The 93,781-nt window shown below is 33.7% G+C and carries 82 protein-coding genes and 1 tRNA gene (1 of these 83 cut by a window edge); 45 read left to right on the top strand and 38 right to left on the bottom strand.

Features of this window, described 5'->3' with window-relative positions:
- Positions 1-374 precede the first annotated feature (374 nt).
- Positions 375-1,517: an acyl-CoA dehydrogenase gene (locus Q1A73_RS18900; RefSeq protein WP_299608695.1), complete on the bottom strand. Its 1,143-nt coding sequence runs from the start codon at positions 1,515-1,517 to the stop codon at positions 375-377.
- A 445-nt stretch (positions 1,518-1,962) separates the two neighbouring features.
- On the opposite strand from Q1A73_RS18900, the gene Q1A73_RS18895 reads away from it, so the two are divergent.
- The 9 genes from Q1A73_RS18895 (at position 1,963) to Q1A73_RS18855 (ending at position 10,365) form a co-directional block, all read left to right on the top strand.
- The gene (locus Q1A73_RS18895; RefSeq protein WP_299608692.1) at positions 1,963-3,189 is read left to right on the top strand and encodes a Glu/Leu/Phe/Val dehydrogenase dimerization domain-containing protein; all 1,227 of its coding nucleotides are present in this window, start codon (positions 1,963-1,965) and stop codon (positions 3,187-3,189) included.
- A 27-nt stretch (positions 3,190-3,216) separates the two neighbouring features.
- Positions 3,217-4,686 carry a sodium/proton antiporter NhaB gene (gene nhaB, locus Q1A73_RS18890; protein WP_299608689.1) on the top strand — a complete coding sequence of 490 codons (1,470 nt, stop codon included), beginning with the start codon at positions 3,217-3,219 and terminating at the stop codon, positions 4,684-4,686.
- A gap of 95 nt (positions 4,687-4,781) precedes the next feature.
- Complete coding sequence (locus tag Q1A73_RS18885) at positions 4,782-5,459, top strand: MotA/TolQ/ExbB proton channel family protein (RefSeq protein ID WP_299608709.1); 678 nt, start codon at positions 4,782-4,784, stop codon at positions 5,457-5,459.
- 1 nt (position 5,460) lies between these two features.
- On the top strand, positions 5,461-5,853 hold the full coding sequence (locus Q1A73_RS18880) for a biopolymer transporter ExbD (RefSeq protein WP_299608688.1): 393 nt from the start codon (positions 5,461-5,463) through the stop codon (positions 5,851-5,853).
- Positions 5,854-5,858: 5 nt separating this feature from the next.
- Positions 5,859-6,761, top strand: a complete 903-nt coding sequence (locus Q1A73_RS18875; protein WP_299608686.1) for an energy transducer TonB — start codon at positions 5,859-5,861, stop codon at positions 6,759-6,761.
- A gap of 61 nt (positions 6,762-6,822) precedes the next feature.
- Positions 6,823-8,040, top strand: a complete 1,218-nt coding sequence (locus Q1A73_RS18870; protein ID WP_299608706.1) for a folylpolyglutamate synthase/dihydrofolate synthase family protein — start codon at positions 6,823-6,825, stop codon at positions 8,038-8,040.
- Between the two features lie 85 nt (positions 8,041-8,125).
- Positions 8,126-8,200 (top strand) — tRNA-Val (locus tag Q1A73_RS18865).
- Positions 8,201-8,345: 145 nt separating this feature from the next.
- Positions 8,346-9,182 carry a mechanosensitive ion channel domain-containing protein gene (locus Q1A73_RS18860; RefSeq protein WP_299608683.1) on the top strand — a complete coding sequence of 279 codons (837 nt, stop codon included), beginning with the start codon at positions 8,346-8,348 and terminating at the stop codon, positions 9,180-9,182.
- A 106-nt stretch (positions 9,183-9,288) separates the two neighbouring features.
- On the top strand, positions 9,289-10,365 hold the full coding sequence (locus tag Q1A73_RS18855; protein WP_299608680.1) for a DUF2652 domain-containing protein: 1,077 nt from the start codon (positions 9,289-9,291) through the stop codon (positions 10,363-10,365).
- Positions 10,366-10,379: 14 nt separating this feature from the next.
- Here Q1A73_RS18855 and murF read toward each other — a convergent pair whose 3' ends face one another.
- Both murF and gldJ read right to left on the bottom strand, forming a co-directional pair.
- Positions 10,380-11,660 carry a UDP-N-acetylmuramoyl-tripeptide--D-alanyl-D-alanine ligase gene (gene murF / locus Q1A73_RS18850; protein ID WP_299608678.1) on the bottom strand — a complete coding sequence of 427 codons (1,281 nt, stop codon included), beginning with the start codon at positions 11,658-11,660 and terminating at the stop codon, positions 10,380-10,382.
- A gap of 81 nt (positions 11,661-11,741) precedes the next feature.
- Positions 11,742-13,415 carry a gliding motility lipoprotein GldJ gene (gldJ, locus tag Q1A73_RS18845; protein ID WP_299608675.1) on the bottom strand — a complete coding sequence of 558 codons (1,674 nt, stop codon included), beginning with the start codon at positions 13,413-13,415 and terminating at the stop codon, positions 11,742-11,744.
- A 138-nt stretch (positions 13,416-13,553) separates the two neighbouring features.
- Between gldJ and porU the strand changes: the two genes are divergently transcribed.
- The 12 genes from porU (at position 13,554) to Q1A73_RS18785 (ending at position 33,418) form a co-directional block, all read left to right on the top strand.
- Positions 13,554-17,471, top strand: a complete 3,918-nt coding sequence (porU, locus tag Q1A73_RS18840) for a type IX secretion system sortase PorU (protein ID WP_366141473.1) — start codon at positions 13,554-13,556, stop codon at positions 17,469-17,471.
- Positions 17,472-17,510: 39 nt separating this feature from the next.
- The gene (porV, locus tag Q1A73_RS18835; RefSeq protein ID WP_299608672.1) at positions 17,511-18,674 is read left to right on the top strand and encodes a type IX secretion system outer membrane channel protein PorV; all 1,164 of its coding nucleotides are present in this window, start codon (positions 17,511-17,513) and stop codon (positions 18,672-18,674) included.
- Positions 18,675-18,878: 204 nt separating this feature from the next.
- Positions 18,879-19,361: a cytidine deaminase gene (locus Q1A73_RS18830; RefSeq protein WP_299608669.1), complete on the top strand. Its 483-nt coding sequence runs from the start codon at positions 18,879-18,881 to the stop codon at positions 19,359-19,361.
- Positions 19,362-19,519: 158 nt separating this feature from the next.
- Positions 19,520-20,521 (top strand): pyruvate dehydrogenase (acetyl-transferring) E1 component subunit alpha, encoded by a 1,002-nt coding sequence (gene pdhA, locus Q1A73_RS18825; protein ID WP_299608667.1) that lies wholly within the window; start codon positions 19,520-19,522, stop codon positions 20,519-20,521.
- Between the two features lie 3 nt (positions 20,522-20,524).
- Positions 20,525-22,135 (top strand): pyruvate dehydrogenase complex dihydrolipoamide acetyltransferase, encoded by a 1,611-nt coding sequence (locus tag Q1A73_RS18820; protein WP_299608664.1) that lies wholly within the window; start codon positions 20,525-20,527, stop codon positions 22,133-22,135.
- Positions 22,136-22,232: 97 nt separating this feature from the next.
- A complete protein-coding gene (locus Q1A73_RS18815; RefSeq protein WP_299608661.1) occupies positions 22,233-22,820 on the top strand; it encodes an NUDIX domain-containing protein in 588 nt (195 codons plus the stop codon).
- Between the two features lie 105 nt (positions 22,821-22,925).
- On the top strand, positions 22,926-23,894 hold the full coding sequence (locus Q1A73_RS18810; RefSeq protein WP_299608659.1) for a M20/M25/M40 family metallo-hydrolase: 969 nt from the start codon (positions 22,926-22,928) through the stop codon (positions 23,892-23,894).
- A gap of 84 nt (positions 23,895-23,978) precedes the next feature.
- Positions 23,979-24,659 (top strand): SDR family oxidoreductase, encoded by a 681-nt coding sequence (locus tag Q1A73_RS18805; RefSeq protein ID WP_299608657.1) that lies wholly within the window; start codon positions 23,979-23,981, stop codon positions 24,657-24,659.
- 112 nt (positions 24,660-24,771) lie between these two features.
- The gene (locus Q1A73_RS18800; protein WP_299608655.1) at positions 24,772-27,264 is read left to right on the top strand and encodes a glycoside hydrolase family 2 protein; all 2,493 of its coding nucleotides are present in this window, start codon (positions 24,772-24,774) and stop codon (positions 27,262-27,264) included.
- A gap of 3 nt (positions 27,265-27,267) precedes the next feature.
- Positions 27,268-29,574, top strand: coding sequence for a family 20 glycosylhydrolase (locus tag Q1A73_RS18795; protein ID WP_299608652.1), 2,307 nt, complete (start codon positions 27,268-27,270; stop codon positions 29,572-29,574).
- A 19-nt stretch (positions 29,575-29,593) separates the two neighbouring features.
- The gene (locus Q1A73_RS18790; protein WP_366141472.1) at positions 29,594-30,322 is read left to right on the top strand and encodes a copper homeostasis protein CutC; all 729 of its coding nucleotides are present in this window, start codon (positions 29,594-29,596) and stop codon (positions 30,320-30,322) included.
- A gap of 108 nt (positions 30,323-30,430) precedes the next feature.
- Positions 30,431-33,418 (top strand): GEVED domain-containing protein, encoded by a 2,988-nt coding sequence (locus Q1A73_RS18785; RefSeq protein ID WP_299608650.1) that lies wholly within the window; start codon positions 30,431-30,433, stop codon positions 33,416-33,418.
- A gap of 92 nt (positions 33,419-33,510) precedes the next feature.
- Here Q1A73_RS18785 and Q1A73_RS18780 read toward each other — a convergent pair whose 3' ends face one another.
- The 6 genes from Q1A73_RS18780 to Q1A73_RS18755 all read right to left on the bottom strand — a co-directional run bounded on the left by Q1A73_RS18780 (position 33,511) and on the right by Q1A73_RS18755 (position 40,796).
- On the bottom strand, positions 33,511-34,824 hold the full coding sequence (locus Q1A73_RS18780; RefSeq protein WP_299608648.1) for a sugar MFS transporter: 1,314 nt from the start codon (positions 34,822-34,824) through the stop codon (positions 33,511-33,513).
- 11 nt (positions 34,825-34,835) lie between these two features.
- Positions 34,836-35,840 carry a N(4)-(beta-N-acetylglucosaminyl)-L-asparaginase gene (locus Q1A73_RS18775; protein WP_299608645.1) on the bottom strand — a complete coding sequence of 335 codons (1,005 nt, stop codon included), beginning with the start codon at positions 35,838-35,840 and terminating at the stop codon, positions 34,836-34,838.
- Positions 35,840-38,761, bottom strand: coding sequence for a GH92 family glycosyl hydrolase (locus Q1A73_RS18770; protein ID WP_299608643.1), 2,922 nt, complete (start codon positions 38,759-38,761; stop codon positions 35,840-35,842). Before Q1A73_RS18770 ends, Q1A73_RS18775 begins: the two co-directional genes overlap by 1 nt.
- A gap of 109 nt (positions 38,762-38,870) precedes the next feature.
- Positions 38,871-39,269, bottom strand: a complete 399-nt coding sequence (locus tag Q1A73_RS18765) for a hypothetical protein (RefSeq protein ID WP_299608640.1) — start codon at positions 39,267-39,269, stop codon at positions 38,871-38,873.
- Between the two features lie 196 nt (positions 39,270-39,465).
- A complete protein-coding gene (locus Q1A73_RS18760; protein ID WP_299608638.1) occupies positions 39,466-39,948 on the bottom strand; it encodes a hypothetical protein in 483 nt (160 codons plus the stop codon).
- Complete coding sequence (locus Q1A73_RS18755) at positions 39,945-40,796, bottom strand: hypothetical protein (RefSeq protein ID WP_299608635.1); 852 nt, start codon at positions 40,794-40,796, stop codon at positions 39,945-39,947. Before Q1A73_RS18755 ends, Q1A73_RS18760 begins: the two co-directional genes overlap by 4 nt.
- 194 nt (positions 40,797-40,990) lie before the next feature.
- On the opposite strand from Q1A73_RS18755, the gene Q1A73_RS18750 reads away from it, so the two are divergent.
- The 7 genes from Q1A73_RS18750 to Q1A73_RS18720 all read left to right on the top strand — a co-directional run bounded on the left by Q1A73_RS18750 (position 40,991) and on the right by Q1A73_RS18720 (position 48,361).
- The gene (locus Q1A73_RS18750) at positions 40,991-42,559 is read left to right on the top strand and encodes a VWA domain-containing protein (protein WP_299608632.1); all 1,569 of its coding nucleotides are present in this window, start codon (positions 40,991-40,993) and stop codon (positions 42,557-42,559) included.
- Between the two features lie 102 nt (positions 42,560-42,661).
- Positions 42,662-43,258 carry a SprT-like domain-containing protein gene (locus Q1A73_RS18745; RefSeq protein WP_299608629.1) on the top strand — a complete coding sequence of 199 codons (597 nt, stop codon included), beginning with the start codon at positions 42,662-42,664 and terminating at the stop codon, positions 43,256-43,258.
- Positions 43,259-43,261: 3 nt separating this feature from the next.
- A complete protein-coding gene (locus Q1A73_RS18740; protein ID WP_299608626.1) occupies positions 43,262-44,338 on the top strand; it encodes a mannose-1-phosphate guanylyltransferase in 1,077 nt (358 codons plus the stop codon).
- 5 nt (positions 44,339-44,343) lie between these two features.
- On the top strand, positions 44,344-45,792 hold the full coding sequence (locus Q1A73_RS18735) for a DUF389 domain-containing protein (protein WP_299608624.1): 1,449 nt from the start codon (positions 44,344-44,346) through the stop codon (positions 45,790-45,792).
- A 39-nt stretch (positions 45,793-45,831) separates the two neighbouring features.
- A complete protein-coding gene (locus tag Q1A73_RS18730) occupies positions 45,832-47,025 on the top strand; it encodes a hypothetical protein (RefSeq protein ID WP_299608622.1) in 1,194 nt (397 codons plus the stop codon).
- The gene (locus Q1A73_RS18725) at positions 47,010-47,969 is read left to right on the top strand and encodes a M1 family aminopeptidase (protein ID WP_299608619.1); all 960 of its coding nucleotides are present in this window, start codon (positions 47,010-47,012) and stop codon (positions 47,967-47,969) included. Before Q1A73_RS18730 ends, Q1A73_RS18725 begins: the two co-directional genes overlap by 16 nt.
- A 35-nt stretch (positions 47,970-48,004) precedes the next feature.
- Complete coding sequence (locus tag Q1A73_RS18720) at positions 48,005-48,361, top strand: DoxX family protein (protein ID WP_299608617.1); 357 nt, start codon at positions 48,005-48,007, stop codon at positions 48,359-48,361.
- Positions 48,362-48,439: 78 nt separating this feature from the next.
- Here the strand turns inward: Q1A73_RS18720 and Q1A73_RS18715 are convergent, their stop codons facing one another.
- Positions 48,440-49,204, bottom strand: a complete 765-nt coding sequence (locus Q1A73_RS18715; protein ID WP_299608614.1) for an ATP-binding cassette domain-containing protein — start codon at positions 49,202-49,204, stop codon at positions 48,440-48,442.
- A complete protein-coding gene (locus Q1A73_RS18710) occupies positions 49,204-49,941 on the bottom strand; it encodes an ABC transporter permease (protein WP_299608611.1) in 738 nt (245 codons plus the stop codon). Before Q1A73_RS18710 ends, Q1A73_RS18715 begins: the two co-directional genes overlap by 1 nt.
- A gap of 115 nt (positions 49,942-50,056) precedes the next feature.
- Between Q1A73_RS18710 and pafA the strand changes: the two genes are divergently transcribed.
- Positions 50,057-51,727, top strand: a complete 1,671-nt coding sequence (gene pafA / locus Q1A73_RS18705) for an alkaline phosphatase PafA (protein WP_299608609.1) — start codon at positions 50,057-50,059, stop codon at positions 51,725-51,727.
- Between the two features lie 75 nt (positions 51,728-51,802).
- On the opposite strand, the gene Q1A73_RS18700 is transcribed toward pafA, so the two are convergent.
- From Q1A73_RS18700 to Q1A73_RS18655, 10 genes are all read right to left on the bottom strand, one after another.
- A complete protein-coding gene (locus Q1A73_RS18700) occupies positions 51,803-53,188 on the bottom strand; it encodes a TlpA disulfide reductase family protein (protein ID WP_299608607.1) in 1,386 nt (461 codons plus the stop codon).
- 106 nt (positions 53,189-53,294) lie between these two features.
- Positions 53,295-54,344: an NAD(P)/FAD-dependent oxidoreductase gene (locus Q1A73_RS18695; protein ID WP_299608604.1), complete on the bottom strand. Its 1,050-nt coding sequence runs from the start codon at positions 54,342-54,344 to the stop codon at positions 53,295-53,297.
- Between the two features lie 71 nt (positions 54,345-54,415).
- Positions 54,416-54,721 (bottom strand): carboxymuconolactone decarboxylase family protein, encoded by a 306-nt coding sequence (locus tag Q1A73_RS18690; protein ID WP_299608601.1) that lies wholly within the window; start codon positions 54,719-54,721, stop codon positions 54,416-54,418.
- A gap of 18 nt (positions 54,722-54,739) precedes the next feature.
- Positions 54,740-55,486 carry an SDR family oxidoreductase gene (locus tag Q1A73_RS18685; protein ID WP_299608599.1) on the bottom strand — a complete coding sequence of 249 codons (747 nt, stop codon included), beginning with the start codon at positions 55,484-55,486 and terminating at the stop codon, positions 54,740-54,742.
- A 64-nt stretch (positions 55,487-55,550) separates the two neighbouring features.
- Positions 55,551-56,114 carry a TetR/AcrR family transcriptional regulator gene (locus Q1A73_RS18680; protein WP_299608597.1) on the bottom strand — a complete coding sequence of 188 codons (564 nt, stop codon included), beginning with the start codon at positions 56,112-56,114 and terminating at the stop codon, positions 55,551-55,553.
- Between the two features lie 119 nt (positions 56,115-56,233).
- Positions 56,234-58,537 carry a chondroitinase-B domain-containing protein gene (locus Q1A73_RS18675; RefSeq protein ID WP_299608594.1) on the bottom strand — a complete coding sequence of 768 codons (2,304 nt, stop codon included), beginning with the start codon at positions 58,535-58,537 and terminating at the stop codon, positions 56,234-56,236.
- Between the two features lie 234 nt (positions 58,538-58,771).
- A complete protein-coding gene (locus tag Q1A73_RS18670) occupies positions 58,772-59,629 on the bottom strand; it encodes a glycosyltransferase family 2 protein (protein ID WP_299608590.1) in 858 nt (285 codons plus the stop codon).
- 21 nt (positions 59,630-59,650) lie between these two features.
- Positions 59,651-60,172: a methyltransferase gene (locus tag Q1A73_RS18665; protein ID WP_299608588.1), complete on the bottom strand. Its 522-nt coding sequence runs from the start codon at positions 60,170-60,172 to the stop codon at positions 59,651-59,653.
- A gap of 88 nt (positions 60,173-60,260) precedes the next feature.
- The gene (locus Q1A73_RS18660) at positions 60,261-60,641 is read right to left on the bottom strand and encodes a group III truncated hemoglobin (protein WP_299608586.1); all 381 of its coding nucleotides are present in this window, start codon (positions 60,639-60,641) and stop codon (positions 60,261-60,263) included.
- Positions 60,642-60,707: 66 nt separating this feature from the next.
- The gene (locus tag Q1A73_RS18655) at positions 60,708-60,974 is read right to left on the bottom strand and encodes a recombinase family protein (RefSeq protein WP_299608585.1); all 267 of its coding nucleotides are present in this window, start codon (positions 60,972-60,974) and stop codon (positions 60,708-60,710) included.
- Positions 60,975-61,085: 111 nt separating this feature from the next.
- On the opposite strand from Q1A73_RS18655, the gene Q1A73_RS18650 reads away from it, so the two are divergent.
- Positions 61,086-61,445, top strand: coding sequence for a hypothetical protein (locus Q1A73_RS18650; RefSeq protein WP_299608582.1), 360 nt, complete (start codon positions 61,086-61,088; stop codon positions 61,443-61,445).
- 34 nt (positions 61,446-61,479) lie between these two features.
- Here the strand turns inward: Q1A73_RS18650 and Q1A73_RS18645 are convergent, their stop codons facing one another.
- Complete coding sequence (locus Q1A73_RS18645) at positions 61,480-61,833, bottom strand: hypothetical protein (protein WP_299608579.1); 354 nt, start codon at positions 61,831-61,833, stop codon at positions 61,480-61,482.
- A 152-nt stretch (positions 61,834-61,985) separates the two neighbouring features.
- Between Q1A73_RS18645 and Q1A73_RS18640 the strand changes: the two genes are divergently transcribed.
- From Q1A73_RS18640 to Q1A73_RS18610, 7 genes are all read left to right on the top strand, one after another.
- A complete protein-coding gene (locus Q1A73_RS18640; RefSeq protein ID WP_299608576.1) occupies positions 61,986-62,672 on the top strand; it encodes a TetR/AcrR family transcriptional regulator in 687 nt (228 codons plus the stop codon).
- Positions 62,665-64,332: an ATP-binding cassette domain-containing protein gene (locus Q1A73_RS18635; RefSeq protein WP_299608573.1), complete on the top strand. Its 1,668-nt coding sequence runs from the start codon at positions 62,665-62,667 to the stop codon at positions 64,330-64,332. Before Q1A73_RS18640 ends, Q1A73_RS18635 begins: the two co-directional genes overlap by 8 nt.
- A 7-nt stretch (positions 64,333-64,339) precedes the next feature.
- Positions 64,340-65,692 carry a biotin/lipoyl-binding protein gene (locus Q1A73_RS18630; protein ID WP_299608570.1) on the top strand — a complete coding sequence of 451 codons (1,353 nt, stop codon included), beginning with the start codon at positions 64,340-64,342 and terminating at the stop codon, positions 65,690-65,692.
- A gap of 3 nt (positions 65,693-65,695) precedes the next feature.
- Positions 65,696-67,099 carry a TolC family protein gene (locus Q1A73_RS18625; RefSeq protein ID WP_299608568.1) on the top strand — a complete coding sequence of 468 codons (1,404 nt, stop codon included), beginning with the start codon at positions 65,696-65,698 and terminating at the stop codon, positions 67,097-67,099.
- Between the two features lie 226 nt (positions 67,100-67,325).
- Positions 67,326-67,730, top strand: coding sequence for a hypothetical protein (locus tag Q1A73_RS18620; protein ID WP_299608567.1), 405 nt, complete (start codon positions 67,326-67,328; stop codon positions 67,728-67,730).
- A gap of 112 nt (positions 67,731-67,842) precedes the next feature.
- Entirely contained in the window at positions 67,843-68,346 is a 504-nt protein-coding gene (locus Q1A73_RS18615; protein ID WP_299608565.1) for a GNAT family protein, read from the top strand.
- Positions 68,347-68,404: 58 nt separating this feature from the next.
- Positions 68,405-68,707, top strand: a complete 303-nt coding sequence (locus tag Q1A73_RS18610) for a hypothetical protein (RefSeq protein WP_299608563.1) — start codon at positions 68,405-68,407, stop codon at positions 68,705-68,707.
- A gap of 148 nt (positions 68,708-68,855) precedes the next feature.
- On the opposite strand, the gene Q1A73_RS18605 is transcribed toward Q1A73_RS18610, so the two are convergent.
- On the bottom strand, positions 68,856-72,077 hold the full coding sequence (locus tag Q1A73_RS18605) for a chondroitinase-B domain-containing protein (RefSeq protein ID WP_299608560.1): 3,222 nt from the start codon (positions 72,075-72,077) through the stop codon (positions 68,856-68,858).
- A gap of 358 nt (positions 72,078-72,435) precedes the next feature.
- Here Q1A73_RS18605 and Q1A73_RS18600 point away from each other — a divergent pair, with 358 nt between their 5' ends.
- The 4 genes from Q1A73_RS18600 to Q1A73_RS18585 all read left to right on the top strand — a co-directional run bounded on the left by Q1A73_RS18600 (position 72,436) and on the right by Q1A73_RS18585 (position 75,237).
- The gene (locus tag Q1A73_RS18600) at positions 72,436-72,846 is read left to right on the top strand and encodes a DUF3010 family protein (RefSeq protein WP_299608558.1); all 411 of its coding nucleotides are present in this window, start codon (positions 72,436-72,438) and stop codon (positions 72,844-72,846) included.
- Between the two features lie 95 nt (positions 72,847-72,941).
- Positions 72,942-74,321 (top strand): exonuclease domain-containing protein, encoded by a 1,380-nt coding sequence (locus tag Q1A73_RS18595; protein WP_299608556.1) that lies wholly within the window; start codon positions 72,942-72,944, stop codon positions 74,319-74,321.
- Positions 74,322-74,515: 194 nt separating this feature from the next.
- Complete coding sequence (locus tag Q1A73_RS18590; RefSeq protein ID WP_299608554.1) at positions 74,516-74,848, top strand: hypothetical protein; 333 nt, start codon at positions 74,516-74,518, stop codon at positions 74,846-74,848.
- A 44-nt stretch (positions 74,849-74,892) separates the two neighbouring features.
- Positions 74,893-75,237, top strand: a complete 345-nt coding sequence (locus Q1A73_RS18585) for a hypothetical protein (RefSeq protein WP_299608552.1) — start codon at positions 74,893-74,895, stop codon at positions 75,235-75,237.
- Between the two features lie 69 nt (positions 75,238-75,306).
- On the opposite strand, the gene gcvP is transcribed toward Q1A73_RS18585, so the two are convergent.
- Positions 75,307-78,159, bottom strand: coding sequence for an aminomethyl-transferring glycine dehydrogenase (gene gcvP, locus Q1A73_RS18580; protein ID WP_299608550.1), 2,853 nt, complete (start codon positions 78,157-78,159; stop codon positions 75,307-75,309).
- 134 nt (positions 78,160-78,293) lie between these two features.
- On the opposite strand from gcvP, the gene Q1A73_RS18575 reads away from it, so the two are divergent.
- Positions 78,294-79,121: a hypothetical protein gene (locus tag Q1A73_RS18575; protein ID WP_299608548.1), complete on the top strand. Its 828-nt coding sequence runs from the start codon at positions 78,294-78,296 to the stop codon at positions 79,119-79,121.
- On the opposite strand, the gene Q1A73_RS18570 is transcribed toward Q1A73_RS18575, so the two are convergent.
- Genes Q1A73_RS18570 through Q1A73_RS18560 form a run of 3 tightly spaced genes read right to left on the bottom strand, consistent with a single transcriptional unit; the run spans position 79,110 to position 80,227 of the window.
- The gene (locus Q1A73_RS18570) at positions 79,110-79,364 is read right to left on the bottom strand and encodes a hypothetical protein (protein WP_299608545.1); all 255 of its coding nucleotides are present in this window, start codon (positions 79,362-79,364) and stop codon (positions 79,110-79,112) included. The genes Q1A73_RS18575 and Q1A73_RS18570 overlap by 12 nt on opposite strands.
- A gap of 41 nt (positions 79,365-79,405) precedes the next feature.
- Positions 79,406-79,666, bottom strand: a complete 261-nt coding sequence (locus tag Q1A73_RS18565) for a hypothetical protein (protein WP_299608543.1) — start codon at positions 79,664-79,666, stop codon at positions 79,406-79,408.
- 6 nt (positions 79,667-79,672) lie between these two features.
- On the bottom strand, positions 79,673-80,227 hold the full coding sequence (locus Q1A73_RS18560) for a sigma-70 family RNA polymerase sigma factor (RefSeq protein WP_027392615.1): 555 nt from the start codon (positions 80,225-80,227) through the stop codon (positions 79,673-79,675).
- Positions 80,228-80,484: 257 nt separating this feature from the next.
- On the opposite strand from Q1A73_RS18560, the gene Q1A73_RS18555 reads away from it, so the two are divergent.
- Positions 80,485-81,048: a hypothetical protein gene (locus tag Q1A73_RS18555; protein ID WP_299608540.1), complete on the top strand. Its 564-nt coding sequence runs from the start codon at positions 80,485-80,487 to the stop codon at positions 81,046-81,048.
- A gap of 158 nt (positions 81,049-81,206) precedes the next feature.
- On the opposite strand, the gene Q1A73_RS18550 is transcribed toward Q1A73_RS18555, so the two are convergent.
- The 9 genes from Q1A73_RS18550 to Q1A73_RS18510 form a co-directional block, all read right to left on the bottom strand.
- Positions 81,207-81,689 carry an SRPBCC family protein gene (locus Q1A73_RS18550; protein ID WP_299608538.1) on the bottom strand — a complete coding sequence of 161 codons (483 nt, stop codon included), beginning with the start codon at positions 81,687-81,689 and terminating at the stop codon, positions 81,207-81,209.
- Positions 81,690-81,691: 2 nt separating this feature from the next.
- Positions 81,692-82,603 (bottom strand): TIGR01777 family oxidoreductase, encoded by a 912-nt coding sequence (locus Q1A73_RS18545; RefSeq protein WP_299608536.1) that lies wholly within the window; start codon positions 82,601-82,603, stop codon positions 81,692-81,694.
- Positions 82,604-82,614: 11 nt separating this feature from the next.
- Complete coding sequence (locus Q1A73_RS18540) at positions 82,615-83,052, bottom strand: hypothetical protein (RefSeq protein ID WP_299608533.1); 438 nt, start codon at positions 83,050-83,052, stop codon at positions 82,615-82,617.
- Positions 83,053-83,064: 12 nt separating this feature from the next.
- Complete coding sequence (locus tag Q1A73_RS18535) at positions 83,065-83,946, bottom strand: methyltransferase domain-containing protein (protein ID WP_299608531.1); 882 nt, start codon at positions 83,944-83,946, stop codon at positions 83,065-83,067.
- A gap of 11 nt (positions 83,947-83,957) precedes the next feature.
- Positions 83,958-84,323, bottom strand: a complete 366-nt coding sequence (locus Q1A73_RS18530; RefSeq protein WP_299608528.1) for a hypothetical protein — start codon at positions 84,321-84,323, stop codon at positions 83,958-83,960.
- 98 nt (positions 84,324-84,421) lie between these two features.
- A complete protein-coding gene (locus Q1A73_RS18525) occupies positions 84,422-84,925 on the bottom strand; it encodes a MarR family transcriptional regulator (RefSeq protein WP_219009096.1) in 504 nt (167 codons plus the stop codon).
- 174 nt (positions 84,926-85,099) lie between these two features.
- Complete coding sequence (locus Q1A73_RS18520) at positions 85,100-87,121, bottom strand: M3 family metallopeptidase (RefSeq protein WP_299608521.1); 2,022 nt, start codon at positions 87,119-87,121, stop codon at positions 85,100-85,102.
- 686 nt (positions 87,122-87,807) lie between these two features.
- Complete coding sequence (gene purE / locus Q1A73_RS18515; RefSeq protein WP_299608518.1) at positions 87,808-88,293, bottom strand: 5-(carboxyamino)imidazole ribonucleotide mutase; 486 nt, start codon at positions 88,291-88,293, stop codon at positions 87,808-87,810.
- Positions 88,294-88,384: 91 nt separating this feature from the next.
- Positions 88,385-89,542, bottom strand: coding sequence for a 5-(carboxyamino)imidazole ribonucleotide synthase (locus Q1A73_RS18510; protein ID WP_299608516.1), 1,158 nt, complete (start codon positions 89,540-89,542; stop codon positions 88,385-88,387).
- 167 nt (positions 89,543-89,709) lie between these two features.
- On the opposite strand from Q1A73_RS18510, the gene Q1A73_RS18505 reads away from it, so the two are divergent.
- Together Q1A73_RS18505 and obgE are read left to right on the top strand one after the other, a co-directional pair.
- On the top strand, positions 89,710-90,819 hold the full coding sequence (locus Q1A73_RS18505) for an adenylate kinase (protein WP_299608514.1): 1,110 nt from the start codon (positions 89,710-89,712) through the stop codon (positions 90,817-90,819).
- Between the two features lie 117 nt (positions 90,820-90,936).
- The gene (gene obgE, locus Q1A73_RS18500; protein ID WP_299608512.1) at positions 90,937-91,932 is read left to right on the top strand and encodes a GTPase ObgE; all 996 of its coding nucleotides are present in this window, start codon (positions 90,937-90,939) and stop codon (positions 91,930-91,932) included.
- A 40-nt stretch (positions 91,933-91,972) separates the two neighbouring features.
- Here obgE and Q1A73_RS18495 read toward each other — a convergent pair whose 3' ends face one another.
- The gene (locus Q1A73_RS18495) at positions 91,973-93,397 is read right to left on the bottom strand and encodes a polysaccharide lyase (protein ID WP_299608510.1); all 1,425 of its coding nucleotides are present in this window, start codon (positions 93,395-93,397) and stop codon (positions 91,973-91,975) included.
- Between the two features lie 194 nt (positions 93,398-93,591).
- Positions 93,592-93,781, bottom strand: the 3' portion of a protein-coding gene (locus Q1A73_RS18490) for an amidohydrolase (protein ID WP_299608507.1). The gene runs 1,262 nt beyond the window's last position; only the last 190 of its 1,452 coding nucleotides appear in the window; its start codon lies off the right edge, out of view — the gene reads right to left on this strand; it ends in the stop codon at positions 93,592-93,594.

Raw genomic sequence — 93,781 nt, 5'->3', positions numbered from 1 at the left:
AAACCCTTCATTATGACAATGAAGGGTTTTTTTATGCAGTAAACTGAAGCTGTATAGAATACATAACTTTTACTGCTAATAGCAGCAAAGAATTAAAAAGCACTCAGACAACAACCACGAATACGCGCTGCTGGAAAACTAGGAAGGATGAGTCTACATTGAGAAGCAACACTACAACTCTGACCTGTAGCGCCACTGCCATTAGATGGACAACTAGACTGATAACCACTATTTATAATGGATTACCCTTGCTTGTTTAATTGAATAGTTAATAGATTGGTCTAGGGTAAATATTATGGATTTATTTTTGCTAAAAATAAACCCCCAAATTGGTACTTCAATTTGGGGGTTTTTAATAGAGATTATTTAACTAATTAGTCTCTAAGAATAGCTCTTGAAATTACAATTTTTTGTATTTCGCTAGTTCCTTCATATATCTGAGTGATTTTAGCATCCCTCATCAATCGTTCTACATGATATTCTTTCACAAACCCGTTTCCTCCGTGAACTTGTACAGCTTCTACAGTTACGTCCATGGCAGCTTGAGAAGCAGCTAATTTTGCCATTGCACCTGATAAATCATAATTTTCATGATTATCCTTGTCCATAGCAGCTTTGTATACTAGCATTCTTGCAGCTTCTATCTGTACATGCATATCTGCTAATTTGAATGCGATTGCCTGGTGATTCATAATCTCAGTACCAAAAGCTTTTCTCACTTTAGCATATTCTTTGGCTAATTCATATGCTCCTTGCGCGATTCCTAATGCTTGGGCTGCGATACCGATACGACCTCCAGCTAAGGTTTTCATCGCAAACTTGAATCCGAACCCATCTTCACCGATACGGTTTTCTTTCGGTACTTTTACATCGTTAAAAATTAATGAGTGTGTATCACTACCTCTAATTCCTAATTTATCTTCTTTAGGTCCTATTTCGAATCCTTTCCATCCTTTTTCTACAATAAAAGCATTGATTCCTCTATGTTTCTTTTCCTTATCGGTTTGTGCTATTACTAAATAATAATCTGAAGTACCACCGTTAGTAATCCAGTTTTTGGTTCCATTAAGAACATAATGATCACCCATGTCTATAGCAGTAGTTCTTTGGGATGTTGCATCACTACCAGCTTCGGGTTCTGATAAACAAAAAGCTCCAATAGATTCTCCAGTAGTTAGTTTGGTTAAATACTTTTCTTTCTGTTCAGGTGTTCCATAAGTATCAAGTCCCCAACATACCAAAGAATTATTCACGGATACGATTACAGAAGATGATGCATCGATTTTGGATAACTCTTCCATAACAAGAACATAGGATAAAGTATCCATTCCTCCACCACCGTATTCCGGAGATGCCATCATTCCTAAAAATCCAAGTTCTCCCATTTTTTTTACTTGTTCTGTAGGGAATTCTTGTTTATTATCTCTTTCTATTACTCCTGGTAAAAGTTCTGCTTTCGCAAAATCACGAGCAGCATCACGTATCATTAATTGTTCTTCGGATAATTTAAAGTCCATATTTGATCCTTATTTACTGTGCGTGCATAACACGCAAATTCAACATTTCGATGAAAAAAAATCGAGATAACCTCGATTTTTTTATTAATTCTACAAATATAAGCTATAATATGATAGTTTTGATGTTTTTTTAATTTTTTGATATTTTCTTTCAAAGGTTTGAATTTTGATTCCATTTTTATTGAATTTAGTGCTGTTTTGAAGCTTTATTATTCATTTGTCAATAGAAAATATTTTTGAGTTATTATTTTTTTAAATTCAGGGTTTGACCTGTTTAGTTTTTTATATTTGTGAAGTCACTTTGATGTGATTATATATTCAATTTATTAAATGATTTTTTATGAGACAGCACTAACTCCGTTTTAGGAGTGATTATTAATTATAGAAGTTAGGTTTTTAACAGAGACTGTTAGTAAAAGTGTGTTTAATAAATTGAAATTAAAAAATGAAAGAACTATTAAAAAAATACGAGAATAAAGCCCCAGAAATTGTTTTTAATTGGAGGGATTCTGAAACTGAAGCAGAAGGTTGGACTGTAATCAACTCTTTAAGAGGAGGTGCTGCTGGTGGTGGTACTAGAATGCGATTAGGATTAGATATGAATGAAGTACTTTCGCTAGCCAAAACGATGGAAGTTAAATTTACCGTATCAGGCCCTGAAATTGGAGGTGCGAAGTCAGGAATTAATTTTGATCCCAATGATCCAAGGAAAAAAGGAGTTTTGGAAAGATGGTATAAAGCGGTTTCTCCATTACTAAAAAGTTATTATGGAACTGGAGGGGATTTAAATGTAGATGAAATTCATGAAGTAATTCCCATTACTGAAAATTGTGGTGTTTGGCATCCTCAAGAAGGTGTTTTTAATGGACATTTTCAACCAACAGAAGCCGATAAGATTAATAGAATAGGACAACTACGTCAAGGAGTGATTAAAGTATTAGAAAATACAGTGTTTTCTCCAGATGTTTCTAGAAAGTATACTGTAGCCGATATGATTACAGGATACGGAGTGTCAGAAGCAGTTCGACATTATTATGATATCTATGGTGGATCTGTAGAAGGCAAAAGAGCTGTAGTGCAAGGTTTTGGTAATGTTGGATCCGCTGCAGCGTATTACCTTTCGGAAATGGGAGCGAAAGTAGTGGGTATTATTGATCATGCTGGAGGATTGATTAAAGAAGATGGATTTTCTTTTGAAGAAATCAAGGAATTATACCTTAATAAGAAAGGAAATAAACTATATAGCGAAACACTCATTCCTTTCGAGGAGTTGAATAGTAAAATTTGGTCTTTACAGACGGAGATATTTGCTCCTTGTGCAGCATCCAGATTGATTACTAAAGACCAGATTACCCAAATGATCAATTCTGGTTTAGAAGTGATTTCTTGTGGAGCTAACGTTCCTTTTGCTGATAAAGAAATATTTTTCGGCTCAATTATGGAATATACAGATGAGCAAGTAAGTTTGATTCCAGATTTTATTTCTAATTGTGGAATGGCAAGAGTTTTTGCCTATTTCATGGAAAGAAGAGTATTAATGACAGATGAGGCGATTTTTAATGATACTTCTAAAACCATTAAAGATGCCATTCAGAAAATTTTTAATAAAAATAGTTCTAAAACAAATATTAGTAGAACAGCGTTTGAAATAGCATTCAAACAATTAGTATAATCGTCACATAAATAATTTAAATATATCATGTTAAAATATTTTTTAGGTAATAGTCCAAAATGGTTCAAAATGGTAATGATAGGTTTTTTGCTTATCAATATCGCGGTCTATTTTATAAACCCAACAGTTTGTGCTTGGCTTTTTATTGCTGAATTTATATTCACACTTGCTATGGCATTAAAATGTTATCCTCTACAATCTGGAGGACTTTTAGCTATAGAAATTTTAGCGTTAAACCTTACAACTCCAAAAAATGCTTATCATGAGGTAGATCAAAACCTAGAAGTAGTATTATTACTAGTTTTTATGGTAGCTGGGATTTATTTTATGAAGCCTTTACTAATGTATATTTTTAGTAAAGTGTTTACAAAGATTAAATCAAAAATGGTACTGTCTGTACTATTTGTTTTTCTAGCAGCGGTACTATCAGCTTTTCTAGACGCACTAACAGTTACGGCAGTTCTGATTAGTGTAGCGGTAGGTTTTTATGGTGTGTATCATAAAATTCATTCGATGCCAGAGTCTGATTTTGATAAAGATGGATCTTTGGACAGAAAGGATTTGAGTGGAGAAACTTTAGAGCAGTTTAGAAGTTTTCTAAGAAGCTTAGTGATGCATGGTGTTGTGGGTACAGCACTTGGTGGTGTTTGTACTTTGGTTGGAGAACCTCAAAACTTACTAATCGGAGAAAGAATGGGATGGGATTTTATAGAGTTTTTCTTAAAAATGGCTCCGATTTCATTGCCAGTGCTAGTTGCAGGAATCATAACAACAATGGTGCTAGAAACTACAGGGTGGTTTGGCTTTGGTGAAAAATTACCAGAAGTAGCCAGAAGAATTATTGAAAATTATACCGATGAAGAAGATGCGAACAGGTCAGATAAATCAAAATATGGATTAATTGTACAAGGTGTGTCGGCTATATTACTAATTATTGGATTAGCATTGCATTTGGCACCTGTTGGGTTTATTGGTTTAGCGCTGATCATTGTACAAACTGCTTTTATGGGTATTACAGAAGAACATCAGTTAGGAAAAGCGTTCGAAGAAGCATTACCTTTTACAGGATTACTAGTAGTTTTCTTTGTTATTGTAGCAATGATTCATGATCAACACCTATTCTCTCCAATTATCGAATGGGCATTGTCATTAGATCCTGCAAAACAGCCTTCTATGTTTTATGTGGCAAATGGAGTATTATCAATGATCAGTGATAATGTGTTTGTAGCGACAGTATATATTGGTGAAGTTAAGCAAGCTTTTGATAATGGAGCAATCACTAGAGAACAGTTCGAAAAATTAGCAATAGCCATAAATACAGGAACGAATTTACCAAGTGTTGCAACACCTAATGGTCAAGCAGCGTTTTTATTCTTGTTAACCTCTTCCTTGGCTCCTCTAATTGGCTTGTCTTATGGGAGAATGGTAAAAATGGCTTTGCCTTACACGATAATATTAGGTGGAGTAGGATTATTAGGAATAATTTATGTATTATAAGATTTAATAACAATATACTTAACCTATAGAATTAACGTTAGTATACTAACACTAAATTAACAGAAGGACATATGACCTATTTATTGACGCTCGGTATGTTAGCCCAAAATACCAAAGAAATTGATCCGGAAGCAGAAGAGAAAACACTTTCCATAATTGACTTATTATTAAGTGGTGGAACTGGTGGAGTAGTTATTATAGCCATTCTCTTTGTGCTTTTGTTTGTTGCGGTTTATATATATTTTGAAAGGATATTTGCCATCAAGGCGGCTTCAAAATATGATGAAAGTTTTATGCATCAGATAAGGGATAATGTAGCTAGCGGTAAAATTGAAGCTGCGAAAATTTTATGTGCACAAACAAATAACCCAGTTTCAAGATTAACGGAAAAAGGGATTTCTAGAATAGGAAACCCCCTTGAGGATATTAATAAGGCAATAGAAAACGCTGGTCGTTTAGAAGTTTATAAATTAGAGAAGAATGTAAGTATACTTGCTACTGTGGCAGGAGCAGCACCAATGATTGGGTTTCTAGGTACCGTAATTGGTATGATCTTAGCATTCCATAATTTGGCTTCAAGCTCTGGGAGTGCTGATATGGGATCATTAGCAGAGGGTATTTATACAGCTATGACAACAACGGTTGCAGGATTGGTAGTTGGTATTGTTGCATATATTGGATATAACCATTTGGTGGTTAGAACCGATAAGGTTATTCATCAAATGGAAGCAACTACGGTAGATTTCCTTGATTTACTTAACGAACCTGCATAATATGAATTTGCGAGGAAGAAATAAGGTAAGCCCAGAATTTAGTATGTCCTCAATGACGGATATAGTGTTTTTGTTGTTAGTGTTTTTTCTTTTAACATCCCCGACAATTACTCCAGAGGCATTAGATCTGATATTACCAAAGGCAAAAGGAAAAAGTTCTAATGTTCAGAATATATCTGTTAGCATAACAAATAAGTTGCAATACTACGTAGATAGTGAAAGAGTAAGTCAAACGAGGTTAGAATCTACATTGAAATCAAAGCTTGCAGGACAAAACGAACCTACCATAATACTAAGAGCAGAAGAAGGAGTGCCTATCGAGAAAGCAGTAGGTGTTATGGATATAGCAAATCGAAATAAATTTAAAGTAATCCTGGCGGTAAAACCAGAATAGTTTTAATGCTGAAATTAGATACTAAACATAAAAAGAAATCTTTTGTTATTACCACGATATTACACGTGTTAATTATACTGCTGTTGTTTTATTTAGGATTAAGTAATATCGATCCTGATCCTGAAGGAGGTATTGCGGTTAATTTTGGAACTACATTAACTGGTTCGGGTAAAGTACAGCCAACAGAGGCAATTAAGTCTTCTCCTAAACAAACCACTCCGGAATCTACACCAGTCGATCCATCTGAACCAGAGCCTGAAACACCTGAGATTACAGAAGAAGTCGTTACCCAAGATGTTGATGATGCTCCAGTGGTAGAGGAAAAACCTAAAAAAGAGCCTAAAAAGAAGGTTGAAAAGCCTAAGGAGAAACCAAAAGACAAACCTTCAGAAGAAAAACCAATAGATAAGCCTGTAAAAAAGCCAGTGGAGAAGGTTGAAGAAAAGAAACCGGATCCTAAACCTGATAAATCTACTTTAGACATCCTAGATAGCTTTGCCAATGGTCCTAAGAGTGATGGTAAAGCTAAAGGGGGAGAAGGAGATGATGGGAAACCTGGAGATAAGGGGAATCCTAACGGAAATCCTTATGCTACTAGTTATTATGGGCAACCTGGTCCAGGCGGAACAGGAGGTGTAGGATACGGTCTTAATGGACGTGGACGTCCTACGAATTCTAAAGTTGTTCAGAAATGTAATGAAGCTGGTAGAGTAGTAGTTAAAATTGTAGTAAATAGACAAGGACGTGTTATACAGGCAATTCCTGGTGTTAAAGGAACTACCAATAGTGCACAATGTCTTTTGGATCCTGCAAAGAAGACTGCGCTTACTTTTAAATGGAAAGCAGACCCTAAAGCTCCTGCAAAACAAATAGGTTTTGTAGAAGTTACCTTTGGTTTAGGAGAATAATTAGTGTTTCCAGATATTCATTTTTTTTAAATAGCAGATATTAAATCTAAAGTATAGAATCATCAACTATAAAGAGACTACAGAATGGATGTTTGCGCAATTACCCATGTATCAACGTCAAGGGGCAAGTGCATACAAAATAGATCTAACTAATATTATTAAGTTAGCAGCTCATCTAGATAACCCAGAAAATAAGTTTAAGAGTGTTCATGTTGCAGGTACCAATGGAAAAGGGTCTACGAGTCATATGTTGGCTTCAGTGTTACAAGAATCAGGCTATAAGGTAGGTTTGTACACTTCTCCACATCTAAAAGATTTTAGAGAGCGTATTCGAATAAATGGTATTGTGATTGATGAAAATTATGTAGTGGATTTTATTGCTAAGCATAAATCTTATTTAGAAAAAAATCAATTATCCTTTTTCGAAATGACAGTCGGTTTAGCCTTTCAATATTTTTCAGATCAGAAAGTTGATGTGGCGATTATAGAAGTAGGTTTAGGAGGTAGACTGGATTCTACTAATATTATAATGCCAGAAGTTTCTGTTATTACAAATATAGGCTTGGATCATACCCAGTTCTTAGGAGATACTCTTGCTAAAATAGCTTATGAGAAAGCTGGGGTTATTAAAGAAGATGTTCCAGTTGTTGTAGGTAGAACTACACCAGAAACTAAAAAAGTGTTTTCAGAAATTGCTAATGAACGCAAGAGTGATATTTTATATGCATACAACTATGCAGGACCTGTTTATGAAAGTGACTTAAAAGGAAATTATCAACAAGAAAATATAAAAACTGCGTTGCAAACGATATCTATTTTAAAAGATAGAGGATGGAGCGTACAAGAAGAAGCTATTAAATCTGGATTAGCTAATGTAGTAAGAAATACAAGTTTGCTTGGCAGATGGCAAATATTAAAAAGTTCACCCAAAGTAGTGTGTGACACCGCTCATAATCAAGATGGGTTGAAAATTGTAATGGATCAGTTATCCGAAGAAAAATATCAAAAATTACATATCGTATTAGGAGTTGTTTCTGATAAAAATTTAGATGAAATTTTACCATTGTTTCCGAAACATGCTACGTATTATTTTGCAAAACCTGATATTAAAAGAGGTTTGAATGAAAAAAAATTACAGGAGCAAGCGTTAAAATTTAAATTAAAAGGAATAGCATATAATTCCGTGCAATTGGCGTATGATACTGCTATACAGAATGCTATGAATGAAGATTTGATATATGTAGGAGGTAGTACGTTTGTGGTTTCAGAAATAATTTAATTTTTCTTTCAAAATCTTTTGGTAGACTGCAAAACTGTGTTATATTTGCATCCGCAATCACGAATAAGGGTTGTTAAAAACATAAGGGCAATTAGCTCAGTTGGTTCAGAGCACCTCGTTTACACCGAGGGGGTCGGGGGTTCGAATCCCTCATTGCCCACAAGAAAATCCATTCATTTATGAATGGATTTTTTTATACACAATAGTTGCCTATAAAAGTAGTTTCTATTTATAAAAACTGTGTAGATAAAGTTTATAGCTAGAATAACATGTGTTTTAAGTAAATTATAAAATATAAAGATCATATGGAAAGATTTGGACTTACTAAAGAGAATTGGGATCAGTTTTTAGAATGGTTATGGAATTTTATACCTGATTTGATCTCTGCTGTCATTATTTTTTTTGTAGGAGTGTGGGTGATTAATATTTTTAGCAAAGCACTGCGTAAATTCTTTCAACAAAAAGACTATGACGAAACATTAGAGAGATTTTTATACGACTTAATTAATATAGGTCTTAAAATTTTATTAGTGGTGTTAGTTGTAACTCAATTAGGAGTTCAGACATCTTCACTTGTAGCGATTTTGGGTGCAGCTGGTTTGGCAATAGGGTTAGCGTTACAAGGATCTCTTTCAAATTTTGCTGGAGGAGTTCTAATCCTGTTTTTCAAGCCATTCAAGATTGGAGATTATATAGAAGCGCAAGGTGTATCTGGTACAGTAAAGGAGATCTCGATATTTACAACAAAAGTAAATACTTTTGGAAATCAATTAGCTGTCATACCTAATGGTAAGATATCTAATGGAAACATTATCAATTATTCGGCAGAAGAAAGAAGAAGAGGAAAGATAGAAATTGGTATTTCCTATGAAAGTAATATTAAAGAAGCGAAAGAAATTCTTTTAGATCTTATCAACAATCAGGAAAAGGTGATTAAGGATCCTGCTCCAGAAATTTATGTTACCGAATTAGGAGATAGTGCTGTAACCTTGTCTCTAAGGTTTTGGGCTCTTAATGATGATTTTTGGCAAGTTCATTTTTATACAATTGAAGAGGCTAAGAAAAGATTAGAGGATAAAGGGATATCTATTCCGTTTCCTCAAAGAGATGTGCATTTATATTCACATGATAACAAGTCTTAAAGATGGATAAAGATTAGTTAGTTATTTCCTTAAATAATTTATAAAAAGAGTTAGTGTTGAGTATAAATCGTTAGATTTAGAATTAGTTTGTAGAAAAAAGTACTAAATGTCTAAATCTTTACTATTTATCCCTGATATTTCTGGGTATACACAATTTGTCCAAACTACAGAAATAGAGCATAGTCAGCATGTAATAGCAGAGTTGTTAGAGGTGTTAATTAATGCTAATACCCAAAATTTAAGACTAGCAGAAGTAGAAGGGGATGCTTTGTTTTTTTATAAAGAAGGAGAAGTGCCTTCCCAAGAAAAGCTATTAGCACAGATTGAAACTATGTTTACTGCTTTTTATAGTCATCTCAAGTTGTTGGAGAATAATCGTATTTGTCCTTGTAATGCCTGTGCTACAGCACCAAATCTTCAGCTTAAAATTATTGCGCATTGTGGAGATTTGCAATTTATTACTGTTCAGAATAAAAGAAAACCATTTGGTCAAGTTGTGATAGAAGCGCATAGGTTATTAAAGAATTCTATTCCTAGTGATAATTATGTTCTTTTAAGTAGAGATTTGTCGTATCAAATAGGGCTTTCGGATGACTATAAAAGTCAATTATTTAATTTTTCGAAAGGAGAAAATGAATATGACGGTAAGAAGATTGATTATTTGTATTATGAGATTGATAAACAATATCTTAAACTTACTTCTTATGAAACTCCTTATGAAGTACATTTTGATAAAGCCCCTTTCTTAACAATCCAAAAAAAATATAAAACTTCCGCAGAGGGTTTGTTGGAATATATTACAAATTACAGTTATCGTCATCATTGGGTTAAAGGTGTTGATGAGTTCGAGTACAATCCAGATGAAGTTACTCGTTTAGGAACGGAGCATGTTTGTGTGATTGATGGAAAACGACTCAATTTTACTACGGTGACAAAACCTGTAGATACTGGTAAATTAATTTATGGAGAATATACAACCGATATTCCTATTATTGATGGGATGTATCAATTTTATACTATCATTCCTGTGTCTCAAAGTTCGTGTGAAATCATAATAGAATTGTATCCTAAAGCGAACTCAATTTTTAAAAAGATGATCCTGTATTTTATAATGAAACGAAGTTTTCAAAAATCAATAAAAGAATCTCTTAATAACCTAGAGAATTATATAGCTACAGCTTAAGATTAGGTAGCGCCTTAGTTTAGAATATCCAAAACACGTTCTAATTTCATTCCACGAGATCCTTTGATTAGAACAGTACCTTGCAATTTTTCAAATGTTTCGTTTTGTTGTAAATCTTCAAAAGATCGATATTTTTTAACCCTAGGATCTGTCGTAGATGCTTGATAGAAATTTTCACCAATTAGAAATATAACATCAAAAGATGTGGATGACGCCTTGTCTGCTATTTTTTGATGCTCCTCTTCTGCTGTTTTTCCAAGTTCGAACATGTCTCCAAGAAATACTGTTTTCGGATAGCTTTCTAATTGTTTTAAATTATCAATTGCAGCATTCATGCTCGAAGGGTTTGCGTTATAAGCGTCCATGATAATGGTAAAGTCATTTTTAGCAATGATTTGAGATCTATTATTCGATGGAATGTAAGATTCTATAGCTTTCTTGATTAATTTCTCGTCTACTTTAAAGTAAGAACCGATTGCTATTGCAGCTGCAATATTGGTAAAATTGTAAACTCCGATTAGGTTACTTTGGATTTCTAGATTTTTATAGGCGACGCTAACCATGGGATCTGCGTTCTGTAATTGTATACTAGCGTTACTACTGCCTTGTTGAGAAAAAGTGTAGGTGTTCATACCGCTTGATGCTTTTAGAAGCTTAGGGTCTTCTGAATTCAAAAAAACGAGTTTGTCTTTTTCTCGTAGATGTTGATAAAGTTCGGTTTTTCCTTTTAAGACTCCTTCTATTCCTCCGAATCCTTCGAGATGAGCTTTTCCTATATTGGTTATGTATCCAAAGTCTGGCTGTGCTATATTGCATAAAAACGCTATCTCTCTTAAGTGATTTGCTCCCATTTCTACAATTCCAATTTCGGTGTTCTTATCCATAGATAATAAGGTTAAGGGAACGCCAATGTGGTTGTTTAAGTTGCCGCTGGTCGCTGTGGTATTAAATTGTGCAGAGAGAACGCAATTGATCAATTCTTTAGTAGTTGTTTTTCCGTTACTTCCGGTAAGTGCAATTATCGGAATGGCAAGATAGTTTCTGTGATAAGTTGCTAAATGCTGCAATGTATCTAGTACATCATTAACTACTATAAATTGGTCTGAAGTATGATATTGTTTATCATCAATTATGGCATAAGATGCTCCTTGTTTAATGGCTTCTTCTGCATATTCATTACCGTTAAAGTTTGCTCCTTTTAAGGCGAAAAAAAGATTGTTTTTCGCAATTTTTCTGGTATCTGTGCAAATGCCGCTACTTTCGAGAAATAATTGATGTATGTTAGAGATGTTCATATTATGAATAATGTAATTGTATTAAAAAGCCCTGAACAAATGTCAGGGCTTTATATATTTTAACGAACTTTTCTTAAAGTTTTATCTAGGCTTTCTGTGCTTAGGTGTTTTCTTGCTTTTTGCTTTTTCACCTACACGAGACATTGCATTTCGGAATCCAATATAATCCGTAGCCATATCTTGTGGGAAGAATCTTCTCTGAGCAGGGTCTAACCAATATGCTCTATCCTTCCAAGAACCTCCTTTGTAAACTCTTACCTCTTCACTTACAATAGTAGTCCTCTTACTAGATTCATCATATCTTCTATCTAGCTTAGTACTGTCTGCTGCACTTGGTTCCACACTATGGATAGGAGAGTTGTACATTCTTCTATTAGGAATGTTTTCATCTTGGAAACCTTCGTAATATCTTGAAGAACTTTTGTCACCGTCTCTAAAGTTACGGTTGTCACTTTGTGTAAAGTTAGTTCTTAAATACGTTTCATTCTCATCAACTGGAGTTTGTAATATTCCTCCAGGTAAAACTCTTGCTACGATTTTTCCATTACTTAAAGTATCGTATATAATAGAATCTGTAGTAACAATTTTTACTGTTCCGTCAGGATTGATTGCATTTTTAGTGTATACATTTCCTCTGTAGTAGTTGAAATCGTTATACTCATCGTCTACGATTGGTCTGTAGACATCTGCTACCCATTCTGCAACGTTTCCTGCCATGTCATAAAGACCATAGTCATTAGGATCGTAAGAAGCTACTGGAGCTGTAATATCTGCACCATCATCACTCCATCCAGCGATTCCACCGTAGTCACCATCACCTTGCTTAAAGTTAGCTAATTGGTCTCCACGAGTTCTTCTTTTTCCAGAACGTGTATATTGCCCATCCCATGGGTATTTTTTTCTACCTCTGTAAATATTATAACTTCTTAATTCTACAAGTCCTAGAGCAGCATATTCCCATTCTGCTTCTGTTGGTAGTCTGTACTTTGGAAGTAATAATCCATCTTTACGCTGGATATATAATCCTGTTGAATCATTTCTTTTTTCATATTGCTCTGACTTCTTTCCTCCTCTGGTAGCTTCGTCATTACCTCCGTAAGTTTGTGAAGGTGCATTTAGATATGTGTCAGTATTAAAAGTGCTCTCAGCAGAAACATCTTCGAAAGGAGCATTTTCCTTAATTACTCTTTCTTCTTCAAGAATTCTTTCATTAACTCTGTCTGTTCTCCATTTACTGAATTCCACTGCTTGGATCCAGTTAACACCTACTACTGGATAGTTAGCGTATGCTGGGTGACGAAGATAGTTGTTCGTCATCATTTCATTAAATCCTAATCGATTTCTCCAAACTAAAGTATCTGGAAGTGCTCCGTGATAAATATTTTTATATTTTGGTTCTGTAGGAGGATAAACCCCTTTTAACCAATCAAGGTATTCCAAATACATCACATTGGTTACCTCTGTTTCGTCCATATAAAAGGATTGAACGTGTTGTTGTGTTGGAGTATTATTCCAATCATGCATCACATCATCCTGAACTCGTCCCATAGTGAAGGTACCTCCTTCAACAAAAACTAATCCTGGTCCTGTTTCTTGTTCTTTGTAATTTGTGTTTACCTGGAATCCGCCGTCTTTGGAATTATATTTCCAGCCAGTGGCTCTAGAACTGCTGCCGTAATCGGTTTTGTTACAACTAAACAGTAAGGTACTAATGGTTAGGGCCATCAGAGACTTAAAAACTAACGCGTTTTTCATAATCTTAAGTTCGTTAAAGTAGAAATTAGGGCTTGCAATATAATAATTAACGTTAAATTTACCCTAATATTTTTAAAATAATATCAAATCTTTGAAAATTTATGTTTTCACGATTGACTTTGGTTAAACGTAATATTTTTGTCTTTATTATTATTTTTGAAGAAAAACAATAATTTTAGAGACACTAAAACGGCGCCAAACCCGTTATACGCTATGATGAAGAAAATTACAATTTTATATGCGCTATTGATTTCTACGTTTATTTCGGCACAGAAATCGATTCACATAGACATAAACTGGAAAGATGTAGAAATAAACACTTCTACTATTTCATTTACAGTTCCTGGGTTTGATGAAGAAAATTTTGAATACCAGGATGGCTTAGGAGTTCAATTTGTGACCAGATGGGAAGAAACTTCTCCGATAAATGATCAGACAGCAAGACTAGAAAACGTAGTATATAAAAGTATTTCTAGACAAGAGTTAAAAGGTTTGAATATTGATTTTATTCCAAGAAAGTTAAGCTATAATATTAGGTCTACATCGGCCAGGAATAAAAAAGCAGGCTTTTTAAGTGTTTTTCCTATTATAAGAACAGGTAATAGCTTTAAGAAAATCATTTCATTTGATGTGGTTTATCAAATAGGAAGAAGCGCAAGTGCAGTTGCGAAGAGAGCTCCTATAACTAATTCCGTATTGGCTACAGGAGACTGGTTTAGATTTTATGTAGATAAAACCGGTGTTTTTAGGATTACTCCAGAGTTCTTAGCTAGCTTAGGAATGAATGTTAGTGCTATTAATCCTAGTACCATAAAAATTTATGGTAATGGAGGTCGAATGTTACCATTGCTTAATGAAGAAAATAATGAGTTCGATCTTAGAGAAAATGCTATTCAGGTAGTAGGTGGGGAAGATGGTACTTTTTCTGGAAGTGATTACATTTTATTTTATGGTGAAGGGACTGAAGGATATTATAGCGAAGAAAATATTACGAACCTAAATTTATATGCTGATAAGTCTTATTATTACATAACTGCGGATGGGTCTAACGGAAGAAGGATCTCTAATTACACAGAGCCAACAGGAACAGCAGTTACTCAGATAAACTCGTTTACAGATTATCAGTTTTACGAAGTAGACGAATATAATATAGTGAAAGTAGGTAGAAGATGGTTTGGTGATAGATTTGATATACAAAGTGATCGCACCTATGATTTTGACTTTCCTAATTTAATTACTTCAGAACCCATAGAACTTAATGTTTACGCTGCGGCTACATCGGCTAGAACCTCTAGTATGAATGTAACAGTCAATGGCACTCAAGAAGCAATTTTGAGTTTTTCGCAGATCACTGGAACTACTTTAGGTTCTCCTAGAAACATTACTCAAGATATAACATCATCATCAGATAGAATAACAGTTGGGTTAAGCTATAATAATAATGGTAATCCCTCAGCAATAGGATATCTTGATTTTATAAGTCTGGAGGCTAAAAGAGCTCTTACAGGAACGAATAGTCAGATGCCATTTGTTTATGAGGAAGCGGCCACTTTAACCGGTATAGGTCAATATAATATAACTAATGCTTCGTCAATATCTCAGGTATGGGATGTTACCAATCCTGAGGCGATTAGTCGAATTTCAAATGATAATAATGCTGCCACTCTTAGCTTTAAAGCTACAATGGGTGAGGCTAGGCAGTATATATCAGTTGTTCCTACAGATTATTTTAATCCATTAGCTGACCAGACCAGTAGGGTAAATAATCAGGATATTAAAGGAACTATATTTTTAAATAGCCAAGGTCAATTCGAAGATATTGATTATTTAATTGTAGCAAATAATGATTTAGTGCAATCTGCTAATCGTTTAGCAGATCATCATCGCAATCTTAATAATTATAATGTAAAAGTAGTTACATTAGACCAAATTTATCACGAATTTGGAAGTGGTAAGCAAGACATTTCCGCCATTAGGAATCTTGTGAGATATATTTATGATAATGCTTCAGATCCAAATGAGCGACTAAAATATGTATGTCTTTTTGGAGATGCTTCTGTGGATTATAAAGGAATATTACTTAGAGAAAATTGTCCGGACAGTAATATTGTACCCACCTTTGAAAGTTTGAGTAGTTTTTCTTTGGTAAGTTCTTTCGCAACCGATGATTTCTTTGGTTCAATGGATCCTGTAGAAGGAAGAATGATTTCTAGTGATCAATTAGATGTTGCAGTAGGACGAATTTTAGCAGATTCTCCACAATTAGCAGATGCTATGGTTACTAAAATCATCAACTATGATAGTGAGCAATCTTATGGAAGATGGAGGAATTCTGTTCTGTTAATTGCAGATGATGTTGATGAAGATTGGGAGGAAACTATTCAGAGAAACTTAGATGAGCTTGGTGATGATTTAATAGTAAGAAAACCGTACCTAAACCTAACGAAAATATATGCCGATGCTTTTCAACAAGAATCTTCAGCATCAGGGAGTAGGTATCCTAAAGTAAATGAAGCAATCTCCACCGCTATAGAAACAGGTGCTGTGGCAATAGATTATTTTGGTCATGGTGGAGAAGATGGCCTAGCAAAAGAATTTATATTTAATAAGTCCGATGCGGTAGATTTAGCAAATACAAATCGCCTTCCTATATTTATAACGGTTACTTGTGAATTTACAAAATTCGATAACCCTTGTAGGGATTCTGCAGGTGAGCTTACCTATTGGAATACACAAGGTGGAGCAGTAGGTTTAATTAGTACTACCAGAGATGTTATCGTTACATTTGGTATTTCAGTAAATGACCGATTATCAGAATTTTTGTTTCCTGATGGTTCTGAATATCCTTCAATTGCAGAAGCAGTTCGGCAATTAAAGAATACCTATACAACCAATAGTAGGCGAGTAGTGTTCTTTTTTGGAGATCCTGCAATGAAAATGGCAATTCCTAAACCAAATATTCGGTTAACTGCTATTAATGATGCTCCTGTAACGGGAACAGTAGACACTTTTGAAGCCTTAGCTAGGATGAAAATTTCTGGAGAAGTGGTCAGCGAATCAGGTACTTTATTGTCTGATTATAATGGTGTTTTGTCTACCACAATATATGATAAAGATGTGGATAGAGTTACATTAGCCAATGATGGTGTACGAAATAGTTCGGGAGAAATCATTAAGTTAGACTTTGAAACCCTTGGAGAAATTATTTTTAGAGGAAAAGCATCTATCACAAATGGATTGTTCGATTTTGAATTTATAGTTCCTAGAGACATAGGTATACCAGTAGATAATGGAAGGATAAGTTTTTATGCATCAAGAAATGGAGCTTTAGAGGATCAAACAGGATCAGACGAAACCATCTTAGTAGGTGGACTCAATGAAAATGCACCTGAGGATAATGTGGGGCCACAAATTCAATTGTTTATGAATGATGAAAGTTTTGTTTCTGGTGGTGTAACTAATGACTCTCCCATATTAATTGCAAAATTAGAAGATGAAAATGGAATAAATACAGCTAGTGGAATTGGTCATGATATTTCAGCAATACTAGATGGAGATGAATCTAATCCTTTTATTTTAAATGATTTTTATGAAACCGAATTGGATGATTTTACTAGAGGTATTGTCAATTTCAAGTTCAGAGATTTGGAACCTGGTTTACATACGCTCACATTCAAAAGTTGGGATGTTTATAACAATTCTTCTACACAAGAAATACAATTTGTTGTAGCAGATGCATCAGGTTTTGCACTTAATAATGTATTAAATTACCCTAATCCTTTCGTAAGTCATACCGAGTTTTGGTTTGAGCATTCTGGGGCTATAAATGATGTTTTGGAGGTTCAGGTTCAGGTGTTTACCGTTTCTGGAAAAGTAATTTGGACCAATAATCAAACCTTATCTGGTAAAACGAGTTATCGAGAAGACATCCAGTGGGATGGGCGAGATGATTTTGGAGATAAATTAGGAAAAGGAGTATACGTATACAAGATATCTGTAAAATCGACGTTAACAAATCAGCGGGTTGAGAAATTTGAAAAACTCGTCATCTTATAATAACTAAATAACTATATATTTGTCTAAATTAATTTTCACATGAGAAAAATCATAATCCTTGGCTTAGTGTTTTTTACACTATTCAACTACAAGACACAGGCACAAGAAGAACCGAATCGAGCTATAACAACAGCTACGCCATTTCTTTTAATTGCAGCAGATGCTAGAGCAGCTGGTCTAGCTGATCAAGGGGTTGCAACTTCAGCAGATGCATTTTCACAACAATGGAATCCTGCAAAGTATGCGTTTATTGGTAAGCAACAGGGAGTTGGTATTAACTATACCCCTTATCTGAGTAATCTAGTTGATGATATCTTTTTAGGGAGTGTAAATTACTATAACCGTTTCGGGCAAGATGGTAGAAGTGCTGTTGCAGCTAGTTTTAGATATTTTAGTTTGGGAGATATCGAATTTAGACAAGGGCCTAATGATGAACCAAATGTTCAAAAACCAAATGAATTAACATTAGATGTTTCTTATGCATTACAATTAAGTCCAACATTTTCTATGGGTATTGCTGGTCGTTATTTGAGATCAGATTTAAGATTGCAAGGTTTGGGAGCCGATGCAAGTGCTGCAGGAAGTTTTGGAGTTGATGTAGCTGCTTTTTACCGTAGTGAAGAGATAGCATATAATTCTTTTAATGGTAGATGGAGAGCTGGATTAAATATTTCTAATATAGGACCTAAAATCAAGTATGATGATGCAGGTCAGGAAAACTTTATACCAACTACCTTTAGATTAGGTGCTGGATTTGATTTCCTATTAGATGAATATAACAGGATTACACCTTCTTTAGAATTTGCTAAACTATTAGTTCCTAGTCCACAAGATTTTGATGGAGATGGTGATATAGATGCAGAAGATAATGCGGAGTACCAAAGTATCAGTTCTTTTGGAGCAATATTCTCTTCATGGGGAGATGCTGATGGAGGTTTTAGCGAAGAATTACAAGAATTCACATGGTCTCTGGGAGCGGAGTATGTTTATAAAGATGTTTTCTCTTTTAGAGGAGGATACTTTAACGAAGCTGAAGAAAAAGGAGCACGTAAATTTGTGTCTCTTGGTCTTGGATTTAAGTATACCATAGTGAATCTAGATGTGTCATATTTATTTAACGCTTCTTCTGTACAGAGTCCATTAGAAGGAACACTTCGTTTTGGTCTTTCATTCAATTTTGGAGAAGATTTTTACGACAGATAAAAATTTCAGAAATAATATAAGAAAAAGTATCAGGCTTTATGTTTGATACTTTTTTTGTTTATAGTACATTGTGCAATCCTTTAAGAATATTATATATTCAATAATTTCCGATATCGATATTTTTAAAAGAGACAAAAAGATGGTAGTAAGGATTCTCAATTTTGTAATCATTTTTTTGATATTTAATTACAAAAATGCAAGCATATGAAAGAAATAGAAATTAAATCAACGCTACAGGTGTTCGACTCTTTCGAAGAATTACCATTAGATGTTCAGAGTTTGATGGAAAAATCTTTTAAAATAAGAGATCAAGCATATGCTCCGTATTCTGAATTCTTAGTAGGCGCAGCTTTGCTATTAGAAAATGATGAGATTGTGTTAGGAAATAATCAAGAGAATGCCTGTTATCCTTCAGGCTTATGTGCTGAGAGAGTGGCGATATACGCTGCAGGAGCTAATTTTCCTGGTGTGCCGATTATAAGAATGGCACTTTCGGCAAAATCCCTAAAACATCAGTTAGTAATACCGACTCCACCCTGTGGAGCTTGTAGGCAAGCAATAGCAGAATATGAATTGAACCAAAAGAAGCCAATTGAGATTTATTTTATGGGAGAGACAGGAAAAGTAGTAAAATCTTACTCTTTAGCTAATTTATTGCCTCTTATTTTTGATAATTCGTATTTATAACGTTTTCGTAGATTTTTATCCAAAAACTGCTTTCTCCTTAGTAATGAATATCTTATTTTTGTTTTTCGCTTAATTGAAAAATTAGCAGAAAAATTCTGTAATTGTTAGAGAGGTCAGTTGTGAAACTGACTTAATTTTGAAATATCATTACATTTTAGATGAAAAAAGTAACCAAAGAAGTTTACCTGAAGTGGTACGAAGATATGCTCTTCTGGAGAAAGTTCGAAGACAAATTAGCACAAGTTTATATCCAACAAAAAGTAAGAGGATTTTTACATTTATATAATGGTCAAGAAGCTATTTTAGCTGGAGCATTACATGCAATGGATCTCACTAAAGATAGAATGATTACTGCATACCGTAACCATGTTCAGCCAATCGGAATGGGAGAAGATCCTAGACGTGTAATGGCAGAATTATATGGAAAAGGAACCGGAACTTCACAAGGAATGGGTGGTTCTATGCATATTTTTTCTAAAGAACATAGATTTTATGGAGGTCATGGTATCGTAGGAGGACAAATACCTTTAGGTGCTGGACTTGCATTCGCAGATAAATACCATAAAAGAGATGCAGTTACTTTAACATTTATGGGAGATGGTGCAACAAGACAAGGATCACTTCACGAAACGTTCAATTTAGCAATGCTTTGGAATTTGCCTGTAGTATTCTGTGTGGAAAATAACGGATATGCTATGGGAACTTCTGTTGAAAGAACTGCAAATCATACAGATATCTGGAAGTTAGGATTAGGTTATGAAATGCCTTGCGGACCAGTAGATGCTATGAATCCAGTAAAAGTAGCGGAAGCTATGGATGAAGCGATTACAAGAGCAAGAACAGGAGGTGGACCAACTTTCTTAGAGCTAAAAACGTATCGTTATAGAGGACATTCTATGAGTGATGCCCAAAAGTATCGTACAAAAGATGAGGTTGCAGAATATCAAAAAATAGATCCAATTACTCAGGTATTGGATGTTATCAAAGAAAAGAAATATGCAACGGATGATGAAATAGCAGCAATTGATAAAGCTGTAAAAGATAAGGTAGCAGAATGTCAAAAGTTTGCAGAAGAATCAGCATTCCCTGAAAAAAACCTTATGTATGATGTTGTTTACGAACAAGAAAATTATCCGTTTTTATCACACAAACCACAATAAATTATGGCTACAGTAATTAATATGCCGCGATTGAGCGATACCATGGAAGAAGGAGTGGTTGCGAAGTGGCTTGTTAAAAAAGGAGACAAGATTAGCGAAGGAGATATTCTTGCAGAAATTGAAACTGATAAAGCAACAATGGAGTTTGAATCCTTTTATGATGGGATTTTACTTCATATTGGGATAGAAGAAGGAGAAACAGCTCCTGTTGATAAACTATTGGCGATTATAGGAGATGAAGGAGAAGATATTTCAGGATTATTAAACGGAAGTACACCTTCTTCCTCATCTGATGAGCCAAAAGAAGAAAAGGTAGAAGAAACAAATACTAGTAGCGAGGCATCTGCTGAAATTCCTGAAGGAGTAGAGGTAATTACCATGCCAAGACTTAGTGATACTATGGAAGAAGGAACAGTGGCTTCTTGGCTTAAAAAAGTTGGAGAAACTGTCGAAGAAGGAGATATTCTAGCAGAGATAGAAACTGATAAAGCTACTATGGAATTTGAATCCTTCTACAATGGTACCTTACTGCATATTGGTATAGAAGAAGGACAAACAGCACCTGTGGATGCTTTATTAGCCATTATAGGGCCTGCAGGAACTGATGTGTCAGGTATTAAGGATGGAGGTGTCACAAAAGCTTCAGCTCCAACAAAAGCTGAAGACGCACCAGCTCCTAAAAAAGAAGAGCCAGTCGCCGCTTCTACAAATAATACATCATCTGGAGGAAGAATATTTGCTTCTCCTTTAGCTAAAAAGATTGCTGCAGATAAAGGAATTGATTTATCTCAGGTAAAAGGTACAGGAGAGAATGGAAGAATAGTTAAGAAAGATATAGAATCATTTACTCCTGCTGCTGCACCGACAAGTACTGACAGTGTTAAAGAAACAACTTCCACACCAACAGTACAACCATATGTACCTGCTGGAGAAGAAAGTTTTGAGGAAGTGAAAAATTCTCAGATGCGTAAAGCAATTGCTAGAGGACTTTCTGCTTCAAAGTTCAATGCACCTCACTATTATCTAACTATAGAGGTAGATATGGAGAATGCAATGGCTTCTAGGAAATATATTAACGGATTACCAGATACAAAAGTGTCATTTAATGATATGGTTGTAAAGGCATGTGCTATGGCGCTTAGAAAACATCCACAAGTAAATACACAATGGTCTGATGATGTTACCAAGTATGCAAAACATATTAGTATCGGAGTTGCTGTTGCGGTACCTGATGGATTAGTAGTGCCAGTATTGCCATTTACAGATCAAATGTCACTTACACAAATTGGAGCGAATGTAAAAGATCTAGCTGGTAAAGCAAGAAATAAAAAATTAACTCCTCAGGAAATGAGTGGAAGTACATTCACAGTTTCTAATTTAGGTATGTTCGGTATTCAAGAATTTACTTCGATCATTAATCAGCCTAATTCTGCGATATTATCTGTAGGTACTATTGTAGAGAAACCAGTTGTTAAAGATGGTCAGATTGTTGTAGGTAATACGATGAAATTAACGTTAGCTTGCGATCATAGAACTGTTGATGGAGCTACAGGAGCACAGTTCTTACAAACCTTGAAACAATATCTGGAAAATCCAGTAACGATGTTAGCATAATTCCAGAAATGGAAATTTCATACTATAGATCCTACTTCTTGTGAAGTAGGATTTTTTATTTAATTCATTTCCATTAAAGTAAAACTTTTTCAAATTAATGAAAGCACATATTAGTAATATCCAAAGCACAACTTTATCAGATAAAACTTTCTTACTAAAAGAATATACCTTCAACTATCAGCATACAGAAGATGATATTGTCGAAGAACATTTAAGGGAGGTATATGATCATGGAGATGGAGCTTCTGTTTTATTATATAACCGATCTAAAAATACAGTTGTATTAACTCAACAATTTAGATTGCCAACCCTTTTGAATGGGAGTTCATCGGGTATGAGTATAGAAGTATGTGCCGGATCTTTGGATGGTGATACTCCAGAAGTATGTGCTAAAAAAGAAGCGGAGGAAGAAACAGGATTTATTATTGAGACACTTGAAAAAGCATTTGAAGTATACGCTTCTCCAGCGGTAATGACAGAAATCGCCCATTTGTTTATTGCTGAGTATGATGATAATCAAAAGGTAAATAATGGTGGAGGTTTATCAGAAGAACAAGAATATATAGATGTTTTAGAGATCGAGTTCGAAAAAGCATTTGGTATGATAGCCTTAGGCGAGATCAAAGATGCAAGAACAGTAATGCTTTTACAATATCTAAAGATAAAAGGTATAATGAAAAGCTAATTCCAGTTAGATAAGTTCGCTTTTTAAGTATATTTAGCAAAAAATAATTCGTTAATCAAAATAAGAACTATAACGAGTATCACAAAAGGATATTAAATTATAGTAATGAAAGAAGTAAAAAAACAGAATATGAAACGTATTGCACTTTTTATAATAGCTATAGTGTTTATTAATTGTAAACAAGTAACTACAGCTCAGTCCAGTGAATCAAAAATTAAAGCTTCAGAAGTAGAAACTATTATGAATTTTTTGGCTAGTGATGAGTTAGAAGGCAGAGATACTGGATCTGAAGGATTGAAAAAAGCAGCAAAGTATATAGAAGATATATTTAAAGATGCTGGTATTAGTCCATATTTCGACACCTATTTACCATCTTTTGATGCGAAAGGAACGGAAACCTATAATGTAGTAGGATATTTAAATGGTACAGATCCTGATTTGGCGAATGAATTTGTAATAGTGGGCGCTCATTTCGATCATATCGGAAAAGGAAAAGAAGTTAATGGAGATATTATTGCTAATGGCGCTAACGATAATGCTGCAGGAAGTACAGCTGTAATTTCTTTAGCCAAACATTTTGCAAAAGCTAAGGATAATAAGCGTAGCGTTCTGTTTGTGTTATTTGGGGCAGAAGAAAAAGGTTTGCTTGGATCAAAGCATTTGGCTAAGGTTTTAAAAGAGAAAAACTTGAATCTATATACGATGGTAAATTTTGAAATGATTGGAGTACCGTTGAATGACAAGTCTTATAAAGCATATATCACAGGATTTGAAATATCTAATATGGCGGAGAAAATGAATGAATACGCAGGGAAGGAATTAATAGGGTTTCTGCCTAAAGCTAAAGAGTTTCAGTTATTTCGCAGAAGTGATAACTATCCTTTTCATAAAGAATTTAATGTGCCTTGCCAAACGATTTCAACATTCGACTTCACTAACTATGACTACTACCATCATGTAGATGATGAAGTATCAGAAATGAATTTTGAATTTATGGCAGAACTTATCAACGATTGCGTTCCAGTAATGACAAACATATTGAATTCGAAAACACAGGAGATTAAACTCAAGTAATCCTTCGAAAAATAAATAAACGATTAAGTCTAGATCAAACCGAAATGTTTCTATACGACCGCGAAGAAACGATAAAACAACCAAATGAAAAACGTAATAATTACCGGAGCCAGTAGAGGAATAGGATTTGAAATGGCAAAATTATTCGCTGATGAAGGGCACCGGGTACTTGCACTTTCAAGAAATGAAAAACCTATATCAGCGTTAAACCACAAGAATATTTATGCTTTTTCTTGTGATTTATGTAGTTCCGATGATCTTTCAAAAGTGTCCAGTTATATTAAAGAAAATTGGAATAGCGTAGATATTTTGATCAATAACGCAGGTAAATTATTGAATAAACCTTTTGCAGAAATTAGTTCCAAAGAATTTGAAGAAGTATATAAAGTAAATGTTTTTGGTGTAGCAGAAATCACACGTTTATTACTGCCTTTTATGAAATCTGGAAGTCATGTTGTAACTGTAAGTAGTATGGGAGGAATACAAGGGAGTATGAAGTTTCCAGGTCTAGCGGCATATAGTTCTAGCAAGGGAGCAGTTATTACTTTAAGCGAATTATTGGCAGAAGAATATAAAGATAGCGGAATAGCATTTAATGTATTAGCACTAGGAGCAGTACAAACAGAAATGTTGGAAGAAGCATTTCCTGGATATCAAGCACCATTGACAGCAATAGAAATGGCGACATATATCACTAATTTTTCACTTACCGGAAATAAGTTTTATAATGGTAAGGTATTGCAGGTTTCAAGCTCCACTCCTTGATTCATTAGCTTTTAAATTTTTGGTTTTAAGTGTTATCTATTTAAGTAGATTAATTTTTCTATTTTAGAGAAGCTAATTTTCTTTAATAAATACTCACAAAATCATTTTAAATATGTCTAAAAAAATAGGATTACTTCTGCTATTGGTAATCTTAATTTCTTGTGCAAAAGAAAAACCAAATCTTACCACAGAAATCAGTCAGAATTGGAAGTTTAAAAATACGAGAGATACACTTTGGCTTCCTGCTAATGTTCCTGGTACCGTTCATACCGATTTATTGAAAAACAAGAAAATCGAAGAACCATTTATTGGTAATAATGAAGAGAAACTACAATGGATTTCAGATGAAGACTGGGAATATAGTGCTACATTTCAATTAGACGAAGAACAGTTAAAGAGAAAATATCATCAACTTCAATTTAAAGGATTAGATACCTATGCTACTGTTTTTTTGAATGATAGTTTATTGATCAATACAGATAATGCTTTTAGAACTTGGAATATTGATGTTTCTAATCGAGTTCGTAAAGAGAATACGCTTAGCATTATATTTAAGCATACTGATACGATCGAAAAACAAAAGATGAGTAAACTAGCTTATGAACTTCCGGTATCGGGAAGAGTTTTTACTCGCAAGCCACAATTTCACTACGGATGGGATTGGGGTCCCATGTTCATTACTTCTGGCGTATGGAGACCAATTATTCTAGAATCTTGGGATGATGTTTTTTTAAATGATTTATATCTCAAACAACAATCCCTTACAGATCAAAAAGCATCGTTGCAAGCAAAGCTAGATCTTACCATAACATCAGAAATTGAGCTCACCTGCAAGGTTTATGTTAATGATTCTGTGGTTTTACAAAAAGAGATTGCTTCCGTTCCAGGAAATCACTTATACGATTTGGATTTTGAGATTTTGAATCCTAAAAGGTGGTGGACTCATAATCTAGGAGAACCATATCTATATGATATCAAACTACAGATAATTAAGGGTAGTAAAGAGATCGTTTCCAAGAGTGTTAAGAAAGGATTACGTACTATACAATTAATACAAGATCAAGACAGTGTAGGAAGTACTTTTTATTTCAAATTAAACGATGTTCCTGTATTTATGAAAGGAGCCAACTATATTCCTCAACATATTTTTCAACCAGAAGTAAGGGCTGAGGATTATAAACAAATCTTTACAGATGCTATGGCAGCCAATATGAATATGCTTCGTGTTTGGGGAGGAGGAATTTATGAAGAAGATATTTTCTACGATTTAGCGGATAAAAATGGAATCCTGGTTTGGCAAGATTTTATGTTTGCTTGTGCGATGTATCCTGGTGATGATGAGTTTTTAGAAAATGTAAAGCAAGAAGCTGTAGACAATATCAAAAGATTACGTAATCATTCAAGTATAGCTGTTTGGTGTGGCAATAATGAAAATAATGAAGCTTGGCATAATTGGGGTTGGCAAATCGATAGATCCGAAGAAGAAAAAGAAGAAATATGGAACAATTATCAAAAGCTTTTTAATGGAATCTTGCCAGAAGCAGTAGCAAGTTTAACAGATAACTCTTATTGGGAAAGTTCTCCTAAATACGGACGAGCAGATAAAAGATTTAAGCTAGAAGGAAGCGCACACGATTGGGGCGTATGGCATGATGCATTACCTTTTGAAAGATTTGAAGAAGAAATTCCAAGATTTATGAGCGAATATGGATTTCAATCTTTTCCATCCTATGAAGCAATTAGATATTTTACGCAGTTAGATAGCATCAATATTAATCATTCTAGTTTCCAAACACATCAAAAACATAATAGAGGATTTTCATTGATTAGAGAATATATGGAAAGAGATTTTCCAGTTCCGTCTGATCCAGAAGATTATGTATATGTTAGTCAATTGTTACAAGCGTATGGTATAACGAAAGGTATTCATGCCCATAGAAGAGCAATGCCCTATAATATGGGATCGCTATATTGGCAGTTTAATGATTGTTGGCCGGTAGTGTCATGGTCTGGAATCGATGGATTAGGAAACTGGAAGGCCTTACATTACAAAGCAAAGAGAAGTTTTGAAAACTTAATACTGTCCTCACAAGTAAAAAATGATTCTTTATATCTACATGTTGTGAATGATCATCTTCAAGACAAAGAAGGAGCTTTAAAGATTACGTTCATGGATTTTGAAGGGAATGTATTGAGGAAGAATAAAGTGAATATAAAAGCTAAAGCGAATGCTTCAACAAAAGTATTAGAGCAAAAAATACCAAATGAAATTGTAGATGCACAAAGCGTGGTCATTACAACTGAATTTGAAGGAAAAAAAGCTAATTTTTACTTGGTGCGTCCCAAAGATCTAAGATTACCAGAGCATAACGTGCAATTAGAGATGACAAAGGTTTCAGAGGGGTACGAAATAACAGTTTCATCTTCATCATTACAAAAAGATGTATTTCTGTACACTGATAAGAAAGGACATTTTGAAGATAATTTTTTTGATATTTTACCAGGAGAAACCAAAAAGCTTTTATTTCAAACTAAAGGTGATATAAAGCTTGAAGATATCAAAGTCAAAACATTGAATAGTGTTATAAAAACCACATCTGTGTAAGAAATGGATAGGAGGATAAATTATATAAGAATTCTATTAATTTTCTATCTAATCAGTAGCTGTAGTAAGGCTCAAGATCCTGTAGTGTTTGGAGGTATTATTCCTGTCCCAAAAGAACAAAAAGTAGGAAAAGGTCATTTTCTGTTTTCTCAAAATACGTCCATAAAGTATCATCCAGATCTTAAAAAAACTGTACTGTATTTTAATAAACTGGTTGAAAAAGGAATTGGAAAATCGCTGGAAATACAACCTTCCAAAAATTCGAATTTTGTTTCTTTTGAAATAGATACTACCATCACCAATATAGAAGGTTATCAACTAACTATCTCTGGGAAAGAAGTTTTGATCCGCTCCAAAGATCCAAAAGGTAGTTTCTATGCAATCCAGACGTTACGACAATTATTTCCACCTTGTTTTGAAAATAACAGTTGTAATACCCCTTTGCAATTACCAGTGATTTCCATTTCTGATGCGCCTAGATTTTCGTACCGTGGAATGCATTTAGATGTAGGACGACACCTTTTTTCTGTTAAGGAGATCAAACAATATATAGAGATTCTTTCCTTATTAAAGTTCAATACGTTTCATTGGCATCTTACCGAAGATCAAGGTTGGCGAATCGAAATCAAAAAATATCCGAAGCTGACACAAGTAGGAGCGTACCGAAAGGAGACTTTGGTAGGCCATTATAATGATCAACCACATCAATTTGATAGAAAAAAATATGGAGGATTTTATACACAGGAAGAAGTAAAAGAGATTGTTGCATTTGCGCAAGAACGGAATGTTACGATCATCCCTGAAATCGAAATGCCAGGACATTCTAAAGCAGCAATTGCAGCATATCCAGAGCTTGGTTGTGGAGATAAAATTGTAGAAGTTGCTACAAAATGGGGAGTTTTTGAAGATGTGTATTGTCCTACCGAAACGACATTTACTTTTTTACAAGATGTGTTGGATGAGGTTATGGAACTTTTTCCGAGCGAGTACATTCACATCGGAGGAGATGAAACCCCAAAAGCACAATGGAAAGCTAACGAATATTGCCAGAATCTGATTCAGAAAGAAGGACTTAAAGATGAGTTTGGATTACAAAGTTATTTTATAAAAAGAATTGAAAAATACTTGAATAGTAAAGGAAGAAAAATTATTGGTTGGGATGAAATTCTAGAAGGTGGTTTAGCGCCAAATGCTGTAGTAATGTCCTGGAGAGGTACAGAAGGAGCTATTTCTGCGGTTAAAGAAAAGCATCAAGCTATTTTAACACCATCTTCTCATTGCTACTTTGATTATTATCAGAGTGACAGAACCGATGAACCTCTGGCGATAGGAGGTTATTTGCCATTAGAGAAAGTATATAGTTTTGAGCCAATTCCAGACGGAATATCAAAAGAAGAAGCAACATACATTATAGGAGCTCAAGGAAATGTTTGGACAGAGTATATGAAAACTTTTGATAAAGTAACTTATATGGCATTTCCTAGAGCTATAGCATTAAGTGAAGTAGTTTGGAGTCCAACTGAAACAAAGAATTATTCCGATTTTGTAAATCGATTAGTGCCTTTTCAAAAACGATTAGATATGCTAGGTATTTATTATGCAAATCATTTATATGAAATTAATGGAGATATAGGTGTTAAGAATCACAATGTAAAGTACTCTTTAGAAACATTTTTTAAGGATAAAACGATTAGATATACTTTAGATGGAACTGATCCGATTGGAACTTCATTAGTATATAACCAACCTATTTTGATCGACAAAAATTATATGCTAAAAGCGAAGGTCTTTCAAGGAAAAGAGCCTTTGGGAGCTTTATTTACTCAGAATTTTTTGATCCATAAAGCAATTGGTGCTGCCGTAACTATGAATACAAAACCACATCCATCATACAATGCTGGTGGTAAAGAAGCTTTAATAAATGGGATAAATGGTAGTAATAGTAGGTATGGCGATAAAGAGTGGTTAGGATTTTGGGGAGACGATGTGGAAATTACTTTAGATCTAAAACAAGCATCAGAAATACATGCAATAAAAACTCGGTTTTATAATGCAAATGGACAGTGGATCTATGCACCCAAAAAGGTTGAAGTTTCCTTCTCTCAGGACAATGTTTCTTATTCCAACGGAGTTTCTAAGGAATTAGATATGAAATTATCAAAGGGGTCAATTGTGTCAATTACAATTGATAATAATATAAAATGTCGTTTTATAAAAATAAAAGTCAAAAATTACGGTGTTATTCCTGAAGGACTACAAGGAGCAGGAAATAAAGCTTGGACATTTATTGATGAAATTATTGTGGAATAATAAATAGTATATCATTCTTGTGAAAACAATTACAATGGAAATTTGTGCTAATTCCTTTGAGTCTGCTGTGAATGCGGAAAAAGGAGGAGCAGATAGAATTGAACTATGTTCAGAATTGGCAGTAGGAGGGATTACTCCTTCTTATGGTTTGATAAAAAAAACTGTAGAAGAAATTGCTATTCCTATTCATATATTGATTAGACCCCGAAGCGGAAACTTTACGTATTCAGATACTGAATTCGATATTATGAAAAGAGATATTGTTTTTTGCAAGTCCATAGGTTGCACTGGAATTGTTTCTGGGGTATTACACGAAGATCATACACTAGATGTAAAAAGGACTGAAGAATTGATTGAGCTTGCTTCACCACTATCTTTTACATTTCATAGGGCCTTTGATTGGATCCCTAATCCAGAAAAGACAATTCGAATTTTAGAAGAGATAGGAACAGATCGAGTTTTAACCTCAGGACAGCAGGTAAAAGCGCTGGATGGTATTAATTTACTTGTAAAGCTAAGGGATAAAGTTTCAAAATTAAAGATTTTACCTGGAGGGGGAATTAATGCAGATAATGCTAAAGTTTTTAAAGACAATAATTTCGAAGAAATACATTTATCTGTAATTTCAATTGTAAAATCAGGAACACCTGTTAAATTATCTATGAATAATCTTAAGATGGTTGATGATGACTTGACTATGTTTTCGGATTTACAAAAAATTCAGAAAATTAAAGAAGCTATAAAATGATAAGGTAATTTTTTTGTAATAATTGTCGATTAAGAGTAGGGTTTTTACTAGTACAACTGTTTTTTATGTATGTCACACAGTTTAATAATTTACTCTTAATTCAAAAAAATGAAAAAATTTTTATTTTGTTTGTTATGTTGTTTTTACATAACAAGTTTGTTTTCACAACAAGGGGTTGGTCCAAGTACGATTGCAAAAGGAAACTACAAAGGAAAAACCAAACCGTTTAAAGATTATCCAACTATTAGTCAGTCTAAAGCGGAAGAATCTGTTAAGGATCTTACAATAATTTTTAATAATCTTCGAGCTAATGAAAAAGTAAATCAAAATGCTTTGCCAATAGGTCCTGATCCTAAAAGACAGGAACAGTTTGGTATATCTGCGAATAATAATTTAGGGCTTAATATAGAAGGTATAGACCGTAATGATGCAGGAGGCGCATTACCTCCTGATCCATCAGGAGCAGTTGGTCCTAATCATTATGTTCATGGAGTTAATGTTGCTATAAAGATATTTGATAAAAGTGGGAATGTGTTGGCAGGTCCCACTTCGTTATCTGATTTTTTAGGTTCTGGTAACAATGATGGAGATCCAATAATCATGTATGATCACTTATCAGATCGATTTTTTGTAAGCCAATTCAGAGTTTCTGATAATGCCTTAATCGTAGCTATTTCAGAAACACCAGATCCTACAGGAGCTTATAATATGTATGAGTTTCCATTAGATGCATTTCCTGATTATCCTCATTATGCTATATGGCCAGATGGATATTATTTAACCGCAAATAAAAACGCAGGAAATACTACATATGTTTTAGATCGTCAGGCCATGATTGCGGGAGATCCAGATGCTCAAATTATAGGATTTGATCTTCCAGGAATTGAAAGAAATCCTAATACCGTTTTTAGTCCAGAGCCTGCAAATTTGGTTGGAAACGACTTTCCTGTAGATGTACCTGGGTATATTGTGTATTTCCAAGATGATGGATGGAGTAATTCAATTACCCAAGATGAATTAAAAATATGGGAGATTGATATTGATTTTACCAATCCAGGTAATAGTACAATCTCACAACCTTTAGATATTCCTATTACTGCTTTTGATAGCGTTTTTGCGCCGTTTGGAACAGGAGACGTGGAACAACCTGGAACTTCTCAAAAGGTCGATATGATAGGAGGAGTGATATCGTATGCGGCTAACTATAGATCGTTTACAGATCATAACTCTTGGCTGATTACTTTTAATGTAGATGTAGACGGTAATGATACTGCAGGAATTCGTTGGATAGAATTAAGAAATAGTGATACCGAAGGTTGGTCTGTATACCAAGAAGGAACGTATGCTCCAAATGACGGGCATAGTAGATTTATGGGAAGTGGATGTATTGATGCTTTAGGAAACATCGGTCTAGCATTTAATATTGCAAGTGCAACACTAGAGCCTGGTATTAGATATACTGGACGATATGTAAATGATCCATTAGGACAAATGACATTAGCAGAAGAGACTATTATAGATGGAGCAGGAGTACAGACAATATCAAATAGATTCGGTGATTATTCTCACTTAACGATGGATCCTGATCAATTTACTTTTTGGCATACGGCTGAATATTTTAAAGATGATAATATATGGGCCACTAGAATTGCTTCTTTTAGTCTTACTTCTGGTTTGCCTACTGATGTTGGGGTAAGTGCTATTGTTTCGCCAAATGACGGCTTGCTTACCAATGCAGAAACTGTAGAGGTAAATATTAGAAATTTTGGTACAGATCCTCAACAAAATATTCCTGTAGAATTAAGAGTTGATGGGGTTTTAATAGCTACTGAAACTTTTACAGGTACAGTGAATCCAAATGAATCCGTAAGTTATACGTTTACTGCTACTGTTGATCTTTCTAATCCAGGGCAAGTATATACCATAGAAGCAAATACTGTGTTAACAGGTGATGGGTTAACACAAAATGATGACGCTTCAAAAGAAGTTAAAAGTTTATTAGCAAGAGATGTAGGTGTTGTTGATATTTCTGCTCCTTCAACTGGATCAGGATTAGGTTTAGAAGATGTAATAGTGGATATCACTAATTTTGGAGGAGAAACTGCTACCAATATAGAAGTACAATACATTTTAGATGGAGGTACACCTGTTGTAGAGACTGTTCCAGGACCAATTGCACCGCAAGAAACTGCTAGTTATACATTTACAGCTCAGGCAGATTTAAGTACGATTAATGTTACTTATACGATAGATGCTAGAACAAATTTTAGTGGAGATCAATTAGCAAGTAACGATGATTTTTCTAAAAGCGTTACTCATACGGTTTGTACGCCAGAAGCTACTGCGGGATGTAATGTAGATGGAATTAAACAATTTGTTCTTAATACAATTAACGTCGATGATGGAGGTAGTGGGTGCAATACAGAAGGAGGTCTTAACGTTAATGGGTATTCGGACCGTACCAATCTATCTACGGTATTATCTAATGTTGATGGTGATAACGAATATATATTACAAGCACAACACAATTGGCAAGATGGAGCTGATATAGAAGCACTTTCGGTTTGGATCGATTTTAACGACAACTTTATTTTCGAACCATCTGAGCAGCTAATTGCAGGAGAATTTTTCCGATCTTTTGGTGTTTTAGAAGACTTTAATTTGGTAATCCCAGTCGGAGCTAATCCAGGAAGTCACATTTTAAGAGCGAAAGCTATTGATACATCAGCAGGTGGAGATATTAATGATCCTTGTGGGGATTTTGATTTCGGAGAGGTACACGACTACACTGTAGAAATTGATCAGACATTAAGTGTAGATGAAAGAGAATTTAACAATGCTCAATTAACAGTGTTAACGAAACCAGATAATAAGTTTGAAATTAGTTTGGTTCCTCAGAATACATTAGATACAGAAATTTATATCGGTGTGTTTAATATGTTAGGACAACAACTAAAAGCATCTTCTCTTAGCCAAATAGGAAATGAGTATAGAATAAATGTAGATATGGCACAAGCAACAACAGGCCTATATTTCTTTAGAATAGGAGATGGGAGCAATCGATTTGTGAAAACTGTAAAGGTAGCAGTGCAATAAAACTTTTAGGTTGATTAGAATTTGTAAGCGGTTGTGACCAAATTTATAGGTTGCAACCGCTTTGTTTTATAGGATACAATTTAATTCGAAGATTATAAGATGGTTTTACTCTTCATCCATCCATAATATAGGATATATCCGTAACAACAAATCACTAAAATAAATGCAAGCTTAAAGCCAATATGATCAGTTAGTAAACCAAATAAAGGAGGAATAATCGCTCCACCTACTATAGCCGTACATAACAATCCTGAGGCTTTTGGTTTTAGATCTCCTAGTCCATCGATGGCCAAAGTAAATATAGTTGGAAACATAATAGAATTAAATAGTCCAACTGCCAGAATACTCCACATAGCTATAAAACCACTACTAGCGATAGAAATTAATATCGACATAATTGCCAAAGAAGCAAAAAGTGCTAAAACTTTTCCTGGTTTCAAGATTTTGGTAAGATAAGACCCCACAAAGCGTCCAATCATAGCACCAGACCAATAAAAAATTACAAAAATTCCAAGTAGTGCTTTTGCATCTGCTCCTTCCAAACTTTTAAAGAAAATAGTGGCAACAAAATCAGCTATACTCATCAAAGTACTACTCTCTTTAATAAGAGGAACCATATTCATGTCTAGAAAATAATTGACCAAATAGCTACCAATAGCTACTTCTGCACCTACATAAAAGCAAATACCTAAGACTCCTAAAATAAGTCCTTTTTTTGCAAAAGCTTCCGCATAAGTTCCGGTAGATGTTTCGTTAATTAGTTTTGGGAGTTTTGCGAAGAAAAAGATCCCACTAATAGCAATAATAAATATTGCTAATCCCAGGAAAGGATTTTGAACAGCTGCAGCTTCGGATGTTAAATACGTTTCTTTTGCACTTTCTGATAATTGTGCAATTTCCTCTTTGCTTTTGATACTATCACTCAAAATGAATAGAGCTCCTACAGCTGGTGCAATTGCAGTTCCTAAAGAGTTAAATGCTTGGGAGAGATTTAGTCGACTCGATGCTCCATCTTCACTACCTAGTACAGCCACAAAAGGATTAGCTGCAACTTGCAAAATGGTCATTCCGCCAGCGAGTATAAAATAGGCCAGCATAAAAATCCCGAAAACACGATAGGAAGCTGCAGGATAAAATAGTAAACAACCAGTAGCCATTGTTAATAATCCTAAGATAATTCCCTTTTTATATCCAATTTTTGAAAGGATGTAACTAGCTGGGATCGATAATAAAAAATATGCCCCAAAAAAGGCAAATTGTACCAAACCAGCTTGAAAATAAGATAAGGTGAATAATTCTCTTAGTCTGGGAATCAAAGAATCTACCAGCACAGTTATAAAACCCCAAAGAAAAAAGAGTAAGGTTAATAGAATAAAAGAACTACGATAGGATGAGTTGTTTGACATGCTTTTATTATTTAAGAAGTATGATAAAATTTGGTAAGTACATTCTCATTAACTCCATCTTGGTATTTCATAATAGAAAAACCTTCATGGATGCAATAATGACCAATTTCTCCAGCTTTATTAATAGCTACATAGGCTACTTGAAAATCTTTGTATTTATCATTTTTAGTTACAATACGTCGGATCGCTTCTTCACATGCTTTCTGAGGACTCATTCCGCCACGCATTAATTCTACGATTAGAAAACTCCCGACAGTTTTCAGCACTTCTTCGCCCATTCCTGTAGCCACAGCACCACCTACCTCATTATCTATAAATAAACCGGATCCAATGATGGGAGAATCCCCAACACGACCTTTCATTTTATACGATAAGCCCGATGTGGTACAGGCACCTGCAATATCTCCATTATTATCAATTGCTAACATACCAATAGTGTCATGATTTTCGATATTAATGATCGGTTTGTACTCTGAAGTTTTTTTCCATTCTTCCCAAGCTTTTTTGGAATCTTCAGTGAGTAAGTTTTCTTTGGTAAATCCAGATTGATATCCAAATTCTTCTGCCCCTTCAGCGGCAAGCATAACATGAGGAGTATCTTCCATAACTTTTCTGGCTAAAGCAGCAACATTAGTGATATTCTCTACACACAAAACCGCGCCATAATCTCCTTCAGGGTTCATAACACAAGCATCAAGTGTTACGTTACCATCTCGATCAGGTGCACCTCCTTTTCCAACAGTTGTATTTTTTAGATTTTCTTCTTCCACAGCAACACCTTCGATAACAGCATCCAACGCAGATTTTCCAGATGCTAATGCTTCTCCAGCTTTTGCATTTGCTTTGGTAAAACGCCATGTACATACTGCAATTGGAGTAGAGGTTGTATTTGTCATAATTTCTTGTTCTTTTTGTGGTTGTTCTTCAGATTCCTCTTTACAGCTTATAAGTGTGGTTCCTAGAGTAATCCCAACACTTGTCAGTGAGGTATTTTGAATAAATTTTCGTCTTTTCATTAGTTTACAGTGATTTCGTCTGCAAAAACCCAAGCTTTGCCATCATGGTTACTACCAATATGCCATTCTGGAATGGTCCCAACGGTTTGCGCTTTAATTTTTATAAACTGAGCCTTGTTTGCAATGGAGGAAGCTTCTACTTTTTTTATAGATACTTCCGCAGAAGGAGTTGTCGATTTTATAAAGGTATTTTTATCTAATAGATTCCACTGTTTTCCATCTTCAGAGATCCAGAATTCTACTTTTTGTGGATAAAAGATCCAACTTCTTTGATCTTCTAGAAAACCAATGGATATGGTGTTGATATTTTTTATTGATCCTAAATCCAGAGTAGCGATAAGATCTCGATTATGAAAGCCTTGCCATGAACCTGAACGATAATCCATAGCTCCTTTGATACCATTAATTAAAGCATCGGGTCCACCACCATTATAGCGATTGGCATATTCATTCTCAAGTGATATTTTTAGATTAGGATTAATTTTAAAAAATTCGGTTTCTATAATTGGACTTTTAATTCCATTTTCTACGGCAAAGGTTTTTAAAATTGAAGGTTGAGTAATACTGATTGGAGTTTCATATTTTTTGAATTCTTCATTATCTAATGCGAAAAAGATCTCTGCTTCTTTATTGATACTTTGTAACGTAATTTGAGATTTCTCTTTAAAAGCAATGTTACCTTCAGCAATAAAAGGAGGAGAGGTAATTAAGTGCTCTTCGATTTGTGTTTTTGGGATGTCGGTATCATTGCTTCCCCAAGTTGAAGGGGTATCTGTCATCTCAAACACCAACGAACCTCCATTCATAATATCTTGATGCTTGATATAGGTATATGAATACTCTTTTCCGTTTAAAGAAGCACTAGCGATATATTTGTTAGCATCGTTGATGTTGTTTGCTACAATAGTAAATTGATTTCCGTTTTCTAATTGTATCGTTCCTTTTTCGAATAATGGAGTACTAATCACATAATAATCACTACCAGGAGTAACTGGATAAAAACCTAAACTGCTTAACACATACCAGGCACTCATCTGTCCGCAATCTTCATTACCAGAAATCCCATCGGGAGTATTGGTATATAACTTGGTAAGTATCTCGTGTACTTTTTCTTGGGTTTTGTGTGGTTTGTTGATAAAGTTATAGAGGTATGCAATATGGTGACTAGGTTCATTGCCATGTGCATATTGCCCAATCAGTCCGGTAATATCTACTTGATGCGCTCCAGAAGTTTGATCTTTTGCGGTAAAAAGTGCATCCAATTGCTGCTCTAACGCTGCTTTGCCACCCATTAGGTTGATAAACCCAGAAATATCCTGTGGAACGTAAAAGCTATACTGCCATGAATTTGCTTCGGTATAATTAAAGTTTACTTCATAAGGATCAAATGGTGTAAACCATGTATTTCTGTAACGTCCTCTCATAAATTTGGTAGACGGATCAAAAACGTTTTTATAGTATTGAGCACGTTGGGTATAAGTTTTTACATCTTCCGATTTACCCATTGCTTGAGCCATTTGTGCAATCGTCCAATCGTCATACGCGTATTCTAGGGTTTTGGATACCGATTCTGCCTCTTCTTCCACAGGAATAAATCCTACACTTTTATAAGATGCTAACCCTAATTTATCACGGGTTGCACTATGTTTCATAGCTTTTAACGCTTTTTCGGTATCATAATTCGAAATTCCTTTTAGGTAAGCATCAGCAATGACTGGTACAGCGTGATATCCAATCATGCAATGGGTATAGTTACCGGCTAGATCCCAAATTGGCATAATACCACCTTCATCATATTTGGCTAAAAATGTATTGATATAATCATTAGTCCTTTTTTGATCAATGATAGTATACAGAGGATGGGTTGCACGATAGGTATCCCAAAGAGAAAATACCGAGTAGTATTCAAAGTCTTTGGTATTATGGATGTTGAGATCCATGCCACGATAACGTCCATCCACATCTTGATATAAATTAGGAGCGATCATCGTATGATATAAAGCCGTATAAAAATTTGTTTTGTAATCTGTATTAGGACTTTCGATTACTATTTTTTTAAGCTCTTTTTCCCAACTGTCATTAGCTGCTTGTTTGATTTGATCAAAGGTTTTATTGCCAACTTCTGTAGTGAGGTTTTGTAAAGCACCCTCTTCATCAACTGCAGAGATTCCTATACGGATGCTTAATTCTTCAGAGGTTTTGCTATCAAATTCTAAGGCTACTTTAGTTCTATTTTCGTTAAAAGTTTTGTTGGTAATTGGTTTTGAAAAATGCATATGATAAAACAACAATTGTTTTTCTGCCCATGCTTTGGAATGACGATAACCATTAATTTCTGTATCAGAAATGATGTTTATGTTATGATCGAGTAAAGCATCTCTATGTTCTAGATCCAAAATCACCACTTGTTTTTGACCTTTTGGGAATTTATAGCGGTGTATGCCCGCTCTTTTGGTTACTGTCAGTCTAACATTAATATCGGTAGTATCTAAATGTACTTGATAAAATCCTGGAGCAGCTTTTTCGTTAGCATGTGAAAAATGCGCTCGATATCCTTTTTGGCCATCTGCTCCATTATTAAAAACAATCGTATCGGTAGGCATCAATAAGATATCTCCGTAATCCGAAACTCCAGTGCCACTAAGATGTGTATGGGAAAACCCATAGATATATGAATCTGTATAATGATATCCAGAACAACCATCCCAACCGTCTAGACGAGTATCAGGGCTTAGTTGTATCATCCCAAAGGGCATTGTTGCACCTGGATATGTGTGTCCATGACCACCAGTACCTATAAATGTATTAACAAAACTAGTAAGTGAAACATCACTGGTAGCTGGATGAATGATGGGTTTTTGTGTGCAAGAAAAGAGAAAAGTTATTGCAAGTATTGCAAATACCTTAGAAAAAGACGTCATAAGTTGTGTGAATCTTAACGTTAACGCTTCTAAGGTACTAAAAAACTAATGACGTATTACATCATATAGAGAGCATTCGCCCATGAGGCGAATTTTTATTGTAAATCTGTTAGATATTCTTAAGTTTTAAATACTTATAAAACTGGTGTACAGTAAGTACTTTTTTAAAATCTTCGTTTTGGAAGTACACGATATTACTTAAATCTTTGGATTTTTCGCTAGCTGAAGCATTTGATTGAATCACCTTATTAGCTTGCTTAGAGTATTTAATGATCATCTTTTTGATACGATCACTGGCATAATTGCTCAGATTTAATTCCTGCTGTAATAAAACTGCTCTTTTTTCCGCTAATTCTATAAATCTTTTGTCCTCAGCTTCTTTCTTTTTCTTTTCTTCTTTTTTCTGCTCTTTGGTTAGTTCTACTGTTTCCGTATGAACTTCCAATTGATCTTGCGCCATATTAGAGGAACAGATCATAAGTACTACTAAAAATGTAAAAATTCTCATAACTTTTTCCTTTAAATTTTCCCTTCCAAATGTTAAATCTTGGGTTTCAAAAATATTAATAATTGATTAACAACAAGTTAAAAAGTTAAAATACTCGATAAATGCTATTTTTTTTACGATAAACAACCTTGTTTTTAATGGTTTTATGTGTTTAAGTAGGTGGTAAAACCGTAAAAATCAGATAAAAACAAGGATGCTACTTTCGTTTTTTGGAGGTTTTTAACCTTTCAAAAGAAACTTTAGAGGTTCTAAACTTAACTCCATCAATCAGTGTTGATGAAGTTTTAATGTAAGAAATAACTGTGTCTTTTTCTAAGTTACCAAACTGAATTTCTGTAGTTATTATTGTAATTGAGTCCGAAAAGTTTTTGGGTTGATCTAGAAACCTTATTTTTTCAATGTGATTACGATTCTTGAGATCGAATAAATATGCAGTGTCAGTTACGGTTTTAAATTCTGGATGTTTTTGAATGAGTAGCTGTTTATCCAAGTAGTCTTGTAATTTTTCAGAAACTAGAATCGTGTATGAATCTTCAAGAATATCAAAGGACATTTCTTCTTCGTAAGAATCCATAACAATTTCATCATTAATCACTTCAGTAGCTTCCATGTTTTTGTAAGAGTTGTTAGAACACCCTAGAAGTATAAATGATATGAGAATATACATAAGTTGTTTCATGATTTGATCTTAAATTTTAATTTAACAACTTGTCCTTCGGATCTTCTGGATTCGATAATCTCAATATTTTGCAAGCTTTTTGTTGGGGTAGTTAGCTTATTTATAAATTCTATTTTAGAATATACTTCTATTCCTAATCCCGATGGTAATACTTGGAATATCACGGCATCATCGGCAATCATTTTTGATAATTCCTTCTTTCTATTCTTCCAGTTATCCAATTTTCCATTGGCATAATAATGAAGCATTAAAGCATAATCATCCGTGCTAACCCTAATATTTTCTTTAGTTATAGTAGATATACTTCTATAAATGGTATCGGTTTTGTGATAAGGTGATTTAATGACAAAATGAATAAAATCATCTTTGGTTGTCCAGGTAAAACAGCCTAAACTGTCACTTTTTGTATAGTAAGGAGATTGCTCATTATTAAGTACAATAATTTCAATAGGTGTTTTGATAATCGGTTCGTTTCTGTCTCTATCTATAAAGCAAAAATTAAAGGTGTTTGATTTTGGTATCAAAAAGTATGCTGAGGTAATAAATAAGATTCCAATGAGAAAGAAAACAATCCATTTCCGTTTTGCAGTTTTCTTTTTGGTATTGTTGGATATTATCTTAGAATTTTGAGTCTTAAAATCGTTCCAATTTTCATAGCCACAATATTCGGATAACATATTAAGGATGTCAACTCTTGGAATTTTTTCTGAAGAGGTTTTAAAATAATTATAGAATGACTTTTCACTAATACTACCCTTTACTTCTTTTCTTAAGTCTTCTTGAAACAAGATAATATCTTGCCCTTTCCACTCGGTTATATCATTATTGGAGGCAGAATTATGCTTCAAAAATTGTATTGCTACCTTTTTTTTGAGAAGGGAAAAAACGATATGTTCTTTTGTTTGTTCGATTACAATGTATTGGAGTATAGTGTTTTAGATTTTGTAAAATAGTTTACAAAGGTTTTACAACAGGTCTACAAGCGTCTCTACCATGGTGATACTAGTTTTGTTTTCAGTTTAACAATGTAAAAACAATTAAGATGAAAACAAAGACAATTAAGAAAATCGAATATGCATTTCTGGTTTTGTGTATGATGATATTAAGTTCATGCAATCAGCATACGAATAGAAGTTATAATGTAACAGAAAGTATCGTGTTAGATACAAATGATGAACTTGCTTTAGAGACAGCAGCTAATGCTGAAAATTATAAAGAAATTATAGAAAATGATTTTAAAAGAGTAGCATTTTCTCCGTTATCTACATTCTCCATAGATGTTGATAAAGCCTCCTACAGTAATATTCGAAGAATGATTAATAATGGCCAAGAGATTCCTGCAGATGCTGTGAAGATCGAAGAAATGATTAATTACTTTAAGTATAGCTATGAACAACCAAAAGATCAACATCCTTTTGCAATTCATACGGAAGATGTCAATACTCCATGGAATGAAGGTACCCAATTAATAAAAATCGGAATCAAAGGAAAAGAAATACCCACGGATGATTTTCCTGCATCCAATCTTGTCTTCTTAATAGATGTTTCTGGATCGATGAACGCTACTAATAAACTTTCTTTATTAAAGAAAGCTTTTAGATTACTTGTGGGACAGCTTAGACCAAAAGATAAGGTGTCGATTGTAGTATATGCGGGAGCTGCTGGTGTGGTTTTAAAACCAACATCTGGTAAAAACAAAGAGAAAATATTAGAAGCAGTAGATAATTTAGAAGCGGGTGGATCTACTGCCGGTGGAGAAGGAATTCAGCTTGCCTATAAAATAGCTCAGGAGCATTTTATAAAAAATGGAAACAACAGAGTTATTCTAGCTACTGATGGTGATTTTAATGTGGGAGAAAGTAGTGATGTAGCAATGAAAGAATTAATCGAGGAGCAAAGAAAAACAGGAGTATTTCTTACTTGTTTAGGTTTTGGAATGGGAAACTATAAGGATAGTAAGTTAGAAGTACTTGCAGATACTGGAAATGGGAATCATGCATATATAGATTCTATGCAAGAAGCACAAAGGGTATTAGGAACAGAATTTGGTGGAACACTTTACACGTTTGCAAAAGATGTGAAAATTCAGGTAGAATTTAACCCTAATAAAGTACAAGCATACCGATTGATAGGATACGAAAATCGTTTGTTACATGATGAAGATTTTATAGATGATACTAAAGATGCGGGTGAATTAGGTAGTGGACATACGGTCACTGCTTTATATGAAGTAATTCCAGTAGGTGTAGAAAGCAAGTATCTTAAAGATGTTTCTAAGTTAAAGTATACAAAAAAAGAAACTAATAATTCTTATCGGGATGAATTATTCACGGTAAAGTTTCGGTATAAAAAACCAAAAGAAGATCAAAGTATAGAAATCATCCATACACATAAAATGGGTTCGGAAAAATTAATGTCCAGTGATTTTGGATTTGCTGCTTCGGTAGCTTGGTATGGAATGAAATTAAGAAACTCTAAATATTTAGAAAATAGAACAGTGGCCGATATCATTTCACTTGCACAAGAGAACAGAGGAGATGATGAGTTAGGTTATAGAGCGGAATTTATACGGTTAATGAATAGCTATGAAAACTATGAGCAGGAGAAATAGAAATATAGAATCTTGAATTTGGTGATTTTTTTGGAGAAAAAAGAAATCATAATTTAAATAAAGCGCATCGAGCAGATGCGCTTATTTTTGTATTTTGCGAAAATGAAGGAAATCTTAGCAAGATACATTCCGGAAAGAGCATTAGACCCAGCATTTGACCTTATCGTAAAATGCAATGTGCATCTTAAAATTGTTAATGAACGAGTTACAAGGCATGGTGATTATAGAAAAACTCCTGATGGAAGGCATCAGATTACCGTAAATGCTTCTCTTAATTCATATCGTTTTTTGATCACTTTAATTCACGAAATAGCTCATTTAGTAGCTTTTGAGAAATACGGGCGTTATATAAAACCTCATGGTATTGAGTGGAAACGTACTTTTCAACAATTAATGCTTCCGTATATTAATCCAGATATTTTTCCATCAAAATTATTACCTGTTATTGCAAATCATTTTAAAAATCCAAGAGCAAGTAGTGATACCGATACAAAATTAGCGCTTGCGTTAAAACAATTTGATCCAGAGAATGATAAAAATTATATCTTTGAAATACCGTTGGGAGGAAAATTCAGATTGTATAATGGGAAAATTTTTCAAAGAGGGAATAAACGAATAAAACGTTATGAATGCGTCGAAATTAGCACAGGTAGGACGTACCTATTTAACCCCAATGCTGAGGTCGAATTATTAAACTAACTTATGAAAAAAAACTATTATGCCATCCTAATGGCAGGTGGCGTGGGGTCTAGATTTTGGCCTGTAAGCACCGCAGAGTTTCCGAAACAGTTCCATGATATGTTAGGAACAGGCGAAACATTGATTCAAAGAACATTTAAACGTTTGGAGAGAATTATTCCAACAGAGAATATTTTTATTCTTACAAATGAACGTTATAATGATCTGGTATTAAGTCAACTTCCAAAGGTGACACAAAGACAAGTAGTCACTGAGCCGGCAATGAGAAATACAGCTCCTTGTATTTTATATGCAGCTTTAAAGATTCATAAAGAAAACTCTGATGCTGTTATGGTGGTGGCGCCGAGTGATCATTGGATTGAAGATGAAACAGCATTTACCAATAATTTAGAGCAGTGTTTTGAAGCTTGTAGCGCTCAAAATATTTTAATGACATTGGGTATTCAACCTGCTTTTCCAAACACTGGATACGGATACATACAGTACCAGGAAGAGGCTAAGCCTATTAAAAAAGTAGCTCAATTTACCGAAAAACCGGATTATGAAACTGCAAAACAGTTTTTGAGTCAAGGAAATTATTTATGGAATGCAGGAATCTTTATTTGGAGTGCCAATAGTATTTTGAGTGCTTTTAAAGAATTTCAAAAAGAAATGACAGCATTGTTCGAAAAAGGAATGGATGTTTACAATACCAATGAAGAAGAAGATTTTATAGCGAATAATTACCCTCTTGCGGAAAACATATCTATAGACTATGCTATTTTAGAAAATGCTAAGAATGTATATGTGCTTCCCGCTACTTTTGATTGGAATGATCTGGGAACTTGGGGCTCTTTGTACGATAAATTAGAAAAAACAGAAAGTAATGATGCGATCGTTAATGCTAGGGTACTTTCGGAAGATGCATCGGGGAATATGATTCGAACGTCGGATGACAAAATAGTTGTTGTTGATGGTCTAAATGATTATATTATTGTGGATAAAAAAGAAGTACTATTAATTTATCCTAAAATGAAAGAGCAAGACATAAAACAAGTACTGAAAAAAGTTAAAGAGACCTACGGGGAAAAATACGGATAATACGAATGGAAGAAAACACAAATCAGCCTATTAATTCAGATCACGAAGGATACAAAGAATCTGTAAAAAGAGATGCCAAAGGACTTTTTGAAAGTATGAAGCTATTTCTTTCTGGCTTATTGGATATAAGATCTGATACTGATCGGGATCAAACCATAGAAGATGTAAAAAAGGATATACCTTTTAAGGGGCATACAGCTTGGATTTTGATATTTTCAGTATTTGTGGCTTCTATTGGTTTAAATGTTAGTTCAACAGCAGTCGTTATCGGAGCCATGTTAATATCTCCATTAATGGGTCCAATTGTTGGAGTAGGATTGTCAATTGCAATTAATGATATCGATACACTCAAGCGTTCTTTCGTGAATCTAGGAGTAATGGTCGGACTTAGTGTACTTACTGCTACGTTATATTTTGCCTTATCTCCGTTAACAGAATTAACGCCTGAGTTAGAATCGCGAACTGCTCCTACTATTTTAGACGTATTTGTAGCTATATCAGGTGGTTTAGCACTAATTGTGGCTAAATCTAAAAAAGGGACTATGCCTAATGCTATTGCAGGAGTAGCAATAGCTACAGCATTAATGCCTCCTTTGTGTACGGTAGGATATGGGATTGCTGAGCTAAATGCAGGATATGCGTTAGGTGCCTTGTATTTATTTAGTATTAATGCAATTTTTATTGCCTTATCTACTTTTATTGTAGCAAAGTTGTTGCGTTTTCCAATGTTGCGTTATGCCAATGCAGCTAAAAGAAAACTTACTGCTAGAATAGCCTCTGCAGTAGCAATTATCATGGTGATACCGGCAATTTGGACGTTTTACAATATTCTGAACGAGACAAATGCAGATCGTGATTATAAAGGGTTCTTAGCTAACGAAATAGAGGCAAATGAAAGTTTGTATTTGCGGAAAGAGTTTTATGATTTTGATAATAAGTCGATCAAGCTATATTTTGATGGAGAGATTGCAGATGCAACCGTTAGTGATTTGCAAAATGAACTTGAAAAGTATGAACATATCAGTGACTTTACACTGAAAATCAGCGGTAATAAAGCACGAGGAATTGAACAAATATCAAAAGCGAATGATCGATACATTGTAGAATTGAATCGATTAGAAACAGAGAATGAAGCCTTGTTGGACAAAGTAGAAGATCTGAAAATTCGTCTAGCATTGCTTGAAACGCAATTAACAGAGGCGCAAAAAGTAGTTCCCGTAGATGTACTTCCTTATAATAATATCGCAAAAGATGCTAAAATTCGTTTTCCAGATCTTTCTGAGTTAGGATATGGAGAAGTGCTACAATCTAATTTCTTAAAAGTAGATACCGTAAAAGTTATCTTCCCGCAATGGAAATTTCAGGTTTCTGATAGCTTGAATACGGTTAGAAATAAGGATTTACGAGAATGGATTACTGCAGAACTAAAGGCAGATACTTTATTGGTGAGGTAATATTGTCGATTTTAGAAATAATAAGTTTAAGCTTTCAAAATGATTAGACCTAAAATAATAAGTGTCTTACTTACTTTATGTACGATTTCAATAGTCTATTCTCAAAGTAATTTACATATACCGAGGGAAATACAAAAAGCTTATAAAAATCAGACGAGATCTGTTGATGGTAAACCCGGAAAAAAATATTGGCAAAATTCTGTTGATTATAAAATAAACGTAAGGGTATTTCCAGAGACAAGAATAGTGGAAGGGAATGAAATTGTGAATTTTACCAATAATAGCCCTGATGAATTATCTGAAATGGTTATACGTTTATATTATGATGTATTTAAAAAAGGAAATAAAAGAGATTCACGTGTAAACCCGAAAGATATAGGAGAAGGTGTAGAACTGAAAACGATTATCGTTGATGGAGTTGATTATGATCTTGCTAATAGTGATAATATCAAAAGATATGGCACCAATTTGACTGTTAGACTAAGAGAACCTTTAAAGTCAGGTCAAGATTTAAAGCTGGAATTTGAATGGCAACAAAAAGTGACGTTAACTCTTGATAGAACAGGAGCAAAAGATGATACTTCTTTTTTTGTAGGATATTGGTATCCACAAGTATCCGTTTATGATGATATTTTTGGTTGGGATAGGCTAGATTATACTTTAGATACTGAATTTTATAACAACCTATCTAATTTTGATGTAAATATTACAGTTCCAGATAATTTTCTAGTTTGGGCTACTGGTACGTTAGAGAATGGTGAAAAGGTATTGCCTAATAATATTTACAAAAAATTTTTAAAAGCAAAAGAATCTAAAGAGGTAATAGAGGTTGTTAATGAGAAAGATCTAGAAGGATTAAAACTAAAATATAATACTTGGAATTTTACAGCAAAGGAAGTTACAGACTTTGCTTTTGCGATGAGTGATCATTATTTATGGCATGCAGCTTCGGTAAATGTTGCTGGGAAAGATATACTAATTAATTCTGCGTTTCCTAAAGATGAGGTTGAAAAACACAAGAAACTCACTTCTATTCAGCAAAAGGCAATGAAGCACTTTTCTGAAGATGTTCCTGGTATTCCTTATCCTTATCCTGTTTTTTCAACATTCATCGGTCTTAGATATTCTGGAAGTGGTATGGAATTTCCGATGATGGCTAATAATGGTGGTTCTGGGGTGCGGTTACTGTTCATGAGTTGTTTCATATGTATTTTCCGATGTATGTTAGAATAAACGAGAGACGATTCGCATGGATGGATGAAGGTTGGGCGGACTTTATGGAGAATTTAGTGATTCATAAATTCTTCAATGAAGATAAATCTAATTCTTTTTACTCTCGTTTTAAATTAGTGACACAAGGTACCTTAGGTACTATTGGAGATTTACCAACGGTAACGTCTTCTCAATACACTGGTGATAGTTACGGATATCAAGCCTATAGTTTGCCTTCGCTTACTTACGCTTTGCTATATCAATATTTAGGAGAAGAAAAGTTTTTCGAATGCTTTAATTCTTATGTAAAGAGATGGGCAAAGAAGTCACCAACACCATATGATTTCTTTAATACATTTGAAAATGTTAGCGGAGAGGATTTAAGTTTTTTCTGGAAACCTTGGTATTTTGAAATGGGATATCCTGATTTAGGAATCAAATCATTTGAGGAAGGAAAATTAATTGTAGAGAAAGTAGGATACAAACCAATACCAATAAGTATTGAGGTAGTCTATAAAAATTCAAAAAAAAGCTACTCTAAAATTATAGATCTTTCTGTCTGGAAAAATGATAATAGAACCTATGCTATTCCAATTCCAAATCATGATCAAGTAGAATCAATAGTTTTGAATTCAGATTTTCCTGATTTTAATGAAACAGATAATTTTTTCCCTCCTTTAAAAGATAGTTATGAAGAAAAGGGAGTAAAGAGTTCAATCGTTGGTCAGTATTATGTAGAAGATTATAATATAGAATTGAGCATTGCAAAAGAAAATGAGGCTTTAGTTATTTATTCGAATTCTTGGGTATGGCTAAATACAATTCTTATTCCTAAAGATTCAGTTAATTTTAATACTTCGGACAAAACAGGAGTTTTAAAATATCTAGAGGATGTATCAGGTAGGGACGAAATTGAACTTGAGTATCCAAAATATAATTTAAAGCTTAAAGGAATTAAGAAATGATATAATTGCTTGTTTTCTGAAAATCTAAAAATCGGATGAAATTAATATACTGGATATCTACTTCGCTAATTGCTCTGTTTTTATTGTGGAGCTCATATTCTTATATGTTTAGCAAAGCTACTATTGATGGCGTTAGAGATTTGGGATTCCCGGATTTTTTCAGAATACAATTAGCGATCCTTAAGATATTAGCAATCGTTATATTAATAATTCCACAAGTTCCGCTTCCGATAAAGGAATGGGGATATGCTGGTATTGGATTATTCTTTATAACTGCAATCGTTGCACATATCGCTCATAAAGATTCTATATTCATCTCGTTAATAAATATAGTTTTTATTGGGTTGCTGATACTTTCTCATATGTATTTGCATAAAATCCTAAAAATGTAAATTTTAGTTTTTAAAATCGACACTTTAAAGAATTGTCATTAGCAAAGTAAACGAGAATAACTATTATTTGAGTTGTTGTTACAATCCTTTTAATTGTGCGTCTCTAACTTTTTTGAATAGGTTAGAAGAGTATACAAACTCGGTAACGGCTTCGTTATCCGTTCGGAAAATTTGACTTTTATCACCTTCCCATTCTAAATGACCATATCGTAGGAAGACAATCTTTTCTCCAATTTCCATAACAGAATTCATATCATGTGTATTAATGATGGTAGTAATGTCATTTTCTTCAGTAATCTCCTTGATGAGGTTGTCAATAACGATTGCTGTTCTAGGGTCCAGGCCAGAGTTTGGCTCATCGCAAAATAAGTATTTTGGTCTTGTTACAATCGCTCTTGCAATCGCAACACGTTTCTGCATACCACCACTAATTTCCGAAGGAAGTTTGTTATTCGCATTTTCTAGATTTACACGTGCTAATACCTCGTTTACACGTACCAGCATTTCTTCCTTTTTTTGTTTTGTAAACATCATCAAAGGAAACATCACATTTTCTTCAACTGTCATAGAGTCGAACAATGCACTTCCTTGAAAAACCATTCCCATTTGCTCTCTCAGATCCCTTTGCTGTTGCTCGTTTAACTCAGAATAAGTTGCGCCATCATAACAAATGCTCCCTTGTTCTGGAGTAAACAAACCAAGCATACATTTTAAGAAAACTGTTTTACCACTTCCACTAGTACCAATAATTAGATTGGTTTTTCCTCGTTCGAAGGTAGTAGTAATTCCTTTTAAAATTTCTTCTCCATTAAACCCTTTATGTATGTCTTTTACTTCTATCATTAGCTTAATAATAATTGAGTTAGTACATAATTAGCGATAATAATTACTACTGTTGTCCATACGAATGCGGATGTACTGGCTTTACCCACACCTAAGGCACCACCTTTCATATAATATCCATGAAAAGAAGGGATAGTTGCCAATAAGAAAGCAAAAATGGTTGTTTTTATAAAAGCATATACCAAATGATATGGAATGAACTCTTCTCTAAGTCCTGCTAAAAATTCGGTACCAGATACAAAACCTCCATAAACACCTGCTATATAAGCTCCGAATATCCCGACAAACATAGCAATGGCAATTACAAATGGGTACATAAACATCGCGATAACCTTTGGGAAAACTAAGTAGTTTAGAGAATTAATTCCCATTACCTCCAAAGCGTCAATTTGTTCGGTAACTCTCATAGTACCAATACTAGAAGTGATATATGAACCCACTTTACCCGCCATAATCACCGATAAAAAAGTAGGAGCAAATTCCAGTATTACCGATTGTCTAGATGCAAAACCAATGAGCTGTTTCGGAATCAAAGGGTTGGTGAGATTTAGTGCAGTTTGAATCGCAACTACTGCTCCGATAAAGAATGCTAAAAACACTGTAATTCCTAAAGACCCAAGAATAAGGTCATTAATTTCTTTGAAAATCAAATTTTTAAGTACAGATCCTTTAGTCATTCGACTAAAAACACCTCTTAACATTAAAAAATAGCGACCTATATCGTCGAGATAAAACATAAACTCTTCGTTAGAAGGGCTAAAATAGAAAAAAAAATATCGACAGCATTTAACCTTCTATTAAAGTTTTACTTTTGTGGATATGGTATTTTTGTCATCCAAACGAGAACAAGAAATGATAAGGAAGATTTTTTTAGGTATAATTTTGTTAGTTATCACCATTCAATGCAACACAAAAGAAACGAATGTGGTAGCTGTTAATTCTGATCAAGCAATTTCTGTACGTCCAAAATTGGTCGTTGGTATTGTTATAGATCAAATGCGATATGATTATTTAACTCGATTTTATGATCGCTTTGGAGAAGGAGGTTTTAAAAGAATGGTGAAAGAAGGATTTAATTGTAAGAATAATCATTTTAACTATATCCCTACGTATACAGGTCCTGGACACGCTTCGGTTTTTACAGGTACTACTCCGCAAAATCATGGTATTATTTCCAATAATTGGTATGATAAATTTGGAAAAGCGATGGTGTATTGCGCGAGTGATTCTTTGGTAAGAGCTGTTGGTTCGGATAGTGAGATGGAAAGGATGTCTCCTCGGCGTATGAAAACGACCACATTTGCCGATCAAAATAGGTTGCATACACAACTAAAAGGAAAAAGTATTGGTATTGCCATAAAAGATAGAGGAGCGATTTTACCTGCTGGTCATTCAGCAAATGGTGCGTATTGGTTTAGAGGAAAGGATGAAGGAAAATGGATTACGAGCACATATTATAGAGACGACCTACCAGAATGGGTAGAAAAATTTAATAATTCGGATGTCGCAGCATCTTACTTAAAGGAATGGAATACTTTGTACGATATTTCTACTTATGAAGAAAGCGGTGATGATGAAAATGATTTTGAAAGAGGCTTTAAAGGAAAAGAAAAAGCCACGTTTCCTTATGATTTAGCACAACTTAAAGATCAAAATGCGGGGTATGATATTATCAAAGGATCTGCATTTGGAAATAGCCTAACGACAGATTTTGCAATCGCCGCATTGGATGGAGAGTCACTGGGAGCGGATGATATTACCGATATACTTACGCTTAGTTTTTCTAGCACAGATTATGTTGGGCATAATTTTGGAGTAAATTCTAAGGAGATTCAAGACACGTACTTGCGATTAGATAAGGATTTAGAGCGCTTTTTTATAACATTGGATGCTGAAGTTGGAAAAGGAAACTACACGGTTTTCTTAACTGCAGATCATGGTGCTGTGCATGTACCTTCATATCTACAAAAAGTAAATATACCTTCTGGTTATTTTGATATGGTTGAAATAGCAACCAGTATTATGGAATTCACCAAGAAAACCTTTAAAGTAAAAGGGTTGATAGAGAAAGTAGCTAATGATCAGGTGTTTTTTGCGTATGATGTGTTAGAGAAAAACAATATTGATGCACAGGAATTACAAAAAGCAGTAGCGCATCATATATTACAGTACAATCAGATTGATAAGGTATTTACTAGAGAGCAATTGCAAACAGGAACATTTACCGAAGGTATTGCTGCATTGATTCAAAAAGGATATAACCAAAAAAGAAGTGGTGATGTAGTATATGTGTTGAATCCTTCTACGATCGCCTATTCTAGAACAGGTTCTACCCATGGAAGTGGTCTAAACTATGATACACATGCACCATTATTATTTATGGGAAAAGGAATTAAACAAGGAAGCACTACGCAAAAAACGACTATTCCAGATATAGCACCCACCATTTCCGCTTTGTTAGGAATTACATTTCCTAATGGAGCTACTGGTGATGTATTATCATTCGTGCTCGATGAAAAATAAAAAATACTACTAAGAAACCCCTTATTATGCTTTATAATAAGGGGTTTGTTTTTTAGAATAGAGTGAGTGTCTTTATCATAATTTTAATTCCTTAAAAAGCGTAACCAATCTAGGGTCTGACGGCCTTGGAGCATCCGCATTTACAATTTTACCTTCTTTGTCAATAAGAATAAATCTTGGAATACCTTGGACATCATAGTCTCTGATAAACTTCGAACTCCAACTATTATCAGCAAATAGTTGAATTCCTGAAAGTTCTTTTTCTTTTATCATAGTCTTCCAAGCATCATGATCTCGTTTGTTGTCTACAGAAATACTAACAAACTTAATTTTCTCATCATATTCTTTTTCAAGTTTTTTTAAGGAGGGTATTTCTGCTATACAGGGTTTACACCAAGTTGCCCATACATCGATATATACATAATGATCTTTTAAGTCTGCAAGTTTTGTAGAACCACCGTTGTAGTTTTCATAATCGAAAGTAGGAGAGTCATTTCCTTTTGTTAGCAACTTGATTTTATTAAAACTTTCTGTAATTCTTCTTTGAAAAGCTGTGTCAGTTGACTTTACCATTAAAGCCTTGTATATTTTTTCAGACTCTGGATTTCCTGCTGAGATATACCATGTCATTTCATCCATAAGACTATTTCTTATATAGTCGTTTTTAACATCAGATAAACCATCAATAAAAGCATCATAATAGGGAATACTATCTTTAAAAGATTGTTTTCTTTTTTCTCTACCATAATTGGAAGAAACTAGAAATCTGTATGCATTTGAAGTTTTAAAATCACTTTCATTGGTGAGATTAATACTATTTAATTCTTTTTCTAAAGAATTAGTAGTTATTGAATCTGATTTGCTTAGTGTTGATGGATTATAATACAGGTAAAAATTGATGTGAAATAAATAATCATAATGATTATATTTTTGTTGCTCACTAATAAAAGCGGTATCATTTATTTTACTATTAGTAAGTAAGCCAGAAAGCTCATTTTTATGAGAAAGAATTTTTTGTTTAAAATCGACGGGATTTGAATTGTTTAAAGTATCTCTTTGACCTTCAGTTTCTTCAAATTTTTCTTTTACAAGATATTTGGTAGCAAGATAACTATTAACATTAGCGGCTTTTCCTGTGTATTGTATGGATTCATCAAATTCCTTTGTATCAATAGATAAAGTAAGGTCTTCTCCTTTTTTTAGATAAATTTCAGATGATTCTGAACCAATAGAAAAGCGATAGTATCCATTTTTAGTAATATCCAAGGTGTCCATAAAAGTTCCGTCCTCTTGGATGTCAATTTTTTTAGTGAAATCATTTCCTCGAACCGAAAGTTTATCTGCATTTTTATTAACTACTTTTCCTGAAAAAATGACATATTCTGTAGGTGTAGTTTTTTCTTTTGAACAAGAAGCTAGTAAGAATATGGTAATAAGAGTATATAATATTTTAGTTTTCATCTATTATGGATATTTATGGTTTTTACTGATGAGATGGAATCATTGTAGAATTATTCAATTGATATAAATTAAATTCTTTGGGTTTTATTTCCTAAAGGTATGGAATTCAGGTTAATTGTTTGTAAATAGATTCGGCACTATGAACTGCACCTTCCATATATCCTCCATGTATTGCAGACGTTTCTGTTCCTCCGATGAAAAAATTGTTATTTAAATATCCTTGCTGATAACATGCATGGCCATTATTTTGATGCGGAAAAATAAATTCTGATGCAGGAAAAAATGTATTGATCTCATTTTTCCATACCATATCTTCGTATGATAAGTAATTTAGTGCATCATCACCGAATAATTTTTGTAATTGATCAAATACTCTAGAAATTCTTTCCTCTTTTGAATATTCCGACATTCCGTTTTGCAGGAATCCTTTTAAAGCAAAACGATCATTTTCTACATTAGAATGATCATATAATTCTGTAATGGGGCCAACATTACTAAATACAGTACCAGAATACTTTTTTTCTTTCCAAAATGGCTTTGTATACGAGATGCCAAATTTAATAGATTCTCCCATCCAGGTATGGGTTTTGTTTACGATCGTAGTTAGTTCTGGCGGTAATGGTGGATATATTTCAATTGAATTTGCTAGAAGCCTTGGCGGGAGTGTAGAGACAACTTTATCGCAGAAATAGGTGTTGCGTTCTGTTTTTATAGAGAACTTATTATGCTCATATTCGATCTTCGTTACTTTCTCGTTAACAAGTAATTCTGTGTTGTCCAGAAAAGATGAGAGTTTATGAATAATAGTGCTAGTTCCATGCTGAATTCTATAACTGGGTTGTTGATTCGTAGGTAATTGAATTTTTTGTGGAGGAGCTGTAGAAAGCGGTTCAAAAAGAGCAATTCCTTCCATAAATTGCTCAAAAATTGGTATTTCCAATTCTTCTAATAATTGTAGTAGTCTTTGATGGTGGTTTCCGAACCAAGTGGCACCCATTTCTATTGGAGTGTTTTTTGCAGAGTTTATAGTTAGTATTCTTCCTCCAACTCTATGATTGGCTTCTAAAACCTTAACAGGAACACCAATGTTTTTTAACCTGTAAGCTAATAATAAACCGGTGAGTCCAGCACCTATGATAAGTACTTCTGTTTTCATTTTGTGGTGTAAAAGTAAAAGAGTAAAACTCCTAAAAATAGGAGTTTTACTACTAAAATCTAATTATGAGTTTAATTATCCATTAAATGTGTGCCGTGAACAACTGCGGCTCCTGCTCGTAATGCAGCAGAAATAAAAGTCGCTTCCGCCAATTCTTCCTGCGTGGCACCTGCCTTAATAGCATTCTTTTTATGAATTTCTAAACAATATGGGCATTGTGTAGTAAGCGCTACAGCAACTGCCATGAGTTCTTTATATTTCATTGGAATTGCTCCTTCTTGTAATGCAATGCTGTCAAAAGCCTGAAAAGCTTTCATAGCTTCTGATGCATTCTTCCCTAATGTACCTAATTTTTTTAGGTGGTTCATATCATACATAGCTATCTTTTTAGAGGTTTAGTTTCTTCCTGCGATTACACCTCCATCAGTATCCCAAATAGCTCCTGTTACCCAAGATGCTTGATCTGATAAAAGGAAAGTGATGCTATTAGCTACATCCTGTGCAGTACCATTTCTTCCAATCGGATGAAAGTTGTTAAATCCTACTAGTGCTTTTTTAGCTTCGTCAGCACCTCCAAAAACACCATTATAAACTGGAGTTTCTACCACTGCAGGAGATACTGCATTTACTCGGATACCATGATCCGCAAGTTCCATGGCCAGATGCTGTGTTAAAGAATGTAATCCTGCTTTTTGCATTGAGTAGGCAGAAGAAGGTGTAGCTTTTACGGCTTGTTTTGCCCACATAGAACCTACATTTACGATAGATCCGGTATTATTTTCTTTCATTTTTTGAGCAGCGGATTGCGTGATAAAAAAGAATCCTCTGTTTAAATCTTGATATGAATCGTAATCCTCTACCGTATGATCTAAAAATGCTTTTGGTCCAAAAATACCGGAAGCATTTACTAAATAATCCAAACGATCTAAATTACCAATAGCAGTACGTAATTGTTCTACATTACTCTTGTTCGTGATATCTACCTGATGCTTAATGATATTTTCCCCATCCGCAATCTTAGAAGTATTTCTTCCTACTACATGCACTGCAGCGCCACCATTGATTAATGATTCTACTGTTGCTTTTCCGATTCCACTTGTTCCACCAATTACTAGTGCTACTTTGTCTTTAAATTGTGTCATTGTATTATATTTAGTTTAATTAATAATTAGACAGACAAGTCTGTCTTTGTGTATTCAAATTTTTTTATTCTAGAATTTTTTTACATAGCGATAACGAAGCTTCAATAGGCCAAGTGTTTTGATGTAGTTTACTTTCTGAAATGGCTCCTTCATATAGTAAATAAACCTTTCTGGCTAATATCATATTTTCATTATCAGATTCTTGACTATGATTTTCTGCAATCAATTCTTTAATGAAGTCTATAAAATCATTCTTTTGTTGCTGAATCTCTTCTCGTACAGTTTCATTTTCTTTTGGCATTTCCGTATAGGTATTTAGACACCAACATCCATTAAAGTCTTTTTGGTCAAAAAACAACTTTAAAAATTCAAATAGTGCGTAGATACGATCTTTACCTGGAGCTGCCTGATTTACAAATGCATTGATATCTTTTGTAAAAGTGACATTTTTGGATTGCAAGTATGCGATACATATATCCTCTTTAGAAGGGAAGTGATTATACAACGTAGCTTTGGCAATGCCAGCTTCTTTTATAATCTCATTGATTCCAGTAAGATTATATCCTTTACTATAGAATAAATTAGAAGCAGTTGTTACGATATGATCCCTAACTTTTGAGTGTCTCATGGTACAAATATATAAAAAAATCACAAAAGCAGACAGACTTGTCTACTTTTGTGATTTGATTAACAAGTTTTACACTTGGTAAAAGTTTTAGTGAATAAAAGAATTCAAAAAATGAAGCCTTAATCCAATGCTGTATATCCTTTATATTTTGGTGTAAAAGTTAATGGGTCGTTGGTGTTTATTCTTTGGATGTTAGGTCCTGTTCGATCTCCAAAAGATTCTATACGTCCAGAATTAATTAAGCTAATATGGTCTATTGTGCTAATAGCCCATCCTGGATCTTCATATTTTATTGCGCGCCCTCCTTTTCCTGAATCGACAAAAACCAAATTATCCATATTCAGTTTTTGAACGCCCCATAACAGTACCACGCTTCCTAGATCCTTGTTGTTAACATTTACAAAAGTTGAGTTTTTTAATTCCAAAAAAGGACCAGTTGTACTCTCATCATTACCCATTCGTAATAAGGATATTGCATTACCCATTACTTTACTAAAATGACAATTATCTATTTTGATATATTCCGCATTATAGCGACCTCTATTTTCATTTTCGCCATCCAAACTAATTGCATTACCAGAAATATTATGAAAAATAGAATTCTTAAAAACAATAGTATCTGCATACGTATTTTTATGAGCTCTAAATGCTGTTTTTCTACTTGCATCGAAATTCTTGAATTCGCAGTTGTTTACCTTTAGTTTATAATGAGCAATCATTGGTTTTGAAGAAGTTGTAATTGCAGATTGTGCAATACCATTTTCAGAAGCCCCATCGAAAATAACACCATCTACAGAAAGACTTCCGCCGTTATCAATAATAATCAAAGGTTTTTGAAATTCATTTTTGTCGTAGGTAAATACTGTCGGCGTTTTACTGTCAGAATTGATAAGAACAATGGACTTATCCAATATCAACGGTTTAGAAAATGTATATGTTCCTGGTTTTAAACGGATCGTATCCCCAGAAGAAGCACTTTTAATGGCTTGGAACAAAACATCATTTTCATTTCCTGATACTTGTACAGCGTTTGAATTTTTATTGACTATCTGATAGTATTTTTTTTGAGGAGTATACCAAGTAGGACCTACTTCTTTTTTGGTAAAAGGAAGTTTAGGTTGGTAAGATGTGCTTTTTAATAAGCCATCGTCTGGATCTTTAGTAAACTCTAGATTCGTTGTTTGAAAACCTTTATGGTTAAATGTTTTATCCGAAGAAACTACTTGATTTTCAGAAAAGGTAAATGTCCCATATTCAGAAATTGCCTCGAATACCTGTTTTCTATTGGGATGGTAAAAGATGTTATTTGTAAATCTTATATCTATTGGAGGATCCGTTCTCTCATTATCTGCTCCAACTCCAAACTGAATATGATCACACTTTAGAAATTTATTCCCTACAATATCTGTATTTTCTGCTTTATGGTATCTATTTATTAAAGAGTTAGGAACTCCATTCATAATGGGTAAAGCTCCAAAGAAACGTTTTCCCTTTAGTTCTTGAAAATGATTATTTTTTATCGTGTGTCCTGCATTGATAACACGAACACCACCTGTTCCCGGTTTATTATTTCCGATAAAGAAATTATTTTCAATTAGATTTCTATTTCCGTGTCTAAGCGCTAATACGCCCGCAGACTCATAAAACACATTATTTCTAACAATATTATCACTAGATTTTAGAGAAACAATTTCTACTTCACCATCACACTGTTCGAAATAGTTATTTTCTATGATCGTTCTGGATGGACTCAAGGAATATGTAGAGACACCTACTCTTAGCGTTTCTCCTCCGTTTGACCCAAGATTAGGTCTATAGCCAAAATAGTTATGATCAATCTGGTGGTGATTCTCAAGACTATTTTTATTGTTTAATCGAACAACTAAGGTAACTCCTGCGTTTAGTTTTCCTCCAAAATAACTATGATCCACTCTATTATGCTGACCATGTAGATGTATCCATTCAGATTTGTCAAATCTATTTTCTGGATTAAAATGATCGATTGCAATTTCTGTTAATCTGCAATGATTAGCCAATTTACCATCATCTGTTTTGAAACTTATTAGAGCATCTTCTTTGGTAAAACCATCTGTAAAAACAAATCCTTTTAAAATTAAATGTTGTCCACTTATTTTTATAGAAGTATTACCAGAAAAAATTACCTTACCTTTTTCTTCTGCGCTAATGATAATAGGTTTTTCTTCTGTTCCTTCGGCAGAGATAACTAATTGGGCGTCTTTCCAAATACCATTTTTTAAAACGATCTCATCTCCAGGTTTTGCACTTACAATGGTTGCATTAAATTCTTTAATATTGGTTACGGTTTGGTCGTCATTAGAAGCTTTGGTTTTGTTCGTTTCAGAACAAGAATTGATAACCAGAAGCATTGCCATTAAATAACCGTAGAATCCACTTTTTTTCATTTGTTTTTTTTGAAATATTCGTACTAAACATTTCCCACTAAACACTATAATTGTTCAATGCTTCGATAGAAGTGGATACCTAAAATTGTGTGTGAAGGCAATTTAGTTTTAATTTTTATAACTACCAAGTTAGATGATGTTTTAACTTAAAAAAATGAAAAAACAGAACTACATCTTAAGACCTTTCATATGGTTTAAGTAATAGTAAAATAAGATCTATCGGCTAGTGGGGAGTTATGTAGATTTTGAAATTTTACTAAGCATTTTTTTCCATCTTAGTTTTCGAATAAATGTTCCTTCCGAAGCAGATACCAGAAATGGTTGCTGTGCATTTTTTGCATTTAAAAAACCTCTGATATAATCAATAATTAGTTTTGGTTTCTTTTTTAATAAAGCCAATTTTATAGAAGCAATTAATGTAATGATAAAGCCATAGCGCATTCTGTAAAAAGCTTCACCTTGTTTGTATTTGGCCTTTGGATTATAAGTGTTACCTGTAGGTTTTAAGTGCTTTACATGTAAAGATGTGTCGGTCTTTATTTCCCAATTATGGTACTGTGCTAGTAGCTCATCTATAGTATCCCAACCCATTGCGGGTTTTAATCCTCCAATAGCATCAAAACAAGCTTTTCGATATGATTTTAACGCACCTCGGATATGATCCTTGTTAGTTAAGTTTTCCAAAACCCATGCATCGTTTTTTTGGATATAACAAAAACCTCCGAACATCCCTGTTTTGGGATTGTTTTTAAAATTAGCAATAAGAGTTTCCAAATAATTTTTAGGAAAAATAAGATCAGCATCAAATTTAGAGATGATATCGTAGTTACTGTCTAAAGTTTTAAAACCCTGATAAAAAGCATTGATGACTTTGCTTCCTGGCATATGATCTGTAGAAGAGTTCGTATTTACTAAAGAAATATAAGGGTGTTTATCTATAAATTTTTGAACTTTAGCATAGGTGCCATCGGTAGAATTGTCGTCTACTACGACTATCTTTTTTGGAAGAACTGTTTGGTTTACTAACGATGTTAAGGTTTGACCAATCAAAAGTTCTTCGTTATGTGCTGGTATGACAATATAGATGTTCAAAAGTATCCGAATTGATAAAATCTATTTCCGTTCTGCGTATACAATATAATATCGTGGTGTAAAATACCTTAGTAAAGGTCTAAAACCAATTTTTTTAATTGGATGTGTCCATTTCTTTTTGGCTTTTATCTCCCAACCAGCTTTTTCTAGTAACCAATCGAATTGCCAATCTTCAAACTCATGATAATGTCGATCCCAAGGATCTGTTTTACTTCTATAGGCTGGAGAAAACCAGAGTTTTAATGGTATGGAAGCAACTAATTTGTTGGCTTTAATACCTCTTAAAACATTGAAAGGAGCGATGAGGTGTTCGAAAATTTCGAAAGCAGTGACCACTTCGGCTTCGCTGGTCATTACTGCTTTTGTTTCTATATCAAGATCTTCTCCAGATGTATTGCTTACTGTATAACCCTCTTTTTCCATGAATTCTACAAACGGATTGGGAACTCCCAGATCCAGTATCGTAGCAGGAGCAGTTACATGCGTTCTTAAGAATTCTAGTGTTTCTTTGTATCTCTTGTGAGGAAAAGTTCCTTCGTACATCTACTTGCTGATTATAATCTTACTATTGGATGTAAAAATAGACATTTAGCAAGATCCAGATGTTGTTTGTAGTAAATTTTGTTACGAATCAATTGATTTTTAATTGAATCACTGTAGCAATTGATAGCGCTCTTGTTTTCATAAGATTGGCTTTTTCGCCTTTAAAGCTTTGATCTATAACACTTGTAAATAAATCCATCCACGTATCAAAATCAATTTTTTGCATTGTCTTTTTTGAGTTTAAGTTTTGATGAATTTGTAAGACGTTTTTTTTATAACTTCCAGTATAGAATAACTGCTGTTCCCAGAAATCAGTGATATGGGGTATGTGATCTTCTAGATTGATTTGAGCAATTTCTGTGAAGAAAACACCAATTTTGTGGTTTTTAATAGCTCGCCGATAAAACTCCCAAAGGATATATTCAATATCCTCGCGACTTTTTATATCATTAATAAAACTCTTGTCCAAAAATACCCTGATTTACTTAAAAAGAACAAAATTACAAGGTATATGGACAAGAATGATGGTTTTGGGTTACATTTTTTGTTTGGATACGATTAAATCTCTTAGTTCTTGTTGTTTTTCTTTTTCGATCATTTTTTGATGTGCAAATGCAAAAATGGCATTCTCAACAACTTCATTTTCTCGTTCGCCAGAGAGAATATAGGATATACTAGTTTTTGAATATTCTTTTTTATTCGGATTATAGATTTTGTTTTGATTTAAATATGCTTGTATTTTTTTTACGTGCTTACTTCCAATAACCTTTAGAATTGCAGCACGCTCCTCTGGTGTGATCATAAATAAGTTGGCTAATGTTTTTGGTATAAGTATCTTTGTGAATATAATGTTATCGTTTTGGTATACAATATTATATAAAATATTGGATATACACAAATAATAGTCAATATTTTGGATAAAAAAGATAAAATTTTAGATAGAGTTATCCTATTTGCAGCACATCTAGGCGTTAGTTTAAGAAGTTTTAGCCTTTCTATAGGGGCAAGTGCGGGTTATTTGCACAGATTACAATCCGCAGATAGTAATATTGGTGGTGATTTTATAGAAAAAATTATACAATTGTATACAGAAATTAATCCAGTTTGGCTGATTACTGGAGAAGGGGATATGCTAAAAGAAGGGCAGATGATGCAAGAATCTGCAGCTTTATATGGTAAAAATGATTTGTTTAAACAAGTTTTACTCCAATATCTTGATGATAAAGATATTAGAGAAAAACTTGCTGAGATTACTAACAATTTTGATCATTAGATCGAGAATTATAAAGGATTTTTAGCACTCCTTTTTAATAAATTTCTTTCGTTTTTATAGCCTCTTCAAGATCTATATTTACTGTGTTTAAACTATTAAAAAACTTCTTTCCGTCTTTTCTTTTTACAGTAATAACGGTCTTCGATTTTTTTTCTGCTCTTTCGGTTACGGTTACCTGTAATCCTTTGATTTTCTTGTAATTTGGGTTTCCTCCTCTTTTTATGATAAAGTTAGTTTTTGGAAATAAAATGTGTTGATAAGTGTTTCCAGAAGGTGCCCCAATGGTAATAACGTCTCCCACAGTCACGGTTTCGGAATTTAGTTTGTTCGAGTCTTGAGCTTGCAGTATGCCTATAGAAAGACATGCAAGGAAAATTAATTTTTTCATGTTTATACGTATTGAGTTAATAATTGAGAAATGTATAGCCTAAATTTACAGGTATTTAGGTTAACACTAAAACATAAACTATGGTTAAATAATAGTTAATATATTATAATATGATAGTAATACTATTAATTTTGTGTCAAATAGTTTTACTTATGAAATACATACTTCAAGACTTAAAAGTAAATATCAACAATAATATATATTTAAAAGATCCAGAATCATCTGATTTAGGTAAGAAGATTGTGGAGTTCAGCATTCTTTTAATAAATGATATAGGGTTTGATAGTTTTACCTTCAAAAAACTAGGAGCAAAGATTGGCTCTAATGAAAGCTCTATCTATAGATATTTCGAAAACAAGCATAAACTCTTATTGTATCTTACTTCGTGGTATTGGGGTTGGTTAGAATATCAGTTGGTCTTTACTACGAACAGTATTTCAGACGCCAAAGAAAAACTAACCAAAGCAATTGAAATTATTACAAGAGCTACTAAAGAGGATTCTGCATTTTCGCATATCAATGAAGTACTGCTTAATAAAATTGTTATTAACGAATATTCAAAATCGTATCTGACGAAAGAAGTCGATAATGAAAATAAAGAAGGATATTTCTCTATTTATAAAAGACTAATTAATCGTATTAAAGATATGATCATAGAGGTGGATAATACCTATCGTTACCCTACAAGTTTAGCGAGTACTGTAGCTGAAGGTGCTTTACATCAGCATTTTTTAAGAGATCATTTTTCGTCATTAACAGATTGTGATGACCAAATCACCCCTACAACCTATTTTATCGACTTAGTATTTAATTCATTAAATCACACAACTAATGGCTAAAAATATTCTTACCGCTTGGCAACGTCTTATGGGGTTATTAAAGCTGGACAAAAGAGATATTCTACAGATTTTTTATTATGCAATTTTTGCTGGATTGGTAAGTTTATCGCTTCCTTTGGGTATTCAGGCGATTATCAATTTGTTGCAAGGAGCTCAGGTGAGTACATCTTGGGTGATTCTTGTAATTTTGGTAACAGCTGGTGTGCTGTTTGTGGGAATACTGCAGTTTATGCAAATACGTATTATAGAAAATGTGCAGCAAAAAATCTTTACAAGAGCCTCATTTGAGTTTACGTATAGATTTCCAAAAATAAAAATGAGTGAGTTACGAAATTACTATCCGCCCGAATTAGCAAATAGATTTTTTGATACGCTAACCATACAAAAAGGATTATCTAAAATTTTGGTTGATTTCCCAACTGCATTGGTACAGATTGTATTTGGGCTTTTATTACTATCCTTTTATCATCCGTTTTTTATTATATACGGATTACTACTATTGGTGCTAATTTACATTGTATTTAAGTATACTGCTACAAAAGGATTGGAAACAAGTTTAAGTGAATCCAAAAGTAAATACAAAGTAGCACATTGGATACAAGAAGTTGCTAGGTCTATAGTAAGTTTCAAATTGTCAGGAAGAACAAGTTTAGCACTTAGTAAGAATGATAATCTGGTGGCGGATTATTTGGATTCTCGAGAGAGTCATTTCCGAATTTTAGTACTCCAATTTATTCAGATGATAGGTTTTAAAGTATTGGTAACAGCTGGTCTGCTGCTTATTGGTGGAGTACTGGTATTAAATCAGCAAATGAATATCGGACAATTCGTTGCAGCGGAAATCATTATCATTTTAGTGATAAGTTCCGTTGAAAAGTTGATCGTAGGATTAGAATCTTTTTATGATGTTTTAACTTCTTTAGAAAAGATAGGTCAAGTTGTGGACAAAGAATTAGAACCTCAAGAAGGCGAAAAACCTTTTAAAGATGATGAAGGATTTGAGATCGAGTTAGACCATGTTTCTTATGCAGTCCCAGATCGAGATAAAAAAATTATCGATGATATTTCATTAAAAATTACAGAGAGTTGCACCATTCTAATTCAAGGACCTAATGGTTCAGGTAAATCAACACTTTTGCGATTGATTGCCGGATTAATAGAACCAGATAATGGAAGTATCTATATCAATAATATTTCGCTAAAAGGAGTGAATCTCAACTACTATCGTGGATATATAGGGCAATCTTTGATTGAGGAATCTCCTTTTGAAGGAACCATTTTAGAAAATATCACTTTTGGAGATCCAAATATCTCTAGCGAGCAAGTATACTGGGCTTTGGAAAAAGTAGGTTTGCTACAATTTGTAAAAGAACAGCCTAAAGGATTATTAACTATGTTATATCCAGAGGGTAAACAAATACCGTTTACGGTAGCTAAGAAAATAGTATTAGCTCGTGGGATCGTTACGAAACCAAAATTATTAATACTGAAAGATCCTTTAGATCAGTTTAATGAAGCCGAAGCAACCAGAATTATGGACTTTCTGGTAGATCCTGAAAATCCTTGGGCACTAGTGGTTGTAAGTGAGAATACGAAATGGATCTCAAGATGTGGTAGAGTGATTACAGTGGATAATGGTAAAATAATTAGTGAAAAGTAAAAGAGTCATGTTAAATATTTCAAATAAAAAATTGAATAAAACTGTTGATATTTTAGGGTATAAAGCATCACAGAAAGTATTTGGTAAAGACCATTATAAGTACTTTAATAGATTCTTATTAGCTTTTACGATTATAGTATTTATAATTTTATTTTTTCCTTGGACGCAGAATATTTCGGGAACTGGCTATGTTACCACATTAACGCCAGATCAAAGGCCACAAACAATCCAGTCACCTATTCCAGGTCGAATAGAAGAATGGTATGTAAAAGAAGGAGATTTTGTAAAAAAGGGCGATACTATTTTACGAATTTCTGAAATTAAGAATGAGTATTTTGATCCAAATCTGGTAGAGAGAACTGGAAAGCAGATCAAAGCGAAATCCATGGCTGTTACTTCTTATGAAGAAAAAGTAAAGGCACTAGGAAATCAGGTAACGGCGCTTACACAAGAACGAGCTTTAAAATTAAAGCAGGCCAATAATAAACTACTACAGTCTAGATTAAAAGTTAAGAGTGATAGTATAGATCTTGAAGCAGCTAAAACGAATATTAGTATTGCAGAGAGACAATATAACCGTACGCTACAATTAGAGAATGAAGGTTTAAAATCCCTTACTGATGTAGAAACTAAACGACTAAAACTTCAGGAGACACAGGCAAAATTAATTTCTCAGGAAAACAAATTACTGGCTAGTAAGAATGATGTGATTAATGCACAGATCGAGATGAACAGAATTCAGGCAGAGTATGCTGAGAAGATTTCAAAATCTCAGAGTGATCGTTTTACAGCACAATCTAGTCAGTTTGATGCTGAAGCGCAGGTGACAAAACTGGAGAACGAGTATACCAATTATGAGATTAGAAATGGCCTTTATTACATTAAAGCACCTCAAAACGGGTATATTAATAAAGCCATTCAATCAGGAATCGGAGAAACATTTAAAGAAGGAGATCGATTGGTAGGGATTATGCCTTCGGATTATGATCTGGCCGTAGAAACTTTCGTAAGGCCAATTGATTTACCCTTAGTTCATCTTGGAGAGGAAGTTAGGATACAATTCGACGGTTGGCCGGCTATTATATTTAGTGGATGGCCCAATGTTTCTTACGGTACCTACGGAGGAAAAATTGTAGCCGTAGAAACCTTTATAAGTCCTAACGGAAAGTATAGAGTTTTAATATCACCAGACACCAATGATCATGCTTGGCCTGATGGAATACGAGTAGGTTCTGGAGCCAATACCATTGCCTTATTAGAAGATGTGCCTATTTGGTTCGAGCTTTGGAGACAATTAAATGGTTTTCCTCCTAATTATTATCAGCCAGAAGATAAAGTAGCCACTACAGCAAAAAAATAATCTATGAACAAATTTTTGTTACTCAGTTTTCTTTTTGTCTCAGCAATATTGTTTTCACAAGAGCAAGATCCTTTAATTCTTAATTTCCAGGAGTACTTAGGATTTGTAAAGAAACATCATCCTATTGCGAAGCAAGCGGAACTAACAATTAGTGTAGGTGAAGCAAACTTGTTAAAGTCAAGAGGAGGTTTTGATCCCAAGATCGAAGTTGATTACGATCGTAAAGATTTTAAAGGTTCGGAATATTATGATTTGCTAAATGCTACTTTTAAAGTGCCAACGTGGTATGGGATTGAGTTAAAAGCAAATTTCGAACAGAATGAAGGAATCTTTCTAAATCCTGAAAGAACAGTACCAGATGAAGGACTGTATAGTGCAGGAATTTCAGTACCTATCGCTCAGGGATTGCTCATTAATGAGCGTATGGCCGCCCTTAAAAAAGCGAGGTTGTTTAGAGATCAGACTAAAGCGGACAGAGATATTTTGGTGAATGAGATTTTGTATAATGCGTCCTTGGCCTATTTTAACTGGTTGGAGGCTTATAACGAAAAAGAAATCTATCAAAATTTCCTAATCAATGCGCAAACTCGTTTTGAAGGAATAAAGAAAAGTGCATTAGCAGGTGATAAAGCCATTATAGATACGGTAGAAGCCAAAATTACGGTGCAGAATCGCCAATTGAGCTTGGAACAATCTAAAGTGAAGTTGATGAAATCATCCTTAGAGCTTTCTAATTTTTTATGGATCGGAAATAATATTCCTATAGAGTTACAGCCTAATGTTATACCTGATAATGATGTAGACGAGGTAATCGATCAGACACTGCAAATACAACAAGCTATGATTTCTGAAGTGGATTTAGAAAATCATCCTAAGCTAAGATCTTTAAATTATAAGATTGAAGGATTAGAAGTGGATCGAAAACTAAAAGCAAATAAATTGTTACCAAAAATCAATTTAGAATACAATTTTTTAACACCGTCACCAGAAGTTGCTAATTCGTTTAATAATGCGGACTATAAAGGAGGAGTGACTTTCGAGTTTCCTTTGTTTTTGCGCAAAGAACGAGGAGCTGTAAAGTTAGCGAAGTACAAAATTCAGGATAGTCAATATGAGTTGGCTAGCGTACAATTACAAATTGAAAATAAAGTTAATGCAATTACCAATGAATTGGATTCCTTTACCACGCAAAATCAACTTATTGCTGATATCGTAAATGATTATACCACGCTTTTAAGAGCGGAAGAGCGCAAGTTTAGTTTTGGCGAAAGCTCAGTTTTTTTAATAAATTCCAGAGAAAGTAAATTAATAGATGCTGAGTTAAAACGAAACAAATTGCAAAATAAATACTTTAGTACTAAAGCTAAATTGTTTAAAAATCTAGCGGTAAACCCAGAGAATTTATAATTTTTGTCTTTTTCTGTTCCGTATATCGTAGAGCACCAATGGGTTATCTTTTGTTGGTGATTTTTTCTAGAATTATTGAGCTATTTATAATTAAAATATGGGAATATTCCCTATCATTGCAAAATATAGAAAAACGGGTATATTCCCCTATTTTTAAAAAAAACAAGGATCTGTATTTTTAGCGATGGAAAACACCCCATTAAAGTAATTATAAAGAATACTCAATATGTCGACCGCATTTTCTATGATGGTTACACAAATTGTAAGTGAAAGTAGTGCAGATTCCATTCCCAATCCTGCTCGATCTGGATACTTTTGTAAGCCAAGTAAATTTTTATCAGAATTAATTCGATTTGTATCCATGATGCAAGTAATGAAAGTAGGGGTAAGTAGTGAAATTGCTTCGATAAAAAATGATTTGGAAATCGCTAACCAATCTCCAGTAATTACCAGATCAGATAACCGATTATATACGCTGATGGTAAAAGCAATTGATCGAATTCGTAAGGTGTGCGTAGCAGAAGGAACTGCTGCAGAAAATAGTAAGGAAAGAGAACTGGCAGAAACCTACGCTTGGTCGGTAGCAGGTTGTAATATGTTCTTGCAATATTCTGAATCTATTGGAGATTAATAATCATATGCCAATCATATTGTTATCTTCATATCTATAAGTCGGTGTAGATTGATTTTTTAAATCATAGTAATTCGTATTTTTGATCAACATGCTCTAAAAACATTTAGGAATGGATCAAGATGTTGTGCTAAGACCTTTGGGAATATCCGATAAATCTGTATTAGCTAAGCTTGCTAATAACAAGAAGATATGGGATAATTTACGAGATTATATACCTTTTCCGTATGATGAAAACGATGCTGAATATTTTATCAATCAAACACTAGAAGAAAATCCTAAACAGAATTTTGGGATTGTCTATCAAGGAAAACTTTGTGGCGTCATAGGAGTGATTCTACAACAAGATGTATATCGTAAATCAGCAGAAATTGGATATTGGATAGGAGAACCCTTTTGGGGAAATGAAATTGCCACTAGAGCAGTACGATTAATAACCGAATATGGATTTAATGATTTAGACGTACAAAGGATCTATGCAGCTATTTTTGATTACAATAAAGCTTCTATGAAAGTACTAGAAAAGAATGGATTTCAGAAAGAAGGTATATTTCAAAATGCCATTTTTAAAAATGGAAAATTATATGATGAACATAGGTTTTTTAAGCTTAAATAAATGTGTTTATTAGTTTCGAGGTAGTTTTTAAATAAATGTTTTTTAATTATATCTAAACATGATCTATTTAACCATGTTAATTTTTGTAAAAGAAGGGAAAGAAAGTATTTTCCATGAGTTTGAAGATATGGCAATTCCTTTATTGATTGAATATAATGGGAAACTTATTTATAGAATCCGACCTACAAAAGAAACTTTTATATCGTATCAAGAAGAATTACCATACGAGATTCATTTTTTATCATTCCCTTCTGACGAGGATTTTATTAGTTTTGCCAATGACAAACGCAGAAAAGAGTTTCTGCATCTCAAAGAAGCTTCTATCCAATCTAGTTTTTTGGTAAAAGGTGAGCGTTTATGAATATCTTAATACATATGTTTTTATTGCTTACAAAAACGTTGGTTACAGTCACGTCTGGAAACTTTATAAATATTATAAAATACAATGAAGGCTGAATTTAAAATTCAACCTTCATTGTATATAGCGATGAAATTATGATCTTATACTTTTAATAAGAATTCTTTATTACTTTACTGGTGTTCAATATTTTGTTGTTCGAGTTAAATAGTCTTATAAAGTAAATTCCGTTAGGAAGGCTTTTGGGTACGTTAAAACTATTAGAAGATCTTATGTTATCTGTTTTATATACTTCTCTACCATATACATCCACAAGTTGTATACTGAAGGTTTCAGTACTATTATTAGGTAGTTCGATGGTTAGGTTTGTTGAAAAAGGATTAGGGTATATAGAAACATTGATGATCTCATTAACCCCCGTTCTGTTAGATAGACTTTGACTAGCGCCAGCACAAATTATTTCGAATTCTCTGATCGACGACCAATTTCCTGTATAGCCAGAGGCACCAGTAATGGTAAGCTTTACATATCGTACAGATTGTGTAGAAAAACTTCTATGAATTACAGCGCCACCAGATGTGTTATTAGAAGCATCAGTTAACACAGAAAAATCTGAAGTCGCAGAACTGCTAGAGCCTTCTACAATAAACTGATAGGCTCTATTATTATAAGGATACACATTAATTTCGCCAACTGGGTATTCATCTCCCAGATCTATTACTACATTTTGAGGAAAACCTTCTGCAGACCATCTGTTTTCTGTATTATCATCTATAATGTTGTTTGCAGGATTAGTAGTCTGTTGATTGCTATAAGAAGAGACGCTTCCACCTAAACTCAAGTTGCTTCCAGAAGTACAATTTGGAATATCTATAGCGTTGCCAAATGCTCTAAATTCTAATATACTAATCCATGGTCCAGAATATTCGTATGCTCCAACAACAGTAACTCTAATATAGCGAGCCTCAATAGAAGAGATAATATCAGTTACAGGAGCGGAGATTGTTCCTGGTGTGGTATTATTTCTTCTGTCAATTATTTCAGTAAAAGAACCATTAGATTCAGTGGCGATTTCTAAAGAGTATTGATATGCTCTATCTTGATAAAATACCAATTCTGTTTTCTGAATGCTAAAAACATCACCAAGGTCCACTGTAAAAGATTGCGGAAAACCGTTAACGGACCAACGTGAACTGGTAGATCCATCAACAAGATTAGAGGCAATATTACCTCCATCTGGCGTTCCGGTAGTAGTCACAGGTTTGTTTAAAGCTAAATTGGTTCCAGAGGTCAAAGGAACTACAGTTATTACAGTGGTATCTGTAAACTGACCATCTTCTGTTGTTACTGTAATAGTGGCTTCTCCTGTACTGAAGGTATTGATAAGTCCATCTGCATTGATAGTGGCAATAGCTGTATTACTACTAGTATAAGTTATATTTTGATTAGTGGCATTAGCAGGAGATATGATCGATGTTATAAATGTTGTACTTCCAACTTCTATAGGACTATCAATAGGAACAATACTCACCGAATCTACTGGAATATTAGATGTTGTGCCAGATTGGATAATGGTAATTGTTCTGGTTATAGAACCGCCAGTCACGGTTACAATACCTGTTCTTGAAGATGTTTCCGAATTTGCTGTTACGCTAATGTTGGTAATTCCATTATTAATACCAGAAGTAGGGCTTACCGAAATCCAAGAACTGTCGTCAGAAACCGTCCAATTTACATTAGAAGTAATTGTAAGTTCTTTACTGCTAGCACTAGCATTAAAATTATCTACAGAAGATACAATTAATACATCTGTTGTAGAGTTGTCACAGGAATTTAAAGGATTGCCATTAGCATTTACAAAACAAGCACCAACATTTACAGCAATATCATTATCACTATATGGCGATTGTGAGATAGAAGATCCAGCGTTAGTCCCCGAAATAGTAAATATTTCTCCATTAGTGGATGCAGATAAGTTTGTTGCCGAAAATCCGCTTATTGATGCTCCTAAAGTTGTATTGCTATATACATTTCCAGAATAAGATAAAGAGGAGCCAATAGCCGAAAAATCACCATTATCATCTTCGGTGATAACATCAGTCGTATTTGGTGATCCATCGGAAAAGAAAATAACATTATTAGAAACAATCCCAGTATTGTCGTTGGTACCTTTGTCTCCGTTAAAGAATAATGGAGCATTGGTGTTTACTATGGTATTATTAGAAACGGTAATATCTTCAGATTTTTGATAACCATTAGATACACTTGTGGAGTTGCAATTATCTTGAGAATTTGTAGAGCCTCCCATAAAAGTAATTCCGTTATTCCATTTTGCCTGATCAATTACTGTAATACAATCCTGAATGTAGTTATTGCTTATTTCGTGGTCGCTATCTACGATTCTAATTCCGCCTGTTCCATCAACATTTTCTCCTAAGAAATAATTGTTTTTTACTGTTGCTCCAGAACCATGACGTAGAGTTAAAGATCCTCTACATCGTCTAAAAGTATTGTTCTGATAGGTGTTATTATCACTTTTATTGGTAATTATTTCATTTTCACCATCTGCTTCAACAAAATAGTTATTTCTAACGATGGTTCTACAATCTACATTCTGAAATTCGCTAGTTCCTACTCGGATGGTTTCACTATCTCCAGAATTTGACAGAGAAGGATCTATTTTTTCGTATTTATAAAAATAATTATGGCTTATGGTATGTCCTACAATATCACAGCGATTATTTGCTGCATTGTATTCCAGTTCTACTAAAACTAAGGCTCCAGCAGTAGACTTGTTTAGAAAAGAGCAATACAACACATTGTTATTGTTACCGTATAAAACTACCCATCGATGTTTTACAACAGCTCCATCTTGTTCGGCTTCTGCAGCATCGCCAGGTTCCACGCCTAAACCATCGATGACACAGTTTTGAATAGTGGAATTCTGGGCGTAAGTTGTTCCATTTCTAAACTGTATGAAATTACTAGCTCCGTAGCCTCCCTGCCAGTGAAATCCTTCGACAATCAGAAAGTTTCCAGCAATATCCATCTGCAATCCATTATTAAAAATTACTCCACCTGGAGTTTCTGCTCTTAAAATAATCGGATCGGAGGAAGTTCCGTTCGCTTTAAAAACTAATCTTTCATCAGAATTATATGTTCCGTTTTTCCAGGTTACTATATCACCAGGAAGTAAACTTAGATTTTTAAACTCATCGATAGAGTTAATGAAGTATTCTGTTGCAAATAGATGCGAGGAAAATAAAAAAAGAATGATTAATATTTTTTTGAACCTTCTTTTGTCAACAGGTAAAATGGCTACAAGGTGTTTTTTTTGTTTGCTAGATAGATAATAAGAGTTGTGATTTTTCATGTGATATTTGTTAAATAGATAGTTGTTTTATCGTGAAGTATTTGTTGGTGTTAGTTCATATGGGAGTTTTAAAAAAAAGGGGGCTTTGAAAAAAATACTGTTGTTTAAATAAATAAAATTGGTCAACCAATTTAAAAATAAATAGATGATATATCAATTTTTTGTGTTTAAAAATCATGAAATATCAAAAAAAAGGTTAATTAATTGAGTAGTTTATTTTCGTTGTAGGTTTTGATTATACAATGTTTCATTTTTATAGGTTCGAATATCAGTGCTAGATTTTTACAGATTCTCGTAAACTTTATTTTTTAAAAGACTACCGACAATACTTAAAAAATTATATACTAATTTTGGAAAGATGAAAGCCGTAGGAATTGAAATTGATAAAAAAAGAGCTATTTGTGTTATCGTGTCTAAAGATGCTAACGGTATATTACAGAATGTAACAGGTAAGACTAAATACATCGAAATAAAGGATGATCATAACAATCAAGAGATACAAGATTTTCTGCAAAAGGTAGAAACTTTTTTTGATGAGGTAGCACCTAACAGTATTGGTATTATTAGTCGACAAACAAAAGGCAAGTTTGCCGCAGCTTCAGTTTCTTTTAAACTAGAAGCACTTATTCAATGTTATAAAAAAACGGAAATAACTTTTGTTTCTAAACAGACATTAACGGCATATTATAAGAAAAATGAGCTTCCTCTTTCTTATGATAATGCATATCAGGAAAATGCTACTTGCTTGGCAACCTATCTTTTGAGATAGCAATTTTATTGGCGAATAGGAAAAATTCCATTTTAAAAGGAAAAATTCCAAATTTCAGATATTTCTTTTTAGATTTGTAACCCAAAACAAAGGTAATGTCAGAAAAATTATATGCTGTTATTGATGTGGAAACTACGGGTAAAGGCATTCATGGAAATCGCATTACAGAAATTTGTATTGTTGTATTAAAGGGGCATACGGTTATAGATAAGTTTACTTCTTTGGTAAATCCTGAGTGTCCTATTCCTCCATTTATTACTGGGTTAACAGGTATCGATAATGATATGGTACGAGATGCTCCAAGATTCCATGAGATTGCTCAGCGAATCATTGAATTGACTACAGGAGCAATTTTTGTAGCACATAATGTAAATTTTGATTATAACGTAATCAAAGAAGAGTTCAAGAATCTGGGGTACTCTTTTGTGCGAAAAAAATTATGTACCGTTCGATTATCTAGAAAACTCATTCCTGGAATGTTTTCATACAGTCTTGGTAAATTGTGTTCTGCTCTCAATATTCCTCTCGAAGATCGGCATAGGGCTGAAGGCGATACGGATGCTACTGTTGTTTTATTTCAAAGAATTTTAAGCTTAGATCCAGAGTTTAAGGTTATCAATAAGTTTTTAAATGTTCGTTCTAAAGAGGCAACATTACCACCACACCTAAAAGCAGAAAACATTGATCAGTTGCCAGAAGAGACTGGGATATATTTGTTTAAGGATCAAAAAGGGAAAGTAATTTATGCTGGCAAAGCAAAGAATATAAAACAAAGGGTAGTTAGTCATTTTTACGATAAAAAGAATAAAGAATATGCCTTAGGTCAGGAAACCTATACGATCGATTATGAAGTAACTGGTGATGAGTTAGTAGCGTTATTGCTTGAAGCTGAAAAAATTAGAAAACACTATCCTAAATTTAATAGAGCGCAAAAAAAACCAGTAGCTCCTTATTGTATCATGTATTATACAAATAGAAAAGGAGTAATTCAATTAGCAATTGATAGATCACATACTTTTGATCACTCTATAGAAATATTTTATACGAGGGCTGAAGCGATTGAAAAATTAGAGCAATTATGCGAAAAGTTTCAATTATGTCCAAGGTATTGCAGTTTACAAACTACCACAGAACGATGTTCACATTATAAGATTAAAAATTGCAAAGGTATCTGTATTGGAGATGAGTCAGTGGCGTTGTATAATATGAGAGCTCAGCAAGCATTGTCTTCATTAAAAAAGGATCAGAAGAGTTATTTTATTAAGGGGAAGGGTAGAACTTTTAATGAGCAAAGTTTTGTAATGATTCAGGATGGTGTCTACAGAGGTTTTGGGTATCTTCAGAATGATGAGCAAATCCTAAATTCAGAAGATTTTGATACTTATTTACAACTGCAAAAACACACCTATCATACTACTAAAATCATAAAAAGTTATTTGAGAAAACATGGGGATAGAAACATTGTCCCTATCTAAATTGAATCATTGTCTCTTGTTTTTTAGAAATTATAACAAAATAATAGCATTTCACTAACAGCTAATTTAGTATTTTGAAAGACTTATTAACTCATAATTGTCTTGTATGATAAGCTGTTCTGACTAATTTGATTCCAGTGGAGATAATTATTTTGAGCATGCTTTTTCGACAATTAAATACAAAAAATATACTGATGAAAAATATCTTTTTAGTACTTATTTCCTTTTTAGCGATATCCATATACGGTCAGAAAACAATTGATTTTCAATCAAAGGATGGACTGATGATAACTGCAGATTTATATGAAGCAACGGATAGTGATTCTTTTATCGTTCTTTTTCATCAAGCAGGTTGGAGTAGAGGAGAGTATATGGAAATAGCTCCTAAGCTTACCAAGATGGGGTATAATTGTCTTGCGGTAGATCAGAGATCTGGCATGATCGTAAACGAACGATTAAATCATACAGCAAGAGAAGCAAAAAAAGAAGGTAAAAAAACTGAATTTATTGATGCTTATCAAGAGTAGAAGCAGCGATTGCCTTTGTTAAAAATACATATCAACCTAAAAAGTTGATCATTTGGGGAAGCTCCTATTCTTCATCTCTAGTCTTAAAATATGCTGGTGATCATCCTAATGATATCAATGGAGTACTGTCATTTTCTCCAGGAGAATATTTTGGTAAGAAAAACTATATCTCTAGTAGTGCTACTAATATTAAATCCCCGGTATTTATTACTTCGGCAAAAAAAGAGAAAAAGAACTGGTCAGGAATTTATGAAGCTATAGTATCAGATAAAAAGCAGTTCTTTCTTCCAGAAACAGATGGTAATCATGGGTCTAGAGCGCTATGGGAACGATTTTCTGATAATGAAAGTTATTGGAAGGCTGTAAAGGGTTTTCTAGAAACGATCTAATATAAATAAGAATGCCTGGCTCTTAAAAAAAAGTACCAGGCATTTTTATTTGAAATAAAGAAGTTTAGATTAAACCTCTTCCATATATTCTTCTATAGGCGCACAAGTACAGATAAGATTTCTGTCTCCGTATGCATCATCCACACGTCTTACTGTTGGCCAGAATTTATTATCAGCAACATATGCTAATGGATAAGCAGCTTGTTCTCTTGTGTATGGGAAATCCCAAGAATCTGCTGTTAGCATAGCTAAGGTATGTGGCGCATTTTTCATAACGTTATTAGCATCTTCAGAACTAGCTTCTGCAATCTCCTGACGTATACTAATCATAGCGTCACAAAAACGATCTAATTCTGCCTTACTTTCACTTTCTGTAGGTTCTATCATGATAGTTCCTGCAACAGGAAATGAAACCGTAGGTGCATGGAATCCATAATCCATAAGGCGCTTTGCAATATCAGTTACTTCAATACCATGTGCTTTAAAAGGACGACAGTCTACAATCATTTCGTGTGCAGCACGTCCTCTTTCACCAGAATACAATGTACTGTAATGACCATCTAATCGCTCTTTGATATAGTTTGCGTTTAAGATAGCGTATTCAGTAGATTCTCTAAGTCCTTTTGCACCAAGCATGGTAATGTATCCATAGGATATTAAACAAGCTAATGCAGATCCCCAAGGCGCTGCAGAGATCGCTGTGATTGCTTGATCTCCACCAGTGGTAATTATAGGGTTGCCTGGTAAAAATGGAACTAATTGTTTTGCTACACAAATAGGACCTACACCAGGTCCACCACCACCATGAGGAATGGCAAATGTTTTGTGTAAGTTTAAGTGACAAACATCTGCTCCAATTGCTCCAGGATTTGTTAATCCTACTTGGGCATTCATATTAGCACCATCCATATATACTTGTCCACCATTATCATGGATAATCTGTGTGATTTCTCTAATGTCAGACTCATATACTCCGTGAGTAGAAGGATAAGTTACCATTAATGCAGAGAGATTGTCTTTGTATTTTTCTGCTTTTTCTCTTAGATCCTCAACATCGATATTCCCTTCTTCGGTAGCTTTTGTAACTACTACCTTCATTCCTGCCATCACTGCTGATGCCGGATTGGTTCCATGAGCAGAAGAAGGAATTAGACAAATATTTCTGTGGTGATCACCCCTCGCTTCATGATAAGCGCGAATAACCATTAATCCTGCAAACTCTCCTTGTGCACCAGAATTAGGTTGTAAAGAGGTAGCTGCAAAACCAGTAATCTCTGTTAATTGGTCTTCTAACTTTTTTAATACTTCTTGATATCCTTGTGCTTGCTCTACAGGAACCAAAGGATGGATATTACCCCATTGTGGATTACTTAAAGGAAGCATCTCCGAAGCGGCATTCAATTTCATGGTACAAGAACCAAGAGGAATCATAGAATGATTTAACGATAAATCCTTACGCTCAAGTTTCTTGATATAACGCATTAATTCAGTTTCAGAATGATAGGTATTGAAAACATCATTTGTTAAAAATGGTGTATTTCTTTTTACTGAATCTGGAATGTTAGTTACGCTATTGTCAGGAGTAACATCAATAGCATCTTTTCCTGAAGCTTCTGCAAAAATCGAAACTATGTTATTTAGGTCAGCTAGTGTTGTTGCTTCATTTAATGAGATAGATACTACATTGGTATCTGGATAGTAAAAATTGATACTTTGAGCTTCTGCTATTTCTTTGATTTTATTTGCATCTGCTTCAATTCTAATAGTATCAAAGAAACTAGTATTTAGTTGTTTGTAACCAAGTTTGGTTATAGTATCCGCTAGGGTTGTAGCGGCACTATGTACTTTGGTGGCGATATATTGTAATCCTTCTTTTCCGTGATATACTGCGTACATACCAGCCATTACTGCTAATAAAACCTGCGCGGTACAAATATTAGAAGTCGCTTTGTCGCGCTTGATATGCTGCTCACGAGTTTGTAAGGCCATACGTAGCGCTCTATTGCCATTCATATCTTGAGTAACCCCAATAATTCTCCCAGGAATATTTCTTTTGTACGCTTCTCGAGTAGCAAAATAAGCGGCATGTGGTCCTCCATATCCTAATGGAATTCCAAATCGTTGGGTTGTTCCTACTACTACATCAACATCAAAACTACCAGGCGACTTTAAAGAAACAAGACTTAAGATGTCTGCAGCTACGGCTACTTTTATTTCTGACTGATGTGCTTGTTCTACAAATGAAGCATAATCATATACTTGTCCTGATACTCCAGGATATTGCAAAATTGCACCGTAGAAATCAGTAGAGAAATCAAATTTAGTATGATCACCAATAACCAGTTCAATTCCTAATGGAATCGCTCTTGTTTTTAACAATGAAATAGTTTGTGGTAAGATTTCTTCAGAAACGAAAAATTTATGAACATTTTCTTTTTTCTGAGTTCTGGATCTAACAGCAAATAACATGGTCATTGCTTCTGCCGCAGCGGTACTTTCATCTAGTAACGAGGCATTTGCCAATTCCATGCCAGTAAGGTCACAAACCATAGTCTGGTAGTTTAGCAAAGCTTCTAGTCTTCCTTGTGCAATTTCAGCCTGATAAGGAGTATAAGCAGTATACCATCCAGGGTTTTCTAAAATGTTACGCTGTATCACTGCCGGCAAACATGCTTCATGATATCCTAAACCAATATAAGTTTTAAAAACTTTATTCTTCGCAGCTAATTGCTGTATATGAGCAGAATACTCTTGTTCGCTCATAGCTTCATCAAGTTGCAGTGGAGCTTTTAGTAAAATATCATCAGGAACAGTTTCATAGATCAGTTGATCCATAGATTCTGCCTTGATCATAGATAACATATCATTAAGATCCTTTTCTGAAGGACCTATATGACGTAGTTTAAACGAGTCGGTTTTCATAGCAAAAAACAGTTGAGATTGAAAGCGCAAAAGTACATATTTAATCCATAAAAATTTCACAATTAATTAACCTTACGCTATCAAGTTTTTAACCAACTTAGACGGTTATTAACAGATTCCCCTAAATTTGGAACGTGAAAACCATTAAAAGTATATTTGATTTTTACCTAAACAGCAGTATCCATGTGGCATTAGCTGTAGCGGCATTGGTTAAAATAACTTTTTTGAAGTTCGAAATTTTAGGAGGAGATACTTATGTGTATTTTGCATTTTTTGGATCAATCGTAGCATACAATTTCGTAAAATATGCTTCAATTTCAAGATTGTATCATCGTAGATTAACAAAATCTATGACCAAAATTAGGGCGTTAACCGTTATAAGCAGTATTGTTTTTGTTTATTTTGGGTTTCAATTATCCATAGATACAATAGTATTTATGTTGCCATTTATATTATTGACGATTTTATATACGGTACCTGTTTTCCCAAATAAAAAGAACTTAAGAAGTGTTGCTGGAATTAAAATCTTTATTATCGCCGTTACGTGGACAGGAATTACTGTAATAGTGCCCATATTATACGCAGAAGGGAACTTAGGTTTTGATATGACTATTGAGGCGATACAACGTTTTCTTTTTATTGTAGTAATTATGTTGCCTTTCGAAATAAGGGATCTACAATATGATGCCAAAGAGTTGGAAACGATTCCTCAAAAAATAGGAATTACCAGGACTAAAGTTTTTGGAAGTATTGTCTTAGTAACTTTTTTGTTGCTTACCGCATTTAGAGATGAACTAACTTCTACCGAGATTTTAAGCACAGTTTTTATAACTATTATCAGCTTATTGTTTTTATGGGGTACTGATAAAAAACAATCGGAATACTTTTGTTCCTTTTGGGTCGAAAGTATTCCGATGATATGGTTGTTTATATTGGTTCTGATGCAAAGCCTATTCGGCTAATTTTTTTCTTAATTGTTCTTTCATTTTCTCCTTTATAGAAGTTTCCATTACTTGAACATTAGAATTTTTTATCGTTTTTGTGAGCTTTGTATTCCTTTTAGAATATGCTCTGGTTACCTTGCAATACACTAACCTGATATTTAACTTGATGATCTCTAAAAAAGAGGCTTCACCATATTGATTTTTATCACAGATAAATTTTGCTTGTTCGCAAGATACAAATAAACTATTACTCGTTTTCATTACAATTTTAATCTTATTTTTCGGGGCATTATTAACTTTTTTTATTCCATTTCAGACATTTTTTTCTTTAACTGCTCTTTCATAGAATCCTTAGCCGATTGATTGATACTAATGACTTTAGGGTCTTTAAATAATTTTGTTAGTTTCGTATTCTTAGACGAATATTTTCTGCAAGCCTTACAATAAATTAAATGGATATTTAATTTTATTTTTTCCCAAAGTGAGGCTTCCTTATATTGATTTTTATCGCAAATGTGATTTGCATCTTCACAACTTACAAATATTTTGTTTCCAGTACTCATATTATATTAAAACCAGTTTTTTTCTAAGCATTCTGCCATTGCTGTACGTGCTCGGTGAATGATTACCCAGAGGTTAGACGCGGTGATATCAAATTCATTACAGATAGCTTCTGTATCAAATCCTTGAATTGTTTTCATAGAAAAAATACGAGCTTGTTTCTCTGGTAATTTTCCAATACAATTATGTATAGCTACTCCTAATTCCGTATTCTCTATTTTTCCTTCGGCATTTTGATCAAAAGGATCCGCTACTCTCTCTTCGAGCCAATCTCCTTCAGTCTCACCATCATTTGTGTAATTAATACGTACTTCAGCTTTTCCTTTATTACTATTAATTTTTCGGTAATGATCAATAATCTTTCTTTTAAGAATCGAAATAAGCCATGTGCGTTCGCTAGCTTCACCCTTAAAATTTTTCATTGATTTTAGACCTGCAAAAAAGGTCTCTTGCACCAAATCTTGTGCAATCTCTCTATCATCGACCCTTACTATAGTATAATTAAACAAATAATCACTGTATTTATCAATCCACGTATTAGGGTCTATCGTGTTTGTAGGCATATGTTATCGGCTCTTTTTTCCAAAAATATGATAAAAAGTTGAATCTCAAAGAAGTTTGTACTTCCGAATTACCGCAAAAAGAGCTTATCTATAGATATATACCTGTAATTGGGTATTTTTTGAAGGGGAAGATGAGGTTAAGTTTGCTTAAACATTTTTAATCAATCCGTCATATGATAAATCCTGATTTATTAACGCTGTTTGATAAAATTAACAGGAGTATCATCATCTGTCGGTTAAACAAAAAAGTAGAAATAATGAAAAAAATTACTTGGTTACTAATACTTCAACTAGGATTTTTGGTTAGTGTGCAAGCGCAAGAAGTAGAAAAAAACTTTGTTCCTTATTATATAAAGGATGGGAATGTACAATCATTTGAGCGTAAAGGTGCTAAAATAGAGGCCAAAGCAATAGGTTTTGGATACGGAGGAGTGAATCAATATTTGACCATATTTAATAGTAAATATTCAGATGTTAGATTTCGTCCAAATGAACTTCCGAAATTTATTATAGCACTAGACGAAGGAATCGATCCGCTAGATATTGTTATTATCTCTAAGGCAGATGTCGTAAAAAAACGAAAGAAATACAGACGATTTATACAAAAAGGAAACTCTATGGGTGGAGGAAGTAAAGATATTAGTGAGCATTTGGTGATTCCAGAATTAAAAAAAATAGAAGGTAATTTATACGAAATGGAAATGCCAGCTTTAGCTCCTGGAGAATATGCTTTTCAGCCAATTTATAAAGGAACTGAAGCAAATAATATTATGGGTACTTCCGGAGATGTACGTATTTATTGTTTTGCGATCGAAGAGTAATATAAAGTTGATATCCTAATACAATAGTTAAATTGGGAGTGGTTAACCTGAAAAGTCATTAATGAAATCTTATTACCGAATTGAGTGATGAATCCTTGTAATGTTTGGTTATATACTCAGCCTGAAATGCCCACGATGGCAGATTCGTAATAGTTTTTTCAGAACTTTTCAGGTTTACTCTTGATTAGCGCTATTTTTTCAATTTCGATTTTAATATGATCATTTCTAATTTTTAAAAACGTCCTAAGATGTTTTTTTAGAAGCAATCGATCAAATAGGCGACCTATAAAACCATAAGGAGTTTTGTATTCCAAAACATCGATCATTTCGATCCCAGAAGACGTTTCTTTAAAAATATGCTGATGCTTAAAACTTTTAAAATGACCTTTGATCATTTCATCAATAAAATAAGTAGGATACCTAAGTGATGTTATTTTACTTTGATGTTGTAGGGAGCAACCAAAGTGTTTTCCTTTCCAAGTTACGGTTTCGTATAGATTGATCAAACCTGATGTTTTTCCAGCAATAGCTTTTTCTCTGGTTTTGTGAGCGGATTTCATATGAAGATCTATATTTCTAGCTGCATCAAAGACAGTTGCTATAGGAGCCTTAATCATTGTATGTAATGTAATAACAGTCATAATTATGAAGTAAGTTCTTTAGTTGCTTCAGTAAGATCTGGATATGTAAATTGAAAACCTGCTTCTAGCATTTTTTTTGGAATTACATTTCTACTTTTTAAAATGAGTTCAGTTTCAGTTTTGATCATACGAGCTCCGATCTCCAAAAGAAATTTTGGTAATGGGATTCCAATGTTTATGTTCGTCACTTTTCTTAATGTTTGCATCAGCGTCTTGTTATCCGATGGATTAGGTGCTACGATATTAATTGGACCTTCCATCTCAGGATTGTTAATAATAAACTCCAAGCTTCTTGCAAAATCAATTTCATGGATCCAACTAAATTTTTGATTTCCTTTTCCTTGTTTGCCTCCAAATCCAATTTTCACAAGATTAAGAATTGGTTGTAAAGCACCACCCTTTTTTCCTAATACGATAGAGGTTCTTAGTGCTACTTTTCTAGTTTTTGGAGTATGATGAGAAAAGAATGCATGTTCCCAATTGGTGGCTACGTTTACAGAAAATCCAGTTCCTATTTCACCGTTGATTTCATCCATTTCCATATCTAGAGAATGTCTGTAGATTGTAGCTGTAGAAGAATTTAACCAGACTTTTGGAGGATTTACACAGTTAGAAATTACTTTTCCTAAAACATTAGTAGATTCTACTCTAGAGGAAAGAATAAGGTCTTTGTTTTTTTGATGATATCTACAATCCACTGATTTTCCAGTCATATTGATTAAGACATCTGCACCTTCTAATTCGCTTTGCCAATTACCAATGGATTTTGCATCCCATTGTACATATCGGATATTATTCAACGTTCTGTTTTCTCCACGAGTTAGTATGATGATGGTATCAACTTTATTTTTGAAATATTCTACCAAAATATCTCCTAAAAACCCTGTGCCTGCTGCTATAACTAGTTTTTTCATTCGTATTCTTTTTAAAATAATAAAATAGGTAACCAAGCGAGTCTGTATAGAACCCAAGTTGCTGTAAGATAGGAGGGTAGTTTTAGTTTTTTTACTCTCCTAGCATGTTCAATGATCATTAAACTAACCACTATTAGAAATAGAAGAACTTTGATTTCTACACTTATCAACGCTACTTGATATAAAAACAATAATGGAATTAGTACTAAAGAGCCTAATAAAGAAACTGTAATCATATGATATAAGTATGTATGAATTTTTCTTTTAATGCATAACATTATAATACCACCTTGCCAGATTAATTGGCCTGCACACATTACTATTTCTATGGATAGTTTATCATTAGTAATCAATTCTGGCAATTCTTTGGCATAATAAAATAATGTAATTGTTGAAATCAGGGTAGCGATCCCAATATAACTCCATTGATATATGATTTTAGTTGTCATCCTTAATACACCTTATTTTTCTGCTGTTAGGATGTAATATCCAAAACTTTGCATATGCAAACCAGACAGCAAGGCAAACAAAGAGCCTTTCAGGTTTTTCCAGCTTTGTACTTTTAAATTTTCTTTTCTGATCAATTTTTTGAAAATAAATCCAGTAATTGCAAATGGTACATGAAGTACGGAAGGAGCAACTCTAAAGGATACATCTTCTATAACTACTTTTTTGAATCCAATACGTTCTAATGACTTTTTTACATTTTGAATGCTTCCTAATCCTTCTAAACTCCATCCCTTGCACAGTTGCTTATAACAATAATGGCTTCCTATACATAATTGATCTTCTTCTTTCTTAAGAAAGGCATCTGCAATCACTAACTTGCCTCCGGGTTTAATAATTCTATACGCCTCAGAGAGGGCAGTATCACTATGGCCAGAATGGCAAAAGCTCTCTATAGCGTAAGCACTATCAAAACTGTTATCGGCAAAAGAAGTATGATTGTAATTTTCCTGTAAAATAAGTCCATTCATTTTATGAAGTCTCTTGTTTCCTTCAGTCACCTGAAAAGAAGATAGTGTTACACCTAGCATATGAAGCCTTGGGTATTTTCTGAGTCCATATTTCATAGTGCCTCCAATACCACAACCAAGATCCGCTACAATACCTTTTTGCTTATTAAATTGTAATCTTTTAAAAACTTGATTATTCATCTCGTTGAGCATAGTGTCTCTTTTAAAAAGGGTAGTTTTAAAAGGAATGTAATACCCAAAATGCATATTGAAATCTTTGCTCCAGAATTCATAATCTTCAGTAGCTTCGTTATAAAGCTCTATGAGTTTTTCTTTGTTTGATTTTTGAAATCTAATTTTATGTAAAAGAGGGATGGTGGTGTTCATAATTTTAAGTATTAATTATAAAAAGAAGGCTTAAATTCAATTTGTTCTACATACTTCTTTATTTTGTAGGTTACATAGACAAAATAAGAAGCAATACTCATCGGGATTACAGAAAAGAAAAACAATCCAAATAGGCTTTCAAAGTTTTGGTTTAGGATAAGAAATGATACCCAATACAAGACAAATAAAGACCAATAGCCAACTATCAATTTTTTAGATTGGATATTCAGTTTTTTCCAATATGCCAGTATAGAACACGCTAGAACAAACTGAATAAAACCTAGTGGAATTTGAGCTAATAGTCCTAGATAAACCGTTATGTAAAGTATAAGCGTGATAATAAAACTCCATTTATTAATGTTATGTATCGTTTTCATAATTCTAATAGTTTTAAAGTTTCAATAATTTTTGAAACATATTTTGAAAAAGAAAAGGAATTGCTTCCTCTCTTTTGCTTAAAGTATGTTTTCGTTGTTTATTTAATCAGTTTCATTAATGTCTTAGTGATCCAATTCGATTCTTGATTTACAATTTTATTCATCATCGTATCCGCACTATCTGCCAGTTCATAGAGCGATTTGGTTTGCTTAATCAGCTCTTCTGTTTTTTTAGAGCCGTCATTTTCAATTCCAGATACTTCTCTTAATACTTTAATCACAGGCTTTATTTCACGTCTGCTGCGTTCTTTGGCTACTTGTCTGGCAAGTTCTTGTACATCTTTTTCCGAAACGAAATACTCTTTACGTTCTCCTGGTTTACTTTCTTTAAAAACAATACCCCAATCCATTAATTGACGTAAGTTCATACTCGTGTTACCTCTAGAGATATGTAACTCTTCCATAATGTCCTCCATAGAGAGGGGTTCTGGAGATATCCATAACAAAGCATGAATTTGTGCCATGGCTTTGTTGATACCCCAAAGAGTTCCTAATGCTCCCCAAGTGGAAATAAATTTATCTTTTGCTTCATTGTAATTCATAGGACAAATATATAAAATATTTTAAACTTTCAGTAATTTTTGAAAGTTTAATTTTTATAGACATATAAAAACATGGATTCATACTACTTTAAAAGGTATGATTTTTTTAAGCAGAGATATAAAAAAACGGGGTTCAATATCATACTGAACCCCGTTTTTTAGCATTGTGTTATATTACTTAATCAATCCTGCACGTTTTAATAAAGCTTCGGGTTTTGGTTCTTGCCCTCTGAAACGTTTATATAAGGTCATTGGATTTTCTGTACCTCCTTTAGAAAGTACGTGATCCTTAAACTTGGTTGCTACTTCTTTATCAAAGATCCCTCGCTCTTTGAAATAGTCAAAAGCATCTGCGTCTAATACTTCTGCCCATTTATAAGAGTAATACCCCGCAGAATATCCTCCTTGGAAGATATGAGAAAAGGCAGTACTCATACAATTTTCTGCTACATCAGGATATAAAGACGTGCCTTCAAAAGCCTTTTTCTCGTGTTTTTTTACATCTTTAATTTCACTTGGATCGTTGGCATGCCAGGACATGTCTAATAGTCCAAAGCTTAATTGGCGCAGCGTAGCTAACCCTTCCATAAAAGTGGATGATTCCTTTATTTTTTGAATCAATTCCATCGGAATTACTTCTCCTGTTTCATAATGTTTAGCGAATAGTTCTAAAGCTTCTTTTTCATAACACCAGTTCTCCAAAACCTGACTTGGCAACTCTACAAAATCCCAATAAACACTGGTGCCAGATAATCCAGGATATATGGTGTCTGCGAGCATTCCGTGTAATGCATGTCCAAATTCATGAAATAAGGTAGTAACTTCATTAAAAGTTAATAGTGATGGCTTACTAGGTGTTGGTTTTGTAAAATTGCAAACTATTGAAATATGCGGTCTTATATTTTCTCCATCTTTTCTCATTTGAGGTTTATAAGACGTCATCCATGCACCATTCCGTTTTCCAGCTCTTGGGTGAAAATCTGCATAGAACACTGCAATAAAATTGCCATAAGTATCTTTTACATGATAAGTTTTTACTTCTTCATGGTATTTGTCTACTTCATTGGTCTCTTCAAATTGTAATCCAAATAAATTAGAAGAAACTTGGAAAACACCATCAATTACATTTTCTAATTTAAAATATGGTTTTAATTTTTCATCATCTAGATCAAAAAGCTTTTGTTTTAGTTTTTCTGAATAATAAGCTCCATCCCATTTTTGTAATTGATCAATACCATCTAATTCTTTAGCAAAATTTTCTAATTGTTTGAATTCTCTTTCTGCTGCTGGTTTCGCTTTTTCTAATATCTCATTTAAAAAGGAGAATACTCTTTCCGGAGTTTCGGCCATACGTTCTTCTAAAACGTACGCCGCGTGAGACGAATATCCAAGAACTTCCGCACGTTGATGTCTTAATTTTGCAATCTTTAAAACAATCTGTTGATTGTCTAACTCGTCATTATGGAAACCTTTAGAAGCAAACGCCAGAGACATTTTTTTTCTTAATTCTCTATTATCTGCATAGGTCATAAAAGGAATATAGCTAGGATAGTCTAAGGTGATTAACCATCCTTCTTTTTCCTTGGATTCGGCAAGCGCTTTTGCTGCTTCTTTAGCACCTTCAGGTAAACCAGAAAGATCAGCTTCATCGGTTAATAGCATCTCAAATTTATTTGTTTCTGCTAATACATTTTCACCAAATTTTAGACTCAATTGAGAAAGTTCTTTGTCAATTTCTCTTAGTTGTTCTTTTTTATCATCTGGAAGATTAGCTCCATTTCTAGAAAACGATTTATATCTTTTTTCTAATAATGTGCTTTGTTCTGCAGAAAGATCAAGGTTACTTTTATTTAAATAAACCGTTTCAATTCTTTTAAAAAGATCTGTATTTAAAGCAATATCATTTCTAAATTCTGATAATAGAGGAGAAGCCTCTTGTGCTATTTTTTGAATCTCCTCATTAGTTTCAGCACTATTTAAGTTAAAAAATATGCTTGTAACACGGTCTAAAAGCTCGCCACTATATTCTAATTTTTCTATAGTGTTAGAAAAAGATGGTTTTTCGGTATTTGTTACAATAGTGTCTACTTCTTCTTTTGCAATAGATATAGCATTTTTAATCGCTGGTAAAAAATGCTCGGATTGTATCTGAGAAAAAGGAGCTAGGTCAAAAGATTCTAATAAAGGATTTTTCATGTACTTATACTATTTTTTTGAAGGTCACATGGAACTCATCATTAATCATTTGCTGTTCTATATATTAAATGAGATGAGTTTTCTCATGATTTATTATTCTGTTCTTTAAATCTGTTTTTTAAAACAAAGTGTGCTTTTGTCGAAAAAATATGTTTTTTATCGATAATCAAGGATCTAATTCAATCACTTTTTGTTACAAAGATATAGGATAGAATTAGATTTGTGTAGGTTTATTAGTAATGGTCTAAGCAAAGTAATAAACACATTATTGTAATCAGGGGTATGGATGTCAATAATATTCTTTGTAAAGATCAAAAATTAAAAGAGTTGCATGAAATGTAGCTCTTTTTTTTGTTAATAAACTGTCAAAATCTACTATTCTGATAGAGAATTCTTTAAAATGTCTGGTTTTTCTATGAGAAAAATTCAAAAAAAAGTAAAATTTAAGCTTTTTATCGGTAAAATATGTAATTTATCGAAATTGTTAATAAGTTTTGAGAGATAATTATTGCGTAATTAAAGTAAGGGTTTACCTTTGTGCTAGGTTTTAAGAGTATGGTCTTACGATGAATTTTTTGTGTAATATATTTAAGTTGGTTAATAAATATTGTTATATTCTATTGTAAGACCTGATATTGGAAGAGCCGCTGAGGAGCGGCTCTTTTTTTTATACTCTTTTTTATGTATTACTTATTAATCTGCTTAGCGCCTTCGATTACTTTTTGCTTTAATCCTTCTTTGTAAACTAGTATTTTGTCTAATACACATTTGTCTGATGCGCCGATAATTTGTGCGGCAAGAATTCCCGCATTCATAGCACCATCAAGGGCTACAGTTGCTACAGGAACTCCTCCAGGCATTTGAAGAATCGATAATACAGAATCCCATCCATCGATAGAGTTTCTTGATTTTACAGGAACTCCTATTACAGGAAGAGGAGATAGAGATGCTACCATACCTGGCAGATGTGCAGCTCCTCCAGCACCTGCAATGATAACAGATATTCCGCGAGTATGAGCATTTTTACCGTAATCAAATAATTTTTCAGGAGTACGATGAGCAGAAACAATGTCTACTTCAACTTCTATATCAAAACCTTTGAGAATTTCAATTGCTTTTTCCATTACGGGCATATCGCTTGTACTTCCCATAATGATTCCTACTTTGCTCATATAATTGTTTTTGATTTTAATTAATATTTGATGTTTTTAATCAAAGCATACATATGCTTTCGAATTACAAAAAACCAATTTTTTAGCGTATTTATTCGCTTATAACTCTTATAGTATTTTTTACTTTTTCGGCTATTTTTCTGGCTTCTGAAATATCTTCATTTACAATAGTGACGTGTCCCATTTTTCTGAAGGGTCTTGTTTTCTTTTTACCATAAATATGAGGAGTAACTCCATCCATATTCATAATTGTCTCAATATTTTCATAGACTACATTCCCCGAAAATCCTTCAGCACCAACAAGATTTACCATAATTCCTGCTACTTTACTTTCTGTAGCTCCTAAAGGTAAATCTAAAATAGCTCTTATATGTTGCTCAAATTGATTTGTGTAACTTGCTTCAATACTATAGTGTCCGCTATTGTGCGGTCTTGGAGCTACTTCATTAACTAAGATTTCATCATCTTTAGTTTGAAACATTTCTACAGCCAGTAGCCCTACGTGTTCAAAAGCTTCCGAAACTTGTTCTGCTATTGTTCTAGCTTTTTCCGCAATTTCATTGTCTATTCTAGCAGGACAAATAACATATTCTACTTGGTTTGCTTCTGGATGAAATTCCATTTCTACTACAGGATACGTTTTAATTTCTCCTTTGGGGTTACGAACAACAATTACCGCTAGTTCATTTTTGAAATCAATCAACTTTTCTGCGATACATTCATTATCAGGTAGTTTGGCAATATCTGCTCCAGTTCTAATAATAGAAACACCTTTACCATCATAGCCACCTTGCGTACTTTTCCAGACAAAAGGAAGTTTTACCTTCCCATTTGTTATGCCTTCTGCTAAGTGTGCTTTATTAGAAAATTGTACAAAAGGAGCAGTTGGTATTTCTTGTTTTTTATAAAATAGCTTTTGCCTGCCTTTGTTTTGTATTTTTTCTAAAGTGGCAGCATTAGGATATACTTTTATGCCTTCTTTTTCTAATTGTGCTAATGCTTTGGTATTTACTGTTTCAATTTCAAAAGTGAGTACATCTACTTTTTTTCCAAAATTGTAAACAGTATTATAATCCATTAAGTCTCCTTGCTGAAAATGATCACAAGCAATTCTACAAGGGGCATCGGGGTTGGGGTCAAGAACATAAGTGCAAATATCATATTTCCGGGTTTCATACAGCATCATCTTACCTAATTGGCCACCACCCAGAATACCTAGCTTAAATTCTGACGAAAAATAGTTTGTCATTGTTTTGGAGTATCTAAAAATTGCCTTGGGCAACAAAAATAAATTTTTAATAAGTAAAAACCTTAATATTATACAGTAAATGCAGTAGATAACTAATATAAGTGTTGTTTGTAATCACTATCTTTGCGCCTTTAAAAACAAAAAGGCCACCGTGATAATCTAATACTATGACGATTACACTGCACGATTTAAAATTTACACCCTTTATTGCCGAAGATGAAATCTCAGCAGCAATAGATACATTATCTCTTAATCTTTCTAATGATTTATCGGATAAGAAACCACTTTTTTTAGGGGTGTTAAATGGTGCGTTTATGTTTGTTTCAGAAGTATTGAAACGATTTAATCATGAATGCGAGATAAGTTTTGTAAAATTAGCCTCTTATGATGGTATTCAGACAACTTCTGAAGTATCTCGACTTATTGGTTTACAGGAAGATGTTTCTGATAGAACTGTTGTTATTCTAGAAGATATAATTGATACAGGTCATACCATAGAGGAATTGATCGACATACTAAAAAGTAAAGGTTGTACCGATATAAAAATTGCTACCTTATTTTTTAAACCAGAGGCATATACCAAAGAAATTCATATAGACTATATTGGGATAGAGATCCCAAATCGATTTATTGTGGGATACGGATTAGATTATAATGGTTTAGGACGAAATCTTACAGAAGTTTACCAATTAAAACAAGACAACATGACAAATTTAGTGTTATTCGGACCTCCAGGAGCAGGAAAAGGAACACAAGCAGAAGTTTTAAAAGAAAAATACAATCTAGTACATATTTCTACAGGAGATGTATTTAGATACAATATAAAAAATGCTACAGAATTAGGTACATTGGCAAAATCATATATTGATAAAGGTCAGTTGGTTCCTGATGAGGTTACTATTAATATGCTGAATGCTGAAGTAGATAAAAACCCTGAAGCAAAAGGATTTATTTTTGATGGTTTTCCTAGAACAGAAGCGCAGGCTGATTCCTTAGCAGAACTATTAACTTCTAAAGGATCAGAAGTTAGTGCTATGGTCGCATTAGAAGTGGATGATGAGGTATTGGTACAACGGTTATTAGAGCGTGGAAAAACATCCGGACGTCCTGATGATGCCGATGAAGGAGTGATTAGAAATCGTATTAAAGTATATTATAACGAAACTGCGATTCTTAAAAACTACTACCAAAAACAAGATAAATATTATGGAGTAGATGGAGTAGGAGGAATTGAAGAAATCACTGAGCGTCTTAGTTCGGTAATCGATACTCTATAATTAAGAAAGTTTATGATATGGTCAAAAAACTAGTAAGGTTTTTTGACCTGTTCAGAAAGTACCAGATAACAAACCATTGGATACGCTTCCAATTGATCTAAAAAGATATCACGTAGGATGACAGAAGGGAATTTTGTAGATTATGTAAAGTTGCATGTAACTTCAGGAAATGGAGGTAAAGGATCCGTGCATTTACATAGAGAAAAGTATATCACCAAAGGAGGACCAGATGGAGGAGATGGAGGTCGAGGTGGTCATATCATTATTAGAGCAAATGCTAATATGTGGACTCTGTATCATCTAAAGTTTAAAAGACATTTTAGAGCGGAGCATGGAGGACACGGAAGTAAAAATAGAAGTACAGGAGCCGATGGAGGAGATGTTTTTATAGATGTTCCTTTAGGTACTGTAATAAGAGATACAGAAACACAGAATATTCTTCATGAAATCACGGAAGCAGGACAAGAAATTATCATTGCCGAAGGAGGAATGGGAGGAAGAGGAAACTGGCATTTTAAGAGTTCTGTAAATCAAACACCTCGATATGCACAACCTGGAGTGGAAGGGCAGCAGCATGATATTACGCTAGAATTAAAAATTTTAGCGGATGTAGGATTGGTAGGTTTTCCGAATGCTGGAAAATCAACATTATTATCTGTGATTACTTCTGCAAAACCGAAAATTGCAGATTATGAGTTTACCACATTAAAGCCAAATCTTGGTATCGTAGAATACAGAGACTTCCAGACCTTTGTGATGGCTGATATCCCTGGTATTATAGAAGGGGCTGCAGAAGGAAAAGGAATCGGGCATCGTTTCCTAAGGCATATAGAACGTAATTCTACTTTATTGTTTTTAATACCTGCTGATGCAAAGGATATTAAGGAGCAATACGAAATACTATTAGATGAATTACGAAGATACAATCCAGATCTATTAGATAAAGAGCGATTAATTGCTATATCAAAATGTGATATGCTCGATGATGAATTAAAAGCAGAGTTGCGAGCTGAGCTAGATGAACAGTTAGAAATTCCTTATCTGTTTATTTCTTCGGTTGCTCAGCAAGGTTTACAAGAGCTTAAGGATAAGTTATGGCAAATGCTTAACTAATCTATACGTATACTTTTTTACACAACATTATTGTTGTTTCTTATTGTAAAATTAGTTTTGTAGCAATATCAAATTTTTCCATTTTAAGAAAATATATTCCTTTGGAATATCCATTTAGGTCAACAGTTTTACCGTTACCATTTTTTACTTCTTTTCCAGTGATATCATATACAATCCAATTTGTGCTTTTAGGTAAGTTGTAATCGCCGGTACTTGGATTTGGGAAAATTTTGTTGGATATATCATTAGACTCTTCGACGGATAAAGTATTGGTGTAAAAATCCCATTCGTTGATTCTTTGTTCGGATACTCTAAATTCATCAAACCATACGTAAAAATCTTTGTCCTTAGGAGCGTAATCGTCATAATCAGAACCTCCTAAGAAGGTGGAAATGAGAATATGATTAATAGTTATGTTTTCTCTGTTTTCTGAAGGGTTTCTATAGTAATTGAAATAGTCAGAACCAACGAAATCATAATTCACACCATCTACCCAACCTTCAAAAAGGCCATCATTACCATTTGGACTACTCTCCAATACGTAATGTAGTTCGATATTATGCCATCCTTGTGCTTTCAGATAGTTTTCATATTCAAACGAACAAATGTTATCACCATCTACCACTCGATCTCCCCAAAAGCGTAATTCATTTTCATCTTCATTAGCAGCATCATCAGCAGGTTCTTGTTCTCCAGGAAGCTCCATATAAAACTGAATTCCACCTCCTTTTCGAAACATAATTCTACCTTTCCATCGATTTCTATCTCTTTCTCCATCAGGAGTATTTGGATCTGATCCACCTAAGCTTGGGAGCTTTCCGCCACATAAACTAAAGTCAAAATCATCGCTAAATTTAATCCAGTACGAAAGATATAAATCCGAAGATTCATAATAATTATCTTTAAAGGTATTCATTAATGGAATTCTAGTGTCTATTCCAGAATTCCCTGTTTTTAATAAGCCTTTTGGGTATTTTACTTTTAAAGAAACACCTCCTGGATCGATACTGTTTTCATAATCTACGGATGCTCTGTCTTGTGTATCATCTTTTTGACCATTTACTAGCTGACCGTCGTAAAAACCAATTCCGTTAGAAGTGGGGAAGTCATCCTTTAGTTCATTTTCTGTATACGTATCTCCAACTCGCAAATGATCAAAGCTAATATGGTATTCATCATTTGCTAATAATGGATCTGGAGCAAGTACTATATTTCTTTCTGAGGTGACCTTTATGGTTTCGTACTTAAGTGCGCCAATTCTTAATTGAGTATTGCTATTACCTGAGGGCAAATTAAAATTACCGCTTTCATCAGTTTTAGTGTAATTATATACATTATTGGCATCACAGACTAAAGCATTTTCTACTGGATTTCCTGATTGATCTTTTACTGTTCCTGATAATTGAGCATGTACGCAAGTAACGGATGTAATAAATACTAGGAGATATGTCAATCTCTTCTTCATGAGGTTAAGAGTTTGCTAAATAATAGTATAGCTCTACAATATTTACTTTACTATTATTTATGGTTTACGTTGGTTATACTGCAAACCTAATGTAAAAAGCAAATCTTTGTTCTGTTTACTAAAATTTTTTTACGAAAATTTACTTAAAAAATAATTTATTAGTTTTTCTAGAAGTTCTTCCTAGTTGTTATTTACTATTTTTTGGAATCGCTTGGAATTGGAGGAGGGCCTTCTGGTACAATAGCTTCATAAACTTCATCTCCTTTACGTTCTTTATATTCAGCTTTTACCTTTTCTAAAGCTTTTGGATCTTCGTAAAGATCGGTCATAGTCATTGCCATTGCTTTTGATGCATACAACATTCCTTTATGTCCAATACTCATT

Source organism: uncultured Aquimarina sp., assembly GCF_947492115.1.
Taxonomy (GTDB): domain Bacteria; phylum Bacteroidota; class Bacteroidia; order Flavobacteriales; family Flavobacteriaceae; genus Aquimarina.
This window is presented reverse-complemented; position numbering and strand designations above follow the sequence as displayed.

Bases quoted from the DNA above. Each gene is read 5' to 3' on its own strand.
- Q1A73_RS18555 (WP_299608540.1), top strand. From the start codon at position 80,485: ATGAAAAAAATTACTTGGTTACTAATACTTCAACTAGGATTTTTGGTT.
- Q1A73_RS18530 (WP_299608528.1), bottom strand. From the start codon at position 84,323: ATGAAAACGATACATAACATTAATAAATGGAGTTTTATTATCACGCTT.
- Q1A73_RS18540 (WP_299608533.1), bottom strand. From the start codon at position 83,052: ATGACAACTAAAATCATATATCAATGGAGTTATATTGGGATCGCTACC.
- Q1A73_RS18820 (WP_299608664.1), top strand. From the start codon at position 20,525: ATGGCTACAGTAATTAATATGCCGCGATTGAGCGATACCATGGAAGAA.
- Q1A73_RS18600 (WP_299608558.1), top strand. From the start codon at position 72,436: ATGAAAGCCGTAGGAATTGAAATTGATAAAAAAAGAGCTATTTGTGTT.
- Q1A73_RS18570 (WP_299608545.1), bottom strand. From the start codon at position 79,364: ATGAAAACGAGTAATAGTTTATTTGTATCTTGCGAACAAGCAAAATTT.
- porV (WP_299608672.1), top strand. From the start codon at position 17,511: ATGAGAAAAATCATAATCCTTGGCTTAGTGTTTTTTACACTATTCAAC.
- Q1A73_RS18770 (WP_299608643.1), bottom strand. From the start codon at position 38,761: ATGACGTCTTTTTCTAAGGTATTTGCAATACTTGCAATAACTTTTCTC.
- Q1A73_RS18665 (WP_299608588.1), bottom strand. From the start codon at position 60,172: ATGTACGAAGGAACTTTTCCTCACAAGAGATACAAAGAAACACTAGAA.
- Q1A73_RS18625 (WP_299608568.1), top strand. From the start codon at position 65,696: ATGAACAAATTTTTGTTACTCAGTTTTCTTTTTGTCTCAGCAATATTG.
- gldJ (WP_299608675.1), bottom strand. From the start codon at position 13,415: ATGAAAAACGCGTTAGTTTTTAAGTCTCTGATGGCCCTAACCATTAGT.
- Q1A73_RS18635 (WP_299608573.1), top strand. From the start codon at position 62,665: ATGGCTAAAAATATTCTTACCGCTTGGCAACGTCTTATGGGGTTATTA.
- Q1A73_RS18750 (WP_299608632.1), top strand. From the start codon at position 40,991: ATGAAAACAAAGACAATTAAGAAAATCGAATATGCATTTCTGGTTTTG.
- Q1A73_RS18565 (WP_299608543.1), bottom strand. From the start codon at position 79,666: ATGAGTACTGGAAACAAAATATTTGTAAGTTGTGAAGATGCAAATCAC.
- Q1A73_RS18725 (WP_299608619.1), top strand. From the start codon at position 47,010: ATGTATGTTAGAATAAACGAGAGACGATTCGCATGGATGGATGAAGGT.
- Q1A73_RS18655 (WP_299608585.1), bottom strand. From the start codon at position 60,974: ATGATCACACCAGAGGAGCGTGCTGCAATTCTAAAGGTTATTGGAAGT.
- Q1A73_RS18815 (WP_299608661.1), top strand. From the start codon at position 22,233: ATGAAAGCACATATTAGTAATATCCAAAGCACAACTTTATCAGATAAA.
- Q1A73_RS18700 (WP_299608607.1), bottom strand. From the start codon at position 53,188: ATGAAAACTAAAATATTATATACTCTTATTACCATATTCTTACTAGCT.
- Q1A73_RS18855 (WP_299608680.1), top strand. From the start codon at position 9,289: ATGTCTAAATCTTTACTATTTATCCCTGATATTTCTGGGTATACACAA.
- Q1A73_RS18605 (WP_299608560.1), bottom strand. From the start codon at position 72,077: ATGAAAAATCACAACTCTTATTATCTATCTAGCAAACAAAAAAAACAC.
- Q1A73_RS18795 (WP_299608652.1), top strand. From the start codon at position 27,268: ATGGATAGGAGGATAAATTATATAAGAATTCTATTAATTTTCTATCTA.
- Q1A73_RS18720 (WP_299608617.1), top strand. From the start codon at position 48,005: ATGAAATTAATATACTGGATATCTACTTCGCTAATTGCTCTGTTTTTA.
- Q1A73_RS18610 (WP_299608563.1), top strand. From the start codon at position 68,405: ATGATCTATTTAACCATGTTAATTTTTGTAAAAGAAGGGAAAGAAAGT.
- Q1A73_RS18640 (WP_299608576.1), top strand. From the start codon at position 61,986: ATGAAATACATACTTCAAGACTTAAAAGTAAATATCAACAATAATATA.
- Q1A73_RS18730 (WP_299608622.1), top strand. From the start codon at position 45,832: ATGATTAGACCTAAAATAATAAGTGTCTTACTTACTTTATGTACGATT.
- Q1A73_RS18780 (WP_299608648.1), bottom strand. From the start codon at position 34,824: ATGTCAAACAACTCATCCTATCGTAGTTCTTTTATTCTATTAACCTTA.
- Q1A73_RS18595 (WP_299608556.1), top strand. From the start codon at position 72,942: ATGTCAGAAAAATTATATGCTGTTATTGATGTGGAAACTACGGGTAAA.
- Q1A73_RS18645 (WP_299608579.1), bottom strand. From the start codon at position 61,833: ATGAAAAAATTAATTTTCCTTGCATGTCTTTCTATAGGCATACTGCAA.
- Q1A73_RS18550 (WP_299608538.1), bottom strand. From the start codon at position 81,689: ATGACTGTTATTACATTACATACAATGATTAAGGCTCCTATAGCAACT.
- Q1A73_RS18505 (WP_299608514.1), top strand. From the start codon at position 89,710: ATGACGATTACACTGCACGATTTAAAATTTACACCCTTTATTGCCGAA.
- Q1A73_RS18740 (WP_299608626.1), top strand. From the start codon at position 43,262: ATGAAAAAAAACTATTATGCCATCCTAATGGCAGGTGGCGTGGGGTCT.
- Q1A73_RS18735 (WP_299608624.1), top strand. From the start codon at position 44,344: ATGGAAGAAAACACAAATCAGCCTATTAATTCAGATCACGAAGGATAC.
- Q1A73_RS18495 (WP_299608510.1), bottom strand. From the start codon at position 93,397: ATGAAGAAGAGATTGACATATCTCCTAGTATTTATTACATCCGTTACT.
- Q1A73_RS18785 (WP_299608650.1), top strand. From the start codon at position 30,431: ATGAAAAAATTTTTATTTTGTTTGTTATGTTGTTTTTACATAACAAGT.
- Q1A73_RS18620 (WP_299608567.1), top strand. From the start codon at position 67,326: ATGTCGACCGCATTTTCTATGATGGTTACACAAATTGTAAGTGAAAGT.
- Q1A73_RS18760 (WP_299608638.1), bottom strand. From the start codon at position 39,948: ATGAAACAACTTATGTATATTCTCATATCATTTATACTTCTAGGGTGT.
- Q1A73_RS18805 (WP_299608657.1), top strand. From the start codon at position 23,979: ATGAAAAACGTAATAATTACCGGAGCCAGTAGAGGAATAGGATTTGAA.
- Q1A73_RS18615 (WP_299608565.1), top strand. From the start codon at position 67,843: ATGGATCAAGATGTTGTGCTAAGACCTTTGGGAATATCCGATAAATCT.
- pdhA (WP_299608667.1), top strand. From the start codon at position 19,520: ATGAAAAAAGTAACCAAAGAAGTTTACCTGAAGTGGTACGAAGATATG.
- Q1A73_RS18900 (WP_299608695.1), bottom strand. From the start codon at position 1,517: ATGGACTTTAAATTATCCGAAGAACAATTAATGATACGTGATGCTGCT.
- Q1A73_RS18800 (WP_299608655.1), top strand. From the start codon at position 24,772: ATGTCTAAAAAAATAGGATTACTTCTGCTATTGGTAATCTTAATTTCT.
- Q1A73_RS18830 (WP_299608669.1), top strand. From the start codon at position 18,879: ATGAAAGAAATAGAAATTAAATCAACGCTACAGGTGTTCGACTCTTTC.
- obgE (WP_299608512.1), top strand. From the start codon at position 90,937: ATGACAGAAGGGAATTTTGTAGATTATGTAAAGTTGCATGTAACTTCA.
- Q1A73_RS18745 (WP_299608629.1), top strand. From the start codon at position 42,662: ATGAAGGAAATCTTAGCAAGATACATTCCGGAAAGAGCATTAGACCCA.
- Q1A73_RS18680 (WP_299608597.1), bottom strand. From the start codon at position 56,114: ATGAGACACTCAAAAGTTAGGGATCATATCGTAACAACTGCTTCTAAT.
- Q1A73_RS18590 (WP_299608554.1), top strand. From the start codon at position 74,516: ATGAAAAATATCTTTTTAGTACTTATTTCCTTTTTAGCGATATCCATA.
- Q1A73_RS18675 (WP_299608594.1), bottom strand. From the start codon at position 58,537: ATGAAAAAAAGTGGATTCTACGGTTATTTAATGGCAATGCTTCTGGTT.
- Q1A73_RS18895 (WP_299608692.1), top strand. From the start codon at position 1,963: ATGAAAGAACTATTAAAAAAATACGAGAATAAAGCCCCAGAAATTGTT.
- Q1A73_RS18885 (WP_299608709.1), top strand. From the start codon at position 4,782: ATGTTAGCCCAAAATACCAAAGAAATTGATCCGGAAGCAGAAGAGAAA.
- Q1A73_RS18690 (WP_299608601.1), bottom strand. From the start codon at position 54,721: ATGTATGATATGAACCACCTAAAAAAATTAGGTACATTAGGGAAGAAT.
- Q1A73_RS18630 (WP_299608570.1), top strand. From the start codon at position 64,340: ATGTTAAATATTTCAAATAAAAAATTGAATAAAACTGTTGATATTTTA.
- Q1A73_RS18860 (WP_299608683.1), top strand. From the start codon at position 8,346: ATGGAAAGATTTGGACTTACTAAAGAGAATTGGGATCAGTTTTTAGAA.
- Q1A73_RS18545 (WP_299608536.1), bottom strand. From the start codon at position 82,603: ATGAAAAAACTAGTTATAGCAGCAGGCACAGGGTTTTTAGGAGATATT.
- murF (WP_299608678.1), bottom strand. From the start codon at position 11,660: ATGAACATCTCTAACATACATCAATTATTTCTCGAAAGTAGCGGCATT.
- Q1A73_RS18710 (WP_299608611.1), bottom strand. From the start codon at position 49,941: ATGTTTTATCTCGACGATATAGGTCGCTATTTTTTAATGTTAAGAGGT.
- gcvP (WP_299608550.1), bottom strand. From the start codon at position 78,159: ATGAAAACCGACTCGTTTAAACTACGTCATATAGGTCCTTCAGAAAAG.
- Q1A73_RS18810 (WP_299608659.1), top strand. From the start codon at position 22,926: ATGAAAGAAGTAAAAAAACAGAATATGAAACGTATTGCACTTTTTATA.
- Q1A73_RS18685 (WP_299608599.1), bottom strand. From the start codon at position 55,486: ATGACACAATTTAAAGACAAAGTAGCACTAGTAATTGGTGGAACAAGT.
- Q1A73_RS18695 (WP_299608604.1), bottom strand. From the start codon at position 54,344: ATGAAAACAGAAGTACTTATCATAGGTGCTGGACTCACCGGTTTATTA.
- Q1A73_RS18520 (WP_299608521.1), bottom strand. From the start codon at position 87,121: ATGAAAAATCCTTTATTAGAATCTTTTGACCTAGCTCCTTTTTCTCAG.
- Q1A73_RS18510 (WP_299608516.1), bottom strand. From the start codon at position 89,542: ATGACAAACTATTTTTCGTCAGAATTTAAGCTAGGTATTCTGGGTGGT.
- nhaB (WP_299608689.1), top strand. From the start codon at position 3,217: ATGTTAAAATATTTTTTAGGTAATAGTCCAAAATGGTTCAAAATGGTA.
- pafA (WP_299608609.1), top strand. From the start codon at position 50,057: ATGATAAGGAAGATTTTTTTAGGTATAATTTTGTTAGTTATCACCATT.
- Q1A73_RS18765 (WP_299608640.1), bottom strand. From the start codon at position 39,269: ATGAGAATTTTTACATTTTTAGTAGTACTTATGATCTGTTCCTCTAAT.
- Q1A73_RS18525 (WP_219009096.1), bottom strand. From the start codon at position 84,925: ATGAATTACAATGAAGCAAAAGATAAATTTATTTCCACTTGGGGAGCA.
- purE (WP_299608518.1), bottom strand. From the start codon at position 88,293: ATGAGCAAAGTAGGAATCATTATGGGAAGTACAAGCGATATGCCCGTA.
- Q1A73_RS18875 (WP_299608686.1), top strand. From the start codon at position 5,859: ATGCTGAAATTAGATACTAAACATAAAAAGAAATCTTTTGTTATTACC.
- Q1A73_RS18775 (WP_299608645.1), bottom strand. From the start codon at position 35,840: ATGAAAAGACGAAAATTTATTCAAAATACCTCACTGACAAGTGTTGGG.
- Q1A73_RS18560 (WP_027392615.1), bottom strand. From the start codon at position 80,227: ATGCCTACAAACACGATAGACCCTAATACGTGGATTGATAAATACAGT.
- Q1A73_RS18535 (WP_299608531.1), bottom strand. From the start codon at position 83,946: ATGAACACCACCATCCCTCTTTTACATAAAATTAGATTTCAAAAATCA.
- Q1A73_RS18880 (WP_299608688.1), top strand. From the start codon at position 5,461: ATGAATTTGCGAGGAAGAAATAAGGTAAGCCCAGAATTTAGTATGTCC.
- Q1A73_RS18715 (WP_299608614.1), bottom strand. From the start codon at position 49,204: ATGATAGAAGTAAAAGACATACATAAAGGGTTTAATGGAGAAGAAATT.